102 protein-coding genes and 5 pseudogenes (2 of these 107 only partly in view) are annotated in these 115343 nt (G+C 42.7%); 63 read left to right on the forward strand and 44 right to left on the reverse strand.

Translation table 11 applies throughout. From position 1 onward, the window contains the following. The 4 genes from MKY35_RS12705 to MKY35_RS12720 all read left to right on the forward strand — a co-directional run. A protein-coding gene (locus MKY35_RS12705) for an S-layer homology domain-containing protein (RefSeq protein ID WP_342446571.1) crosses the window boundary here: on the forward strand, positions 1 to 409 show its end. The gene continues 470 nt to the left of window position 1, outside the view; only the last 409 of its 879 coding nucleotides appear in the window; its start codon lies beyond the left edge, outside the window; it ends in the stop codon at positions 407 to 409. A 199-nt stretch (positions 410 to 608) separates the two neighbouring features. Further along, positions 609 to 1349: a DeoR/GlpR family DNA-binding transcription regulator gene (locus MKY35_RS12710; RefSeq protein WP_342446648.1), complete on the forward strand. Its 741-nt coding sequence runs from the start codon at positions 609 to 611 to the stop codon at positions 1347 to 1349. A gap of 26 nt (positions 1350 to 1375) precedes the next feature. Beyond that, a complete protein-coding gene (locus tag MKY35_RS12715) occupies positions 1376 to 2179 on the forward strand; it encodes a Cof-type HAD-IIB family hydrolase (protein ID WP_342446572.1) in 804 nt (267 codons plus the stop codon). A gap of 940 nt (positions 2180 to 3119) precedes the next feature. Then, positions 3120 to 3860, forward strand: coding sequence for a hypothetical protein (locus MKY35_RS12720; RefSeq protein WP_342446573.1), 741 nt, complete (start codon positions 3120 to 3122; stop codon positions 3858 to 3860). 1240 nt (positions 3861 to 5100) lie between these two features. Here MKY35_RS12720 and MKY35_RS12725 read toward each other — a convergent pair. Beyond that, positions 5101 to 6321, reverse strand: a complete 1221-nt coding sequence (locus MKY35_RS12725) for an MFS transporter (RefSeq protein ID WP_342443890.1) — start codon at positions 6319 to 6321, stop codon at positions 5101 to 5103. A 200-nt stretch (positions 6322 to 6521) separates the two neighbouring features. Beyond that, the gene (locus MKY35_RS12730; protein ID WP_029515236.1) at positions 6522 to 7319 is read right to left on the reverse strand and encodes a dihydrodipicolinate synthase family protein; all 798 of its coding nucleotides are present in this window, start codon (positions 7317 to 7319) and stop codon (positions 6522 to 6524) included. Between the two features lie 971 nt (positions 7320 to 8290). On the opposite strand from MKY35_RS12730, the gene MKY35_RS12735 reads away from it, so the two are divergent. Beyond that, positions 8291 to 9205 carry a LysR substrate-binding domain-containing protein gene (locus MKY35_RS12735; RefSeq protein ID WP_029515234.1) on the forward strand — a complete coding sequence of 305 codons (915 nt, stop codon included), beginning with the start codon at positions 8291 to 8293 and terminating at the stop codon, positions 9203 to 9205. Between the two features lie 469 nt (positions 9206 to 9674). Here MKY35_RS12735 and MKY35_RS12740 read toward each other — a convergent pair whose 3' ends face one another. Next, entirely contained in the window at positions 9675 to 10622 is a 948-nt protein-coding gene (locus tag MKY35_RS12740) for a cation diffusion facilitator family transporter (protein ID WP_342443891.1), read from the reverse strand. A gap of 451 nt (positions 10623 to 11073) precedes the next feature. Between MKY35_RS12740 and MKY35_RS12745 the strand changes: the two genes are divergently transcribed. The 12 genes and pseudogenes from MKY35_RS12745 (at position 11074) to MKY35_RS12800 (ending at position 26337) form a co-directional block, all read left to right on the forward strand. Then, positions 11074 to 11697: a family 1 glycosylhydrolase gene (locus tag MKY35_RS12745; protein ID WP_342443892.1), complete on the forward strand. Its 624-nt coding sequence runs from the start codon at positions 11074 to 11076 to the stop codon at positions 11695 to 11697. A gap of 642 nt (positions 11698 to 12339) precedes the next feature. Then, entirely contained in the window at positions 12340 to 12885 is a 546-nt protein-coding gene (locus MKY35_RS12750) for a hypothetical protein (RefSeq protein WP_342443893.1), read from the forward strand. Further along, positions 12854 to 13147 carry a GLUG motif-containing protein gene (locus MKY35_RS12755; protein WP_342443894.1) on the forward strand — a complete coding sequence of 98 codons (294 nt, stop codon included), beginning with the start codon at positions 12854 to 12856 and terminating at the stop codon, positions 13145 to 13147. The genes MKY35_RS12750 and MKY35_RS12755 overlap by 32 nt, the downstream gene beginning before the upstream one ends. 331 nt (positions 13148 to 13478) lie before the next feature. Next, positions 13479 to 14177: a response regulator transcription factor gene (locus MKY35_RS12760; protein WP_342443895.1), complete on the forward strand. Its 699-nt coding sequence runs from the start codon at positions 13479 to 13481 to the stop codon at positions 14175 to 14177. A gap of 2 nt (positions 14178 to 14179) precedes the next feature. Then, positions 14180 to 15640 (forward strand): HAMP domain-containing sensor histidine kinase, encoded by a 1461-nt coding sequence (locus MKY35_RS12765; protein WP_342443896.1) that lies wholly within the window; start codon positions 14180 to 14182, stop codon positions 15638 to 15640. 3 nt (positions 15641 to 15643) lie between these two features. Next, positions 15644 to 16783, forward strand: a complete 1140-nt coding sequence (locus MKY35_RS12770; RefSeq protein ID WP_342443897.1) for a hypothetical protein — start codon at positions 15644 to 15646, stop codon at positions 16781 to 16783. 184 nt (positions 16784 to 16967) lie between these two features. Next, a complete protein-coding gene (locus tag MKY35_RS12775) occupies positions 16968 to 18770 on the forward strand; it encodes an acyltransferase family protein (protein ID WP_342443898.1) in 1803 nt (600 codons plus the stop codon). Positions 18771 to 18797: 27 nt separating this feature from the next. Further along, positions 18798 to 19496 (forward strand): hypothetical protein, encoded by a 699-nt coding sequence (locus MKY35_RS12780; RefSeq protein WP_342443899.1) that lies wholly within the window; start codon positions 18798 to 18800, stop codon positions 19494 to 19496. A gap of 46 nt (positions 19497 to 19542) precedes the next feature. Next, positions 19543 to 20553, forward strand: a complete 1011-nt coding sequence (locus tag MKY35_RS12785; protein ID WP_342443900.1) for an LCP family protein — start codon at positions 19543 to 19545, stop codon at positions 20551 to 20553. A gap of 109 nt (positions 20554 to 20662) precedes the next feature. After that, complete coding sequence (locus MKY35_RS12790) at positions 20663 to 23473, forward strand: M14 family metallopeptidase (RefSeq protein WP_342443901.1); 2811 nt, start codon at positions 20663 to 20665, stop codon at positions 23471 to 23473. 208 nt (positions 23474 to 23681) lie between these two features. Then, entirely contained in the window at positions 23682 to 25019 is a 1338-nt protein-coding gene (locus tag MKY35_RS12795; protein ID WP_342443902.1) for a DUF418 domain-containing protein, read from the forward strand. 913 nt (positions 25020 to 25932) lie between these two features. Next, positions 25933 to 26337: pseudogene (locus MKY35_RS12800) on the forward strand (cupin domain-containing protein). A 114-nt stretch (positions 26338 to 26451) separates the two neighbouring features. On the opposite strand, the gene MKY35_RS12805 reads toward MKY35_RS12800, so the two are convergent. Beyond that, positions 26452 to 27003 carry a TetR/AcrR family transcriptional regulator gene (locus MKY35_RS12805; RefSeq protein WP_342443903.1) on the reverse strand — a complete coding sequence of 184 codons (552 nt, stop codon included), beginning with the start codon at positions 27001 to 27003 and terminating at the stop codon, positions 26452 to 26454. Between the two features lie 297 nt (positions 27004 to 27300). Between MKY35_RS12805 and MKY35_RS12810 the strand changes: the two are divergent. The 6 genes and pseudogenes from MKY35_RS12810 to MKY35_RS12835 form a co-directional block, all read left to right on the forward strand. Beyond that, a pseudogene (locus MKY35_RS12810) lies at positions 27301 to 27889 on the forward strand (alcohol dehydrogenase catalytic domain-containing protein); the annotation flags it as partial. Positions 27890 to 27958: 69 nt separating this feature from the next. After that, the gene (locus MKY35_RS12815; protein WP_342443904.1) at positions 27959 to 29188 is read left to right on the forward strand and encodes a multidrug effflux MFS transporter; all 1230 of its coding nucleotides are present in this window, start codon (positions 27959 to 27961) and stop codon (positions 29186 to 29188) included. Positions 29189 to 29307: 119 nt separating this feature from the next. Continuing rightward, positions 29308 to 29766 (forward strand): annotated as a pseudogene (locus MKY35_RS12820) (aldo/keto reductase); the annotation flags it as partial. A 371-nt stretch (positions 29767 to 30137) separates the two neighbouring features. Continuing rightward, positions 30138 to 31019, forward strand: a complete 882-nt coding sequence (locus MKY35_RS12825) for a LysR family transcriptional regulator (protein WP_029515212.1) — start codon at positions 30138 to 30140, stop codon at positions 31017 to 31019. Positions 31020 to 31205: 186 nt separating this feature from the next. Continuing rightward, on the forward strand, positions 31206 to 33074 hold the full coding sequence (locus MKY35_RS12830) for a beta-glucoside-specific PTS transporter subunit IIABC (protein WP_039276024.1): 1869 nt from the start codon (positions 31206 to 31208) through the stop codon (positions 33072 to 33074). 29 nt (positions 33075 to 33103) lie between these two features. Continuing rightward, positions 33104 to 34531, forward strand: a complete 1428-nt coding sequence (locus MKY35_RS12835) for a 6-phospho-beta-glucosidase (protein ID WP_342443905.1) — start codon at positions 33104 to 33106, stop codon at positions 34529 to 34531. A gap of 398 nt (positions 34532 to 34929) precedes the next feature. Here MKY35_RS12835 and MKY35_RS12840 read toward each other — a convergent pair whose 3' ends face one another. Further along, positions 34930 to 35475, reverse strand: a complete 546-nt coding sequence (locus MKY35_RS12840; protein WP_342443906.1) for a TetR/AcrR family transcriptional regulator — start codon at positions 35473 to 35475, stop codon at positions 34930 to 34932. Positions 35476 to 35877: 402 nt separating this feature from the next. Between MKY35_RS12840 and MKY35_RS12845 the strand changes: the two genes are divergently transcribed. The 19 genes and pseudogenes from MKY35_RS12845 (at position 35878) to MKY35_RS12935 (ending at position 51832) form a co-directional block, all read left to right on the forward strand. Beyond that, on the forward strand, positions 35878 to 36852 hold the full coding sequence (locus MKY35_RS12845) for an aldo/keto reductase (RefSeq protein WP_061828372.1): 975 nt from the start codon (positions 35878 to 35880) through the stop codon (positions 36850 to 36852). A gap of 109 nt (positions 36853 to 36961) precedes the next feature. Then, the gene (gene dmpI / locus MKY35_RS12850) at positions 36962 to 37174 is read left to right on the forward strand and encodes a 4-oxalocrotonate tautomerase DmpI (RefSeq protein ID WP_061828371.1); all 213 of its coding nucleotides are present in this window, start codon (positions 36962 to 36964) and stop codon (positions 37172 to 37174) included. A gap of 54 nt (positions 37175 to 37228) precedes the next feature. Then, positions 37229 to 37326: pseudogene (locus MKY35_RS12855) on the forward strand (aldo/keto reductase); the annotation flags it as partial. A gap of 46 nt (positions 37327 to 37372) precedes the next feature. Beyond that, positions 37373 to 37912, forward strand: a complete 540-nt coding sequence (locus MKY35_RS12860; protein WP_342443907.1) for an NAD(P)H-dependent oxidoreductase — start codon at positions 37373 to 37375, stop codon at positions 37910 to 37912. A gap of 23 nt (positions 37913 to 37935) precedes the next feature. Beyond that, complete coding sequence (locus MKY35_RS12865; protein ID WP_342443908.1) at positions 37936 to 38184, forward strand: hypothetical protein; 249 nt, start codon at positions 37936 to 37938, stop codon at positions 38182 to 38184. Beyond that, positions 38148 to 38900, forward strand: a complete 753-nt coding sequence (locus MKY35_RS12870) for an aldo/keto reductase (protein ID WP_342443909.1) — start codon at positions 38148 to 38150, stop codon at positions 38898 to 38900. Before MKY35_RS12865 ends, MKY35_RS12870 begins: the two co-directional genes overlap by 37 nt. Positions 38901 to 39142: 242 nt before the next feature. Beyond that, positions 39143 to 40123, forward strand: a complete 981-nt coding sequence (locus MKY35_RS12875; protein WP_061828369.1) for an aldo/keto reductase — start codon at positions 39143 to 39145, stop codon at positions 40121 to 40123. A 127-nt stretch (positions 40124 to 40250) separates the two neighbouring features. Further along, complete coding sequence (locus MKY35_RS12880) at positions 40251 to 41003, forward strand: carboxymuconolactone decarboxylase family protein (RefSeq protein ID WP_061828368.1); 753 nt, start codon at positions 40251 to 40253, stop codon at positions 41001 to 41003. A 77-nt stretch (positions 41004 to 41080) separates the two neighbouring features. Further along, positions 41081 to 41827, forward strand: coding sequence for an SDR family oxidoreductase (locus tag MKY35_RS12885; protein ID WP_342443910.1), 747 nt, complete (start codon positions 41081 to 41083; stop codon positions 41825 to 41827). Positions 41828 to 41858: 31 nt separating this feature from the next. Beyond that, on the forward strand, positions 41859 to 42254 hold the full coding sequence (locus MKY35_RS12890; protein WP_342443911.1) for a cupin domain-containing protein: 396 nt from the start codon (positions 41859 to 41861) through the stop codon (positions 42252 to 42254). A gap of 148 nt (positions 42255 to 42402) precedes the next feature. Continuing rightward, entirely contained in the window at positions 42403 to 43263 is an 861-nt protein-coding gene (locus MKY35_RS12895; protein WP_342443912.1) for a DUF3737 family protein, read from the forward strand. Then, positions 43226 to 44425, forward strand: coding sequence for a MalY/PatB family protein (locus MKY35_RS12900; protein ID WP_342443913.1), 1200 nt, complete (start codon positions 43226 to 43228; stop codon positions 44423 to 44425). The genes MKY35_RS12895 and MKY35_RS12900 overlap by 38 nt, the downstream gene beginning before the upstream one ends. Before the next feature lie 367 nt (positions 44426 to 44792). Beyond that, a pseudogene (locus MKY35_RS12905) lies at positions 44793 to 44927 on the forward strand (serine hydroxymethyltransferase); the annotation flags it as partial. 70 nt (positions 44928 to 44997) lie between these two features. Beyond that, positions 44998 to 45216, forward strand: coding sequence for a hypothetical protein (locus MKY35_RS12910; protein ID WP_061828363.1), 219 nt, complete (start codon positions 44998 to 45000; stop codon positions 45214 to 45216). 278 nt (positions 45217 to 45494) lie between these two features. Next, positions 45495 to 46130 (forward strand): 5,6-dimethylbenzimidazole synthase, encoded by a 636-nt coding sequence (bluB, locus tag MKY35_RS12915; RefSeq protein WP_061828362.1) that lies wholly within the window; start codon positions 45495 to 45497, stop codon positions 46128 to 46130. A gap of 196 nt (positions 46131 to 46326) precedes the next feature. Then, positions 46327 to 46755, forward strand: coding sequence for a hypothetical protein (locus MKY35_RS12920; RefSeq protein ID WP_061828361.1), 429 nt, complete (start codon positions 46327 to 46329; stop codon positions 46753 to 46755). Positions 46756 to 47262: 507 nt separating this feature from the next. Beyond that, positions 47263 to 47448, forward strand: coding sequence for a hypothetical protein (locus MKY35_RS12925; protein WP_061828360.1), 186 nt, complete (start codon positions 47263 to 47265; stop codon positions 47446 to 47448). A gap of 146 nt (positions 47449 to 47594) precedes the next feature. After that, on the forward strand, positions 47595 to 48665 hold the full coding sequence (xerS, locus tag MKY35_RS12930; RefSeq protein WP_061828359.1) for a tyrosine recombinase XerS: 1071 nt from the start codon (positions 47595 to 47597) through the stop codon (positions 48663 to 48665). A gap of 920 nt (positions 48666 to 49585) precedes the next feature. Continuing rightward, positions 49586 to 51832 (forward strand): amidase, encoded by a 2247-nt coding sequence (locus MKY35_RS12935; RefSeq protein WP_342443914.1) that lies wholly within the window; start codon positions 49586 to 49588, stop codon positions 51830 to 51832. Positions 51833 to 52159: 327 nt separating this feature from the next. Here MKY35_RS12935 and ppsA read toward each other — a convergent pair whose 3' ends face one another. From ppsA to MKY35_RS12955, 4 genes are all read right to left on the reverse strand, one after another. Continuing rightward, positions 52160 to 54778 (reverse strand): phosphoenolpyruvate synthase, encoded by a 2619-nt coding sequence (gene ppsA, locus MKY35_RS12940; RefSeq protein WP_342443915.1) that lies wholly within the window; start codon positions 54776 to 54778, stop codon positions 52160 to 52162. 449 nt (positions 54779 to 55227) lie between these two features. Next, positions 55228 to 55599, reverse strand: coding sequence for a hypothetical protein (locus tag MKY35_RS12945; protein ID WP_342443916.1), 372 nt, complete (start codon positions 55597 to 55599; stop codon positions 55228 to 55230). A 110-nt stretch (positions 55600 to 55709) separates the two neighbouring features. Beyond that, positions 55710 to 55874: a hypothetical protein gene (locus tag MKY35_RS12950; protein ID WP_342443917.1), complete on the reverse strand. Its 165-nt coding sequence runs from the start codon at positions 55872 to 55874 to the stop codon at positions 55710 to 55712. A 50-nt stretch (positions 55875 to 55924) separates the two neighbouring features. Then, positions 55925 to 56578 (reverse strand): GntR family transcriptional regulator, encoded by a 654-nt coding sequence (locus MKY35_RS12955; RefSeq protein ID WP_342443918.1) that lies wholly within the window; start codon positions 56576 to 56578, stop codon positions 55925 to 55927. A 159-nt stretch (positions 56579 to 56737) separates the two neighbouring features. Here MKY35_RS12955 and uxuA point away from each other — a divergent pair, with 159 nt between their 5' ends. Together uxuA and MKY35_RS12965 are read left to right on the forward strand one after the other, a co-directional pair. After that, complete coding sequence (gene uxuA, locus MKY35_RS12960; protein ID WP_342443919.1) at positions 56738 to 57814, forward strand: mannonate dehydratase; 1077 nt, start codon at positions 56738 to 56740, stop codon at positions 57812 to 57814. Beyond that, complete coding sequence (locus MKY35_RS12965; RefSeq protein ID WP_342443920.1) at positions 57815 to 59422, forward strand: mannitol dehydrogenase family protein; 1608 nt, start codon at positions 57815 to 57817, stop codon at positions 59420 to 59422. It abuts the gene before it with no gap. Between the two features lie 7 nt (positions 59423 to 59429). Here MKY35_RS12965 and MKY35_RS12970 read toward each other — a convergent pair whose 3' ends face one another. From MKY35_RS12970 to MKY35_RS13025, 12 genes are all read right to left on the reverse strand, one after another. Further along, complete coding sequence (locus MKY35_RS12970) at positions 59430 to 60428, reverse strand: NADP-dependent oxidoreductase (protein ID WP_342443921.1); 999 nt, start codon at positions 60426 to 60428, stop codon at positions 59430 to 59432. 105 nt (positions 60429 to 60533) lie between these two features. Continuing rightward, complete coding sequence (locus MKY35_RS12975; protein WP_342443922.1) at positions 60534 to 61619, reverse strand: alkene reductase; 1086 nt, start codon at positions 61617 to 61619, stop codon at positions 60534 to 60536. 48 nt (positions 61620 to 61667) lie between these two features. Then, positions 61668 to 62420: an SDR family NAD(P)-dependent oxidoreductase gene (locus tag MKY35_RS12980; RefSeq protein ID WP_342443923.1), complete on the reverse strand. Its 753-nt coding sequence runs from the start codon at positions 62418 to 62420 to the stop codon at positions 61668 to 61670. A gap of 311 nt (positions 62421 to 62731) precedes the next feature. Then, positions 62732 to 63304, reverse strand: coding sequence for a TetR/AcrR family transcriptional regulator (locus tag MKY35_RS12985; RefSeq protein ID WP_029515180.1), 573 nt, complete (start codon positions 63302 to 63304; stop codon positions 62732 to 62734). Between the two features lie 101 nt (positions 63305 to 63405). Further along, on the reverse strand, positions 63406 to 64116 hold the full coding sequence (locus MKY35_RS12990) for an aldo/keto reductase (protein ID WP_342443924.1): 711 nt from the start codon (positions 64114 to 64116) through the stop codon (positions 63406 to 63408). Further along, positions 64055 to 64444, reverse strand: a complete 390-nt coding sequence (locus tag MKY35_RS12995) for an aldo/keto reductase (protein ID WP_342443925.1) — start codon at positions 64442 to 64444, stop codon at positions 64055 to 64057. Before MKY35_RS12995 ends, MKY35_RS12990 begins: the two co-directional genes overlap by 62 nt. Before the next feature lie 306 nt (positions 64445 to 64750). Next, positions 64751 to 65857 carry a Gfo/Idh/MocA family oxidoreductase gene (locus MKY35_RS13000; protein ID WP_342443926.1) on the reverse strand — a complete coding sequence of 369 codons (1107 nt, stop codon included), beginning with the start codon at positions 65855 to 65857 and terminating at the stop codon, positions 64751 to 64753. Positions 65858 to 65932: 75 nt separating this feature from the next. Further along, positions 65933 to 66661: a ThuA domain-containing protein gene (locus tag MKY35_RS13005; RefSeq protein ID WP_029515175.1), complete on the reverse strand. Its 729-nt coding sequence runs from the start codon at positions 66659 to 66661 to the stop codon at positions 65933 to 65935. 36 nt (positions 66662 to 66697) lie between these two features. Further along, positions 66698 to 67870, reverse strand: a complete 1173-nt coding sequence (locus tag MKY35_RS13010) for a Gfo/Idh/MocA family oxidoreductase (RefSeq protein ID WP_342443927.1) — start codon at positions 67868 to 67870, stop codon at positions 66698 to 66700. 52 nt (positions 67871 to 67922) lie between these two features. Continuing rightward, positions 67923 to 68978: a LacI family DNA-binding transcriptional regulator gene (locus tag MKY35_RS13015; protein ID WP_322252421.1), complete on the reverse strand. Its 1056-nt coding sequence runs from the start codon at positions 68976 to 68978 to the stop codon at positions 67923 to 67925. A 172-nt stretch (positions 68979 to 69150) separates the two neighbouring features. Then, positions 69151 to 70008: a GRP family sugar transporter gene (locus tag MKY35_RS13020; RefSeq protein ID WP_342443928.1), complete on the reverse strand. Its 858-nt coding sequence runs from the start codon at positions 70006 to 70008 to the stop codon at positions 69151 to 69153. Between the two features lie 135 nt (positions 70009 to 70143). Then, on the reverse strand, positions 70144 to 70983 hold the full coding sequence (locus MKY35_RS13025; protein WP_342443929.1) for an AraC family transcriptional regulator: 840 nt from the start codon (positions 70981 to 70983) through the stop codon (positions 70144 to 70146). Between the two features lie 243 nt (positions 70984 to 71226). Here MKY35_RS13025 and MKY35_RS13030 point away from each other — a divergent pair, with 243 nt between their 5' ends. Further along, positions 71227 to 73473 carry an alpha-galactosidase gene (locus MKY35_RS13030; RefSeq protein ID WP_342443930.1) on the forward strand — a complete coding sequence of 749 codons (2247 nt, stop codon included), beginning with the start codon at positions 71227 to 71229 and terminating at the stop codon, positions 73471 to 73473. 133 nt (positions 73474 to 73606) lie between these two features. Here the strand turns inward: MKY35_RS13030 and MKY35_RS13035 are convergent, their stop codons facing one another. Further along, complete coding sequence (locus MKY35_RS13035; RefSeq protein WP_342443931.1) at positions 73607 to 74593, reverse strand: Gfo/Idh/MocA family oxidoreductase; 987 nt, start codon at positions 74591 to 74593, stop codon at positions 73607 to 73609. Position 74594: 1 nt separating this feature from the next. Next, positions 74595 to 75614 carry a Gfo/Idh/MocA family oxidoreductase gene (locus MKY35_RS13040; protein ID WP_342443932.1) on the reverse strand — a complete coding sequence of 340 codons (1020 nt, stop codon included), beginning with the start codon at positions 75612 to 75614 and terminating at the stop codon, positions 74595 to 74597. Positions 75615 to 75794: 180 nt separating this feature from the next. Here MKY35_RS13040 and MKY35_RS13045 point away from each other — a divergent pair, with 180 nt between their 5' ends. Further along, complete coding sequence (locus MKY35_RS13045; RefSeq protein ID WP_342443933.1) at positions 75795 to 76661, forward strand: MurR/RpiR family transcriptional regulator; 867 nt, start codon at positions 75795 to 75797, stop codon at positions 76659 to 76661. Positions 76662 to 76771: 110 nt separating this feature from the next. Here MKY35_RS13045 and MKY35_RS13050 read toward each other — a convergent pair whose 3' ends face one another. Next, complete coding sequence (locus MKY35_RS13050; protein WP_014599797.1) at positions 76772 to 77077, reverse strand: helix-turn-helix domain-containing protein; 306 nt, start codon at positions 77075 to 77077, stop codon at positions 76772 to 76774. A gap of 111 nt (positions 77078 to 77188) precedes the next feature. On the opposite strand from MKY35_RS13050, the gene MKY35_RS13055 reads away from it, so the two are divergent. Next, positions 77189 to 78352, forward strand: coding sequence for an MFS transporter (locus MKY35_RS13055; RefSeq protein ID WP_019687340.1), 1164 nt, complete (start codon positions 77189 to 77191; stop codon positions 78350 to 78352). A gap of 124 nt (positions 78353 to 78476) precedes the next feature. On the opposite strand, the gene MKY35_RS13060 is transcribed toward MKY35_RS13055, so the two are convergent. Beyond that, positions 78477 to 79604, reverse strand: coding sequence for an FAD-binding oxidoreductase (locus MKY35_RS13060; protein ID WP_342443934.1), 1128 nt, complete (start codon positions 79602 to 79604; stop codon positions 78477 to 78479). A 155-nt stretch (positions 79605 to 79759) separates the two neighbouring features. On the opposite strand from MKY35_RS13060, the gene MKY35_RS13065 reads away from it, so the two are divergent. The 5 genes from MKY35_RS13065 to MKY35_RS13085 are packed head-to-tail and all read left to right on the forward strand — an operon-like array spanning position 79760 to position 84036. Next, entirely contained in the window at positions 79760 to 80467 is a 708-nt protein-coding gene (locus MKY35_RS13065) for a lantibiotic protection ABC transporter ATP-binding protein (RefSeq protein ID WP_342443935.1), read from the forward strand. Between the two features lies 1 nt (position 80468). Further along, positions 80469 to 81200 (forward strand): lantibiotic immunity ABC transporter MutE/EpiE family permease subunit, encoded by a 732-nt coding sequence (locus MKY35_RS13070; RefSeq protein ID WP_342443936.1) that lies wholly within the window; start codon positions 80469 to 80471, stop codon positions 81198 to 81200. A gap of 1 nt (position 81201) precedes the next feature. Further along, a complete protein-coding gene (locus MKY35_RS13075) occupies positions 81202 to 81960 on the forward strand; it encodes a lantibiotic immunity ABC transporter MutG family permease subunit (RefSeq protein ID WP_342443937.1) in 759 nt (252 codons plus the stop codon). 37 nt (positions 81961 to 81997) lie between these two features. Then, positions 81998 to 82657: a response regulator transcription factor gene (locus tag MKY35_RS13080; protein WP_029515155.1), complete on the forward strand. Its 660-nt coding sequence runs from the start codon at positions 81998 to 82000 to the stop codon at positions 82655 to 82657. Next, positions 82648 to 84036: a HAMP domain-containing sensor histidine kinase gene (locus tag MKY35_RS13085; protein WP_342443938.1), complete on the forward strand. Its 1389-nt coding sequence runs from the start codon at positions 82648 to 82650 to the stop codon at positions 84034 to 84036. The genes MKY35_RS13080 and MKY35_RS13085 overlap by 10 nt, the downstream gene beginning before the upstream one ends. A gap of 299 nt (positions 84037 to 84335) precedes the next feature. Here the strand turns inward: MKY35_RS13085 and MKY35_RS13090 are convergent, their stop codons facing one another. Continuing rightward, entirely contained in the window at positions 84336 to 86387 is a 2052-nt protein-coding gene (locus MKY35_RS13090) for a fibronectin type III domain-containing protein (protein ID WP_342443939.1), read from the reverse strand. Positions 86388 to 86765: 378 nt separating this feature from the next. Here MKY35_RS13090 and MKY35_RS13095 point away from each other — a divergent pair, with 378 nt between their 5' ends. Further along, positions 86766 to 87095 carry a DUF3817 domain-containing protein gene (locus MKY35_RS13095; protein ID WP_342443940.1) on the forward strand — a complete coding sequence of 110 codons (330 nt, stop codon included), beginning with the start codon at positions 86766 to 86768 and terminating at the stop codon, positions 87093 to 87095. 206 nt (positions 87096 to 87301) lie between these two features. On the opposite strand, the gene MKY35_RS13100 is transcribed toward MKY35_RS13095, so the two are convergent. Then, the gene (locus MKY35_RS13100; protein ID WP_029515150.1) at positions 87302 to 87553 is read right to left on the reverse strand and encodes a YolD-like family protein; all 252 of its coding nucleotides are present in this window, start codon (positions 87551 to 87553) and stop codon (positions 87302 to 87304) included. 201 nt (positions 87554 to 87754) lie between these two features. Continuing rightward, positions 87755 to 88324: a TetR/AcrR family transcriptional regulator gene (locus MKY35_RS13105; RefSeq protein WP_342443941.1), complete on the reverse strand. Its 570-nt coding sequence runs from the start codon at positions 88322 to 88324 to the stop codon at positions 87755 to 87757. Between the two features lie 137 nt (positions 88325 to 88461). Here MKY35_RS13105 and MKY35_RS13110 point away from each other — a divergent pair, with 137 nt between their 5' ends. From MKY35_RS13110 to MKY35_RS13140, 7 genes are all read left to right on the forward strand, one after another. After that, positions 88462 to 89925: a DHA2 family efflux MFS transporter permease subunit gene (locus MKY35_RS13110; RefSeq protein ID WP_069011926.1), complete on the forward strand. Its 1464-nt coding sequence runs from the start codon at positions 88462 to 88464 to the stop codon at positions 89923 to 89925. A 207-nt stretch (positions 89926 to 90132) separates the two neighbouring features. Continuing rightward, positions 90133 to 91668, forward strand: coding sequence for a nickel ABC transporter substrate-binding protein (nikA, locus tag MKY35_RS13115; protein ID WP_342443942.1), 1536 nt, complete (start codon positions 90133 to 90135; stop codon positions 91666 to 91668). 1 nt (position 91669) lies between these two features. Beyond that, complete coding sequence (gene nikB, locus MKY35_RS13120) at positions 91670 to 92614, forward strand: nickel ABC transporter permease (protein WP_342443943.1); 945 nt, start codon at positions 91670 to 91672, stop codon at positions 92612 to 92614. Next, positions 92611 to 93465: a nickel transporter permease gene (gene nikC / locus MKY35_RS13125; protein WP_342443944.1), complete on the forward strand. Its 855-nt coding sequence runs from the start codon at positions 92611 to 92613 to the stop codon at positions 93463 to 93465. Before nikB ends, nikC begins: the two co-directional genes overlap by 4 nt. Positions 93466 to 93473: 8 nt before the next feature. Continuing rightward, positions 93474 to 94310: an ABC transporter ATP-binding protein gene (locus tag MKY35_RS13130; protein ID WP_342443945.1), complete on the forward strand. Its 837-nt coding sequence runs from the start codon at positions 93474 to 93476 to the stop codon at positions 94308 to 94310. Beyond that, positions 94303 to 95145 (forward strand): dipeptide/oligopeptide/nickel ABC transporter ATP-binding protein, encoded by an 843-nt coding sequence (locus MKY35_RS13135; protein ID WP_342443946.1) that lies wholly within the window; start codon positions 94303 to 94305, stop codon positions 95143 to 95145. The genes MKY35_RS13130 and MKY35_RS13135 overlap by 8 nt, the downstream gene beginning before the upstream one ends. Beyond that, positions 95112 to 96422: an MATE family efflux transporter gene (locus tag MKY35_RS13140; RefSeq protein WP_342443947.1), complete on the forward strand. Its 1311-nt coding sequence runs from the start codon at positions 95112 to 95114 to the stop codon at positions 96420 to 96422. Before MKY35_RS13135 ends, MKY35_RS13140 begins: the two co-directional genes overlap by 34 nt. 121 nt (positions 96423 to 96543) lie before the next feature. Here MKY35_RS13140 and katA read toward each other — a convergent pair whose 3' ends face one another. From katA to MKY35_RS13165, 5 genes are all read right to left on the reverse strand, one after another. Next, positions 96544 to 98001, reverse strand: a complete 1458-nt coding sequence (gene katA / locus MKY35_RS13145) for a catalase KatA (protein ID WP_029515135.1) — start codon at positions 97999 to 98001, stop codon at positions 96544 to 96546. A 290-nt stretch (positions 98002 to 98291) separates the two neighbouring features. After that, positions 98292 to 98894, reverse strand: coding sequence for an adenylyl-sulfate kinase (cysC, locus tag MKY35_RS13150; RefSeq protein ID WP_165146527.1), 603 nt, complete (start codon positions 98892 to 98894; stop codon positions 98292 to 98294). Positions 98895 to 98953: 59 nt separating this feature from the next. After that, complete coding sequence (locus tag MKY35_RS13155; protein WP_342443948.1) at positions 98954 to 99853, reverse strand: TIGR02452 family protein; 900 nt, start codon at positions 99851 to 99853, stop codon at positions 98954 to 98956. Then, entirely contained in the window at positions 99850 to 100341 is a 492-nt protein-coding gene (locus MKY35_RS13160; protein WP_039273133.1) for an NADAR family protein, read from the reverse strand. The genes MKY35_RS13155 and MKY35_RS13160 overlap by 4 nt, the downstream gene beginning before the upstream one ends. Positions 100342 to 100369: 28 nt before the next feature. Beyond that, on the reverse strand, positions 100370 to 101275 hold the full coding sequence (locus MKY35_RS13165) for an NUDIX domain-containing protein (protein ID WP_029515141.1): 906 nt from the start codon (positions 101273 to 101275) through the stop codon (positions 100370 to 100372). Positions 101276 to 101567: 292 nt separating this feature from the next. Here MKY35_RS13165 and MKY35_RS13170 point away from each other — a divergent pair, with 292 nt between their 5' ends. Further along, a complete protein-coding gene (locus MKY35_RS13170) occupies positions 101568 to 101870 on the forward strand; it encodes a hypothetical protein (RefSeq protein WP_069011801.1) in 303 nt (100 codons plus the stop codon). Positions 101871 to 101980: 110 nt separating this feature from the next. Here the strand turns inward: MKY35_RS13170 and MKY35_RS13175 are convergent, their stop codons facing one another. Then, the gene (locus tag MKY35_RS13175; RefSeq protein WP_342443949.1) at positions 101981 to 103039 is read right to left on the reverse strand and encodes a DUF1835 domain-containing protein; all 1059 of its coding nucleotides are present in this window, start codon (positions 103037 to 103039) and stop codon (positions 101981 to 101983) included. A gap of 135 nt (positions 103040 to 103174) precedes the next feature. Between MKY35_RS13175 and glsA the strand changes: the two genes are divergently transcribed. Further along, on the forward strand, positions 103175 to 104113 hold the full coding sequence (glsA, locus tag MKY35_RS13180; RefSeq protein ID WP_029517518.1) for a glutaminase A: 939 nt from the start codon (positions 103175 to 103177) through the stop codon (positions 104111 to 104113). Positions 104114 to 104191: 78 nt separating this feature from the next. Here the strand turns inward: glsA and MKY35_RS13185 are convergent, their stop codons facing one another. Together MKY35_RS13185 and MKY35_RS13190 are read right to left on the reverse strand one after the other, a co-directional pair. Further along, complete coding sequence (locus tag MKY35_RS13185; RefSeq protein ID WP_342443950.1) at positions 104192 to 105058, reverse strand: VOC family protein; 867 nt, start codon at positions 105056 to 105058, stop codon at positions 104192 to 104194. 49 nt (positions 105059 to 105107) lie between these two features. Further along, positions 105108 to 105521 carry a DoxX family protein gene (locus MKY35_RS13190; protein WP_069011792.1) on the reverse strand — a complete coding sequence of 138 codons (414 nt, stop codon included), beginning with the start codon at positions 105519 to 105521 and terminating at the stop codon, positions 105108 to 105110. Positions 105522 to 105790: 269 nt separating this feature from the next. On the opposite strand from MKY35_RS13190, the gene MKY35_RS13195 reads away from it, so the two are divergent. Next, entirely contained in the window at positions 105791 to 106330 is a 540-nt protein-coding gene (locus MKY35_RS13195) for a cupin domain-containing protein (RefSeq protein ID WP_029517515.1), read from the forward strand. 125 nt (positions 106331 to 106455) lie between these two features. Here the strand turns inward: MKY35_RS13195 and MKY35_RS13200 are convergent, their stop codons facing one another. The 8 genes from MKY35_RS13200 to MKY35_RS13235 form a co-directional block, all read right to left on the reverse strand. Then, on the reverse strand, positions 106456 to 106989 hold the full coding sequence (locus tag MKY35_RS13200) for a hypothetical protein (protein WP_342443951.1): 534 nt from the start codon (positions 106987 to 106989) through the stop codon (positions 106456 to 106458). After that, a complete protein-coding gene (locus tag MKY35_RS13205; RefSeq protein ID WP_342443952.1) occupies positions 106932 to 107291 on the reverse strand; it encodes a stalk domain-containing protein in 360 nt (119 codons plus the stop codon). The genes MKY35_RS13200 and MKY35_RS13205 overlap by 58 nt, the downstream gene beginning before the upstream one ends. Before the next feature lie 38 nt (positions 107292 to 107329). Continuing rightward, on the reverse strand, positions 107330 to 108451 hold the full coding sequence (locus MKY35_RS13210) for a phosphodiester glycosidase family protein (RefSeq protein WP_029517513.1): 1122 nt from the start codon (positions 108449 to 108451) through the stop codon (positions 107330 to 107332). A 221-nt stretch (positions 108452 to 108672) separates the two neighbouring features. Next, positions 108673 to 110139 carry a potassium/proton antiporter gene (locus MKY35_RS13215; protein ID WP_029517512.1) on the reverse strand — a complete coding sequence of 489 codons (1467 nt, stop codon included), beginning with the start codon at positions 110137 to 110139 and terminating at the stop codon, positions 108673 to 108675. Positions 110140 to 110338: 199 nt separating this feature from the next. After that, positions 110339 to 111727 (reverse strand): class II fumarate hydratase, encoded by a 1389-nt coding sequence (gene fumC / locus MKY35_RS13220; RefSeq protein ID WP_029517511.1) that lies wholly within the window; start codon positions 111725 to 111727, stop codon positions 110339 to 110341. A gap of 164 nt (positions 111728 to 111891) precedes the next feature. Further along, complete coding sequence (locus tag MKY35_RS13225; RefSeq protein WP_342443953.1) at positions 111892 to 113436, reverse strand: 2-isopropylmalate synthase; 1545 nt, start codon at positions 113434 to 113436, stop codon at positions 111892 to 111894. 95 nt (positions 113437 to 113531) lie between these two features. Continuing rightward, the gene (locus tag MKY35_RS13230; RefSeq protein ID WP_318627323.1) at positions 113532 to 114233 is read right to left on the reverse strand and encodes a FadR/GntR family transcriptional regulator; all 702 of its coding nucleotides are present in this window, start codon (positions 114231 to 114233) and stop codon (positions 113532 to 113534) included. A 175-nt stretch (positions 114234 to 114408) separates the two neighbouring features. Then, positions 114409 to 115343: the 3' portion of an aldose 1-epimerase gene (locus tag MKY35_RS13235; protein WP_165146551.1), read on the reverse strand. It continues 85 nt past the right edge of the window; 935 of the gene's 1020 nt are visible here — the last part of the coding sequence; its start codon lies beyond the right edge, outside the window; the stop codon is at positions 114409 to 114411.

Genomic DNA, 115343 nt, shown 5'->3' on the forward strand with positions numbered 1-115343 from the left:
TCTTGAAGAACGGGCAACTCCATTATTTAGAGACACAGTCAAGGGTTCATGGTACGGCGGATATCTCAGCGCAGCCTATTCAGCCGGGCTGGTCAAAGGTTATGAAGACGGGGGCTTTCGTCCGGAATCGAGGATTAGCCGTCAGGAGATGGCTCTACTTGTCTACCAAGCACTTCAATATACCGGGCATGTCTCAGTAAGCAGCAAGAACGAGCAAACGCTAGAGGGATATGCTGACCGGTCTTCTATTGCGGCCTGGGCTCAAAATGCAGTAGCCACTGTTACAGCTCAGGGCCTCGCAAAGGGCATGGACACTGGACGCTATGAGCCACATGCAACAGCTACTCGCGCTGAGGCGGTAGCTATGATTAAACGTTTGCTTCAAAAAATTGAATTTATCAATAAATAGGTAAAATGAATAAAGTCCCCGGACTCTTAATGCGATGTGCATGCGGACCGGGGACTTGCTATGTGAAATACACAATATAAGCAATTTGCTTATCTTTAAAAAACACTTATAAACACTTAACAAAAAGCTTTAAATCGCTTATGATGAATATAGGGAAAGGGGGAGGGATTATATTCACCAAGAGGAACGACTTTTAAAAATTATGGAGTATCTCCAAAGCCGTAACCAATTATCAAATTCGGAAATTTGCGATTTATTGAACATCTCGAGAGATACGGCAAGAAGGGATATTATTAAGCTTGTTCATGAAGGGGGGGTTATCAGAACCCATGGAGGTATTGCCTTACCCTTATTAAAAGAAGAAATAAGAGCCTACAAGGAACGTGTAACCTCAGCAACAAAGCAAAAGATGCTTATTGCAAAAGCAGCTTCTGAGCATATCGCTGACGGAGATGTATGCTTCATGGATGTATCGACTACCATTCAACTGCTCTGTGGGCAATTGGACAAGAATCTGACGGTTTACACACACTCGTTGGATAATGCAGAAGCTTTATCAGCAAAAAGTGAAATTAACATAAATTTGCTCGGGGGCAAATTTAATCATGAAAACCGTTTTTTTTATGACTACGACACGGCTGTGCAGTTGAACGATGTTTTTTTTGACAAAGCTTTTTTAGGAGCTGCCGCCATTATGGAAGACGGAGTGTATTTTGCGAACCGTGATGATGCTTTAGTTAAAAAGCTGGTATCGAGGCGTGCCAGAGAAGTATTTTTACTTGCCGATTTCAAAAAATTTAATTTAACAAGCCCGTTTAAAGGTCTGAATTTTTCCGAAATTGATATTCTAATTACAAATCAGAATGCCCCGAAGCATTCATTGCTGATGTTGCAGGATAGCGGAGTAGAAGTTATCAAGGTGCTTGAGGAAGAAAAGTGATAAAAAATCGCAAGGGAGCATGGGCCATGATACAAGCAATCTTTAGCGATATTGACGGGACGTTGTTAAATTCAAAACATCAAATTACATTCGACACCAAAAATACAATCCAAAAGGTTGTGGGAGGAAATATCCCTTTTGTACTCGTTTCAGCGAGAATGCCAAGCGGCATTTTTCCTCTTCAGCAAGAGCTCAATATTAACGCTCCCGTCATTTGTTATAGCGGTGGTCTAATATTGGGCTGTAATAGGGAAATCCTCCATAGCATCTGTTTATCGAAAAAAAGCATTAAACAAATATACGATATTGTATCGGATCATTATCCTTCTATTAGTTTTAACTTATATGGCTATGACCAGTGGATCGTTGATAACACTCAAAATCCTTGGGTAATTCAGGAAGCGGGAATTATTAATGGCTCTCCCATACAGAGGGGGCTTTCCTCATATATAGAAGAAGATCATGATACTCACAAAATTTTATGCATGGGACCTCCCGAAGACGTTGAGCGGCTTGTACAACAAATCAAAAATGAAGTTACTGGTATCAGTGTCTATAAATCCAAGGGAACCTATCTGGAAATTATGGATGAGATGGTGTCCAAATCGTATGCCATTCAGGAACTCGAGGGGATATTTAATATTACTTATCGTGAATCGATGGCCATTGGAGACAACTATAATGACATGGATATGATTTTGTACGCAGGCCTAGGAATTGCAATGGGGAATGCGCCAGAGGAAGTTAAGAAAATTGCCGACTGGGTCACATCGAGTAATGATGAAGACGGTTTGAAAATAGGCTTGGAGAAATACATTTTGTCCGTTTGAAATAATCCAGTGACATTGGATATCCAAACACCAAAAAAATGTAGGCATTAGAAATAGAACAGAGGGGGACACATAACCCTGAGGATACTGAGTTTATATCTTTTCGGTCTGCGAGTGACGAGAACGGTAGAAAAAGAAAAGCAGAGTGAGACGACAAAAAGAGATCAACGTGTTCCGACCGTTGATCTCTTTTTGTTGTGCTCAATCAGCACGACAGATTACAAAAGAGATGAGGAAAGTTAGGTTGGGAGTTTGGTCGTCTGGATTTGTAGTGAAGAGCTTATTTACCTGTAATGCAGAAGAGCAGAAGGGATTAGTGATGCACGTTCTTATTATGGGCATCAAAAGTCAAGTTTAATGAATATATAAGTATACTAAATATCACATTCACATAGGAAATCATACGAAAAGGTCCCTAAATATCCATTTTTCATCAGCAAGATCAGAAAATAATTTGGCAAAGTTCATTTACTTCTAGATGGAGGTGAGTTGCATTTTGTATTAGGTGTGTTTTTAAATAATATTCTCCAGCTAATTGACAATTTATCATTTGTCGGGTGACAAGAACATTGTTACATTCCCGATAGGATTTCATCGACGGCGACAGACGCCCTTTTATTAAACTAAAGGGCAGGATAGTCAATTTTTTCGCGAATACTTTACATTTGAAAGATATTTGCGAAATTCGTAGATAAGAGGTTATGAGAAAGTAATGTAAGCTTTTGGGCGCTAGATGAAAAAGGAGAGCTGCTTGCCTTATGACGGATTTTCTTATAATGGACTGATTAAAACCCATGAAAACGTGGGTTCTTTTTTATGCAACATTGACGGTACCTTTGTGTGATCGAACATAGGACTTTAGCAGTTAGACACCATTCATAGATATAGTGAATAAGTGGGTAAAGTGTATAATGAAGAAAATAGAACGGAGGACAAATGGGTGAAGATACAACTATTGGTACTAATCATTTCTATTGGTGGAGTAGTATTAGCGACATTCATTTCTGTGTTTGCTGTGCTTCGATTGAAAAAGAGTCATCAAACGGCGACTGACGAACAGAAGAATAGTAGAAAAGTAAACTTAGCCATACCGTCTAAAACATTTGAAGTTGAACTCCATCAGTCACTCTTTCAGGACTGGGGAAGTGGTGTGGAGGAATCGTTTCAAGACGATAAATCTAGTATTTATCTAGAAGTTTATAATCATGGAAATATCCCAGCAGAAAATGTCATGGTTGAGATTGCGGTTGATTTTGATGAATTAAATGATTTTATGAAAGATCATACCGCTTTCAATGATGAAGATAATCATTCATTTTATCTTTCTGAGGAAGAAGAAAAAGTCGTTATTTCATTTAATAAAGTAGAAAATATCAAACATGAAATCAATTTTCATTTTGAGGAATTGGGAACGATTCATCCTGTTGGCGCAGAAAAACACGGTATAAAAATACATCTTCCTAAATGGTACATATACTTATTGAACATAAAGGCATTTAATGAAAACTTGGATTTATTCAGTTTGAATATCATATTGGTGTACAAAGATCTGAATAATGAAAGTAAATTATGTACAAAAGAGTTTTTGATTGAACCTGAGATACATATGGTGAAGAGGGAAGAAGAGCATTCTAATAATAAGGTGAAGTACAGAATTAAGGGTGAGTTAATAATAGAATAACTGTTTGGCACGATTTATACGGCTTCCAGTAGGTAGTCGTTCTTTTTTTGTTTCAAAAGATACTTAACAATACCCTGGCAGCCAGCTACAAGGCAATCAAAATGGACAAATGGACTTCAAGGATCAATGTGAAATCGGTGAACCTATTTAGGTAACTTTGCGTCATTAATGTAGGAACATTTTTGTCATTGGATAAAAATGGGGAGAATATGGACTAAGTAATTGTAGTGACACAAATCTTCCCTAAGTGTAGCCTCAGGGATAAATACAGTGAGATTGATGAATTTTACCTGATTTATAATATCCTTTAAAGGGGAATACTTTGTGTCACTGAACATTAAATCATTATATCAATGAGATCAACTCTTAGCAAAGGATTCAAAGAGTCCATGAGATATGGAATTTCATAGTCCAAATGAAAACAAATCTACTGAGGTTGATATAGCAAAATAATTTGGGAATCTCATGAAGAATCCACGTTGCTATGCGGGTTTTCTAAGACATCTTCACAAAACCCGTATTTCTTTTAGTTTGATTGAATTATTATTTAGTCTTTATTTAATAAGGATTTTATATATTTGATTGTAAGTATAGTATAGGTTTAAGCCATAGACACATCGGCAGAAGGATAGCCACAGAAGCAACAGCGAAAGCCATAGCTTCTATCCATTCTGAAAAGAAACATGAATCATTCATGCTTTTTGCAATCCTGCTTCTAGTGTCATTTGTCGCAAGCTTGGCTTCTTCTTATTGGTGAATGTGATTTTGAATACCCTGTTGGTACTACCATACGATGTAATGACTGGAGGCTGATGGTCGGGGACGGCTTATCTTAGTTGTGTAAAATAGATATTAATTGTAATTTGCAAGAAATATGTCGTACCGTTCGGCACAATAGCATGCAGCGCTTCCATGAGCTTGAGTGAGGAAACTAAATCATTTCCAGGGAGCTTAATGATTAAGTGGATCAATTCGAAAGATCCCAGGAAATAAAGAAATGATCTCGCCAAATTTGGAACTGGGATTCATAAATTCAACGGATTAGCATTCAGTTCTAATAATCTTGTCCAACTCACGGGAAACGTTAGTTCAATAAAATAGCGACAGTCGGTAAGAAGTTCTCTTGTTTTCAACTATCCATTCCCCTTTATATATTAATACCAATTACAAAAAAGTCCCAAAAACAAATGTTTTTGAGACTGGGTTAAAAACCAAGTATTCTTGTTTACTGCCTGGTATCCTATGCTACATATTCATTTTTTCCTGCGCCTATACCCGTGATAAAGATAATAACAGAAGTTAAAACTAACATCAGTAAGGAAGTATTCCAATTATGTGTCACATCATGCAACCATCCAAATAAGACAGGGCCGATAGCAGATAAAAGATAACCTAATGATTGAGCCATACCGGATAATTCTGCTGCCTCATTCGTATCTTGAGTACGTAAACTAAAAAACATCATAGCTAAACTAAAGGCAAATCCCACTCCAATTCCAACCATAATTATCCATATTGGAATAAGGATCGTGCTTCCGTGTAAGATACCGAATACCCCTCCAATAAGCAAGACGACTGAAACCAGTACTAATGAATGCTGCTTCTTTAAACGTCCAGCTAAAATAGAGACAATAAACGTAGTAGGAAGCATAGCAAATTGCATTAAAGACAACATCCAGCCAGCTGCATGAGTGTTCAGCCCTTTTTGTTCAAGAATTTCAGGAAGCCACGTTATCATGGTATAAAAGATTAAGGATTGAAACCCCATAAATAACGTGACATTCCATGCTAGTTTAGAATGCCATAAGTTTACAGATTTAACTTTCTTTTTAGCTTGTACAAATCTAATAGATTTATGTTGATTTTGTGTTAGTGGTAACCAAAAGAAAAGTGTAAGAAGAGATAAGATTCCCCAGCATCCGAGACCTCCTGACCATCCTAACCCTGATATTGAGGAGATGGGGATACTTATACCGGATCCAATAGCTCCACATAAATTCATAGAGACTATATAAATCCCTGTTATCATTCCTACATTTTGTGCAAAGTTATGTTTAATGAGACTGGGGAGTAATACATTACCAATGGCAATACATGAACCAATTAAGATTGTTCCTATAAATAAGGTTATTACACCACCAAAAGAACGTATTCCGAATCCAATGGTTAATAAGATTAAAGAAATAAATAGGATAAACTCCGTACTAAAACGTTGAGCTAACTTAGGGGCAAAAGGGGATAAGAATGCAAAAGTAAGTAAAGGTACTGTAGTTATTGTCCCTGCTAGTATACTAGATATGCCTAAACTGTCACGTATAGAATTTATTAGTGGACCCACTGAAGTTAGTGGGGCTCTGAGATTGGCTCCCATTAGGATGATACCTATAATAAGTAATCCTATTCTAGGCTTTAGATCCGGTTTCGGTTGTCCTAGTTGATTGGTTTTTTGTGAAATACCCATGATCGCTATAGATCCTCCGTATTTAATACTAAAGCTTTCTAAATTAGGTAATCAATTCATTTATTGTTTGGATTGCCACACTTCTATATTGTTCCACAATAGTAACCGTAAAGCAGAGAACATAATAAAATGTTGTTTTCTACTTGACGGTTACTTTTAAACATTTTAATTAAATTAAGCGAATTTTTGGACTTCTCCCGTTAGTTAATAGGAGAACGACAAGCCCCTACTTTTATACCTAAAGAATTATAGTGATTTTTTATGTTTATGATGGCTTGACCACTTGTAACTTTATTAATTAATTGTTTTATCTTCCAAAGGTCTACTGGTTTATTCATTAATAAGTCATTAAAAATTTGTTTGATTTCTTGTGGGTAAACATTTCCTACCATACTAGAAAGTCCATTACATCCATTCATTATCTTTTCTATAAGATTTACATCTCCACCAGCGAACATGATGAAATCATCTGGTAAGTCAGTATTATGGTGACGTTTGGCATCACTCTCTTCTTTAAGTCCTACAAGGTTAGAGTACTTCTGGTTAATAACAGTCTTTAATGATTCAGCACTTAGCTCAAATCCTGTTCGGAAAGGATTATTATAAAGGACAACGTTTTTGGTGGTATGTTGTAGCAGCTCATTGATATAAGAAATAGCTTGTTGTTGTGTCGGCTGAATGTAAGGTGGAAACTGAATTAGAATAGAATCAAAAACAGATTCCTCAAGCTTTTTAACCAGTTTTATTGCATTTCTTGTTGTTGTAGCTGATACGCCAAACATCAGTTCAACATTTTCAAATTTTTGTTGATTAAAATAATCAATAATATGGATACGCTCTTCAATGCTCATTGAATTTTGTTCGCCTGTCGTAGCAGACACAAGTAGTGAATCTATCCCGTTATCTGTTAAATGTTTAACAATAGGATTGAATCCTTCTAAATATAAGCTCTCATCATCACGAAAGGGAGTTGGAATAGCAACATTAAAATTTTTCATCAGTTATATCCTCCAGTGTATATACATTACAAGAACTAATTTGTACATAAGGTCAAATACTAAATCCTTTCAGATAATTTTTAAAAGGTATATTTGAATGACAAAATTGTTCTATGTTCATGTTGTTTAAAGTTTGGTTACATTCTTACAGGCCAAAAGTATTAACTAATCTTTTCTAGTTATTCTTTGTTTGTGTATCTGGTTTGACTATGTGACGAGGTGTACTACCCACCGGTTTCTCTAAAAACCAAGTGCCCATTGAAGTAAGAACCGGTACATTTTGAAACGTGTAAATAATAGCATCCTCTATTTGTTAAGTGTTGCAATGCTCATGAGCAGAGCAAGGAGGAGCTAAGAATAGGTCACCTTTTTTCAATTCCATCTTTTCTCCATCCACGATAACCCTCGCCCTGAAATACTAGATTGAGAGCTACATTAGTATGACAATGAGCTTTATTATGTCCACCAGGTTTAAAAATTTGGACGACTACTTTCATAGTTGATGAAGTTCCATGCGTATCCCCTGTATGATTATGAATGAGTGACAATGTTCCACGGCCACTTTAATGAAAGCCTTCCGATACAGATTAATTGAGTAATGGATAAATGTCTTTCCATTTCCATGAACATGCTCGAACGGCAGGCTTCCTACTCTTTATTAAAAACTCACTGTAGTAGATAATCTCTGTTTTTTGACTACCCATCTCATCACCCCCACAAAATTTTTACACAGTTTAAAGAATGTATACTTTTAGGATTAAAGACTTTACTTGGATCTCTGTGCAACTAATAGTCTAAGACAGTTCAATCAATAGTACAATTCAATTATTTATATAATAACCATAGGTTTAACCTATGATATAATATGTAATATCTAAGATTGTTTATAGTATTCCTATTGAAATTCATGTTAATGAACTTGCAAAATGCAAAGGTAGGAACTATTACCGTTTAAATCAGGAGGTTTAAGAATGGAGTTAAGACAACTTGAATATTTTTACGCTGTGTGCCAAGAGCTACATTTTACAAGAGCAGCAGAAAAGGTAGGGATTTCTCAACCTTCTTTAAGTCAACAAATTCGTTTATTAGAACATGAAATTGGCACACTTTTATTTGATCGCATTGGTAAAAAGACGGCTCTTACGGAATCAGGGGAATTACTCTTAAAGTATACACGTAACATTTTTCATGAACTGGAACAGGCAAAAACCTCAATAGATGAACTAAATGGCCTTCAAAGAGGAACCATTTCTATAGGCACCTTGTTAACCGTTGAAAATTACCTCATTCCGCCCACATTACGTAGTTTTCATCATCTATATCCTGGTGTTAAGATATCTGTGTTTGGATTACGTACTGGGGATATTCAAAAACAACTGTTAGAAAATAAGCTGGATATAGGCATTGTTTTTTTACCTATGAAAGGGGATGAATTAGAAACCATTTCTTTATATAGAGAGGAAATGGCGTTTGCAGTGCCTGTTGGACACCCGTTAGAGAATCAGGATAAATTAGGTATAGAAGTCTTGCAAACAACACCTTCCATCTTACTTCCTGAACAATATTTTATAAGACAGCTTATAAATAAAGCTTGTAAAGATGTGGGGTTTATTCCAGAACCGGTCTTTGAAATTACAACCATGCAATCTTTAATTAATATGGTTATAGATAGGATAGGGGTAACTATATTACCGCGACCTTACTTAGAGTACCTTAACCATCCTCGTATCAGAATTATTCCCATTTTAAATGTTAATCTTGCTCGATATATAGGAATTATCTACAGGAAAGATAAATACCTGAGTGCTGCGACACGTATTTTTATTAATACTCTAAAAGAGACTTCACTCCATTTGACTCAGAATTTTATGAAAGGCACTGATTAAACAGTCCACTCATTTTATTAATCTTTATTTATATACTACTGGACATATAAAAGAAAGAAGCTACGACGGTCAGTTCTTTTTTGGATTGGAAAAGTCAGAGGGAATAGCTTCAGGTGCTATTAATATGTAAAGAGAACGGAAAAGTCACCATTTCAAAAATAATAAGGTCACCTTGAATCACTGATTGAATCGTATCAAAGGGCAATCGCGTAGGTAAAGATGCGTACGAAAAACCGTATTGTGATGGTGGGCAGACTTGAATTATCTCGATTCAGGTATGAATTTGACTTTTGAGAAAATAATGAGGTTTATACTAAATGCCATCGCTCCATTTAAGAAGGAATGACCCATTTTGCGTTAACAGACTTGGATCTTAGTCTACAGAACAAATTTCCAAGGAGTGCATTGGTACTTAGGGGAGCGGTCGAGGATTCAGCCGCTCCAAAAAAGTCAAACAGTCCTCCTTTTATTAATGGCTATGATGTGCATGTGCATCCGGCGCACCTGACTCTATAGTGCACAAAATGGATTCATCGTGTCTATGCTGTTCGGACTCGATCTGCAAAGTAGAGTGAGGAATGTTCTTATGCTCCAGCATATGCTCGATACTATGCAGTAGGGCCTCGGTTTCATACACTGTTTTATTTCCATCAACTACAATATGCGCAGTCAGAGCGTTTAAGTTGCTAGTAATTGACCAAATATGCACATCATGTACGGCTTTCACACCTTCGAACTGCGAAATGGCTTGTACGACTTCCTCTACATCAATGTTACGGGGTGTTCCTTCCATAAGCACATGCAGGGAAGACTTACTAACAAAGTAACCACTGCGAAGGACAAGTACTGCGACAATTACACTAGCAAGTGGGTCTGCCCAACCCCATCCCAAGAACATCATCAGAAGAGCGGCAATAATCGCTCCAACAGATCCCAGCATATCGCTGAGGACGTGCAGATAAGCACCTCTCATATTCAGGTTGTGCTCTGTATCGCTACCTCGCATCATAATCCAGGCAACGAGTATATTAATGAACAGGCCAACAATACTGATAACTAGCATCCCTACTGTAGCTACTTCTGGAGGATTTATAAACCTTTCAATCGCTTCGTAAAAAATGTATAAGGCAATCGCAATCAGAGTAACACCGTTTAGCATTGCAGCCAATATTTCAAATCTCCTGTAACCAAAGGTTTTTTCCTTATTGACAGCTTTCTCTCCAAACTTAAACGCGAACAAAGCGATCGCCAACGCAAGAGAATCCGATAACATATGACCTGCATCCGAGAACAAAGCTAAACTATTGGTAATAAATCCACCAAAAGCTTCGACCAGCATGTAAGTAGTGATGATGATGAAGGAGATCAGCAAAACTTTTTTATTGTTGTGTCGATGTCCATGATTATGTCCTGCCATACATATCCCAGCTTTCTATTTTATTAACATATGATCAATTGTTCATGTGTTTTATTGACTTCAATTATATGTGGGGAAAATATACACGTCAAGTGCAGCATGGCGCAACTGTACAGTGACAACAAGTTTATCCCTTACGAGGAATTTGTAATATTTAAAGCGGCGGCTATTAGATAGAGTTACTTATGGGAATGACATAAGATAATTTCGCTTTAATCGAAATTATAGGATTTATTTCGACATAATTAGATTCTCTTAGAAAAAGGAATATTGAAGTATTTGACGAATCATTCCATTGATACAATTTCTCCCATAATGGGGTGAATGTATGTACACACCTACCAAGTTAAATAAGATTGGGGTAAATAGATGGTTTGCTTTTAGTAAGAAGCTTAACTGAGAAGTCACGTTTTATGGAGAGCTAGAATATGATCACTAGGTATTAATTGGAATGGATCCAGAGGTAACAAATTATTGCGAAAAACCATTTGAAATCAACCACTCATATTTAAAATCTGATTTTTTGACTCTGAATTACTATGCCAGTGACACAGCCAAAGCCTGTCCAGAGGTTGCCGATGAACAGTGGTCGGGAGTTAATGTCTCTGGTATCAAGGGAGAAATATCTGGCTACGAAACACATCCGGGCTTCTATGAAATGTGCGAGAATCCTGCTCTGGAGACTACAGACTGGGCTATAGATCCAACTGGACTGGAATACATTTTGCGTGATATTTATACAAGATATAATATGCACTTGATGATCACAGAGAATGGTCTTGGTGCATACGACGAGTTGACCATTGATGGGAGGATTCATGATAATTACAGAATTGATTATTTGAAAAAACATATCCTCGCAGTTAAAAAAGCGATTGATTTTGGTGTAAAGGTCATTTCCTATAATCCGTGGTCTGCCATCGATTTATTATCCACTAGTAACGGATATAAAAAACGGTATGGATTAATTTATATAGATCGAACAGATGATGATATCAAACAATTAAAGCATTATAAAAAAGATTCTTTTTATTGGTACAAAAAAGTTGTTGAGTCAAATGGGAAAGAAATTTAAGGACCCGTTGAACAAGAAACTCCGCTGAGAACTTTAATATGAGTCCCTTATAAACTCCACGAACAAGCCACTAATCTGTTAGTCTAGGATTAGTGGCTTGCTGTTGTTGGTAGACAATACAAAGTTGCTCTAGAAGTCGTCTAAATGGAGGCTTTAGGGGCAATGAAACCGTCACATATCAGCTGAGTCTTCTCGGTTCATTAATATCTAAGCCAGGTTTATGATTAGAGCATTCTTCGAAGAAGCAGAAGTGTGAATGTTCAAAATTTGTTCAGTCATACCATGCTAAAATCTTCGTATCAAAATAACAGCCAAAACCTACAAAGGAGACAGTGATTGTGTGAACAGGAAAGCAGCATCGTTTCATATATAATATTTATTTAATGTATGTCGATATTGCAATGCATATAATCGCATCCTGATTTTAGTAGGCCAGGGGAATGTTATTTAAGGCAGCGGCGATAAAACAAACTGAAAAGCGGGTAACCGTTCTTTCAATGAACGGTTATTTTTCATGCTTAAATTTAAATTTTTCCTTGAGAGAAAATAGCGTTGCTGTACTTAGTACTATATGAGATGAGGTGGCATTAGCCTAAACAATTCAGATGATTTTATTTGTCGCATAAGAAGGAGGAACTTTTATTGTTACCATTAATTAAGGAATTTCGTCTAAACCAAAAGCTTACTTCTTATTTAAAATTAATCCTAGTGGTCATTATTCTTGCCGCAGCTATTGTTCCCGTCGCCCCTTCACGGGCACATGCTTTTTACGGAACGGGAAACGGTACGGAACAGAACCCTTATATCATCACGACAGCGGCGATGCTGGATGATATCAGGACTAATCCGAACGCTTATTACAAATTGGGTGCTAATATCCAATTAACGGATTGTACTTGGAACCCGATTGCCAATTTCTCGGGTGTGTTCGATGGGAACGGATACACGATTTCCGGCTTGACGATTAATCAGCCCTTGTCAATGAATGTCGGTTTTTTTGGCAATTTAATGGCTACAGGTATTGTTCGTAACGTTCGGTTAATGGATGTTAACATAATCGGAAATAGGAACGTAGGAAGTGTTACTGGTACAAGTTTCGGTCAAATCAGTAATGTATTTGCATCCGGCAGTGTAGAAGCGCTCGGAGAGGGCACCTATGATTATGCGAGTGGTCTGGTCGGGTGTTAACAACGCGTCGATTACTAAGTCTATATCGACTGTCAACGTGAGGGGAACCAAATCTACTGGATATGTTGGAGGAATTGCAGGCTATAATATTCAAGGCACCGTCAGCCAAAGTTATGCGACTGGCCAAGTGGATGGACTGTCCCGCGCTGGTGGTTTAGTCGGATACAATTCTAACGGAACCGTGAGCAATTCTTACTCAACGGGTTCAGTCACAACGACCTTCAACCGAGCTGGAGGACTTGTTGGACAAAATGCTGGCTAGGTAACAAACAGCTATTCCAAAACAACGGACACATCACTTTCACATCAGGCGAAGATTTCGTTATTTATGATTGACCTTTCGAATAGGCCAATAACAGCTGGAACTGGGATGAACTTCCTATAAGCAACCTTAGTTTGTTTATCGCTTATGTTGCTTAAGTTTTTATCGAAAAACGCTCATGGTACGGCTTCTTAAAACAGAAAAGGTGGGGCTATATGCTGATAGTGGGTATGAGGATTTACAATATACATTTGATTGTTTTCCCCTGAATGATTAATATAATGGACAATGTCATAAACCTACCGTATTAAAAAAAGAGATGAGGATTACGATGAATAAAGCAAAGATTCTTATTATCGAAGATGATGCCCCGATTGCCGACTTGCTTTCGTACGGGCTTTCTATGGAGGGGTTCCAGACACGCACAGCGGCCAGTGGAGCAACGGGAATGCATGAGCTGCAGTCGTTTCAGCCCGATTTGCTGCTGTTAGATTGGATGCTACCTGACCAGAGCGGTCTAGACATTTGCAAAAAGGTGACAACGGACTATAACATACCGATCTGCATGATTACGGCCAAATCGGATATTACCGATAAAATTCTAGGCCTTGAATTCGGTGCCGATGATTATATTACCAAGCCTTTTGATCTGCGCGAAGTTGTTGCACGCATTCGAACCATTTTGCGCAGAGTGGAGCAGGCGAACAGCTCGGAAAGGGAAGAAGCTACGAAAGCCGTCATTCGGTTTGACAATATTGAAGTGATCGAAGAAGAACGACTCGTCCAAATAGAAGGCCGTCCCGTTGAATTGACCCCCAAGGAATTTGATCTGCTTATGATGCTGGTTAAACATCAGGGCAAAACCTTTACACGTTCCGAACTGCTTGATCTGGTGTGGGGTTATCATTTTGCCGGAGATACCCGTACGGTTGATACGCATATCCAGAGACTCCGCAAAAAGCTGGACGCCACCGAATGCATTACTACCGTCTTCGGAATCGGGTACAAATTTAAAAAAATGGGTGGATAAGCATGATACGTAAAATCAGCATCAAATTCCTGATCGGTTTTTTTCTGATTTTTTCGCTTTCTTTTGTCGTGCTCAATCAGACAGTCAAGGAATTTATCCGGACAAGCAATCAGAATCTGGTTACCTCCGAACTGATCGGACTGAAAAATAACAGCAATGTGTATGTGCGTCAGGCTTTCCTGATTAACCATTTCAGCAGCAATGAGCTGTATTTTGGAGAAATTGCGAGGGAAATAGCAACTAATCTGAACCATACCACGGACAGCAGTGTTGGCGTGTATACGGTGGAGGGCAAATTGCTTTATGCCCCGGACAGCTCCATTTTCCAGCAGCACATGCAAAGCGATCTGCAGCAGGCGATTGGTGGCAATACAGCGTACAGCATTACTTATGATCGTAATAAGACGACTGTCCTTTTCTCCTATCCGGTTGTTATAGACGGTTCAAAGGTGGGCATACTGCGTTTTTACAAAGATTTCAGCTCACTTTACGAACAAACCGGACAGATTCGGGAGATTACCCTCTATATTGCCCTGGCGATTTTTGCGGCAGCTTTTCTGTTTTCCTATATTCTTTCGAGGCATATTACCATCCCGCTGTCCAGACTGACGCAAGCCTCCACCGAGGTGAAAAACGGGAATCTGGATATCCGCATTCACTTTAAACGCAGGGATGAAATTGGCCGACTGGCTGAGAATTTTAACGATATGATTGATCAAATTAGTAGACAGATTCATATTATTGAGAAGGACCGGGACCATTTGAAAGAGCTTCACCAGCAGGAAAAGCGCTTTTTTGACAATATTACTCACGAACTGAAAACGCCATTAACCTCCATTCTGGGATATGCGGAGCTGATCAGAATGAACGGTGAGAAGGACCGTGCTTTTTTTGACAAAGGGATGAATCATATTATCGAGGAGAGCAAGCGCCTGCATACGATGGTGCTAAAACTACTGGAAGTTTCACGCAAAAATATCATGATCAATGAGCTTGATCGGGTAGATATCGGGCTAATCCTGCAGGATGTGTGTGAATCGATGATGATCCGGGCACAGCGCTATAAAAAGACCATTGAATATGAGATGAATGAGGAATTGATGATGTTGGCCGATAGGGACAGAATCAGACAGCTGTTCATCAACTTGATAGATAATGCACTAAAATACAGTTTGCCGTTTTCGGTAGTAACGGTAACAGCAGTACGGGCAGAAGAAAAGATCCGCTTGATTTTCAGCAATCCAAGCGATCCGATTGAGGCAGAACATCTGTCACACCTGTTACAGCCATTTTATCCAGCTCATTCCGACAGTGCGGAGGAAGGGAGTGTAGGATTGGGGCTCAGCATTGTGAAATCCATCGTTGAAGAATTTGCGGGTTCCATCTCGATTACAAACGAGCATAATGAAACCATCGTTACGGTAGAATTTAAAGCTCTGGAAACCGCGGGGAACGGAGAATGAATAATGGGCAATAGATATGTTGTAATGCTGCTGGTCCTATCTCTCGTGGTATTACTGCTGTCAGGATGCGGTTCAGAACCAAAAACAGAGACCGTCGTCATCGCCGACAGCAATGAAGTTTCCAGTACCGATCAAAGCTCTCGGCCGTTTCAGGTCCAAAAAATATATCGGCTTCCGGATCGTTTTGCAAATCGGGGGGAGCTGCTGGGATGGTCGTCTGGAAATGCCGTTATCGCATCGTTCGGAGCCATGACCATACTGAAGCGAGGCACGGTGGAACGTTTAACTTATCCGTATGAGCAGAGCATGGCTATACCCGGAATCGGTAAGGTAACTTCCAATACGACACTTTCTCCCGATGGGAAATATATTTGCGAATTTTCTCGTTCTTCCTCGGAGACAACCCTAAGGCTTATTTCCTTGCAGGATGGCAAGGAAAAGGAAATAGACAGGATCAGCACCAGAAACGAGTCTTATGTACAATATGTTTCCTGGTCGGCCAACAGTTCGTATATCGGCTACCTGGTAGAAAATCCGTTTGATAATGGAGCGGATAGCCTGTACATCTACGATATGGGGTCTCAAACTTCTGGCAAGTATCAGTTAAAAGGCATTATGAAGGAAGACACGCTTTTGAGTGTTAACATTGCAAATGATGGCCGCAGCATACTGGTGGAGTTGTTTGGTGCAAAAAAAGGTCAGAAAAAGATACTAACCATGGGGAAGGTTTCCGGGAAGAATATTGAATTTCAATACGAGCGTCAGATTGGTGGAGATTCAGTAGCCTGGATGAATAACGACCAGTTTGTGTTTCTCGGAACGGATAATTCACTGTATGAATATGATCGGCGAAACGGCGAGCTCTCCGTCATTCTGGAAAAAGTGTTTGATTTTGAATTCTCGCCTGACAGGAAAAATATCGCATACACCGAGTATGATCAAAATGTTACTTACGTAGGCAAGGTGCAGGGAAGAAATATACTGTATAAGGAACCGGTGTATCGCGGAATTGTGCCGACGCATATATACTGGAATCCGAACAATAAAAGTGTACTACTTCAAGGACAAAAACAATTGGATTCCTCGCAGACTGCGTCAACGGATTCTCCTAGCAAGGAGTCATTGATCATTGAATTGAAATAGCGATAAGGATCGCCATGTTTGTAGACGTCAAAAACCTTATTTCGGTTGTTCAGCCGGAATAAGGTTTTTCTTTTTGCAACCGTTGTGACAATTTGTTTACATGTTGATCAAACTTTCGCGACATCTTTTTTTTATAGTAAATGAAGCAAGATCATTAGCCTATAAGGACAAGGAATGGACCATAGTGAATGGAAACCGAAATTTTCACCTGAATCAACCCATAAAACGTTATATGACCGGCCTGGATGGGCTAAGAGCCATCTCTGTGCTTGCTGTTATTGCTTATCATCTTCATTTCAGATGGGCAGAAGGTGGGCTGCTGGGGGTGGAGATTTTCTTCGTCCTATCAGGATATCTGATTACGGATCAGATTCTTTTCGAATGGAGGACGCACAGCGGTTTTTCCATTGTGCAATTCTGGATCAGACGAATGCGCAGACTACTGCCGGCCATGATCTTTATGCTGACTGCAGTGGCACTGTGGCTTTTAATTACTGATTTCTCCAGACTGCAGGCGTTAAGAGGCCATTTTGTATCCTCGCTTTTTTACGTAAACAACTGGTATCTCATTTTTCATCATGTTTCATATTTCGAGAGCTTTGGCCCGCCTTCTCCCATCGGGCACCTCTGGTCGCTTTCCATTGAGGAACAGTTTTACGTCATTTGGCCGCTTGTTCTACTGATCGGTCTGTGCCTTGCGCCGCGACGAGGCAGACTGATGTTATACATTCTGGGTTGCGCCGCCGTATCCGCCATAGCCATGGCCGTTATATACGAACCCGGAACAGATCCGAGCAGGGTGTATTACGGGACGGACACGCGGGTGTTTGCCATTTTGATCGGAGCGGCTCTGGCGATAATCTGGCCCAGCTGGAGACTGAGCGAAAATGTATCCTCTTCGTCACGGACCATGCTGGATATGACTGGCGTGCTGGGCATTGTAATGCTGTTTATCATGATCGGTCAGACCAACCAGTTTGATGATTCGCTGTATCGCGGCGGTTTTCTTTATTTATCACTTATTACTGCAGTTATTATTGCTGTACTTGTTCATCCAGCCAATCGACTGGAACGATGGCTCGGCTGCCGGCCTCTGAACTGGATCGGTAAGCGATCTTACAGTCTGTATATTTGGCATTATCCAATCATTATTTTGTCAAGTCCGGTGGTGAATACCGAAGATGCCAGCTATATACGTATTGCTCTGCAGGTAACGGCCAGTTTCATAATGGCGAGTCTTTCCTACAGATACATCGAAGAGCCCATTCGCCGCGGGACCTTTTGGGCAGGCCTAATATCACTCCGCAGGTCAGGCGCTGGCAGCCAACTAGGCCTTGTCGTCATTGTTATCGCCATTATTCTGGTCCTGACATCATGGAAGACGAATTCACCAGATCCTGTGCCTGATGCGCCAGCAACTGTAAGCCGGGAACCCGTCCAGACAGAAAAGCTGCAATCCGGCTTTTCCGATGAAAATCCTTCCGATGAAAATACAGGACATTCCGCAGAAGGAGAGGGGGTCACGGCGATCGGAGATTCCGTCATTCTGGATGCCGCCCCGTTTCTGGAAAAGCAGCTCCCCGGTATGACCATTGATGGCAAGGTGGGACGGCAAATGTCACAGGCTGGGAATGTGCTTGATGACCTGCAGGCACAGGGCAAGCTTGGCAATAAAATTATTATTGAACTCGGCACCAACGGCGTGTTTAACCAGAGTCAACTGAAGTCCTTGCTGACTTCACTACAGGATTCTCGGCAAATTTATCTGATAACGACCAGAGTACCGAGAGGGTGGCAGAATACCGTAAATGACAATCTGCGTGAAATTGCCGGTGAATTTCAAAATGTACGACTTATCGACTGGTATTCGGCCAGCGAAAACCGCAACGATCTATTTTATGACGATGGTGTTCATCTGAAACCAGAAGGAGCTCAGTATTATGCCTCGGTTTTGATTGATGCTATCAAACAGGATAAAACCTACTAGCATGTTAAAGGAAAGGATGAACTAGGTATGAACAAAAAAAATGTCGGAAAAGTGAGGGCTTTATGGGGTTTTATGATTCTTCTTATCGTCATAGGAGCCATAGGGCTCCATCTACATTCAAAGCAAAATTCGGATGATAACGAACCACGCGGCAAGGATTCTTCTCTATACAATCTTGATGCGATGCAGCCTGCTGCACAAAATCCTAGGGCTTCCAGTACCAGCGGAGAACAAGCTCGACCATCCTTGTCCTTAAACGGCGAGGGCGTCACGATGATTGGAGATTCGGTTACGGTCGGAATTGAGCCTTATTTAAAAGAGCAGCTTCCGAATATGACGGTAGACGGCAAGGTTGGCCGGCAGATGTCTCAAGCTGTAAAAGTCATTAATGAATTAGCCGTCCAAGACAAACTGGGAGACCAAGTCATTATCGAACTCGGCACCAACGGTCCGTTTAGCAAAGACCAACTGCACGACGTACTGCAATCCCTTTCTGGAGCCAGACAGGTAATCTTGGTGACCACCCGGGTTCCGAAAGGATGGCAAAACACGGTGAATGACACGATTGCACAGGTCGCCGATGAGTTTAGCAACGTCAGCGTGGTGGACTGGTATTCAGCCAGTGTAGGCAAAGATGAATACTTTTATAAAGATGGCGTCCATTTAAAACCAGATGGTAGCCGATATTACACTTCACTCCTCGTAACAGCCTTGCAAAAATCTTAAATACAGAAGGGATAGGCGCGTTCATCATCCGGAAAGGAAGAATGATATGACACAGAGGAAAAAGAGGATATTGATTGTAACATTGTTACTTGTGGTCACTGCTGTAAGCTTTATCTTTTATTATTTCTTTTCGATTTACAAAGGGCTGGAAGGATTTAATAAGGCTCCGGCAAACTCCCCGTTCATTAATGTAAGCACCGATAATACCGAAGCTCTGGAAACTCCAGAATGGGAGGGAACCGAGCCTGTCAATATTTTGCTGATGGGTGTGGATGCCCGTGGAAGCGCCAAGGGCGAGGTACCCAGATCCGACAGCATGATGGTCGTTTCGTTGAATCCTATCGATAAGCATATCCATGTGTTTTCGATTTTGCGTGACACCTATACGGATATTCCCGGATACGGCAAAAACCGAATCAACACCGCTGTTACGCATGGGCCGGATACGGCGATGAAAGCAGTCAGCGAATTGCTGGGGGTGCCTGTTCATTTTTATGTATATACCGATTTCCAGGGGTTTATTAAACTCGTGGACTCTGTAGGCGGACTCGATTTTTATGTCGAAAAGGATATGTACTATGAAAGCAAGGCCGATCTGCATGAGTACGATATTAATTTAAAGCAGGGACAGCAGCATTTCAACGGCAAAACGGCGCTTCAATATGTCCGTTTTCGTCATGATGCCATGTCCGATTATTCCAGAACAGAAAGACAGCGCGAATTTATTACGGCATTAGCCGAGAAGGTCAAAACAACGACTTCCATTATGAAGCTTCCTTCCATTCTAGAGGAAATCAGTCCGTATATCGATACCAATTTGTCAGTCTCCGATATGTGGAATTTGGCTTCGGTAGGGTATCAAAGTACGTTAAAGGGAAATGAACAAATACCGCCAATGAAGCTATTAAAAGAAACTTATGTGGGCAAAGCGGCTGTTCTGGATGTAAAAAGTCGAACTGATTTGAAGCAATTTGTGCAAAGTACCATAAACTCCGACGCTTCTCATTCGATGACAGACAATCCTTCCGGGCAGAAGCAGAAAACAGATCTTGAATAGGATTGGAATATATAAAATCGTAATTTGCCGGACAATAGTCTGTTAAATGCTCTTTGTCAATAAAGAAGAGCACAACATGGTCTTCCGGTTATCCATAGGGGGAAAAAGAATGGGTACAAAACCAATAGTAAGGTTCTGCTTGGCGTTAACCATATCCGCCGCCATGCTTCTGGAAATCACTGCTCCGCACATAGCTATGGCTGATGCTGCGCAACGCGCAAAAAGCACGTTGTTGAACGATAAGAGTGAACCAACAAAAACAATTTCAACGCAGGTTAAAAATACCCCGACACTGAAATTGGATAACAATCTGGCATCCATGACGAAGAAAAGAAGCATTAAAGCCAGATTCAAGCTTCCGAAGGATACTGATATAAAGAAAATAAGCTGGACATATGGTGGCAAGCCATTATCGGAATGGAAATCGTACAAGGATCGCGATTACAAGGGTGCCCCCTTTATCACCGTTACTCAGGTCAAAGCAGACAACGGAGAAGTCACTGCCAATATCAATTTCGGTCTTACTTACGGTACGGATAATCTTGCCGAACCGAGTCTGCAGCGTCCACTGTACGCCTCATTGATGGGAACCTATGAACTGGCTGCAGCAGTCAACGGCAAAACCGTTGCCCAGGCCCCCATTAAGTTGGTCCCATACGACAGCTTCCGTACCTATGATGAACTGAAGCCGGAGATTGATGCGATTACGGCACAGGCAGCTCAAAAAAACAACAGATACATTAAAACGATGTCGATCGGTAAATCCGTTGAAGGCCGCGATATTTATATGACTGTGGTTGCCAAAGATCAAGCAACGATTGACAAATATCAGAATGTAACTCATCCTGACATGCTGAATCATCCTGCAAAGCTGGAGAACGATATTAAATCAGGTGCATTCGGAGATTATCAAGTGCCCATCTGGATCAACAATATTCATCCAAATGAAGCGCCGGGCTTTGATGCGATTATCAATTATTTTAAGACCATGGCCCTCGATAAAAATGTTACGTACAAAACGACCTCATCCAATGGAAAATCGAGTACAGTAACTCTGAATATGGATGATGCGCTTGATCATGTATTTTTCCTGTTCCTGTATACGGAAAATCCGGATGGAAGGGTTCATACCGAACGTGCAAATGCTGAATATTTTGACTTGAATCGGGATAATTCCTATCAAACCCAGCCTGAAACACGCAGTGTCACAGAGCAAATCGCCAAGTGGTCGCCGATTTCTTTCCTAGATCTGCATGGGTTTGATAAGAATTTTCTGATCGAGCCTACCACACCGCCTCACGATCCGAATATTGAGTACGATTTGCTTATGGATAACATGGTAGAACAGGCAAAAGCGATGGGTGAAGCAGGTATAGCAAACACAAAGTATGATTACTACCATATTCCTTATGAAGAACATCGTAAAACGGTCGAAAATCCTAAATATGTTTCCAAGGGGACTTCTTCAGGATGGGACGATGCGTCTCCAGCCTATACAGCTGTCTTCGCCATGCACCATGGTGCAATGGGACATACGCTGGAAACACCTGAATCGAATGAAGAGTCCACCAAAGCATTGTATTATAGTGTCGCTGCAGCAACCGATTATGTTATGCAAAAGAAAGAAAAGTTATTTTTGAATCAGTTAAAAGTATATGAACGTGGAGTTAATAATATCGATGATCATGCCGTAGATCGGTATCTAGTCAATGTAAAAAATCAAGTCATTGGTCGCCCCCGTCACGGTAATGAGAATTTTTTTCCTGAGTATTACGTTTTGCCGACCGATAAAAGTCTTCAAAAAAATCCGCTGGAAGCCTATCGGATGATTGAGTATCTTATCCGCAATGGAGTAACGGTTGAACGCTCGACAGAGGCTGTAAGTACTGCTGGCAAGACCTACCCCGCGGGTTCATTTATCATAAACATGCACCAGGCTGAGCGCGGCATTGCAAACATGGTTTTATATGATGGTATTAACGTCTCAGATTATGCTTCCGTAGCTGGCGAGATTGTGCAGGACTTTCCCGTCATGCGAGGATTTGAACGTGATGTGATTAGAGAAGCCGGCGTGTTTGCGGGCAAAACTTCTCCGGTGACTTCCGTATCGATCCCGGCCACACCAATGCCGAATCATTCTGCCTATGTGTTAATCCGAAACACCAATAACGATGCCATCAAAACCGTTAATGAATTGCTTAAATCCGGCAAAGTGGTTACGATGCTATCCAAAAGCGGAACAGGATATGAAGCGGGTGACTTTGCAGTGGCCTATGATGATCTGCATCCGCTAGTGTCAAAATACTATCTTGATGTCACGGCATTCGGGAATAACAAACCCGTTGGCAAAGTTCTTAAACCTCCTACGGTAGCCGCTCTCGGGGAACCAGCTTATGTGCTCAAAAATTTCGGCTTTAAAGTGACCGATGATCAGCAGCATGCCGATGTGCTCGTGAATACATTCGATTCCGACAAACTTGTTGAGAAAGGAAAGCCATACATTGCTTATGGAAATATGGGGATGGGTAACGTGAAAAACTGGATTCCTCAATTTGTGTTTGCTGGACCAACATGGGAAAGATACGAAGGGGTGTTCCTGGCGAATGTCAAACAGGATCATGTGATTACAGCCCCTTACGATAACGAAGAATATTTCTACACCGTTACAGGTTCTTACATTACGAAGCTACCTAAAGCTGCAAAAGTTCTTGCAACCATTAGCAATAAAGAAAACTTCTTCAAAGCGGGCTGGTGGCCAGGTCACGAAGCTGCAAGAGGAAAGATCATGGCCTTCACCTATATGGAAAACAAAAAGAATATTACAGTTTTCTCCAACGATCTAACCAATGGCGCTCATCCGCAGCATCAATTCCGACTACTGGCCAATTCGATTTTTAATGCAGTTCCCAGCAAACCCTGAGTGATTTCCAAACAGCCCTATTCCAGTGATCAACTGTGAATAAGGTTGTTTTGCGATAAAACGGTTACGTCCGTTGTGACATTTTGTTTACAACTTGATCAAACTTTAGCGACATCTGCAGGATATATTGGACTATAGCGTAACATCACTCCCGTACATGCGGGTTGATGAAAAATACGAGTCCAGGATTTTCAGGGAGGAATGCAAGTTGCTAAGCAGTATCAAACTGATAAGCAGATCCGTCAGAGAGTATGAGGAAGAGTCCAATATCAAAATACGAGCTTTTTCCGTAAGCAGCCAATTGAATGGAAATCAAGCAGATGAAAAGACGGTTGATAATAAATTGGATGAAAAAGAAGTAGATACAGCAGGTGTATCCAAAACATCCGACGACGCTACACAAACCGATATTCCTTCTCGTAGTTCTGTAGAAGAGTCGAAGAGAAGGAGGGGCACCGGGCGTCTTGTAGCACTTGATGCAGTACGAGGAATGGCGGTGCTGGGAATGTATTTGCAGCACTTCGGATCGAACCCAAACGTTTCTGAGATTGTTTCCGGAAACACGACACTATTATTCGTGCTGTGCGGGGGTATATCTTATTCCATTATGGGACAGCGAATGATGGATCGGGGAGCAGATACGACCGCTTTTCGTGCGCGAATGCTAGCCCGTGCAGTATTTGTTGATATTATTGGTTATTTGCTTATTATGCTGAACACTCCATATGGCATCATTTTGCCTGCCTATTCAGCTATGTTTGTGCTGGCCCTTATGTTATTTCGCCGTTCGACCCGCACCATTGTTACAACAGCAGTAGTTTTGCTCGTGACAGCCCCGCCGCTAATGATTCTGGGATCAAGTATTTTCTCAAAAGCTTATCTTCTTGGTGATATTGCAGGAGGTCCAATGTCTGCTATCGCCTTGATCCCTGCATTTGTTACTGGTATGGCCATTGGCCGCTTTGACCTGACCAGATTACGCACAGCTCTCATACTCGCAGGCAGTGGTATCGTTATGCTTGTTATTGGCAAAGCACTGGCTGCTTTTGTACTTCCGAATTGGAGTCTCCACTTTGAACAATGGCTGGTAAGGATGCAAGGAGTTGCTCCTGTACAGCCACCGGATGAATACGCAATTTGGCCGCTTAATACGGAATCACCAATGTGGCATATGCTCTTGCAGTCGGCTCCGCACACCGCTTCGACCTTCCAAACGATGATAGGATTAGGAATTTCATTCTTGGTATTGGGCGTTGCATGTCTCATATCCAAAAAGGCCTCTACTGTATTATTGCCTTTTGCAGCAGTCGGACGTATGGCTCTGACCATGTATGCCATTCAATTTGTAATAGTTTGGTTTCTGTATCTGGCAAAGATTGGGCACAGTCTGGACGGAGTTCCGTTCGGCGACGTAATAGTTGCAGTTGTTACACTGTTGCTGGGATTGTTGTTTGCTAAGCTTCCTGTTGGTCCGCTTGAAGGATTGATGCGCCGTTTTGACCGATTGTTCTGCCCTACCCAACCAGTCTCACAAACAGTAAAGTAGATAGCCTTCTTGATACTCTATATTTATAGTCATAGAAAACATCGGATTTCAATTAAAACGGACTGATCAAAATCACAACAGATAAAAAAAATAAAGGTTTTGTGAATTAATTTAGTTATCTATTTCCAGGTTTTAAGTATTGCCTATGTTGTACAATGACAACAAGTTTACCCCAACTAAGTCCTGATAATATCAGGATTTTTTTATATTTAGGGGAGAATGACAACAAGTTTGCCTCTTTCGAGGAATTTGTAATATTTAAAGGGGCGGCTATAGTTAGAGTTACTTTGTGGAATGACATGATTATTTTTTGTTCCAATCTACAATACATATCGATGTTTTGTATCTGTTACATTTAATTTTTTTGTCCAATTAAAGTGTAGAAGATTCAGGTTTTATAATCCACTACTATGAAAGTTTAAAAAATTCGGTCTACCGTGACTTTTATGCTATTAGTTCTAAAATGAAGATTAAAGGCGTTCAAAATGACCGCATAAATGCCTGCTTTATTCGAATGAATCCATATCTTCAACCGTATGATTTTGCTCGTTGTTTCTAATATGGGTGTAAAGTGTGGTTGTTTTGGGATCAGAATGACCGAGCATTTAAGTCCACAGAAGTTTGGGCTTTTCTTTGATAATTAGAAATTCTTTTTTGTGGTATGAGAGCCCTAAAACCCCAGATGATATTTGTATCTTTATCCCACATCAAGCATCTCTTTATAAGACGAGTAATCTCTTTTTCATTAATACCCGCAGCTTTAAAAATTTCTTTGTTCGTTAGAGCATGATGCTAGTTGGCAAGATAGAGAAGTTGAACTTAGAGATTTTTAACTCAATACAAGACACAATGATTCAAATTCTAATATCACAGATTTTTTTGTATTAACCTCCATCATAGTTATTTTGTGACAGTGCCGTACGAGCACTTAAGAAATAGCACCATCTTTACCGTCGGGTCAAAAGAAGAAAAAACTTTATCGCTAACGCCTTCTTACAATTGGTGTTTAACAATCCTGTCTTCCTCAATAAAGCTATCGGAAACGTAACCTTTGCATCAGACGCCCGTAATAACTAGCACTCTCATTATGTTGGGCAAGTTTTATTAGTTACTGGAGGAGAGGGTTGGTATCAAGTAGACGGAAAACCAGTTCAATTCCTCAAAACAGGCGATGTGGTGAGCATTCCACCGAACGTAAAACATTGGCATGGGACTACGAAGAATACTTAGTTTGTATACTTAGTACTCACATTGGGGTGATACAGACCGGTTAGAACACGTAACCGAGAAAGAATATGAGAACTCTAACAAAAAATGAAAAAACAAGCAGAAGCGGCAGCCAATCGGCTGCCGTTGTTTTAGTATTTCGTTGTATACTGTGACCTTTATTGAAAAGGGAAAAGGCCATTTTCTTTACAGAATATAATACCGATTAAAAACTTCTTTCTAACAAGGTGCCAACTTGCGTGGCCATGACTTGCGGTGAATAGGGCATTCCATTTCGAATCCACCATTCAATGACCCCTACATAAGCAGTCCCAGCATATTGCAACCTCACATCTTCGATTAATTCCGTATTTTTCCCGCTTTCTTTGTCAATCTCCCCTTTGAATCCTTCCATGAAATAAGCAAGTAGCCGCGTTCTAAAAGATGAAGGTGTACCTTTTGATGCAGCTAGCATGGTTGAAAAAAGCAAAAAATTTTTCTCAAAGTACTCGAAATATGGAACAAGAGCATCAGCCCACTCCATCTGACATGCCCACGTATCCATTTTTTTTAATTCATTAATGTGTGTTTCCATGATTTGATCTAATAAATCATATTTGTCTTGATAATGAAGATAAATTGTACCGCGGTTTACGTTTGCCTTGTTTGCAATGTCTTGAATGGTAATGTCATCGAAGTTTTTTACAGCCATCAGTTCAATAACGGCTTTTTTTAAGGATTCTTGCGTTTTTAGGATTCTCCGATCCACTTTAATCATCTTGTCTTTTCTCCCTGATCTACAAAATAATGAACACTTTTCGTGATGATGTTGCTATTTCAACAAATTGCGCTTTTTTATCCATTGAACTTAGGTTTCTTTTTTTATAATAATAGACATAAGTTGATAAAACAACCAGTATTGTTTATTCGCTCTCCGTGGCTTACTTACCTAAAAAAGGAGAACTTAAATTTAGAAAAGAGGGTGTTCACATGGTGTTTAATAAAGAAGTGTGGATCATCATTACTAATTTCTAAATAGCTAACTGATAAAAATTCTATTCATTGGAGGTTATATATGATTAATGCTAATGCACGTGCTGTGTTCGGTCCAGAAGGTTCTACAGTTGAGCGCAGGGATCTTAAGCCGCATAATATTCTCATTGAGATCAAGTATGCGGGTATTTGCTACACTGACATCCATACTGCCCGTGGGGATTGAGGGCCAGTCCAATATCCTCCCGTTCCAGGACACGCTGGAATTGTCGCCCAGATTGGTTTGGAACTCACAAAGTATACTGTTGGTGACCGAGTAGGAGTTGGCTGTATGGTTGATTCCTGTGGAGAGTGCGAGAGTTGCCGTAGAGGAAAGGAGCAATATTGTCTTAATGGACATACGAGTACCTACGGAGTCATCGATAGATATGGACAATATACGCAGGGAGGTTATTCCACCCATATCGTTGTAATAACGGAGGATTTCGTGGTTCGAATTCTAGACGGCATTAATCTTGATGTCGCCGCTCCACTTTTATGTACTGGGATCACAACGTTTCCGCCGCTGCGCCATTGGGGTGTTGATTCCGGCAAAAATATAGCGGTCGTTGGATTTGGTGGACTCGGACACATGGTGTGAGATCGCTCATTCTATGGGGGCAGAAGTAACAAACCCATAACATCTAAAGCAAATGCGTTAGCTTAAAGAAAACATTAAAACAATCATAGGAGTTAAAGGAATGAAATATAAGACCCAAAAAAATTCTCTCGGTTTTGCTCTAATATTGGCCATATTTTCGGCGTTGGGGCCGTTTACCGTCGATATGTATCTTGCATCACTTCCGCAAATCGCTGTTTTTTTTGGAACAAGCGCAACTGCGGTTCAAGCGAGTTTAACCACTAGTCTGTTAGGATTAGGGCTAGGACAGTTGATAATGGGACCTTTAAGCGACATTTATGGAAGACGCCAGCCTTTGTTGATTTCCATGATACTATATATCCTTTCCTCTATTGGATGCGCTTTTGCACCAAGCATAGGATGGTTTATATCTTTAAGATTTATACAAGGGGTTGCTGCGTCCGCTGGACTCGTTATTTCGCGCGCTATTGTTCGAGATCGGTTTAGTGGGATTGAAATGACTAAGTTTATATCGTTGCTAACAATGATAAGCAATGTGGCGCCGTTAATTTCCCCTACGGCTGGAAGTACGGTTATGTCATACAGTTCTTGGTTAGGTGTATTTGTATTTTTAGGGGTGCTAGGCATAGGGTTAACAGGGATAACCATATGGGGGTTAAAGGAAAGCTTACCTGCACAACAACGTATTTCAGGCAGTCCCCGTGCGTTGATGAAAAATTATAATAGCTTGTTCCGAAAACGGTCATTTATGGGGTATGCTCTAGTCAATGGCATATTGTTCGCAGGTGTTTTTGCCTATGTTGCGGGTACCCCCTTTATTTATCAAAACATATACGGTGTGTCGCCGCCACTGTTTTCAATCCTCTTTGCGTTGAATGGTCTTGCTATTATCTTGGGATCTCAATTCGTCAAACTGCTTGCAGGCCGGGTAACGGAAAGTCGATTATTTTTGATCGGAATATTACTAGCGTTTATATCTTCTGCTGCGGTCTTATTTATAGTACTAGTACATGGAGTATTATCAGCTATGTTTATTTCGATCTTCTTATTCGCTTTATCCATTGGGATCATTGGCCCCATCTCTTTTACATTAGCAATGGAATCGCAGGGGCATATTGCAGGGAGCGCGTCCGCCGTGCTCGGCACCTTACAATTCGCATTAGGTGCCGTTACGTCTCCACTTGTGGGACTTGCAGGAGAAAATTCTGCTATACCTTTTGGAATTATTATTTTTTCTACCAGTATATTATCTATAATTACCTATATCATTCTGGTTAAAGGGGAAAAAAAATTATCCAGTACCAAAAATACCTTTGAATCCAATACTTAATCAATCTCTAGCGAACATTAAGATTTATAGGAGGTCCCAGCATTATCGGAACTTCTTTTTATCTTGGGTATCGAGGTTGAAAAGTAGAAGTGAGAATTTTGTTAACAGGAGGATCTAAAATGCAAAGTGTTACACTAAACAATGGTGTCGAGATGCCGATACTCGGATTTGGGGTTTATCAAATTGATGATGAAAATGTATGCGAAGAATCGGTTTGTAATGCCCTAATGGAAGGTTACCGCTTGATTGATACCGCTGCTGTTTATAGCAATGAAAAAGCAGTCGGTCGTGCCATCAAGCAGAGTGGCGTGACCAGAGAGGAAATATTCGTTACAACAAAGCTTTGGATTCAGGATGCAGGTTACAAGAGTGCTAGGAAAGCATTCGAAACATCACTGAACAAACTGCAACTGGATTATTTGGATCTGTATCTCATTCATATGCCCTTTGGCGATATCCATGGTTCATGGCGTGCGATGGAGGAATTATATCATGAGGGGAAGATCAGGGCAATCGGCGTAAGTAACTTCCTAAATGATCGACTGATGGATCTAATCGTTCATCATGAAATCGTTCCTATTCGAATTGAGCAGGGCCGATATGGAGAGGATTGCTAGGTTGGATTCCAAAGAGAGCTTAATTTTATCTCTTCACGATCCTGAAAACGTGGAACGGCTCAGCAATATGAAATTTCATGACTAATTTTGGGGAGGTCTTATCACAAAATGTTCAAACCCAACAACACTATGTTCACGTAACAGTACCCAAATCCTTCCCATATATCGATTCAATTCCACATATAAACATATGCATATAGAACTGATTAATGGTTATAATGGCAGAGAAGTATGTGAAAAAGTAAACTGAAAGAACTGTATTTAAGATGGTAAGTTAATTACTAGGACATATTGAATCTATTCTTAAGCACATATTGTCAACAGGGGGAAACATGGAGTTAAGAGTGCTTCGTTATTTTCTTACAGTCGCTCGTTTGGAAAGTATTACGCATGCAGCAAATGTACTACATGTAACACAGCCGACATTAAGCAGACAATTAGCTGACTTAGAAAAAAATTTAGGAACTCAATTGCTTATTCGCGGTAAAAAAAAGGTGTCATTAACGGATGCTGGCATGCTTTTACGTCAGAGGGCAGAAGAAATCCTAACGATTGCGGATAAAACAGAGAGAGAATTCAAAGATCAAAATAATCTGGTTGGAGGGACTATCTCTATAGGAAGCGTCGAATCACTAACATCGCATTATTTATTTCAAACATTAAAAGCTTTTCATGAAGAGTATCCACAGGTTAATTATTATATTTATAGCGGAACAGGGGATGATATAAAGGAAAAAATAGACAAAGGATTACTTGAAATTGGGATTTTATTAGAGCCCATAAATATTGAAAAATACGATTTCATCAGATTGCCTCAAAAGGAACGATGGGGAATTCTAACACAGGCTTCATCCCCTCTTGCACAAAAAGAATATGTTACTCCCAATGATCTTGTTGGAGTTCCTTTACTTCTTTCTAGTCGTCCAACAGTACAAAATGAAATTGCTAATTGGTTTGCTGATGAATATGAAAATATACATGTTCTAGCCACATACAACTTAATTTCTAACATAGTTAATTTTGTAGATAATGGTATGGGAACTGCTATTTGTATTGAAGGTGCTCTTGCGATGACAGGTTCAAAACATCTTTGCTTCAGACCATTTTTTCCAGAACTCAAATTTAGTTGTGTTATTGTTTGGAAGAAACACAAGATTTTTAACCAGGCTACTTCTCATTTAATTCAATTAATCAAGTATGCCTCACAAGCATAATAAAACATAGATTATAGGTATTGGATAAGGTTATTTATCTAGTGATATCTTAAAGGTGCAGCTTGAATGAAGCCTTTAAATATTACTGATAAATAACTTTTTTTATTTAGCAGGTAAAGTTGTTTATGTTTAATAAATAAAAGGCGTAATTCATTGTTCAACAACAAGAAGAGGGGGCATTTTCTAATGAGCAAAAAATATGAAAAATTAGCTCAGGATATTGTAGAGAAGATTGGTGGTAGTGAAAATGTATCAACACTAACTCATTGTATGACAAGGCTTAGATTCGCACTAAACCAAAATAAAAAAGCCGATCAAGACGCTATTAAAGCTTTAGATGGCGTGATTGATGCAATTGAAAGCGGCGGACAATTTCAGGTGGTTATTGGCACCCATGTCGAAGAAGTATATGAGGAAGTGGTCAAATATATAAAACATGCAGAAAATATAGATGATACATTATCTAATGAAAAAAATGTAAGCGTTTTTGGCAAATTAATCGATTTTATTTCAGGTACATTCAGTCCAATCGTTCCGGCTATTGCAGGCGCGGGAATGATAAAAGCGCTATTGGCTTTGCTGATCTTATTTAATGTAGTTTCAAAAGCGTCACAAACTTACTATGTAATCAATTTCATGTCGGATGCCATTTTTTATTTCTTACCCTTTTTATTAGCATATTCGGCTGCAAACAAATTAAAATGCAGCCCTGTACTGGCACTTGTGTTGGCTGGGATATTGCTTCATCCGAATCTGGATCTATTGAGAACTGCGGGTAATAATGTTAGCGTTTTCAATATTCCATTGACACTTGTTGCTTACAGTTCATCGGTTGTTCCGATTCTATTAACCGTGTGGGCGCAATCCTACATTGAACCATTGTTTAAAAGAATCATTCCTAACGCTGTAAAAATTATTTTTGTTCCGATGTTTACCATTCTGGTTGTTGGATTTATTTCCTTAACTGCACTAGGACCGCTAGGTTCTTTCTTCGGAACATATTTGGCAATGGGGTTTGATTTTTTGGGATCGCACGGAGCATGGGTGGTCATTTTCATAATTGCAACCTTCTGGCCAATCCTTGTTATGTTTGGACTTCATCACAGTATCGTTCCGTTATCATTGGCTCAAATCACGACATTGGGATATGAAAATATCATTGGACCTGGAGCCATGATATCCAATATTTCGCAAGGTGTAGCCGCGTTGATTGTCAGTTGGAGAACAAAGGATACAGTATCCAAGCAAATCTCCACTACAAGTGGAATTACAGGCTTAATGGGAATTACAGAAGCAGCACTTTACGGTGTTAATTTACCTAAAAAGTATCCTCTTGTTGCGGCTATGATTGGATCCGCTGCTGGAGGGCTGTACGCAGGGGTTATGGAAGTTTCACGTTATGCAACAGGTTCATCAGGGCTTCCAGCTATTCCGCTTTATATTGGAGAAAACATTTGGAATTTCTATAATATACTCATCGCATTATTAATTACAACGGTTATAACTGCAGTGCTTACCTATTTATTAACCTTAAAATATGAGAAAGAAACGTCTGAGCAGAATAAAGTCACCACAAACGATAAAATCATCACACTTAAAAATACGGTTATTACAAGTCCTATCAAAGGTGAAATGATTCCATTGAAGGATGTTCAAGATGCGGCCTTCTCCACAGAAGCAATGGGAAAAGGAGTTGCCATTGAGCCAAGCGAAGGAAAAGTGGTCGCTCCTTTTGATGGGAAAATTGTTTCGCTGTTTCCCAAGAAACACGCAATCGGTTTACTCTCCGATGATGGGGTTGAAATACTCATCCATATAGGATTGAACACCGTTAAACTGAATGGGAAGTACTTTGAAGCTCATGTTGAAGAGGGTCAGAGAATTACCAAGGGACAGACACTAATCACGTTTGATTTGGAGAAAATCAGAGAGGAAGGATATGTTACCCAGACCCCGGTGATCGTTACGAATACTTACAGTTATGCTGATGTGCTAACTAATAACAGTAGTACAGTCACTGATTTTAACAATGAGTTGTTAGTCCTAATAGTGTAACCATATCAAATTCAAGGAGTGGATTATAAATGACTTTAGTCAAAGACTTTTTATGGGGAGGAGCAACTGCTGCAAACCAATGTGAAGGTGGATATTTGGAAGGGAATAAGGGATTGTCAACCGTCGATGTTATACCCGCAGGAAAGGATCGCGTTTCTGTAATGAAAGGCAAGATGAAAATGATGGAATGTGATGATGAACATTTCTATCCGAGCCATGAAGCCATCGACTTTTATCATAATTATAAGGAAGACGTTGCTTTATTTGCAGAAATGGGTTTCAAATGCTTCCGCTTATCTATTGCATGGACACGAATCTATCCAAATGGGGATGATACATTACCCAACGAAGAAGGTTTGAAGTTCTACGATGATGTTTTTGATGAGTGTTTAAAATATAATATACAGCCTTTAGTAACGATCACTCATTTTGATGTGCCGATGCATTTGGTAAAAACCATCGGTTCTTGGAGAAGCCGTAAAATGGTTGATTATTATGAAAGACTATGCGAAACACTATTCACTCGCTACAAAGATAAAGTGAAGTATTGGCTAACTTTTAATGAAATCAATATGTTATTACACCTACCGTTCGGGAGCTCAGGATTGGTGTTTGATGAAGATGAAGATGAAGAAGCTGTGAAGTATCAGGCAGCTCATCACCAATTGGTCGCTAGTGCTAAAGCTACTGAAATTGCACGCAAAATAAATTCCGAATTCAAGATAGGATGTATGTTGGCGGGTGCCAGCACTTATCCCTATACTTGCGCTCCTGAAGACGTATGGAAAGCCATGACAAGGGATCGAGAACATTACTTCTTTGTGGATGTACAATCTCGTGGTGAATACCCGAATTATGCCAAAAAAATGTTCGAAAGGATGAATATACATCTGAAAATGCAAGATGGTGATAAGGAGCTTCTGAAAAATAATACAGTTGACTTCGTTTCATTTAGTTACTATGGTTCGCGATTAACAAGTGCTGACCCAGCAGTTAATACTCAAACCGCTGCCAATCTCTTTCCGACATTACGAAATCCCCATTTAAAAAGAAGTGAATGGGGCTGGCAAATTGACCCACTCGGGCTGAGAATTACACTAAATGCATTGTATGATCGCTATCAAAAACCATTATTTATTGTCGAGAATGGGTTGGGAGCTGCGGACAAGCCTGATGAAAATGGATGTATCTCGGATGATTACAGAATCGAGTATATTCGTGAACATATCCGAGCATTTAAAGCTGCTGTAAAAGAAGATGGCGTAGAGTTGCTAGGATATACAACCTGGGGGTGCATTGATTTAGTAAGCTCAAGCTCTGGAGAAATGAGCAAAAGATATGGTTTCATCTACGTGGATAAAGATGACCAGGGAAATGGTACGTTAAGCCGTAGTAGGAAAAAGTCCTTTAATTGGTATAAGAAAGTAATTAACAGCAATGGAGAAAATTTAGACTAAGTTTATACAGCCATAGCTAGTTGATGGTGGTATCACAGTCGACCAGATGTGACGCTTACAAACTTTTTCTAAACAAGACCCTTAATTTAAAATGCGATATATTCTCTTGTTCTCACTAACATGAGGCAAGTTCTTCTTGTGGTAAGCATTTTCTTGTTATTCGGGATCGTGTTCTCAATAGGAAATGATGTTATGGATTTAAGTACAAAACATGGAGCGGGTGCCGCTTCATGTTTTTGTACTGTGCCGGGTATTGGCCTTATCTCTAGTGTTCAAGTCCGTAATGCGAGAACAGTATTCAAAACCCTACCCTCATCACGAAATTAGGATGAGAATTTTGTTTAAATAACCTCAGTACAAGAAATTACTCGATTTACTAGATTTGTTGGGAATGCAATTTAAAAATTTCTGTCTAACAATATCCCAGTTTGTTCTGCCATGACACGAGGGGGGACTGACATTCCATTCCTGAACCACCATTCTACGATCCCCACGACCGCGGCTCCAAAAAATTGAAGAATGACATCATCACTTAAGCCTTGATTTTTTCCTTCTGTTACATCGACTTCAACCTTGTACTCCTGGACGACTAAATCAAGGAATTGACTACGAAAATAAGCTGAACTTTTCGTGTTTAACATGGTTGAAAAGAACAAATGATTGTCTGCAAAGTATTCGAACCAGACATAATTTCCTTCTTGGAAACTCATTTCAGATGCTGTGTGGCAAAGTTCACGGAGATTGTTTATATGTTCTTCAATTATCCTATCTAGCAAGTCAAATTTATCCATGTAATGGAGATAGATTGTTCCTCGATTAACATTTGCCCTATCAGAAATATCCCGAATTGTAATGTCATCAAAGTTTTTTTCAGTCATCAGTTCAAGTATTGCTTTCTTTATGGCTTCTTGAGATTTGAGTACCCTTCTGTCCACTTTAGTCATTTTTAAAGTCCCCTTACTGAGATAATCGGCAATTATTAATAATTTGTTGAGTAATCTACACATCGAGAGAAATTGATTATTGCAAGCATTTTGTTTCCGTTTAGAATTATAAACGTAAGTTGATTAAACAATCAATGTTCATTTTTGTTTGAAGCTATTGGAAATATTAGTCCGAGCTTGATGTACACTTATCTACGGCACGGTCTAAACTTGATCCGTTGTGGTTGACGATGCTGTGTATGTACGCTGCTATAATGGCTTTTTATATCTAAACTCAACGATCAGCACGCGTGCCCGTTCTTTGACAAGTCAAAGTCGCACCGCACGAAGCCAACGCCTAATGTGCATCAATACAATTGCTCATTCAGCTATTTTAAGGAAAAGTAAGGGAGGTTCCATGAAATGCATTATACGAAACTTGGAAATACCGGCTTGGATGTATCCCGGATTTGTCTTGGTTGTATGGGCTTTGGAGACGCAGAAAAAGGTCATCATCGATGGGTGCTTGATGGGGAACGCGCTCGTCCAATCATAAAAAAAGCTCTGGAGCTTGGAATCAATTTTTTTGATACTGCAAACGTGTACGCTGACGGGACAAGTGAAGAAATAATTGGAGGTGCATTCAAGGATTTTGCGAACCGTGATGAGATTGTCATCGCGACTAAAATACATGGACGAATGCATCAAGGACCCAATGGCGCTGGACTTTCCCGCAAGGCGATCATGAGCGAAATCGATAAAAGCCTTAAGAGATTGAGAACCGACTACGTCGATTTGTATCAAATTCATCGTTGGGATTACAACACGCCCATCGAAGAGACGATGGAAGCACTGCACGACATAGTCAAGGCTGGTAAGGCAAGATACATCGGAGCCTCTGCTATGTGGGCATGGCAGTTTCAGAAAGCTTTACATGTAGCTGAGAAAAATGGGTGGACCCGATTTGTATCAATGCAGAATCATTTAAATCTCATTTACCGCGAAGAGGAACGGGAGATGCTCCCACTTTGTAAGGAAGAAAAAATCGGGGTCATTCCTTATAGCCCACTCGCAGGAGGAAGGTTGGCGCGGGAGACAACAACACATCGTGCCGAAACTGATGAAATTGCAAAACAAAAATATGATGCAACAACAGATGCGGATCAATTGGTGGTAGACCGGGTTGCGAGTTTGGCAGAGAAACATGTTGTTCACCGGGTTCACATCGCACTTGCGTGGCTTTTGCACAAAGACCCGGTAACCGCTCCTATTGTCGGTGCGACAAAAATATCCCAGCTCGAAGATGCAGAAGCTGCCCTATCTATTCAATTAACACCTGAAGAAATTGCGTTTTTAGAAGAACCGTATGTACCGCACCGAATCGTTGGTCATTTTTAAATTCATATAAATTGGAGTCGCACGGTCTCTTTAACAAGAGAGATGCATACGAGTTTTTATGTCAGCTCGACGTCATTAGACATAAATTCACAATAAAGGAGAATAAATTATGCCTGTAATTACAATTGAAGCAGCTAAATTAACTAAAGAGCAAAAAAGAAAGTTAGTTAAAGACCTTACCACATCAGCTTCAACTATCATGAATATACCTGAACAAGCATTCTTTGTTTTCGTAAGGGAAAATGAACTAGATAATATAGGAGTTGCAGGACGGATTTTAGCGGACAAAGCTGTAAATAGTCCACTGAAAAATGAGGAGTAAAATAGTTAACTTGGTAATACCGGATTAGAAGTACATCGTCTTTGTCATGGCTGTTTGAGCTTTGGTGAGCAGGTCGTGATTCCCATCAATGAGTACTAGATAAAGAACACAGTTGCCCAATTATTAAACTAGCTCTTGAACTTGGTATCCATTTAAATAATTGATAGAAAAAAATTTCTTGGATGGAGAAAATTTAAAATGAAAATACTCGTTCTTGTTTTTCACCCTGATTTAACTGCTTCCCGTGTTAATCGTCGCTTAACGGAAGAAATGGAGAAGCAAGTTGGTGTTACAATTCATCGTGTTTATGAGGCATACCCGAATGAGAAGATCGATGTCGCTGCCGAGCAGAGGCTATTGGAGCAGCATGATCGCATCGTTTTGCAATTCCCTTTCTACTGGTACAGTACGCCTTCATTGTTGAAAAAATGGGAGGATGTAGTCCTAACTCATGGCTGGGCATTTGGAAGCAAAGGGGACAAGCTGCACGGAAAAGAGCTGCTGATTGCCGTTTCTACCGGCGCTGCTAAAGAAAACTATTTACCAGACGGTAATTTTAAATACACCGTTTCCGAGCTGCTGCGACCTCTTCAGGCAACCAGTAACTTGATTGGAACACGCTATTTGACACCATATATCTTGTACGGTGTAATGCAACACCTGTCAGATGAGGAGCTAGAGCAAAGTGCCAAGGATTATGTGGCTTATGCGTTGAACCCTGAACTTGCGTTGCTTTAATCATCTGTGAAAGGTATGAATCAATGAAAAGCGTTAAACTGCAAAATGAAGATATCCCTTCAATAGCTCTGGACACATGGTCATGGGGCACCGGCCAATCTGGCGGGGATGCTGTGTTCGGGAATTATCTTACAGAAGCCGACTTAGAGCCGGTATTTGAAGCGGCGATGGTTGCCGGATTTAATTTATGGGATACAGCGGCTGTATATGTGGAATGGGTGCCTCAGAATCGATTTTGGGGAGGTTTACCCAAAACCGCAAAGATGTACTGATTTCGACGAAATTCACTCCACAAATCGCAGGGGATCATGACGATGCGGTGGAGGAACTTTTAGATGGGAGTTTAAAGCGGCTTGGCGTGGACCATGCGGATATTTATTGGATACACAATCCCGCAGATGTGAAGAGATGGACACCAAGACTGATTCCTTTAATGAAAAGCGGAAAAGTTAAATATGTAGGTGTCTCCAATCATGATCTGGATGAAATTAAAAAGGCAGCCAGCATCTTGAGGGGAGAAGGTCTGGAAATTTCAGCTGTACAAAACCACTATAGCCTGCTATATCGTTCATCTGAAACAGCAGGGATTATTGATTACTGCAAGGAGAACGGCATTGTCTTCTTTTCTTATATGGTATTGGAGCAGGGTGCATTAACCGACAAATACAGTACGCAACATCCTTTTCCGAGCGGGACTAGAAGAGGCGAAGCATTTAATTCAGTAGTGCTCGTCAAGCTGGAGAGTTTAATTCACGTAATGAGAGAAATCGGCAGTAGGTATAATGCGTCTACTGCACAAATTGCAATTGCTTGGTCCATTGCCAAAGGAACTGTACCCATTATCGGCGTTACGAGACTGGGACATATAGAGGATGCTATTAAAGCTACCGAGGTCACTCTGACAGCACAGGAAATCGGTGATCTTGAAGCAGCTGCAAAAGAGTCAGGGGTTGAGATCAGAGGTTCATGGGAAAAACCGATGCATTAATATAACAAGTTAAACAGTCTATTTCGCTGCTAAATAGTCAAACAACATAAGAAGAGTTCCAACATACCTCAAAAGAAATGGCGGGTTTCATGTTAGAGCTTATGACAGCGACAAGGCTGTAGGTATTGTTGACGAGGAAACATCTGAGTTTCAGCTAAAAGATCCTATCATTCCATTCAAAGCAGATACCATCTTAACTCCTAAAGGCACCTGCTTAATGAAAAGAAAGGACCGATCCGTAAATGGAATATGTAAAGTTTGGAAATACCGGTTTAGACGTGTCTCGGCTTTGCCTTGGCTGTATGGGCTTTGGTGATCCTGTGAATTGGATTCACCCATGGGTGCTCGATGAAAAGCGAAGTCGCCTTATTATTAGAAAAGCTCTGGAAATAGGGATCAACTTCTTCGATACAGCGAATGTTTATTCCATTGGAGTAAGCGAAGAAACTATTGGGCGAGTACTTAAAGAATATGCACGTCGCGATGAAATTGCGCTTGCTACCAAAGTATATTTCCCCATGCATGAGAGACCAAACGGGCTTGGATTGTCCCGAAAGAACATTATGCATGAAGTGGATCAAAGTCTCAATCGACTTGGGACAGATTATATTGATCTTTATATAATCCACCGATGGGATTACCATACACCCATTGAAGAGACCATGGAAGCATTACATGATGTTGTTAAGGCAGGGAAAGCAAGATATATCGGTGCGTCCGCCATGCATGCATGGCAGTTTCTAAAGGCGAATCACGTAGCGGAGAAACATGGCTGGACCAAGTTTGTCTCCATGCAGAACCATTACAATCTCCTCTATCGCGAAGAAGAACGAGAGATGTTGCCGCTCTGTAAAGAAGAGAAAATTGCAGTGACTCCTTACAGCCCACTTGCATCTGGTAGATTAGCACGGGACTGGACGGAGACAACGTATCGTTACGAAACCGACCAAGCGCAAAAATCAAAATATGATTCAACAATGGAAGCAGACCGGTGGGTGATCGAGCGTGTGGGTACTCTGGCAGAGCAACACAGTGTTCCTCGTGTGCAAATTGCGCTTGCCTGGCTTTTGCATAAAGAACCCGTAACCGCACCAATAATTGGTGCAACGACGATTTCTCATCTCGAAAATGCCGAAGCTGCGTTTTCCATAAAGCTAACACCTGAAGAAATTGCATTTTTAGAAGAACCGTATATCCCACATACCATTGTGGGACATATCTAGAAGAATGGTGATGTTAAGCCTGTCGGCTTCATCATACAGATGGGAATTAGAGGTTACTGCGTCGCAATTATCATCATTCTTTCGGCAGGCTTACTCATCCGCAAAAAAACAAGCAGGAGGCATAGTTATGAATCGAATTGAAAAGAGCCAAGAAACGTTTAATCAGCTATTCCATAATGCAGTGCCAGCGGCATACGCTACTGATCCTGATTTTCAGGACATCCTGAGCCGTTTTATTTTTGGGGAAGTTTTTTATCAAGGTACGTTGGACGATAAACAACGTGAGCTTATCACTCTGGTGGTGCTTGTAACGAACCAAACGTTACCTCAGCTCAAGGCACATGCTCATGCTGCTCTGAACGTTGGGCTGACACCGGTAGAAATCAAAGAGGCGATTTACCAATGTGCGCCTTATTTAGGATTCCCTAAAACGCTAAATGCCATCGCGGAGATTAATGAGGTTTTCCAATCCAGAAATATCGAGTTACCTCTCGAAAGTCAAAAGCAGGTTGAAGAAGAGAATCGGTTAGACAAAGGCCTTGCAGTGCAGGTAGAAATCTTTGGCGATATCATTGAAAATAACAGGAAGAATGTCCCATACAATCAAAAGCATATACAGGACTATCTTTCTGCCTTCTGTTTTGGTGACTTCTATACTCGTGGAGGCCTTGATTTGAAAACACGGGAGTTGCTGACCCTCTGTATCGTGAGTAGTCTCGGCGGTTGTGAAAATCAAGTCAAGGCACATGTGCAAGGCAACCTGAATGTAGGCAATGACAAGGATTTGATGATCACTGCCATCACTCATTGCCTTCCTTATATGGGTTTTCCGAGAACATTAAATGCTTTGAGTTGTGTGAATGAAATCATTCCAGAATAGCAGGAGAAATTAAGCGAAAAAATAGATTTTTTATAGATGAAAGTATACCTAAAAGTAAGAAAGGGTGTTTATTTAAAATGTCAAATATTCAAGAACAGGTAGTTATTATTACAGGGGCATCCAGCGGTATTGGAGAAGCAGCTGCAAAAGAACTGGCATCCAAAGGTGCAAAATTGGTTCTTGCCGCTCGCCGAGAAGACCGGTTAAAGAAATTACAAGATGAAATTGAACAAAGCGGCGGACAAGCTATATATAAAGTGACGGATGTAAGTTCGCACCAACAAATGGAGGATCTTGCTGCATATGCGCTTAACGAGTTTGGAAAAATTGATGTTTTAGTTAATAATGCTGGAATCATGCCGCAGGCTTTTCTTGCTTTGAAAAAGATTGATGAATGGGACCGAATGATCGATGTCAATATCAAAGGGGTTTTGTACGCAATCGGGGCAGTCCTTCCATCTATGAGAGAACGGAAATCAGGTCATATTATTAACCTTTCATCCGTGGCCGGACACAACATCTACCCAGGTGGGACAGTTTATTGTGGTACCAAACATGCCGTAAGAGCAATCTCTGAAGGCTTGAGTCAAGAAGAGGCGATGAGTGGAACAAATATTCGTGTGACCAATATTTCGCCGGGGGCTGTGACCAGCGAACTGCTGGAGACGACAACCGATCCGGCAATGAAAGCGGGCTTGGATGATTTTTACAAGATAGCAATAGATGCAGACAGCATCGCACGTGCCATTGCCTTTGCCATCGAACAACCATCGGATGTGGGCATTAATGAGATGATCATTCGACCAACAGCTCAAGTTGGATAACGTTAAAAATATATGAAAGTAGAGATAAAAAATGAAGAACGAGCACTTAAGCCATAGCACACTCTTCCCATTGGGACAAAAAGTCGAAAAAAACTTTATCGGAGACGCATACTTACAAATGGTGGTTACCGATCCAGCACCACTCAATACAGCAATTGGGAATGTAACCTTTGCTCCCGGTGCCCGCAATAACTGGCACTCTCATCATGCTGGGCAAGTGTTGTTAGTTACTGGCGGTGAGGGGTGGTATCAAGAAGAAGGAAAGCCAGCTCAATTACTCAAAACAGGCGATGTGGTAAACATTCCAGCGAACGTTAAACATTGGCATGGGGCTACGAAGGAAAGCTGGTTTGTTCACTTAGCTCTTACACCAGGACAAACAGATTGGTTAGAACCCGTACTGGATGAAGAATATATTAAGCTATAGTAAATGGATTAACACATATAAACGGCAGCCGTTAATGCCGCCGTTTATATAGAAGCTTCTAATAAATCTGGTACCCGCTGTTGCTATTCTGCGAATTATGGGGTCATGGAATATTTGAAGCTAGCACTGAGCGATTGGAGACAGTATTATGCAAACGATCGATCAACAAATGCTTACCGGAGAACGAGCACTTTTCAAGAGAAAGAACCTCATGGTCACTAATTCCATTTTTGCAGATGGCGAGTCTCCCCTGAAGGAAAGCAACGATATTACTATCGATAATAGCATTTTTAAATGGAAGTATCCCTTGTGGTATTGCAATAATATTCGTGTTGATCGTAGCACTTTCCTTGAAATGGCCCGATCGGGAATATGGTATACACACCAAATTGTCATCAGTGACAGCGTAATAGAGGCGCCAAAGACATTTCGGCGTTCGAGCGGAATCCGACTGACGTATGTCGATCTGCCCAACGCGCAAGAAACCTTATGGAATTGCGAAGATATTCACTTGAATCATGTGACCGCAAAAGGTGATTACTTTGGAATGAATAGTGCAAATATCAATATCGACGATTTCACATTAGCGGGGAACTACGCATTCGACGGAGCTAAGGATATGGAGATTCGCAATGCGAAGATTATTTCAAAGGACGCCTTCTGGAATTGCGAGAATGTCACCGTCTATGATTCATTGATCATCGGAGAATATTTAGGATGGAATTCGAAAAACATCACCTTTATCAACTGCACTATCGAAAGCAATCAGGGAATGTGCTACATGGACCGTCTCGTAATCGAGAACGGAACGATCCTGAATACCGACTTGGCATTCGAATATTCAACCATTGATGTGGAAACCAAGACCTCAATTGATAGCGTGAAAAATCCAATCTCCGGGAAAATCAAAGCAAAGGATATCGGCGAAATCATCATCAATGACGAAGAAATCAACGCTACCTACACCCGATATGAGCTGGATAAAGCAGGTGATCGATTTGTCCTTTAATTTTGATAAAATGACGAAGCGTTTGGCCACTAACTCTTATAAATGGGATGTTGGACCAGAAGAGTTGCCGATGTGGGTGGCGGATATGGACTTTGAGACTTCGCCTGCTATAGTCGATGCTCTGCAAAAGAGATTAGACCATCGTATTTATGGATATACCTCGATACCAGATACTTATTATGATGCAATTGCCCATTGGTGGGAAAAGAGACATCAATATCAGATCCCAAAAGAATGGATTATGTTTTGCACGGGGGTAGTGCCGGCGATATCATCTATCGTACGCAAAATGACCAAAGCCGGTGATAAAGTGTTAGTGCTTGCGCCTGTCTATAACATTTTCTACAACTCCATAAAGAACAATCAACGAGAAGTTCTCGTAAGCGAGTTGGTTTACAAAGACAATCAATATTCGATCGAATTTGACGATGTGGAGAAAAAGCTAGCGGATTCTGACACAACGCTTATGATTTTCTGCAATCCGCATAACCCCATAGGCAAAGTGTGGGACAAACAAATTCTTGAGAAACTCGGCACGCTCTGCGTCAAGCATCAGGTCCTTATCCTTTCCGATGAAATTCACTGCGATTTAACACACCCAGGCCACCCATACATTCCTTTCGCTTCAATATCGGAAGAGATCGCCCAAAATTGCATCACCTGTGTGGCGCCGATGAAAACTTTCAATCTTGCGGGAATTCAAACTTCAAGTATTATCGTGCCGAATTCGAAGATTCGTAAACTTGTACACCGTGGCATTAACACCGATGAAGTGGCCGAACCTAACTTTTTTGCGATTGAAGCAGCAATCTCTGCCTTTACGGAAGGCGAACCCTGGCTGCAAGCCTTATTGGAATATCTTATGGCGAACAAGCAATATCTCGAACATTATCTGGCTAGTGAACTGCCGCAGCTCCAAATTATCCATTCGGAAGCGACTTATTTGGCTTGGATCGATTGCCGGAACATAACTCCTAATGTAAGTCAACTGTGTAAATTCATAAGGAAAGAAACGGGGCTGTATGTCTCGGAGGGCGCCATCTATGGCGGCAATGGACACGATTTCATTCGATTGAACTACGCCTGCCCTAAAAAACGACTAACTGATGGATTGCAGCGCTTGAAGATTGGGATTCAGGCATATCAAAGAGTGAACGATTGATATAATAATGGTTACCGGACACTCCTTCACGAAACGAATAGGGATCTTGGATAAAGTAGCACGATCACTTAATGAAGTTGGCATCGATTTTGTGGTGTTCACAAAAGTGGAGCTATTGTCCACCGCCGACTGTACATTGAGAGGGCAAAGCGTCGCGTGAGGAACAATACGATCTAATTCTGGCATTGGGGGCGGATTACCTAGATACCACCAATGCCAGCGAAATCGTAACCGTTTCGAAAATCACTTTCTTGGGGTTACCTTTCTAACTAGAGTCCTACCGCTGCCGGTTTGCAGTCCCAAAGCGATATCATAATGGTTTCCTATAACTTTTTTATAATTTTGTTTCTTATGGTGTTGATCCCAGGGATACAAGGGGAGCCCACTTATGAATGTCATTGCAGCAAAAGCTGTGGCACTTGGAGAAGCACTACAAACAGATTTTGTGACCTATATAGAAAGAGTTCTTGACAATGCCAAGGTATTTGCAGAATCGCTGATTATATGGAGCGAGTATTTGGACTATTATTATTTGATGTGCAGCAAGCGATGAATACATATTTTAGAATCTCATGTATTGGGACAGGTTGCCTGAGTTTGAGGAAATGGAACTTGCCAAGTACATTGGATCAGCTATCAAAGCCGGGAAGAAAAACGACTATTCGGCTATTTTAATTATTGGTCAGCGCAGGAAGACAAAGCAGATGTACGTGATCGATGGCAATATCTATAAACTGCTGCCGGATGATTTGTTCCAAGTCGCAATTGATAAGTTAAAGCCTTATCTTTAGATAAGCCGGACTTTGAAGTCCCAGATAGTTTATGTGGGGTTGTTCAATTGAGTCAGTCTGTGAAAAGTTTATAATTTTGTGATCGTAGTTCGTTGTTTTGAGGGTCAGGCAGTTTAGACTACGGATTGATAATGAACTGCAAGAGATAATATTGATTTCAAGCATAAGAGTTATATCATAAAATACCAACTTCAATGTAAACTTGAACCTGAAACCCTGTCATAATAATCTGAGTACTGGCGCATTCTGGGGATTTTTGTTTTAAGGGAGGAATTAAATTGTTAAATGATAATGAAAGAAAAGGAATATTTAAAGCCATTTTTGAAAGGAGAGATATTCGATCATTTAATGGAAAACCCATATCCAAAGATAAGTTAAACAACATATTAATGGCTGGTCATCATGCACCTTCCGTTGGTTTTATGCAACCTTGGGATTTTATTGTAATTGACTCTCAAGAAGTTAAAGAACGATTGGCGTATGCATGTCATAAAGAAATACAGGCCTTGTCCATACACTATGAAGATGAAAAAAAGACAAGATTTCTCTCGTTAAAATTAGAGGGTATAAGGGAAGCACCTATAACGATCTGTATTACATGTGATCCAACTAGAGGTGGGGGACATGTAATTGGGCGAAATTCTATTCCTGAAACAGATATTCTATCCGTCGCCTGTTGTATCCAAAATATGTGGTTGGCGTCTTATGCAGAAGGAATAGCTATGGGATGGGTGAGTTTTTACAAGAAAACAGACGTACGGGAAATACTAAATATTCCACCACATATTGATCCTATTGCTTTGGTTTCATTAGGTTATACGGATTTTTATCCTACAAAACCAATCCTAGAGCAAGTGAATTGGGAGAGACGTCGTAATCTAAATAATCTAATACACCATAATGCTTGGGAATGATTGAAATATAAGTTAATTTTCCTTTTTGGATATGATGCTCACAGAAACGATTGTTTCATAAGCATCATTAAGCAAGGACAAATGAAAAAGATAAATTTATTCGAGATTACAAAATTATGCGAACTTTGAGTTACTTATAACCTCAGTAAACAAATTCCCTGTAGAATAACATAAAATTATCAACTTAAGAAATCCCTTGTTTTATAAGGGATTTTTAATTTTTGGTAGCGATGCAGTTATTGATCACCTGTACTCTTTCGACTGGACTCTACCGAAAAGATTCGTTTCTGTATCCCTTGGGTTTGAAGCAAAGAGGATTTTTATTTTCCTATCGAACAAACATCCTTTTCCTCGGAAAACTTTTTATGATCTTATCAAACTATGGATTGAGTTAGAACGAAACGAAAATAAGGATATAATGTTTCCTAGAGATGGAATCGGATGTTATCATCCTTTGTTCCCAGCTCGTTCAGATGATATTTGGGTTATGGCTGGATTAGCAATAAAAGAGATGGAACCATGGTGGCTCAATCCATTCGGTCCCAACATATTCGCTGTCTATGAACAACAACAATTAAATGGCATGCCAGCAGGTGTAATATTGAAGCATCGCGAGGTGTTTTAATGCTCGTTCATAGATACAAAGATTGAAGTTGAGTTCTGTGAGGAAATCTTAGCGTTTATATTGGCTCAGTGCAGTTCAAGTGGGGGAGGCATTCTGGCTGGATATTATGATGATGCATTGAAAAAAGCCGTTATTGTATTGAAAAAAGCCGTTATTGTAAAGAGCAGCGCTGCACCCAGAGACTCCAAATACACAAGAATTCGATTTTACAGAGGTGTTGAAGCTTAAAAAGAGTGGCTCGATTTGTTATGGAAAGTTGAGAAGGCATTTTATCTGGGGAAGTGGCACTTTCATCCTTTTCCTCTAGCAAGATGAGTACCATTGATTCCAAACAAATGATCTCTATATCTTCCAATAGGTCGATGAATTGTCCTGAACCTATTTTGCAAATTATTGGGGGAGATACTACAAATCAATACTCAGTGTCCATAAGTGTTTTTATTAGAGGTAAGCCGCCAATCGATCTAAGAGATTATTCATCTGTAACCCTGTAACTATAGTGAATAAATGGTTATTGAGGACAATGAGCTCGAATTAATTGAAACCCTGATTAAAGCCTGTATAAAGAAGAGGATGACTTCTCGTTCCGAGTCTTCGCCTCTGGCAGCGGAATGGGAGGGGATTGTAGTGGCTAACATTACTGGCTTGGTGTCGAGGTACAAGAACATGATCACATTAAAAGTCGCTAAATAGTGCGACTTTTTGGCTTTATTGATGCAAGTTCTTATCCCGGACCAAGGAGAAGATTATTAGCAATTTTTCGTAATATAATTACGTAAAATACTGTTTTGACGAATATTTATAACTGGAGTATAATAATTTACGGAGGTTATACATATATGGATAAACAAATGAAAATGCATTACATGAATCGAATCGATGAAAAATTGTCTGATCTTCCGTGGTTTGTTACGGAATTTATTGATAGCAGGAAACGAAAACTTTCTCCCACAACGCTTCTGAACTATTGCCATGACTATATTATATTTTTTGATTGGTTAGTTGCAGAAAACTTTACTGAAGATAGCCGTAAAAACATTAATTTAGCTACTCTAGAGAAGCTAACGATTCGTGAAGTGGAAAATTTCCTATCTTTTTTAGAGTATCAACTTAGCAATACCAAGCTAACCATCAACCGAAAATTGTCCTCACTAAAATCCTTATTTGATTACTTACAGAACAAAGCTGAGACAAGTGACTTAAAGCCATATATCCAGCGCAATGTTATGGCCAAAATGGATTTAAACGCGGTTAAAGAAAGCCAAGAAACCATTGCCAATCGTATTGATGGGAAAATTCTTAGAGAAGACGATTTTGAGTCATTTAGGCAGTTTATAGCTCATGATTTCGGAGAAATCAATAAAGATAATAAACGTATTTACAATTTCCATCAATTTAACCGTGAACGAGATACAGCCATTGTTTCCCTCATTCTAGGTTCTGGCCTTAGGCTCTCTGAGGTAGCAGGTATTAACATTGAAGATTTGGATATGAATAAAGCTTTGGTGCGTGTTATACGAAAAGGAAATAAAGAACAATACGTGTATTTCAGCAAGCAAGCGTTACTAGATTTAGAAAATTATCTGCAGATTAGAGAATCCAGATATATCCCAGAAAAAAACGAAAGCTTTTTGTTTATTGCAGCTCCCATAGGTCGTAAAGGAAAAAGCCGACGTTTAACTCAGCGATCCATTGAAAAACTAATCGAAAAGTATGCTTCAGCTTTTGGAAAACCAGCATTAACCGTGCATTCTCTAAGACATTCATTTGCAACGCGTTACCACTTAGAGAACAATGATGTGCCTAGATTGAAGAACCAATTAGGACATTCCTCAATACAAACAACCATGATCTATACACATTTAACAGATGATGAAATGCGAAATGCGGTTAATAATATGGATAAGTAATGTATAATTCAAATTTAAGGTGGTCTTGAAACTACTAATAATATAATTTTTCACTCATTACTTTGTGACACAAAGTTTATCCCTTGCAGGGAAAATGACACAAAGTTTGCCCCTTACAAGATGTAATAGCGCAAGTTTCTCTATATCGACCTAGTTCTAGCTAACAACTTGCAATAAAAGAGGATAAACTTTGTGTCATTAATTCAAAAGAGGCAAACTTTGTCTCAAAAAAGAGGTAAGCTTTGTGTCACTGGACAGTAAATAACATGGATCGCTAAAGCCGAACGCGGTTTTTTAAAGACTATTGCACAAAACCCGTATTTTGTACATATGTACATATAGATAATGTAGACTTCTGTTGTACATTGACACAAAGTTACCTACTAAAATTACTTCTTTATTCATTGGTGCAGGAATTAAAATGTCATGATATGTACGCATATATTTCCTTCCAGAACCGTTTCACCAACACATTTAATTATGTCCAATCGGTTTTTAACCTATTCCTATACCAAACGTTCAACCTTACTTGTTTCTGAAGCAATGGTGGATTCTGAATAACATGCCTCAATCGCCAAATGATGTGGCTGATCAATTATGGGAGCTGTTAAAAAGGAATCAAGTCATAAATTAAAACGTAAGAATTAAGCCTCTATTGCCTCCTCCCGCAAAAAAACGGCACCAAAACGGTGTCGTTTTCATTTCAAAACTTGAATCAGCGATGATGCAACAATCTGAATCATGGATTACTAGATTTCACACTTAAAAGTAGCGAATTTCCTTGTATTGCGAATTACAAAAATTGACATTCTGCATGAAAATAAGTAGTATAATTAGAAACATTTATGCTATAAAAGTGCCTTTCTCATCCCCCTCTTTTTAAATTCCTGATACTACCTAATTTTAAGGAGTGAAATGCTATGTACGCACGAACGCTAAAAGCGAATACAAGGAATGTAGTCAGCAACTATTGCAAATGGATTGCAGTTGGTATGATTTTAACTTTCACGGGATGCCCGCTTGCATCCGCCGCTCCTTCACCCTCATCCTCTAGTAAAACTAGTGACCCCGCCTCCTCTCTAGTCACATTTCAATTGCAAGAGGCTACGATTGCTCAAATGCAGGAAGCGATGAAGTCAGGAGCACTGTCAAGTGTCGAGCTCACCGCCCTGTACCTTAACCGGGTATATGCCTATGATTCTAGTGGCATTCGACTGAATTCCATCCCTGTTCTGAACCCCGACGTACTAAAAGAAGCTGCTCAGGCTGATCAACTAAGGGCGCAAGGTATTAAAACCGGGCCTCTGCAAGGCATCCCCTACACGGTTAAAGACAGTTACAAGGTTAAGGGACTTACTGTCGCTTCTGGATCTCCAGCTTTCAAAAACCTGATGTCAAAGGACGATGCCTTTACAGTAGAGAAGATACGTAAATCCGGTGGGGTGCTCATTGGTAAAACCAATATGCCGCCAATGGCAGCAGGGGGAATGCAAAGAGGTGTTTATGGCCGTGCTGAAAGTCCGTACAATCCAAATTATTTGGCTGCAGCCTGGTACTCCGGCTCCTCAAACGGATCTGGTGTATCAACAGCCGCCAACCTCGCTGCCTTCGGCATGGGGGAAGAAACGGTATCCTCTGGAAGATCACCAGCATCGAACAATGGTTTAATTGCCTACACGCCATCGCGAGGGCTAATCTCCATTCGGGGGAATTGGCCGCTCTTCCCTATACGGGATGTCGTTGTGCCACATACGAGGACTATCGAGGACATGCTCCGCTTGCTTGACGTGATCGTTGTAGAAGATAAGATCACCAAGGGTGATTTCTGGCGAGAACAGAAAGCCGTTCGGCTCCCTTCTGTCAACAGTGTCCGTCCCAAATCCTATTTAGAACTACGAGATATTCAAGCTTTGCAAGGCAAACGCATTGGCGTTCCGAAAATCTATATCGGTAAGGACCATGAAACCTCAACTCCGATCAAATTCAGACCTTCGATACAGGCATTATGGGAAAAAGCTGTAAAGGATTTAACTGCTCTTGGAGCTGAGGTTGTGGAAGTTGACTTCCCCTTGCAGGCCAACAGCGAGAAGGACCGGGCAACAGCGAAAACACCTGAAGAACGTGGTTTAATGCCGGCAAAGTGGGCTGAAAAGGAATTCGGGCTGCTTAATCCCTATGCAGCTGAGGAATTCCTTAAAAGTGTGGACGATCCGAATTTCCCGTCATGGGCTAATATAGACCCTGCAACCGTCTTCCCGAATCCACCCGGTTCGGTAGATGCCAAACGTGGCAGAGACCTTGGCCACTATGACGTATTTATTGAAACCATAAAGAAAGGCGTCACCCCTTACGAACAAATTCCTCAGTTTCAAGAAGGACTACGTGGGCTTGAAAATGTACGAAAGATTGATTTTGAAAATTGGATGAAGCAAAACAACCTTGATTTTATTGTATTTCCGGCAAATTCGAATATCGGTAAAGCTGACTCCGATGTGAATGAAACATCCTATGAGGAGGCTTGGGAGAATGGCAACTATTTCTCCAATACGAATTTTATTCTACGCGAGTACGGGATCCCAAGTGTGTCTGTGAGTATGGGCGCTATGAAGGATACCGGAATGCCCGTTAATCTGACAATGGCAGGTGCCGCATACAGCGATAACGACCTGCTTCGTTACGCTTATTCCTATGAGCAGGCTACCAAAAACCGTCCTATTGCAGCACGCACGCCAGCGCTTGAGGATGAAACCTTTTCCTATAACCCGCAAACTTCTCTCCCACCCTCTAAACGCAAGGAAACAGGAACCCCTGAACTTAAGTTGAATGCTTCAATCACGGATGATGTTCTCGCTTTGGAAGGTTCAGTCACAGATCAAAGCGATATCGCACAGCTTAAAGTTTATGTCAATGGCATTCGTGTCGTTATTACAGAAGATAAAACCAATTGGTCAGCAACGCTTCCAACTACTAAATATAAGCAGGATGGTGCCTACCAGGCCGATACGCTGCATATTCTCGTGCTGGCTAAAGATATTTACGGAAATACCTCTGCTCAAGTCAAGTCTGTCACTTTACCCAATAACGTAGGACATCATAGAAATCACTTTTGGATTTTGTTGAATAAAAACAATTCGGTGTGTCTTCCTCTGCATGCACGCATAAATTAGATCATCATAAATAATCACACAGCAGTACAAGAGATTTAGATCGGATCAGCTATGTATAAATCATTGTGTTGATCGCAGCAAGGGAAACCATTGATAACTCCTAAAGGTTCCTGATTATTGTTACACATTAAATAATGTGTTTTTTCGATCATCAAATAAATAAGTTCTTAAATTATTCCCCCCCAAAATTAAAATCAGTTGATATTTTTGGGGAGTACTTTGTGTCATGGATAAAAAGGACGACAGGATAATCGCCCTTTTATCCATGACAGGTTGCATTTAATACCGTCCATTATGACAGAGGCTATTACTTAGCGTATTCAGCCATTACAATATTTCGATATACCCTTCGGTTCCATGCACGCGAATTCGTTGCCCATCTTTTATCAGTTTGGTCGCATTCTCCACTCCGACAACGGCTGGCAAGCCATATTCACGTGCGATAACGGCTCCATGGGTCATCAGTCCACCCACCTCCGTAACCAAGCCTTTTATGGATAAAAACAATGGAGTCCAGCTAGGATCGGTAAAGGCGGTGACTAGTATATCGCCATCTTCCAGATCAGCCCCTTCTATATTCAGGATCACACGTGCCCGCCCCTCTACAATACCCGAAGAAACAGCGAGGCCTACAATAGCTTCGGCAGGGATATTTTCTCGTTTGTACTGACCCGTAATGATTTCGCCATCAGACGTGATAACACGTGGCGGAGTTAGTTTTTCATATAATCTGTACTCATCTTTTCGTTTGTCGATGACCTGGTAATCCAGTTTATTTGTGCGTATGGTTTCCTGCAATTCTTCAAAAGCGAGATAGTAAATATCTTCTTTTTCATGAAGAACGTTGGCTTGTACGAGTCGTTCCGCTTCCTTTAGTAAAGCCTGTTTATAAATAAAGTAGCGACTAACAATGTCGTATTTCGGATATTCACGATAACCGATGAAGTTCCGGATCAGGTCGATCATTTGTTTTGTCTCTTCGGCTTTTTGTTCACCACCCGGTAATTGTTTCAATCGGGCTAATAAGTCCTGTTCTTTGTTCAAAGCTTCCTGTCGCCCTTGCTCAAACTTTCGTTTACTGGCGCCAGGATCAAGGTTTTTGATGTTACTGAGGATCATAGGTACCAGTGTACTTGGTTTTTCACTCCAGCGTGTTCTTGTAATATCGATCTCCCCGGCACATCGCATTCCATATTTGTCGAGATAAACAGCAATAGCATCACGCACCTGCTGCCCACCTTCGAATTGAACCAGTTCATCCAAAAAGTTATCATCCTTTACCTGTTGTAAATACTCAATTATTTCCGGATAGGGACGAATCACATCTGCAACATCCAGTAGCTCCATACCCATTTCCGAAGTGACGTTGTTAGGTACAGATAGGGAAAGTGTGTCTGCTACGTTTTTTTCACCTAACCATTCATTCATTTTTTCATTGATCCATGCTGAAGCATGCATGGCGGCCATAATCACATTCAAATTTTTCAGTTCTGACGCTCGCTGCCTCCGTTGCTGCATATCTTCCAGGATACAATCAAATACATCCAATCCTGATTTCGTTTGGATATTATGTTTTAATGCTGATAACGATGTCTCACTACTCTTAATCAAAACAGCAACAATTTCCGGGTCGTTTCCTGCTTCTTCCAGAATATCCGCAGACGACATACCCTTATGGCTTTTAACGGGCCCCGGTTCGCTTGTGTCATATGGGTCCGATTTTATAAAATCTCCCCGCTCTATGATGGTAATAAGCGCGTCTTTTATGAGCGGATCGGAGTGCCCTAGAACATCCAATAAATTTTGCCTGCCAGCCGGTGAAGCCAGGCCCATCGTGATATCCACAAACAGCCTTCCGCCACCAGTTCTAAACATGGGCGTGGCACCTGTTAATATCCAAACAGATATCCCCAGTGGTTTAATAGGATCAGTCATCATTTGCTGATGACCGACAGATACATACACGTGATTCTCCTGGTCATTTGCTTCAGGAATGGGATATAAAGTGGTGATCGGCCGGCTCTGGACAATATAAAATGTATCATCAGCCAAACACCATTCGATGTCTTGGGGGCAGCCGAAATGTTCTTCGATCTGTCTTCCAATGTGTGCCAGTTGTAAAATTTGTTGTTCCGTAAGGGTTTGAGTCCTTTGCTGATCGAGATCGATTTGCTGAGTCTCTGTTCCGCCTTCTCTTCGTCCATAGATAGCCAATTTTTTGGTTGCTATCCTCTTATCGACGATTTCCCCTTCCTGTACTTGATAACAATCGGCAGAGACTAAGCCAGAGACCAGTGCTTCTCCAAGTCCGAAACTGGCATCGATAGAGAGCAGCTTTCGGTTGCAAGTGATGGGATCAGCGGTAAATAAAATCCCTGAAGCCTGTGGGAACACCATTCTTTGAACGATAACAGATAAATAAACTTGGCTGTGATCAAATCCATTCTGCATTCGGTAAATTACCGCGCGTTCCGTAAATAAAGAAGCCCAACACTTGCGGATATGCTCCAAGATGGATTCTTTGCCGATAATATTTAAATAAGTGTCTTGTTGACCAGCAAAAGAAGCATGCGGCAAATCCTCAGCGGTCGCACTAGAACGCACGGCATAAGCATATTCATCGCCAAACTGGGAGAGATAGTGAGCAACTGCTTTCACAACATCGGAAGGAATGGCTACTTCCATAATGGCCTGTCGAATCTTCTTGCTGATTTCATAAATTTGTTCTCGATCTTCTACTTTAAGCGTAGTTAGCCGATCCAACAAAGCATGAATCATTTCGTTTTGTTCGATGGCTTTTTGATATCCCACTGTTGTAACACAAAACCCTTCTGGCACTTGTATTCCTTCCATTTTGGTTAATGCCCCTAAGTGCAGCCCTTTTCCACCAACAAGCAAAAGCTGGGTGTTATCCATTTCTTGAAAATCGAGAATCAGTGAATTCATTCAACATCTCTCCTAACCATTAAATTGAGAAAAAAACATTTGACAAGAGTTTAGCGGCATGGTAAGATTTAATTGTAAGATGTGTTATTTATGTCTACTACATCTTTATAAAAGATAATCTGATTATATCATCGTGTCTGTTTTATATGCAATATAAAAGAACCTGATAAAACTATCCAGGTTCTTTTTTGATTTCCGCTATCACTTCTTAAAATAAAAAAAGCCGCGATTTCGCAGCAATGAATGGGATGAAATTCTTATTAGCCGACAGGTGCTGCATGACAAGAATATTATCTCATTCCAAGTCGATCTACCTTACAACACCTGCTTTGCTCGATCAAACAAATTCCGATAGAAAATCTGTCCACGAGTAGACTTCTTCGAATTGTTGGATACGCTTCAAAATACGTTTGTTCCCTTTGCCAAATTTACTTTCACTTACGTTTGTTCTAGCTTTGCAAAAGCCGGTACAGCAGCGCCTCTCCCTTATTCTCTAACGTTCGCTGTGTTTCCAGAAATTTAGGTACCTCTGGCAGCCGAGAGGGTCTATACCCGGGGCCACCACAGCCGCAGGAGTGGTAAGCGTATCCTTGTTGATATAGTAGCTCTACCTTTTTCCACTGTTTGATATCCGTTTGCTTCGGGGCCTGAAAATCATGACCCATGTCATGCATGGATGCCTGGCATTGCGGACAGACATGGACAATCCGTTCATATTCATCCTTCGGCATTTCAAACCGTGATGTCTGCTTATATACTTTCCTGCAGGTAAAGCAGGCAAAGATATCTTTATATGGGCCGCATATTGCATATCTACACATACGGTTACCCCCCCCTTTATAATCTAAAATTGGTCTGGCATTTTTACTTAAATCATGGAAATATTTCAGTATTTTTTCAATTGACATGTATACAAGTCTGAAAACTCCTGTCAGAATTCCTCCAGTTTGGCCACCGCCTGACGGTAGATAACAATACTCACGAGCAAAAACGGAATGACAAAGGCCAGCTCGTTTCCGCACATAAATTTTGCTGCAGTCTCGCATTTCTTACTCGCTCTTTCACCGATATATCCAACTCGTAAAACAGTCTCCATGACTCCCCCACTTCCTCAATATTCATACAAGTTAATTTAAGCTAGCTGTCTTATTTCTTGATATAATCAGCGAACTTCCGGAGGAAATCGAGCGAATGGATATCCTCTCTAAGATGATGATGAACCAGATCATCCATTTTGGTTGTTTCCTTATTCAGCATGTATTCAAGCATAGCTTGGTGCTCATGCCAGATGCCCATCAGCTTCCCTGTTTCCAGCATATGCAGCTTGCGATATCTGATATAGTGAACATTCGACTGCTGAATGAGCTGCCAAAGAAACCCCCGCCCCACCAATTGGAACATGGTTTGGTGGAACTGATCATCCAGACTGAGAAATTGATCCGTAGCATGATCTTCTTCAATCACAGCTCTCTGTCTGTCCAGAATATCGCTCAGCTCCTGCACATCGCTTAATGTAATTTGCGAAGAAAGCTCCTTCATAATCTCCTTTTCCAATGCGCTTCTTAAGTAAATAATTTGCTCAACGGACTCCAGATCAATATAGGACACAATGTTCCCCTTCTTGGGATAAATATCAATGTAGGACTCGAGCGCAAGCCACTTTAATACATCGCGTAGCGGAGTTCTGGACAGCTGGAAGCGTTCTGACAAAGTCGTCTCACTCAGTAGAGTACCCGGCTTTAAAGTCAGTGACAAAATATCATTTTTCAAAAGCTGCTTGATTTCTTCTTTCGTCAACATTTCATTCCTACCTTCACTTTATAAATCTAGAACTATTATAAAGCATTTTGAGGTGACAAATCCCTTTATAATTATCATTGACAAGAACAAACCCTATAATTTATGATCAACTCAATCTTGTATACAAGACAGACGAAATATAATCAGGGAGGTATCGTTATGAATATGACCTGGAGATGGTATGGAGAAGGCAACGACAATATTACGCTGGACCATATCCGGCAAATTCCTGGAGTTATGGGCATTGTCTGGTCTTTACATGATAAGGTAGCTGGTGAAGTATGGGAAATGGAGCGAATTCAGGAGGTTGCTGATCAGATTACGAGCAAGGGCTTTAGTACGGCGGTCGTAGAAAGTGTAAATGTCCACGATGATATCAAAATCGGCCTACCATCCCGCGATCAATATATTGACATTTATATCGACACCATTCGAAAATTAGCCAAAGTGGGAGTTAAGGTGATTTGCTATAACTTTATGCCTGTCTTTGACTGGACCAGAACAGAGCTGTACAAGGAACTGCCTGACGGGTCCAATGCCCTCTTTTATGAAAAGGCTGCCATTACTGATGATCCCCGCCAAATGGTGGATCGGATTCTCAAGGGAGCTGGGAAGTTCACCATGCCTGGCTGGGAACCGGAACGGTTGGCGAGACTGGATGAACTTTTTGCTGCTTATGCGGATGTCACAGAAGACAAGTTGTTTGACAACCTAAAGTATTTTCTTGAGCGCATCATCCCGGTCTGCGAGGAGTCTGACATCAAGATGGCCATTCATCCTGATGATCCAGCATGGCCCATCTTCGGATTGCCGAGAATTGTCCGGAGTCGTGAGACCATCCAGCGCATCCTAGACGCAGTGAGCAGTCCATATAATGGTCTAACCTTCTGCACAGGCTCACTGGGAAGCAATCCTGAGAATGATTTGCCAGCCATGATTCGGGAGTTTCATGATCGTATTCATTTTGCGCATATTCGTAATGTCAAGGTGTTTGAGAATGGAGACTTTATTGAAGTGTCACACCGCGGGAAGGACGGAAGCGTCGATGTACCGGAAATAGTTAGAGCTTATCACGAGAACGGCTATCAGGGATATGTACGTCCAGATCACGGTAGACATCTATGGGGGGAAGAAAAGAATTGTCGGCCAGGCTATGGTTTGTATGACCGTGCACTGGGAGTTATGTACTTACTTGGTGTCTGGGATAGTCTCGCTCAAGGCAAAGGAGTGAAATAAATGCTCCAACTTGACCGGAAAGGCCTTTTAGATAAGGCGGCCTGGGAAGCAGCAGGTATTGAATTGCCTAAATATGATCTGGGGCTTGTAGCCCATAACACCCGACTTCGACCGCAATGGGTGCATTTCGGAGCAGGCAATATTTTTCGAGGGTTGATAGCCAATGCGCAGCAACAACTACTGAATAACTTGAAAGCGGATACAGGTATTATTGCAGCCGAAACCTTTGATTTTGAAATGATCGACAAAGCCTATAAGCCTTACGACAATTTAACCTTACTGGTGTTGATGAGTGCAGACGGAAGATTTCACAAGAGCGTGGTCGCAAGCATCGTTGAGGAAATCGCGGCAGAACAGAATCGTCCAGACGACTACCTCCGTCTGATTGAAATATTTGAGAATCCGTCCCTCCAGATGGCCAGCTTTACTGTCACGGAAAAAGGATACGCTCTGACCGGGCCCGACGGCAAGTATCTGGCTGTTGTAGAGAGGGATTTGATGAATGGCCCTGAACAACCAGCGCATGTGATGAGCATAGCTACTTCGCTTGCCTATCGGCGTTATCTAAAGGGGCGACTTCCAATGACTTTTGTGAGCATGGATAATTGCTCCCATAACGGCGATCTGTTAAAGGATAGTATGATTGCCATCGCCAAGGAGTGGACTCGCAGAGGCCTGGTAAAGGAAGGATTTGCAGACTATCTGCAGAATGAGAAGAAAATTACCTTCCCCCTGACCATGATCGACAAAATTACCCCCCGCCCTTCCTTGCAAGTACAGTCTGCTCTTCAGGAACTGGGGTTAGCCGATATGGAGTTAATCGTTACCTCCAGGCATACGTATACGGCTCCCTTTGTCAATGCTGAGGTTAGCGAGTATTTGGTCATTGAAGACAAGTTTACGAACGGGAGACCTGCACTGGAGGAAGCTGGTATCATCTTCACAAATCGGGATACGGTGGACAAAGTGGAGAAGATGAAAGTCACTACCTGTCTCAATCCGCTGCATACAGCGCTGGCGCTAGCTGGGTGTCTGCTTGGGTATGAGCTTATTGCAGATGAAATGAAGGATCACACATTACGTCGTCTGGTGGAAACTATCGGCTACAAGGAAGGGTTGCCTGTTGTAGTTGATCCCGGTATTATTCAACCGAAACCATTTATTGATGAGGTATTGCAGGAACGCTTCGCCAATCCCTATATTCCGGATACGCCACAGCGGATTGCAACAGATACCTCTCAAAAGATGAGCATCCGTTTTGGTGAAACCATAAAGTCTTATGTTGGCACAGTAGGACTTGATCCTACGAACTTGACTGCTATTCCCTTGACCATTGCGATCTGGTGTCGCTATTTGCTGGGAGTGGATGATCAAGGAGAACCCTTCACACTCAGTTCGGACCCGTTACTGGATACGTTGCAGGGATATTTGAAGAATACGAAGCTGGGCGATCAGACCTCCGAGGTTCGCTGCCTCCTCGAAGATGACAAACTGTTCGGTGTCCGATTATATGAAATTGGTCTGGGCGACAAGATTGAAGCCATGTTTCATGAAATGCTGGCAGGTCCCGGAGCAGTCCGAAGCACGATAGAGAAGTATGTGAACTAGAAATTACTTAGAAGGTCACAATCACTTTGCCTTGAGAGTGGCCCGTCGACACTTTAATCAGCGCCTTGTTGATGTCACCAAACGTATAAGTTGAATCTATAGAGGGCTTGATATTTTCTTTTTCAACAAGTTTAGTGATTTCTTGTAATTGACTTCCATTGGCTTGCACAAATAAAAAGCGATATTCATTTTGATTCTTGCGTGCCAAAGAATCTAAGCGAGCACCCACTAGACCAAACAATGCTTTTTTCCACATTGGAAAATGATTGTCAACCGCAAAGCGATAATTAGGTCCGGCTTTCAATGATACCAATTTCCCTTGTGGTTTTAAAATACCCAGTTCAGCTTTGATCTCTTTGGTACCCAAGGTGTCGATCACATAATCGATTTCGGACAGTATGTTAGCATAATTCTCTGCCTTATAATTTATGAACTGATCAGCCCCGATCGACAGTATACGTAACCTGCCTCTTTCACTTCCACTTGTAATAACAAATAACCCCAGTGATTTGGCAATGGGGATTGCCATAGCGCCAAATCCTCCGGTTCCTCCAGGAATGAATAGCTTTTTATTCGGCTGGACATGGAGTACATCGTGCAATGCTTGATAAGCAGTCAAGGCAGTAAGGGGTACAGCAGCAGCTTCAATAAAAGATAGATTTTCAGGCATGATGGATAAAGCATCTTCATTTACGGCCGCATACTCAGCAAAAGCACCGATTTTATTAAGCGGCAACCTCGTATAAACAGGGTCACCAACCTTAAAATTTAAAACATCATCACCAACAGCTTCAATAACGCCAGACAGTTCATTCCCTAAAGTTAATGGCAACTTATAGTCAGCAATCATCCGAACACTACCATTCAAATTTAGGATATCCAGTGGATTTACACCTGCTGCCTTTACTTTGACAAGCACCTCATGGTTGTTGATCTGTGGCATGTCAACATCATTTAACTCTACTTGGATTTTTTTTGAATATTTCTGTATTTGTGCTGCTCTCATGATTTATCCTCTTCCTTTGCTAATTTGGGGATAGCATAACCATGGAACTATTGGCTAAAAACATGGCGTACAATTTACGGTTGTACGCCATGTTCCACTCTTTTGCTATTGTAGTCCCTCTTGCGATTCTAATTCTCGTATCGTCGGATAGTCCGTGTAACCTTTACTCCCCAGACCAAAAAATGTTGTCGGGTCTGCTTCGTTCAATGGCGCTCCTTTTTGAAGTCGTTCCACCAAATCTGGATTGGCTAATGACCACACACCAACGGGCACCATATCAGCAAGGCCACTATCTAAATCCGTGCTAAGATCTTCCAGAGCCCGTCCTGCACGATTGACTAACAATGGATTCGTCCATATTGAGCGAATGTCTTGGAGCAGCTTTTCATTTCCTAGATGCATGACATGAAGGTAAGCTAGATCCAATTGAGCTAATTCCTTTACAAGATAGCGATAAAGTTCAGGACCTTGTTCTCCGTCTTGGATCCCACCTAGAGGTGTCCCTGGCGAAATACGGAAGCCTGTTGCTTCTGCTCCAATTTCTTCGACGATGGCTTTTGTTAATTCGATCGCAAAGCGAGCACGATTTTCTATAGATCCCCCGTATTGATCTGTTCGTGTATTCGAGTTTTCTCCGATAAATTGATTAATCAGATAACCATTGGCTCCATGAATTTCAACGCCATCCGCACCTGCTTTAATAGCCGCTGCTGCTGCTTTCCGGAAATCTGCTATAGTCGTTTGAATGTCCTCTACACTTAACTCACGGGGAACGGGGATTTCCTGCATACCTTTAGCAGTAAACATCTCTACACCAGGCGCGATTGCAGATGGTGCAACAGGTTGGCGATGATGTGGTGTATTATCAGGATGCGACATACGACCAGCATGCATTAACTGAATATACATATATCCACCTGCTTCGTGCACTGCATCGGTAACCTTTTTCCATCCTTCAATATGTTTATCCGTATAAATCCCAGGTGTCCATAAGTACCCTTGACCATCATCAGAAGGTTGTGTACCCTCCGTAATAATGAGTCCCATTGACGCTCGTTGAGCATAATAAAGAGATGTTAGCTCTCCCGGTGTGCCATCTTCTTGCGATCTGCTACGTGTCATTGGTGCCATTGCTAAACGATGTGGCAGCTCCATTTTTCCAATCTTCGTTTTACTCCACAACTTTTTCATTGGATACTCTCCTCTTTTCAATAAACTCAACAGATCTATAAATTGAATTTAAAATACTGAAATGATCGGATATATTTGACCTCTGAGATTGAAATTATAGTTCTGGTCTACAATCCCTACCCCTTCGTTGCTGTCATAAAGATCCACCATTAAGCCCGCCATTTGTTTGGCAGTGTGGTACTTAGGCATGTTTGCTTTATAATCAAAATCTTCTGCATCTAATGATTTCTTCACAAATTCCGTTTCTGTTATAGCTGGTGCTAAAACCTTTGCCATTAGTTTTGCACCTTTTATTTCTAGTTCTTTTGCAAGTCCTTCTGTGAAGGCACTAACGTAATACTTAGATGCAGAATAAGTAACACTGCCAACAGCAATGGCATATCCAAGTCCAGATGAAACGTTAATTAACTGAGTTCCTTCTACATCAGCATAATCTCGTACATATAGTGTAGAAAGGATGGTCAAAGCTTCGATATTAACACGTAACATGGTTTCAACTTTATCTAAATTCTGTTCTGCTACAAAAGAAGATTCACCGAGTCCCGCATTGTTTATCCAGGTCTCAATTTGGTATTCCTTTAAATCGTTATATAGTGTGTAGGCTTGATCTGTAACAGACAGGTCACTTGTATGAACAATAACATTTACATTAGGGTCAATATTGTGAATTGCTGATTTGAGTTCTTCTAATTTATCCAATCTTCTAGCTACCAAGATTAAGTTTTTGCCACGTGCAGCAAACGCCAATGCCGTTTCATATCCAATCCCTGAACTTGCTCCTGTAATAACTGTATACTTCATAATATTCTCTCCTTCATAACATGCAGATTAGTGTAAATAAGTTTTAAAGACGATTTTAGAACGACCATTCTTATTAGGGTAAAAAAACAGTTAGATCTAACTTGCTATTAGCATATCAATTTTAGAACGAACAGTAAAGAATTTTTTCGTGGCTAAGAATTGTAATTTTGGAGCGGTATTCCTTGACCTGTTTGAGGCGTAAGATACAAGTTCTTTCTTATGTTAGAGGGACAAGAAAAAACTTGTATCACGGAAACAAACAGTCCTCCATTGAGGTAACTCCTTTTGCCTGTCATGCTGTAATTCCACTTTTAATCTAAAGCGGTCAGTGTCATATCAATAATATTCTTTAATTTTTGCTGATCCGTTGTTGTCTTAACCAACGTACGTAGCCCTAACCACGCATTCATTAAATAATGAGAAATAACTACAGGATCCAAGTCAGCCTTGAACTCACCCGATTGTTGACCCTTCAGAACAAGGTTAGTCAAGAGTTCCTCAGTTCGCGAATAACTTTCATCAACTAAGGATGCAACTTCAGGATCCAACACGCCGAGTTCCACACCTGAATTCACGAGAAAACACCCTAGAGGCTCTCCTTCATTTCTTACTGTCGCCTCAAACAACTCCCGAATTGATTCTTTGATCGGTTTTTGCTTTTCAATCAGAAACCTCATTTTGCTGGTCTGCTTCGTTTCATATCGTTCGAGAGCTTTCATAAATAAGGCATGCTTATCCCCAAAGGTATCATAGATACTTCTTCGGTGAATGCCCATAAACTCAACCAAATCTTGCATTGAAGTTTTCTCATATCCTTGTGCCCAAAACAGGTGTATCGCTTTATCTAATACTTCATTAACTTCAAATTCTTTTGATCTTGCCATCGTCATCACCTCGAATCATCATTATACAATTTAGTGAAGGATCGGCAAACTAGATTTAAAATATGTGAATACATTACAGCTATGAGGTCTGTCTTATATATTTAACCCAGGATTCTTCGTTTGTCTGCTTGTAACCAGTCAGGCGTCCATCCTTTTTCCAGGGCATCCAGGGTTACTCCTGGCGGAACGATAGCATCTATCGCATCCAGGATATCAGTGCTTAATCGAATGTCACTGCCTTTTAACGTTTCACGTAGTTGCTCAATTGTTCTTACCCCCACTATAGCAGAAGTAACTGACGAATGAGTTCGTGTAAATGCCATGGCAAGATGAGGCAAAGTTAATCCTGCTTCATTTGCAAGGGTTTGGAGCTTAGCAACGGCTTCGAACTTGATGCGATTTTCTTCTCGATTCGGATCTACAAAAGTTGAAAGTTTCCCTAGAGAACTTGCTGCTCTTGAATCTGGGGCAACCGCTTCTCCTGAGCGGTATTTTCCCGTTAGTAGACCACCCGAAAGTGGGCTCCAAACCATTACGCCCATTCCATATTTTGCAGTTGCAGTAAGCAAATCGAATTCGATACTCCGATTCACAATGGAATATGGGGCTTGCTCGGATACAAAGCGTGCTGTATTTTTACGTTCGCTAGTCCACTGTGCTTCGGTCACTTGCCATGCCTGAAAATTGGATGTACCAATATAGCGAATCTTTCCTTCACGAACCAGGTCCGTAAGTGCGTCAAGACTCTCTTCAATATCGGTATGGAGATCTGGCTGATGTAGTTGGTACAAATCGATATAGTCCGTTTGCAACCTTCTCTAGCTTCCCCTCTACTGCACGCTTAATCCAATATTTAGAGTTACCGGATTGATTAAGCCCACTGTCCATGGGCATTCCGCCTTTCGTGGCCAGTATAACATCCTGTCTGCGTCCTTTTAGGATCTGACCCAGAATTTCTTCGGATTGACCACTTGAATAGACATCCGCTGTATCGATCAGATTAATGCCTCCAGCCAAAGCCTCATCTAACATGACTGCAGCTTCTTTCTCCGTATTGTTGCCCCAAAAACCAAAAGTACCTGTACCTAATACAAAACTGCTTATTTTAAGTCCTGTATTTCCTAATACACGATATTCCATGTTCAATCCATCCCTTCTCCATCTATTATATTAAGAATGATCATTCTAATATGCATAGAAGAATACCACGGCAAGATCTCACACTCACACCACTCCCCATAACTTTTGGCTGCTTATCCGTGTACTCCTCCCACGCCAACAATATAACATATATAGAACGATCGGTAAAGAATAATTTTTTGCCCGCAATTAAAATCCTTCCTGAAAATGAACTAAGAAGACTCCAAAGCCACAGTCAAAACGGAGCTGGAGTCTTCTTTTTAATAGAAATGAACATTCAAAGCGGGATGTGAAATTTACATTAGTTTACACATCTAACGTATACAAGGGCAGGTTTTCCGGTAAAGCCGCCGGGCGCTGACATGTGCTCTGCATCGTATAAAAGGTCTGCTGATCGGAAGAATCATGGAACGCCCACATCGCTTCCAGCACATGGTAGGCCAGTTCTCCACTAGCGCGGTGAGGCCGTCCGCTGCGGATAGCGTAGGCCATATCGGCAACACCAATGCCCCGTGTATTCTCCTGGTATCCTGGCAGCAGCGGTACCTCTGTCCATTCTTGCTCGCCTAGCAGCCTATAGCGAACTGGCCCTCCGAACGTGTTCGGGTCAGGCACCTGCAGCGTGCCATGAGTACCGTAAACCTCAATCGGTGGCAGAGTGCTTCCACCAAAGATGTCAAAGCTGGTAATCAGCGTACCGACAGCTCCCTGCTTAAAGCGCAGCAACCCGGCCACATGGGTCGGAATATCGACTGGGATAGTCTGGCCTTTCTTTTTCTCGCTCGTAATCGTTCGCTGATCCATCGCCTTGCCTGTCATGCCCGAAATGGCAGCAATCGGACCCAGCATTTGCACCAGAGCCGTCAAATAATAAGGGCCCATATCAAACATTGGACCGCCGCCGACTGCATAATAAAATTCAGGATCAGGATGCCAATGTTCATGTCCACGGCTCATCATGAAAGCCGTAGCGGCTACCGGACTCCCAATGACTCCGTCTTCAATCAGCTTCAATGATGTCTGTATACCGGAACCGAAGAAGGTCTCTGGTGCACAGCCGACAAGCAGCCCCTTTTGATGAGCAAGATCCAAGACAGCCTGCCCCTGCTCACGGGTGACGGCAAGTGGCTTCTCCACATAGACATGCTTGCCTGCCTCAAGAACTCTGAGACTTACGTCGGCGTGAACGCCCGGAATGGTCAAATTAATGATGAGTTCGATCTCCGGATCAGCCAAAATCTCATCTACCGAATATACATGCGGAACGTTGAACGCTACCGCCTGCTCCTCTGCCCGACCTTGGTCCAGATCCGCTACAGCGTACAGCTCCAGAATGTCGAAACGATGGCAATTTTCCATGTAAATTCCGCTAATTTTACCACACCCGATAATGCCTACTTTCATTTTGTTCATGCCTAGACTCCCTTCTTCTTCAGAAAAAATGGATAATGGCATTCTTTTGTTACATCGGATACCATCCTGTTCACCCTAGCGTTGCTGGTTGTCTGTCATGCCTGTATAAGCCTCTGCGAGAGAGCTGCCCCGGGTGGCCACCGCCTGTTTGCCTGCTGCTGCCCACAGAAACCCGCTGCGCATCATCTCGGTCACTTGAGGCATATCTATGATATCTGCGTGATGCCCCAGCGAATTGTAGAAGACGCGGCCGTTCCCCCAGCGCTTCGTCCATACAACGGGCATATCCACTGGCCCATTGGCTGAATGGGGGCCTGGTACGATCGGAAAGCGTGTGGTTGCCAGCACTTCAACTGCCGGGTCTACGTGGAGGTAATACTGCTCGCTTTTGACCTGAAAATCCTCAATATGGTCTAGAAGTGGGCTGGAGCCGCGCTTCATGTTCACCATGTACTCTACGCCGTCATTGCCGGGATGCGCAACCCATTGCCCGCCTGTCATAAACTGCCAATCCACATTGTTCCGGAAGGCATCACACATGCCACCATGGCAGCCTGTGAGACCTACGCCGCTTTGAACCGCAGCGGAGACATTATCGACCAGTTCCTGCTCAATCTGTCCCATGGTCCACATTGGAACGATCAGGTCCAGGTCAAGCAGTTTCTCTGCATCCTGATAAGCTTCAAGGGTATTAGACACCTCCACCTCGAACTGCTCTTCCTTCAAAATGCGTTCAAAAATGGCCGCCACCTGCTCCGGCTCATGTCCGTTCCATCCACCCCATACAATCAGTGCCTTGCGCATCTGTAATCCACTCACCTTTCGGAATGTATTGTTATACTACATTTCTTCAATGGATACCCAGCGGCGTTCCTCTATGGATCGTTCTACCGCTTCAAGCACAGCCTGACAAGCAACACCGTCACGGAAGTTCGGCGACGGTTGCCGTCCTTCAGAGATGGCACTCAACATCTCAAGCATCTCATGGGTGAAGGTATGCTCGAATCCAATCGTATGTCCTGCAGGCCACCAAGCTTCAGAATACTTGTGTGCCGGATCGGTGGCGAGTACGCGGCGAAAGCCCTGAACGTCTTCCTCATCCTGTGTGAAATACACTTCCAGTTCGTTCATTCGTTCAAAGTCAAACCGCACACTGCCTAGGCTACCGTTGATTTCGAATGAATTGGTGCTCCGATGTCCGGCAGCAAAACGTGTGGCCTCGAAGCTGCCCAGCGCACCTCCGGCGAAGCGTGCCAGGAACAGCGTGGCATCATCGACTGTCACTTCTCCCATCGGAGCATTTGCTTCAGTGTTTCTTTTGGAGCTCAACCCGCTCATCTCCAAAGCTAACGGGCGCTGTTGGATGAATGTCTCGCTCATGCCGATCACTTCATGGAACTCGCCAACCAAGAAGCGAGCGAGATCAATCAGATGGGCGCCAAGATCACCATGAGAGCCAGAACCGGCCACTTCTTTTTGCAGCCGCCATACCAGCGGGAAGGACGGGTCCATGATCCAGTCTTGAAGGAAGAAGGCACGAAAATGATAAATTTTGCCTAGGCGACCGCTCTCGACTAGCTGCTTTGCCAGCTGGACAGCCGGTGAAAAGCGATAGTTGAAGCCTACCATATGTCTGACCCCTGCTTGCTCTGCTACCTGCAGCATGTCACGTGAATCCGCCAGCGAGAGCGCAAGCGGCTTCTCACAGAACAGATGCTTGCCATGGAGGGCAGCCTCCACGACAATTTCTTTATGGGCATTACTCGGGGCGTTAATGTCAATGAGATCAATATCGTTACGTTTCACTAGATCACGCCAATCCGTAACACTTTCGGTCCAGCCGAACTGGCGGGCAGCCGCCTGAACCCCCTGCGCGTTGCGTCCACAGATAACGGACATTTCTGGCTGCAGCGGGGCATCTGGGAAGAACATGGGTAGACTACGGTAAGCGTTGCTGTGAGCCTTGCCCATAAATTTGTAGCCAACCATTCCGATACGAAGACGATTAGACATGTCGTGATCCTCCTTATGGGTCTGAGTTTCAACGAATTTTTGACGAATGGTGTTATCGACGAATGGATGACGCTCTGATAATCAGTTCTGTGGATAGAAGTTCTCTTATTGAGTCGCACCCGGTTAGTTCCAGAGCCGGAATGAGATGCTGAGAATCGGGTATAAGCTTCGAGGCTGCAAGCTCCCCCATCTCATAAAAAGGTACGCGGACACTGCTTAGCGGCGGAACAGCCATCTCAGCCGCATCCGAATCGTCATAGCCTACAAACGCCGGAAACCGGTCAGCTGCCAGTCCGCGCTCACGGAGACCCTGCATTACCCCAAGAGCCATCCGGTCGTTCGCCGCAAATACAGCATCAATATCATTCAATTGGTCTGCGATTGTAGCTGAGGCTTCGAGTCCGCTCCGACGGCTATAGTTACCTTCCAGAAGGAGTTCGTGGTCATATTCAATCCCAGCGTCCTGAAGCGCGGTACGATAACCCTTCATTCGCTCAGTACTATTGGAATAGATATCCGGGCCGTTGAGAAAGGCAATCCGCTTGTATCCCTGCTCGATGAGGTGACTTACAGCCGCCCGGCTGCCTTCTACATGGTCTGCATCCACTTCACAGAACGATTGCCCTTCAAAATGGTGATTCATGACGCAGAACGGACGTCCTTCTTCCTGAAGCCTCTTTAGAGCTTCCACCTCATCGTGGTCATCCCTGGCTCCAAGGATGATACAGGTATCTATCCTTTGCTGACGGAAAAGACTACTGTAATCAATCCGTTCCCCCGGCTTCCGGAACAATAGAAGCAGATCAAGTCCGCTGTCTCTAGCCTTGTTTCCGATACCGCTCAGCATCTCAGAGAAAAAATAGGCTGAGAACAAGTGCGCCTTCGGGACATAAGGCATAACTACACCAAGATGGCCACTCTTCCTTCGGGCAAAGTTACGAGCCAGCGCACTGGGAACATATCCAAGCTGATTGGCTGCGTCCAGAACCCTTCTTCGCGTATCCTCTTTGATAGGACCTACCGCATTCAAGACCCGGGATACTGTCGCTTCAGACACGCCGGAAAGTTCGGCTACTTCCTTGCGCGAAACAATATTACCCACCTCCAAATCATTTTATGTACGCGCGTACATTTTCTCATGCAGCCATACCTCTGTCAATCCCAAAAAGCGTACCCCATGGATGGATAAGCTCTTTTCGTTACTAAAAGAACGTGGTCTCGTGGTTCCTACTGGCAAACAGTCAAAACACCTGATCATATACAAGATACAAAATGATTCCTTAAGGCTTGAGCATGCTGATCATTCCTACTCCTATCATCAGTACTGTAATTCCCGCAAGTATACCTATCCATTCCTTTGGACTCTTCTTTTCCTTAAATATTAAAATGCTGCCAACACAGGCAATGGCAATGCTCGCTTGAGAGATCGGAAAACTAGCCGCCATGCCGATCAGCCCATTGGAAATAAATAGTGCTAGATTCGCAATGCTCCAAACCAATCCTGTCGACAAATTGCGAACCACCAGAGAGAATTGTAGCCGCTTTTTGCCCTTCAGATTCATGGCCATGGCTGAGCATAGCATACCGAGCGATTGCGGCAGAATGACGGATAGCCCGGATATATGAAAAAACTGATTAATCACGACATAACTGCTTAACGCTAACCCCGAGCAAACCAACATTATGATAATGGGTACCGGCAAAGGCTTGGGCAATCCAGCAGACTTGCCCTGATAGCTGGTTAACAGAACTCCTGCCAATATACACAGAAGAGAACCAACGCCTATCGCATATTGGTACCCTGTTATCCATTCACCCAAAATAAGTGCGGCAAATAGCGTCGTCCCTATCAACTGCAGACCACAAATCACAGGAATGGCGATCGATACGCTTACTTTCTGAAAAGCTTGAAACTGGAGCAATTGTCCAGCGGCCCAAAAAATACCAGATATAAAACTTACCACAAAATGAATCGGTGTTAATGAGGTAGGATGAATGGTATACAAGCACAGGGAAAACAGCACAGCACCAATAACGGTACCTGTCAGCTGTTCTCGGGGACTGGCTTTTGTAATATGCGCCAGTATCGGCATAACTCCCCAGCCAAGGGCTGGAATAAAAGCAATAATGAAATCCACGCGCGGAATTCTCCTCCCGTAAAAAGTACTCTTCCTACAATCGTTAAAATGCCATGCAGGAAAAATCCACAGTTTTACGATAGCAGAAAAAACCGCTTCTAAATACAAATATTTTTATAGATTTATATAGCAAAATCAAAGAAATTTTTTTCTATACGCGCTGGGTGATATGCTCATTACATTTTTAAAAGCTCGCGAAAAGGTCAACTGATCGGTATAGCCGACCGAATTGGATATGACCTGGATCGAATAGTCTGTATGCTGCAGCAATTCGCACGCTTTTTTAATCCTGAGGACTATCAGATATTGTTTAGGCGTTTCACCAGTTTCTAGTTTGAAAACGGAGGTCAGATAATTCGGATGTAGACCAAGGTACTCCGCTACTTCACTAATCTGGATGCCACTGATGTAGTTTTTCTCAATAAAGTTTATCGCTTGCACCGAATAAGGAAGCTGTTCCTTTATCGACATCGTTTCCCCCAAATTGTGTACAAGTTTGGCAAGAATATGGAATAAATACCCCTGTATAGCCAGCGATGAAGAAAGCGTGTTATCTCCGATCCGCAACATCTCAATAATCGTGGAATGAAAGAACGTAATATCTTCGATATCAATTATATAAGGGTTCTGGTGTGGAAGTGATATGTTCTGCAGGTAGATGTCGGATTTAATGCCCATAAAGCCGACCCAACTGTACTCCCAAGGCTCGGCTTCATCCGCCTGGTAATAAGCTACCCTATTGGCCGGAATTAAAAAAGCCTGTCCTTCTCCTATATCGTAATTTTTGTTGTCAATCACCAGCCTACCTCGTCCTTTTAGCACAAAATGAACCAGATTAAAATCGCGGGCGATGGGTCCAAAATCCTGATTGGATAAGCAGAGCTCTGTGCCACAGTTATACAAAATCAAATCTGATATATTTTTATGCTCTGAACTGGTATACGTATCAACATATTGAATCATATTCTGGCCCATTGGCATCCTCCTCACTTTCCCAAATAAAGAACCTATGCTTGTTAATTTATCAGTATAGCATAAGTTAAGGATGACAAATGTCCAGAAAAACTTTGGCTCTAAACTATATTTTTTTGTAAGGTTCTTTGTTTTTCCCATATCCAACTTAAAAAAAGTCATGTATTTACTATCACTATCTTTGTTATGCTGATTCAATAATAACGCTTTCAAGTGGTTCGACATATTTTGAAAGGGGCTATGTACATGGCTAGTCTACAAGTTAACCAAAAGGAACGGACATTTCACTTAACGAACAAATACTGCAGTTATCTTTTCCGTGTCATGGAGAACGGGCAATTGGAGCATTTATATTACGGCAAAAAAATAGAGTACCTGGGTCAATATGACCGTTTTATCGAGCGAAGCTACCGTCCCGTGTCTGTCGGTGAGTTTGATAGTGACTTGGTGACATCGTTGGAAAGTATTAAGCAGGAGTTTCCTTCTGCGGGAAGTGGAGACTTTCGAGAGCCAGCAATTGAGATCATACAGGAGGATGGATCTCATATAATGGAGTTCACTTATGACCATTACGAGGTAATCACTGGAAAACCTAAAATTCCTCATCTTCCAGCTACGTTTTGTAAGGAAGCACATGAAGCAGAGACACTCCTCATCACGCTGACCGATTCTCTTACAGGAGCGGTGGCCGTACTTGCTTACACCATCTTCAGCGAACTGCCCGTGATCACGAGATCTGTATCCATAACGAATTCCGGGAATGATCTCCTGAGAGTCAACCGTCTAATGAGCCTGAGTCTTGATCTTCCTGAAGCCGAATATGAAATTATTCATTTATCAGGGGCTTGGGGTAGGGAACGTCATGTGGAGCGTACACCATTGAGACCTGGGCTACAGTCGATTGGGAGCACACGAGGAATTAGTAGTCATGTTCACAACCCATTTCTGGCGCTTGCCAAACCCGGATCACAGGAACACCAAGGAGAAATATATGCGGTTAATCTCGTTTACAGCGGGAACTTTCTTGCCCAGGCGGAAGTGGACAGCTATTCAACTACCCGATTGATGATCGGCATTCATCCTGACAAATTCTGCTGGACCCTGAAGCCAGGAGAATGTTTTTATTCGCCTGAAGCAGTTCTGGTCTATTCTGAGAGCGGTTTAAATGGCATGAGCCAAGCATACCATAGCCTGTACAATAAACACTTAATTCGCAGCAGTTGGGCCGAGCGGGAACGACCTGTATTGATCAATAACTGGGAGGGGACCTATTTTGATTTTACTGAGCAGAAAATAGTTGATATGGCAAAAAAAGCAGGTGAACTGGGGATTGAACTCTTTGTCTTGGATGACGGATGGTTCGGTCGAAGAAACAATGATACCTCTTCCCTCGGTGACTGGTTTGAAAATCCTGAAAAGCTACCGAACGGGATCTCGAATTTGGCAAAGAAGATCAATCAGCTCGGGATGAAATTCGGTCTTTGGTTCGAGCCGGAAATGGTTAACTCCGACTCTCATATTATGAGGGAGCATCCAGACTGGGTTGTGGGAACACCCGGCCGTCAACGCAAGCATGGACGTCATCAATATGTTCTTGATTATTCCCAACCGCCTGTCGTGGATTACCTGTTTAAGTTAATGGATGACGTGCTCTCTTCTGCTCGGATCGAATACGTAAAATGGGATATGAATCGCTGTATTTCAGAAGCCTATTCGTTATCTCTGGGCAAGGAAAGACAGGGCGAATTTTTTCACCGCTATGTCCTGGGTGTATATGCTTTATATGAGAAGCTGATTACCGAACACCCTGAGATTTTGTTTGAGTCCTGTGCTTCCGGTGGGGGACGGTTTGATCCAGGGATGCTTTATTACGCTCCGCAAGCATGGACAAGCGACGATAGCGAGGCTATAGAACGTCTGAAGATTCAGTATGGCACTTCCATGGCCTATCCGCTTAGCAGTATGGGTGCTCATGTGTCAAGCATCCCGAACCACCAGGTAGGCAGAACGGCACCGCTGCAAACCAGATCCAATGTCGCCTACTTTGGTGTATTTGGTTATGAACTGGATCCATTGGCTTTGTCCGAAGAAGAATGCAATGTAATCAAAGAACAAATACAAGTGTATAAACGTCACCGACGATTAATTACACAGGGAACCTTTTACCGTCTGCTAAGTCCCTTTGAAAAAAATGAGACAGCTTGGATGACCATTGATGCAGAACGTGAGCATGCTCTCGTCGGCTGGTACCAGGTACTCTCACGCCCCAATGCAGCTTATTCACGGCTAAAGCTCATCGGACTGGACGAAATGGCAGTATATTTCGTGAAAGAACTGGATCGACGTTTCACAGGTAGCGAGTTAATGAACATCGGACTTATACTCACCCCGCCTTATAAGGCTGACCAGGATTTTAATATTGCGGAGAAATATGATTTCTCATCTCAATTATTCACTCTAACTAAAGAGAAATTCCTCGTGATTGGATTATGACTTGAAGTAATGATATCAAAGACATGAATGAAGCAAGAAATCAAGGATTAAACGAAGAAGTGGTTATCCGTTATGCAGTGTCCGCTGTGTGGGAATTACGGATCAGAAGCAACTCAGTAATTGAGCTGCTTCTTTATTTATCAGGACCAAATACAAGATTGGCGGATTGCTTGGCTTTCTCAATGACATTCATGACCTTTTCGCTATGTTCAAGCATAACCGAGACTTTTTCCAAATCATTTTCTCGGATGATACGTTCGAATTCAACGAATTCGTCATACATACGATGCGAATGATCTTTCAGGTCCACCTGGATAGGCGTTTCCTTATTAGGAGTGTATTCAAAATAATCGCATATATTAGCTGAACTCGCCATGTGTACATAGCCTTTATTGCCTTGAATGTTCACTGCATTGGGTGCCGTACTGTCTTTTGAACCTATGCAAACACACTTAAAATCGCCGTAATCAAGCAGCAGTATGCCTGAAGTGTCAATTCCACGTTCCATGTTCGCCAAATATTCTACCTTCTTAGGGCTCCCGAAGAGGCCAACAACAAAATGAATATTGTATAAATTGATATCCATCAAGGCTCCGCCAGACATTTCCGGATTAAACGCAGGCTGGATTACTCCCGCTTTAAAAGCCTCATACCGGGATGAATATTGAGAATAGTTGCATTCCACTATTTTGATCTCACCAAGCTTAGGTAGATACTCCTTCATTGACAAATAATTTTTCAAATATTGATTCGTTATGGCTTCCACCAATACCAGTTTTCTTTGCTGAGCAATTTCTTTTAGCTCTAGAAATTCTTGCAAATTGGAAGTAAACGGCTTCTCACTGATGACATGTTTACCACTCAATAATGCCTCTATCGCATATGAATAATGAAGATGATTAGGCAACCCGATATAAACTGTATCCACATCACGACTCATCAGCATCTCGCTGTAATCCGAATAAATCTGAGATATTCCATATTTACTTTGTAAATCCAGTAATTTCTCCTTGTGGCTAGGTCTAGAACAAATGCCCTTTAGTAAAATGGTCGGGATTTCCTGAATAAAGCTTAATAGATCCCCTACGATCATCCCTGCTCCGACAATTCCTAACTTCATTTTAGCTGCACTCCTCTATACCTTTTTCAAGTATTTCCATACACATTATCGTTTCTTCGTCTTTAATCACTTTTTCTTTACCAATTACGATCGACTGATAAATATCGTCATACACTCGGGCATAGTCTCCCTTTTCAGAAACGATTTTATCTTCATGATACTCGCCCTTATCATCAAGGTATGTTAAGATGCCGTAATGCTCGGGCAGGTCGATGCCGAAATCGGAGTGTCCCTTAGGCAGATAGTATAATTTCAGATGCTCCTCCTGACGATCCTTTGTCTGCTTTATAAAAACGCCTTTTTTGCCGTATACAACAAAACTCGGCCGCTCTTTTAAACGAAAAAAGCTGGATTTAATGGATACCTTGAGTGAGGGATAATAAAAATCTAGATCAAAATAATCATTCATTCTTCCAGAACCGAGCAATTGGCGCACGTCGTAATGGATCGTGTCAGGCTTCCCAAAATAGGAAAGAACCTGGTCAATGGTATGAGCGCCATGTCCATAGAGGTAGCTGTTATATCTGGAAAAATGAGAGGTGGAGTTGGGGGTCTCGGGGCGGTAATAATCGAAATGCATTTCCACCTCCAACAAATCACCGAGTTTCCCTGATTCAATAACCTTCTTGGTAGTGAGAAAATCCGAATCGTAACGTCTGTTTTGATAGCACTGTATAATCAGATTTTTCTCTTTGGCATATTGAAAGATGGACACTGCTTCTTCTTTCGTTAACATAAAGGGTTTCTCAATAAGTACATTTTTTCCGTGGTCGAGTGCCATTTTCGCATAAGTGTAGTGGGATTCTACAGGTGTACAGACAACAATCAACTGAATTTCCTTATCGTTCATTAAAGATTCAAGATTATCTGTATACTGCACGCCAGGGATTTTCTCCCACTCCCCTTTATCTGGATTACGGGCGTAGATCGTCTTTACGTTCAAATGATCACTGGTCAATGAAAAAGGAAGATGATACCGATTGGTGCTTTTGCCATTCCCAATATAACCGATGTTAAGCATATTAATTCCCCCTAGGCTCTTTTTCATTTATTATAGAAGAAGAACGTTGATCGTAAAGGATTTGCCGCTAAAATGGTACAATCAACCGAATATTTTTAAAAATGTTTGTTTATTTTCAAACAAAATGTTTATTTTATATCCTTTATCAAACGTCATTTCAATTGAACCGGAGTGAACCTGTTGAAAATACTGATGCAATTATCCGAAATGCAAAACTTTACACCAAACGAAAAAAGCATTGCATCCTATATTTTGCTTCATAAGGAAAGGATCCTGCACTTAAATATTCAGGAGCTTGCAAAGGCAACATATACTTCGCATTCCGCGATTAATCGATTAACACATAAACTTGGGCTATCTGGCTTCAAGGAGTTCATAATCAAACTTGCTCGGGAGTTTCAGCAGAATACCCAGAACATTTCCAATGTAGACCCCAACTATCCATTTGGTTTTGATGAATCCCCACTTCAAGTGGCGAAAGAAATTGCAGAATTAATGAAGGAAACGATAGAAAAAAACTTTACATTCATGGATGATGATTTATTGTCGCAAACAGCCCTATTGCTGGATCAAGCGAAAAGGATCTTTATATATGCGTTAGGAGATTCACAAATCCGTGCGAAAAGTTTCCAAAATAAATTAGTGAAAATTAACAAGTATGTGGTTATAGCTACGGAGCTGTCTGAGTGGGCGTACCATACGGCTAATCTTACGCCACAGGATTGCGCTGTTTTTTTAACTTACCACGGAAAATCACCGATCTTTTTAAAAGCAGCAAAGCACTTTACACATGAAAATATTCCCTTTATCACCATTACAGCTACCAATCAAAGTGAGTTGGCCAAACGAAGTAGTATATGTATCCAGGTGCCTAATGACGAAGTAAAGCATGCCAAGATTGGTACTTTTTCGTCGCAAATTGCCTTTGACTATGTATTAAACGTGATTTACTCCTGTATCTATAAAATCGACTACTTGAAAAATATGCAAACCCTAACACAATCGTTGGAGAATTCGCATCTCAACGACATGATGAATGACGTGTAGAGGGATTAGCTTCTCTCTAACTGCAAAATAAGCGGCAATTTATATTTATATATGGTTGTTCTTCGACAAATAAGGTCTAGTTAGTTTTATGCTAACTAGACCTTTTTCTTTTATTGCTTCAAGCCCATCAGTACGGCCGACAGCAAGCTAGGAAAGCGTTCATTCAAATCATCGTAACGGATAGAGATAAAGCGTTGGGTTCCCTCTATTCTCGTATGAATAACCCCTGATTCCCGAAGAACCTTAAAATGATGAGACAAGGTTGACTTTGGAGCTGAAATATCTATCGAGCTGCAGGATTGCTCCCCTTTTTCGTCTAAAATCTGGATGATATTAAGCCGAATGGGGTCACTTAGAGCATATAAAACTGTAGGTAGAGTAATTTCAATTACGTTGGGATGATACAGCGTTCTCAAGATCCGTTCACCTGCCTAACAAAGAATTGTAGTTGCATTATAGCATATTGGAATGCTATATTTCTATTATTCGAAAATATTCGAACTATAGAACAAATGGAGGGTTACGTTTTGAATAAAATTATCACCTTGTTTTTCTTGATCATGTTTTTCATTGGTACAGATACGTTCATTGTGTCGCCTCTTCTACCTATTCTTCGTGAAAGCTTCGGCATTTCTATCGAACAATCGGGCTGGATTGTTTCAGCCTATGCTTTAGGGTATGCTCTGTTTGCCTTAATTGCAGGACCGTTGTCAGATGCATGGAATCGAAAAAAAGTACTACTGTTCGGCTTACTTGGTTTTGGTATCTTCACTCTACTTTGCGGCTTTGCCGTTGATTTTTGGACCATGTTTGCTTTTCGCTTATTGGCTGGCATTAGTGCCGCTTTTGCCTCACCTCAAGTTTGGGCAGCCATTCCTCAGTTAGTTCAACCACATAAAGTGTTAAAAGCCATGGGAGTTGTCACCGCAGGATTAGCTTTTTCCCAAATGCTAGGCGTGCCCATTGGCAGCTATCTCGCTACCGCCGGGTGGCAAACACCCTTTATTATGATTGGTTGCTGCACCTTCCTGATCGTTATTTGGACTGCTGTTCTCTTGCCCGCGTTGCCTCCTTCTATACAGAAGCAAAAGGCTCCCTCGATTAGGAACAGATACCGTTCATTGCTGCAGGGGTCAACACCTAAGGTCGCTTTTCTGGCCTACTTCCTGTTCCAACTCGGAAATTTTGCTGCCTTCTCTTTTATTGGCACATGGCTGTCCGACAAATTCAGCCTCAATGTTGCAAATATTGGTACGGTGATATTATTCCTTGGTTTAGGAAATACGATCAGCAGCTTATTTGGGAGCAGCTTAGTTAACAAAGTGGGGCCTAAGCACTCTTTGATCTATGGCGTAATTTTCATCGGTCTGCTTTATTTGCTTCTGCCCTATTTACCTAGTGTAACCTATGTCGAAATTACATATTTTCTGATCTTCCTTATCCTTGGAATGATTTTTCCGCTTATGATGAGTATGCTTCAAACCTTGTCTGCCACAGCACGCGGAACAGTCTCATCACTTGCCAATTCTTCTATGTATTTTGGAACAATGGTTGGCTCTTTCACAGCAGGAATGCTATACGCGCACAGCGGTAGTTTTATTTCCGTTAGCCTGTTTTCTGTGATTTGTTTCGGTGTGTCACTAATCTTGTTCCTACGTAGCGGGGTTTTACTAGGTCTAAGACTAAAATAGAAACGAGTAACCTTAAAAATCGACATAAGCTCTATCTTTGGGCCAGGAAAAGAACTTATATTATTAGAAAAGCCGCCAGTATGGCGGCTTCTTATGCATATCTACTGTTATCTAACTTCAAGGATCAATCTTCATCAATAGCATTTCGAATATCATAATCATCGATGTTGATATCCAAGGCCATTCCAAGTACCAACTTTGCCAACTGATTTCCAATAAAGGGACCCATGGTCAACCCGGATGCTCCAAGCCCATTTGCCGCTATAAGGCCATTCCAGCCAGGAACAGCTCCGATCACCGGTAGAAAACCGGGTGTAAAAGGACGGAAACCAACTCTTACCTCCTGAAAAGTACTGTTTGCTAAATCAGGGGCCAATTCCAAACCTTTGTTCAGAATTTCCTGCATCCCACCTGCTGTTACTCTCGTATCGTAACCCTCGATTTCATTTTCGTGAGTCGCCCCTATTACGATCTTCTGCTTGTCAAAAGCAAGCAGATATTGATCAGAAGGCGGCATGATTACAGGCCAGGTGCCTGTGTCTTGCCTATTAAAAACCTGCAAATGCATAATTTGTGCTTTTTGATAACTAACCTTAAAATGAATGCCCAAAGGCAGCATCAGTTGATTGGCCCATGCACCTGCACAAACAATGACTTCGTCAGATGAGAAGCTGTTTGCACCGACCGCCACTCCGGTTACATGGTCGGAATCGTATTGAAGCACAGCATCCCCATGGATAAGGGTTGCCCCATTTCTTTGTGCTGATCGGATCAACGCATCACGCAGCGCACGACCATCTATACGAGCGGCACCACTAATATGAACAGAATGGTAACCTTCTACTAACAAAGGAAATTGTTCATGGGTTTCCTTTTCATTTAGTCGGGTAATCTCACCGATTTCTGGCGCATCCGCTTGTCGTAAGTGTGCTCGCTCCTGCATTTTTTTAATTTTCTCCAAATCATTATGAATACTGAGAGCTCCAACTTGAGCATAGCCAGTTTCTGTTTCCCCCTCGCTTTTAAGTTCTTCAATCAATCCGGGGTAAAAACGTGCGCCCGCTTTGGCTAGCTGGTACCAAGCTTGATTGCGTCGCTGTGATAACCAGGGACAAATAATACCAGCAGCTGCATCAGTCGCCTGTCCTTTATCTTTGCGGTCTACAAGAATGACATCAGCGCCCAATTTTGCTAACTGGTATGCTGTCGATGCCCCCAGAATTCCTGCTCCGATTACGATAACCCTCTTCATGAATACATCCCTTTCCTAAATCACTGTATCCATTATAGCGAATACCGCATGAATGCATAAAGTTTGAAACATTAATATTTAATTTCTATCCTTATAAAGTTCTTAGAATTGATCTGTAAAGTAGTTGTCAGAACGAATGAAAAGGATGAACTGATATGGATAACATTATTTTACAGACTAAAAATCTCTGCAAAACCTTTAGACGGCAACAGGCGGTGAACAACGTCACACTGTCTATTCAGGAGAATTCCGTCTATGGGCTACTTGGCCCAAATGGGGCTGGAAAATCAACCACCTTGAAAATGTTAACTGGTATGCTACGTCCGACAGGCGGTGAAATTTTATTCCAAGGAAAACCCTGGTCACGAAAAGATCTCGCTCAGATCGGCGCACTGATCGAATCTCCTCCACTCTATGAGAATTTGACTGCTAGAGAGAATTTAAAGGTTCGTACAACCTTGCTCGGACTACCTGATTCACGAATTGATGAAGTACTGAAGATTGTTGATTTGACTCATACCGGGAAAAAACGCTCTGGCCAGTTCTCGATGGGCATGAAACAGCGGCTGGGCATTGCTATTGCGCTCCTCAACCATCCCAAACTACTAATTTTAGATGAGCCAACCAACGGACTTGACCCCATTGGCATTCAGGAGCAACGCGAGCTGATTCGCTCCTTCCCGAAGCAAGGAATTACCGTAATTCTTTCCAGTCATATTTTATCCGAAGTCGAACAAATCGTTGACCATGTCGGTATTATCGCTGGTGGCATATTAGCTTACCAAGAGACGGTTACACCAGGACAAGACTTGGAATCGTTGTTCATGCAGATTGCACAGGAATACCGAAAAGGGGATGAGTAGGATGCAGCAATATATAGCCGCCGAACATCTAAAATTAAAGCGTACCTTCACGAAAAAGCTGGTCTGGCTGGCCCCCATCGTTACTCTTCTTCTGTGTACCGTGCTCATGGGGGGACATATGCTCCAAAGCGCCAGCTACAATTGGTGGTATTTCATGCTGCTGCCAGGTGCCCTCACCTTAATGTGCTCAGGAGTGATCCAAAAGGATGGCAAGAAGCTGAAATACCGTGCTGTCCTTGGCATGTCTGTAGATTTGGCTCAGGTATGGTACGGTAAAATCGGGGTTTGCGTAAGGCTCTTAATGGTTTCCTCTATTATTTTATTTATAGGGATAACTCTTGGCGGATTCGTATTCTCAACTTCCGTGACACTAGCAGAAAGCGTCGCTGCAACTCTGATCCTCTTCATCACCTTTTTGTGGCAAGTTCCACTTTGCCTGTTCCTGACGGATCGAATAGGCATGTTTGCCACCCTAATCATCAACATGCTGGGCAACGTAGCCTGCACCGTCTTGTTCGCTACGTCTTCTGTATGGTGGGCGGTACCCTATGCTATTCCAGCGCGATTGATGTGCGCCGTCATTCAAGTGCTGCCTAATGGGCTTGCCGTTCCTTCAGGAGATCCACTTTTGGATGGAGGCATAATTGTTCCCGGCCTGTTGATCACAGTATGTCTATTCATGATTCTGTCTGTGCTGACGGCCATGTCTTTCCGTAAACGGGAGGCTAAGTAAGATGATATCTTTCTTCCGCTATCTGAAATCCGATGTGCTTAAACTTAGAAGGCAGCCCTTACTGCTTGTGCAGCTGTTTGTGCCGCTTTTAGGCATAGCAATCTTTCTAGCCTACTATTCCTTTACTCCGTATTCACCGATTTCGAAGATAGACGGCTATTTGCAGGTCCTGGCTGTGGTTCTTCCTACCATGATTGGTATTGTATGCTCCATTGCTGTTGAGCAGGAGTCAGTCGCTGGAGATTTCCAACACCTCTTGACCTCGCCGGTGAAGCTGTTACCTTTTTTGAGCAAGCTTAGCCTACTCCTGTGCTTGGGATTTGGCAGTGTGCTGCTTGCCTCAGGCGGCTTTGGGGCTGGCTATATATATCTTATGAAAGAGTCCCCGTATGGCTTGAAGTTTTATGTGTTGGCTGCCTGCATTCTGTTTGTGTCCAGTGTGTTCCTTTATATTCTGCATTTTTTCATTAGTTTGCGATTTGGCAAAGGAGCTTCCATCGGTCTGGGTATTATGGAGAGTCTATTGTCCGCTTTGCTTCTTACAGGGCTGGGTGATCATAATTGGATATTCGTTCCCTCTGCTTGGGCGGCCCGGTTCATCACGATCTGGGTGCAATACGGCGTAAGCTCAGCAGATTCTATCCCTGAAGCTATACAGCTTGATTTGGGAATCAGATATTGCGTAGTAGGGACCTTAGTCATCATGGTATTATTAGGGTTATGGATTTGTCGTTGGGAAGGACAAAATTCGTTGGAGTAAAGATTAGAGTAAAGAAAGCAAGGGATGTGAATAAAGCATGGCAAACTTGTTGGCCGTTGATGACGAACCCGCCGTTTTGGCACTCCTTCAAAATATTTTGCAGAAAGATGGCCATGTTGTCACGGTGGTCTCCGCCTCCCCACAGGTTCTCACCATGCAGCTCGGAGCATTTGATCTTATACTGCTTGACGTGATGATGCCTACCATGGACGGATTCACACTCTGCCGGGAAATTCGCAGCAAGGTAGACTGTCCGATACTGTTTCTTACCGCAAAATCCATGGAGAACGATGTGATGTTGGGGCTTGGGGATGGAGCCGACGATTATATTGTCAAACCGTTCGGCACTGGAGAGCTGCGCGCACGAATCAACGCCCATCTCAGACGGGAGAATCGTGAACGGCGTAATGTATTCTGCATCGGGGAAGTTCATTTCAATCTTTCTGGCAAGGAAATCACCGTTCAGAATGTTGTAGTCCCGTTTACCAAAAGTGAATATGAGATATGTAAGTTTCTAGCTTTGAACTGGGGGCAGGTATTCTCTAAGGAGCAGATTTATGAAGCGGTCTTCGGCTTGGATGGGGACAGCGATTCCGCCACTATTGTGGAGCATGTCAAAAATATCCGGGCCAAGCTTGGCAAAGTAGAGGTTTCTCCAGTGGAGACGGTTTGGGGGATCGGCTACCGATGGAAGTAACCAAAGTACAACAAGCACGCAAGACTACCAAATTACGAACCATTTTCCTGGGTTATTTAGTTATGTTTTGTATTGGGACGATTGCGCTTGCTCTGTTCCTGGTCCTCATCTTCTATGCCCTGATATCTTATGGGGCCATTCTTCCCGCGAACTATGCGGAGAAGCAGGTACGGGAGGACAAGTCAATCATTGAAGCGGGCAAGACCCTGCAACCGAATTCTCAGATAAAACTGTATAAGTACGCGTTGTTCACTTCGGAAGGCCGCCTCATTGAAGGAAATCTTTCTGAAAACCAGGCCCAAGCCGCTTGGAGTGTTACGCAGCAGAGCAATACTGCGTATCAATTTCCCTATAACTATGTAAAAGTTCCACATCATGATGAAATTACTGTGATGCGCTATTCTGTCTCGGCACAGTTTGAACTTCCTATCCTGCGTCAATATCTGCCGAACGCAGAATTGTCCTTTTTGGCCGTGTTCTGTATCGCCTTCCTGGGGGGAGGTGCTTTACTGGCTTCCTCCTTCGGACGAAAGCTGGCACGTAAGATGAGCGGATTGCAGCAGGCTACCAAACAAATTCAAGCACAAGATTTGGACTTCTCAATCAAGTTCAGTGGCGTGATGGAGATCGATCAGGTGCTACATTCCATGGATAAAATGAAAGAAACTTTAAAGACATCGCTTCAGAAACAGTGGAATCTCGAAAAATCCCGCCGCGAGCAAATATCCGCTCTAGCACACGATGTCAAAACACCACTCACTATCGTTCGTGGAAACGTAGAGCTACTGTCCGAGACCGAACAGTCCGAAGAGCAAAAGAACTATACGGATTATATTGCGGAAAGCACCAGGCAGATGGAGCAGTATATTAAAACTCTCATTGACATTTCAAAAGCGGAAACACTAGTCACCCTGCGGGCGGAAACGATGGATGCTGACTTCTATTTATCGAAAGTGAAAGATCAGATAATGGCCTTGGCTGCTGTCAAAAAAATATCTGTAGCATTCGCTGCATATAACCTCCCTAAGACGCTGTATGCAGACCCAGTGCTACTTGAGCGCGCCATTATGAATGTTGCTTCTAATGCGGTAGATCAGGCGCCTGAATACAGCGAGATCCAGCTGATCGTAGAGTCTGTTGAAAACTGTATTCGGTTCAGCATCGTAGACGAAGGCCCGGGCTTCTCTCCAGCAGGTCTCAAACAGGCCGCCGAGCAGTTTTATATGGGTGATTCATCCAGAAGATTAAGTGGACATTACGGTATGGGCCTGTATATAACAAAATCCATTGTCAACCTACATGGCGGACAACTGATCATCGCCAACTCCACCCAGACAAGCGGCGGACAGGTAAGCATTGAGATACCAATCAGTGCATGAATCATGCAAGCGATAATCAATCCTATCGTATACCTTAATCATTCCAGGTGCGACCAAGCCTAATCAGATCGAAACTAATCTTCAAACGCTGAGTATTCAACTAACTGTAGAAGATCTTAAGCAGCTTGATATTCTTTTTAGCCAAAATAACTTGTTTACAGATTAGCTGATTGTCAATTTATAACTCTATTAGCGGGCGCTTATAAAGCGCCCCTTTTCGCATTTTACGTACACTTATTGGATAGTAGACAAAAAAGAGTTCTAAAGTTTTCACTTTAGAACTCTTTTAACAGATGCATTTATTTGGTAATCGTAATTTGTTTGGATGCAGTATTATAGTTCACCTGATACCCCGAAAGCTCGCTAATCACTCGTAATGGAACCAGCGTGTAGCCGTTAACAATAACCGGAGCTGTGATGTTCGTCGAATAACTTCGGGAGTTGTTTAACTCATATACGGCAAGGGTCGAATTCTTGACTTGAAGCACTACCTGTTTGCCGTCTGTAGGTCGATTCAGGATAATCTTTTTGGTCGATTTTTCATAATTCACCTCGTAACCTATCCGTTCACTGATAAAGCGTAGCGGAACCATCGTCGCCCCATTAATGATCCGAGGAGCCTGAGCCATCGTCGTAGCACGACCATCGACATAAGCTGATTTAGCTCCTGGTGTCAGGGTGAACGAAGATGAATAGGAGGAAACCGCATTGTTAGGATATGAAGACGTTGTACCAGAAGTGGTTGTCGTAGTAGAACTCGTCCCGGATGATGAACTACCGGTACCAATCGCTCTATTGCGAATAGCTTCTAGCCGATCCAGCAGATCGCTTTTACGGGTTCCGCTCGGCAGATCACTGATTGCATCTCTGGCAGAACGCCAGTCGGACGCATTTAGACTGTTTTCCGCAATTCGCATCAAATCTCTTGCTTTCTCATAGTTCGATGAACTAGATGAAGAAGAGTAGTAACCATCCGAATCCGTGCGTTCTGATATCTTTACACCGCTAGATTCTCTTCCATTGCTATTGACAGTCACGACCTTAATCTCATACCAGCGTCCTTCTCGCAAATCCGTGATTTTATAGGACTCAGAGCTTGTAGTCCCCTTATAATCACCATCCACATATATCTTCACCTTGTCGGCTCGACTCGGCATATCATAGGTGATTTTGATCCAGGTGTCGCTTTTGCTATCGACTTCAAGATTGGACACTTCTGACGAATTGGAGGATGTACTGTTCGTTGTGGCAGTCAGCTTCACACCGGAGGACAACGCACCTGTGCTCCGCTTAGATTTTATCGTGAACGTGTATGTCTGGCTTGCCGAAAGATTATTAAATGTATAGGATGATCCTGTTGAATCAGTTACCAGCTGCCCATCCTTATATAGACTGACCGTACTAATTCCGCCAGGTTTTGTCCAAGAAACAGTAACACTATAGTTATTAACTGATGTCACTGAAGCACCTGTCACATCGGGCACGATATCGGTAGAGACCGTAGAAGTTGTAACTGGAATACTAACTCCTTGAGATATATTTCCGGATTTGTCTATCGTTTTGACCGTTACGGTATAGGCTGTGGCAGCATTCAAGACATTAAACGTGTAAGACGTGCCTGTGGTTCTTTGAATTTCTGTACCATTTAAATAGACAATCGCTTGGCTTAAGTCAGCATCCTTAGGCAATATGTAATTGATGGTAAATCCATTATATCCTACATTCGTCGCTGCCAGTCCGCTTACTTCTCCTGGTGGTGTCTTATCCACAGGACCATCAACGGAAGCCGTTTTAGCCTGTATTGTTGTACCGAGAGATTCATTTCCACTCTTATTCACCGTTTTCACGCGAAAGGTATATGTCGTGTTCGGCTGTAAACCGCTTAACATATAAGAGTTACTTCTAATGTTATCTACATACACATCGTTAGTAACACCAACCACTTTAACGTGGTCAAAATTGATGTCCGACGGATTGTTCCAGGACAAATTTACTTTTGTTGTTTCTGTAGGAACCGCTGTCAGATTGCTTACCTCTGCCGGCGCGATATTCGCAGTCACCATTTGGCTCGACATTACTTTTAGCATTTGGTTAAGATAGGTGTTCTGACCATAACCTTTGGTTAACGTAGTCACTTTCGGACCTGAAGTAACAGGCAATTGACTACCTTGAGCGGTTGCTAATTTGGTATGTAACTGTGTTGTATTTAGGCCTGTCAGATTTGAGTAATGCCTCTCAGTCGGCAACGCGCTAGCCACTGCATCGGGTGTCAAAATGCCATATCCCGTATTCAAAATCAGTGTAGCCGTTGCGAACGGAGCCATCCATTGACGCAAACGTTTTTTATTCATATTCTATGCTCTCCTTGATACCAGTATGGAAATTTTATTTGTCAAAAACTAATAAGTTAAGCTTACAAGCCCTTCCGCTGCAATCCAGCTTTTAAAATATGTACCATAATGTACACACGTTCATTTAACTGTTATCGGAATTTGCATACAAAATGTTTAGGCTTTACACCGTATTTTTACTGATAGGGGGTCGCGCATACAATAGGGATACACATTTTGACAAGTTAAATGAAATTACAATTATCATTTCCAGGAGCGCTAAGCTGTGTGACGTTGGCATCTGCCGTAAATATTCGATATATCGTAACTTTCTACCGTTTAATAACACTGCATTATAGGATATATTAAATTTTAAGTAATAAGAGAAAGAGGTGTATTATGTTCAAAAATGCCTTTAAGATGTTTGGTGTCATTGGTAATATTGAAGCAATTTCATATCTACTGCTCGTGTGTATCGCTATGCCACTTAAATACGCAGCTGGAATACCGCAAATGGTAAGCTGGGTGGGTATGATCCATGGGGTACTGTTCGTGGCTTATGTTGTAGCGACTGTGGTCATGCTGATTATACGGAAAATAACGCTACTGCAAAGTCTTGCTGCCTTGATTGCCTCACTGTTGCCGTTTGGCCCCTTCATTTTTGATCGTAAGGTGCTTAAGAAAGCCGAAGCACGTGCGAATCATACCAGCCCGATAAAAGCTACATAAGCATGTACAAGGGCAAGTGCCAATACAACAACGCGGCTTTCTCTTCCCACTCATGCAGCAGTATACAAAAACAACCGATGGCTCTAAACCACTCGGTTGTTTTTGTATACGCGAATTTTAAATTGTTACTTTCCTACGCAGTAAGGGAGACTCTAACTTTGTCATTCTTTTTGTCCCTTTCTGCTATATTTATGTAATCACAACAACTAATCTCTCGGGTAATTTACACTCATAATATCCATAAAAGGAACTTTATCCGTTTCTCCATTACTCTCTACATGAACCTTCCCTGTTCTTGGGTCCATTTTAACAATCTGTCCGCGGGTTGTTTCTGCGCGTCCCCATACGGTCAATACAACCTCGGATTGCTCTCGTTGTGCTTCTACAAGCTGATTCCCGATTTCCTCCAGTACAAATTCATCCCGAGTAGGCCGTTTGGGTACCTTCGCTTTTGCCACTTGCTATCACCCTTCCTTCACGCAAAATCAAAATCAAATTCATTCTATTTTACCATACTTTTCATCATTTGGTGCTGGTAATGTGAGTAAAATTACGTCTCAGAACCACAAAAAAGCCGAGTTCTCAAAAACGAGAACATCGGCTCTCTAAAGTTACTTGTTGGAGCTCATTAGGAGAGATTGAAAATTGAAGAGACAGGATTATTTGACCAACTGTGGAATGTAATCCACGATATTATAAATAGGAGCACTGCTCTGTTGCGTAACGGCCAAAATCAATGCACCTTCGAGCATCGAAATGATAAGTACCGCCAGACTGCGTGCCTTTTCCTCGTCCCAGCCCGATTCCTGAAGCCGCTCCACATAAATGTGCTGCCAATCTGCAAATGTATTCACACAAGCATGACGTAGCGATTCGCTGATACAAGAGGTTTCCGCAGCTGCCCAGAAGCCAATCGGCATAAAGCTGTCAAAGCCGAGACGGTCTGCCTCCTCAGCTGTATTACGAATAAAATCCTGAATGGCTATTACGGGGTTATCATTTCCGTCCAGTGTCTGTTTTAATTTTTGCTTAATAAACTCATTCCCTCTTCTTATGCACTCCAAGGCCAACTCCTCTTTACCACGCGGAAAATAATAATAAAGTGATCCCTTCGGTGATCCACTCTCCGCAAGAATCTGATTCAGTCCGGTCGCGTGATATCCTTGATGAAAAAAGAGCTTCGATGCGGTTTGTACAATATTCTCATATGATTCGGGTTTAGCAGCCATATACAGCATCCTTCATTATATAATATTTAAACTTTTACTTTGACAAAAAAATAACAACACGTTTATTATATATAGACCGATTGCTATAATTCAATACCCATTAATTTATTTGGAGGAACAAAAACAACATGAGTACAATGAGTCAAACAAGTTCACCCTCTGAACCCAAAACGTTCAAGGTACTACCTATTATGATTGCCCTGCTCCTTAGCGGCTTTATTGGGATGTTCAGTGAAACGGCACTTAACATTGCACTGAATGATTTGATGCAGATTTTGCATATTACAACTGCAACAGCCCAATGGCTGACAACCGCTTATCTGCTTACACTCGGTATTTTAGTACCTGTATCGGGATTGCTGATTCAAACCTTTACGACAAGACAGCTGTTTGTTACATCGTTGCTGTTCTCAATAGCTGGTTGTCTCGTTGCTGCGCTTGCACCTACTTTTTCAGTGCTATTGATCGCACGTATTCTTCAGGCCATTGGCACGGCGTTGTTATTGCCATTGATGTTTAACACCATCTTGATCATTTTCCCAGCTGAAAAGAGAGGCGCGGCTATGGGGATCATCGGATTGGTCATTATGTTCGCACCGGCAGTGGGCCCTACCATTGCAGGACTGGTACTGCAAAATCTGTCTTGGCACTGGATCTTCTGGATCTCCCTTCCGTTCTTGGTTCTCTCACTGATTTGCGGTATTTTATTTATGCAAAACGTTTCAAAAACGACCAAGCCCAAAATTGATTTTTTATCTATCCTGTTATCTTCCATTGGCTTCGGCGGTGTCGTGTTTGGTTTCAGTAAATCCGGAGAAGGTGGCGAAGGTTGGGCTAGCCTGATGGTTCTGCTTCCTGTGATTGTCGGTCTGATATCGTTGATACTGTTCTCTGTACGTCAATTGAAAATGAAGCAGCCTATGTTGAATTTGCGTGTATTTAAATACCCTATGTTTGTTATTGGCGTTATTATGGTGTTCCTATGTATGATGACGATCCTTTCTACGATGCTGATTCTTCCACTCTTTTTGCAAAAGGGGCTGGCTCTGTCTGCTCTAACAGCAGGTTTAGTACTTCTGCCCGGTGGGATTATCAACGGCCTCTTGTCTCCTATTATGGGTTCATTGTTCGATAAATTCGGTCCCAAGTGGCTTGTCATTCCAGGACTTGTGATTGTAGCTGCTGTTTTGTTTTTCCTGTCCGGCATTACAACAACATCAACTCTTGTACTCATTATTGTGCTTCATAGCTGCTTGATGATCGGCATTTCCATGATTATGATGCCAGCTCAGACAAACGGCCTAAATCAGCTCCCTATGGATCTATACCCAGACGGAACAGCCATTATGAGTACGCTCCAACAAGTTGCTGGTGCAATCGGTACAGCCGTAGCGGTAAGCATTCTCTCCAAAGGTATGGAAGGCTATTTGAGCCAATCCAGTATGCCTGAATCCGTAAATGAAATGGCCAATGCCATGACAATCGGATCACAAAATTCATTTTTCTTTGCGATGATCATCAGTGTGATCGGGTTGATCCTTGCCTTTTTCATCCGCAGAGTTCATGTTGAACATGGCACTGCCAAAGCTCCCATGCACTAATTCATAATTTTCATATGATCCCAAATTAAAAATATGTGAATAAACTTAAAGACTGCTAACCATATCACTATTGGTTAGCAGTCTTTTTGATATGAATTTACATACACATTCGTCAATTACATATTTACAAAGCACCTTCATTTGGTTACGATATGATTTATGAGTTAAAGCGTAAAAATTACGATTACTATTAAGGAGGACTTCCTGTTGTTTAAACGTTCGTATTTTAAACTATTTATACCTGCGGTAATGGCGGTAATGATGGCAGCCTGCGCTTCATCTCCGTCAGCTTCACCCTCTCCATCTGCTGCACCACAAGATAAAAGTGTCTCCTTATTGTTCAATGTGCAAAGCCCTTCTATAGATCCTCATACAGATGTAAATTACACAGCTGTTCGTGCTGGAGTAAGTGAAACACTGATCAAAGTGAACAAGGATCTCAAGCTGGAAGCTTGGCTTGCAGAGAAATGGGATAGCAAGGACGGACAGCACTGGACCTTCAACATCCGACCTGGCGTGAACTTCCACAGCGGTAATGCCGTCAATGCCGCTGCTGTCAAAGCCTCTTTGGAAAGAGCGCTAAAGCTTAATCCGTCGGTCAAAAATGCGCTACATATCCGTGATATTCATGCGGATGGACAGATTTTGACCATTACGACAGACAAGCCTTTTCCGGAATTTGTATCTGAACTGGTTCATCCAAATACGGCTATTATAGACACCACAGTTACAGGTGACCTCCCATCAGGAACAGGACCGTTCAAGGTTATCAGTTTTCGTGCTGGAAGTGAATTAAATTTAGATCGCAATGAACAATATTGGAACGGTGAAGTAAAGTTGAAGCATGCCAAATTCATGTTTAACGAAGACGCCAATGCACGTCAGCTTGCTTTTCAAGCCAAAACTGCTGATATTGTGTATCGCCCGCCAATTGAAAGTCTGGAGCTATTGAAAGCTGATTCTACCGTTAAGGTTGACTCACTTCCTAGTTTGCGAACGCATCAACTTATTTACAATATGAACAATAACGATCTGAAAAAGACGGCTGTGCGTAAGGCATTCGATAACCTGATCAACCGTGATGAGATTGCCAGCGGTATCATGTCCGGCCAGGGAACCCCTGCTCAAGGGCCATTCTTGCCCGACTTTCCATTTTCGCCGGAATATATTACGAAAAAATTTGATTTAAATGCTGCACGAGAAGGCTTCAAGCAAGCTGGATATACAGTGCAGAACGGAAAAGTTGCAACCCCTGACGGCAAGCCGCTTCAACTTACATTGCTAACTTACCAGTCGAGAGCGGAACTTCCACTCATTTCCCAGCTGATTCAGGCTAATGCTAAAGAACTTGGCATTACGATTGATATCCGTCAGGTTGATAATATTGACGAATATCTTGCCGCTCATCAGGATTGGGATTTAGCGACTTATAGTAGCATTACAGCCCCGCGCGGCGATGCAAGCTATTTTCTAAATGCGGCTTACATGCCTGAAGGAGCACTAAATTATGGGCGTGTGCATGTACCGGAACTCACGAGTATGATTTCACAGCTGAACACAACCGTGAATGAGGAACAACGCAACAAGCTGGCGCTGAAAGCTGTCACACTGATTGACCAAGAAAATCTGCAATCCTTTCTGGTCCATCCAAACAACGTAGTGGCCTATCGCGATTACGTACATAACTGGGTAACTAGCCAAAGTGAATATTACTTGCTAACCCAGGACCTGGATGTGAACTAGCATGTTCAAATCCATCGTCAAAAAGTTTCTTGAACTAGTTTTGTTCTTTCTTATTCTTTCCTTTGTGAGCTTCTGTCTGCTTAAGCTTGTTCCGGGCGATCCCGTCCGGAGCATTCTCCGAGTCGATGATGTAGCTGTGTCCAATCAGCAAATTACGGATATGCGCAGCCAACTAGGGCTGGACCAACCATTACCTGTGCAATATGGTAAGTGGCTGGTTCAGTTGCTTCAGTTTGATTTTGGACAATCTTATTTAACCCATCGTCCGGTATTCACAGAGTTTATGGAAAAATTGCCTTATACACTGCTGCTGACCGGCGGCTCCCTGTTCATTATGCTGCTGATAGCTCTCCCGCTGGGAACAATGGCGGCGCTCTACCGTAACCGCTGGATTGACAGCGCCAGTCGTGTGTTTGCCTTAATCGGCTCCTCGATTCCCAGCTTTTGGCTGGGGCTTTTGTTTATCGAATGGTTTGCAGTTAAATTGCGCATTTTGCCGTCTATGGGCGAAGGAACCGCTTTTCATTTGGTACTCCCTTCTCTTACCTTGGGATTAGCAATGGCGACCGTTTATGTACGAATGATTCGCGCAAGTCTGATTGAAAGCTCGGGGCAAGACTTTATCAAAGCGGCGCAAGCGCGTGGAATCAGCCCCATCCGCATTTTTTTCAGACACATGCTCCGTCACAGTCTAGTTCCACTCATTACGGTATTCAGTGAGAGTATAGGTAGCCTACTGGGAGGCACAGTCGTGATTGAAGTGCTATTCGCCTATCCAGGGCTGGGCAAATGGATTGTGGATGCCATTGCTGCAAGGGATTACCCCATTATTCAGGGCTATACCGTATTTATGGCTGTGTTCATTGTATGTATCAATATTTTGGTAGAGCTGTCCTACCGTTGGGTCAATCCTGAAATCGCTTTGAAGGAGAAACGTTTATCATGATAAAATCCGTACATGCGGAAAACAGGCAGCTCACTAAAACGCGATTGTCCAAAACATGGATTGTGTCGCTCTCCATCCTGCTCATTCTTGCAGCAATTACAGTCATTCCGTTTCTTGCTCCGCAAGATCCGTATCGTATCCAGATGGGGAATCGACTACAATTGATCAGCGCTACGCACTGGCTGGGAACCGATCATTTGGGCAGAGATGTACTATCGAGAGTGATAGCTGGGCTTCGGACGACTGTCGGAACCAGTTTGTTGATTTTGGCTGTTTCGTTGGTTGTAGGGGTCCCTCTTGGTCTGCTTTCAGGATTTATTGGAGGCTGGATGGATCGTGTATTCAAGCGGGTGGTCGATGCCTTCATGACCTTACCTGATTATATTTTTGCCATTGTACTGAGCGGTTTGCTCGGACCAGGCTTAGTAAATCTTATTTTTGCGGTAACTGCGGTAAAATGGGTTGGTTATGCACGCCTGGTGCGTAGTACCGTGCTGGCAGAAAAGCAAAAGGATTACATTTCGTTATCCATACTGGCGGGTACCTCCTCCCTGCGGATTGTCATGCGGCATATTCTCCCCCATGCCATTGGGAATGTTCTTGTGCTGGCTACGCTGGATATCGGCAAAATCATTTTAATGATTGCCTCCCTATCTTTTTTGGGCTTAGGTCCACAGCCGCCAATTCCTGAGTGGGGTACTATGCTGAATGAAGGACGAGCATATTTTCAAATGGCTCCCCATCTGATGCTGGTTCCAGGGATAGCTGTCGTGCTAACCGTGCTACTGGCGAACGTATTTGGAGACAAGCTGCGCGACCGTTATGATGTTAAAACCCGGACAGAGGAGTGAACTGGTACATGCTGACTATTGAAGGCTTAACGATTCGGACAAATGTAAAAACGATTGTAAAGCAACTGGAGCTTGCCGTTCGTCCGGGGGAATGGTGTGCTCTAGCCGGCGAAAGCGGTAGCGGCAAAAGCATGACGGCGTTCGCTATCGGCGGACTTCTCCCCTCTTCTGTTACAGCGGAAGGAATTATTGCGTGGAAGGACAATAATTTGCTGGATCTATCCGCTAAACAAAGACGTTCTTTGCTTGGTAGTGAAATATCTTACATTTTTCAAGACTACCATGGGGCTTTCACCCCCTTTCTGCGTGTGGGCAGCCAACTGGACGAGCTGATGCGCGCCCATGGCAAACAAGATCGCAAGGCGCGCAAGCAGCGCTGTATCGAGGTGCTGGAGCGCGTACAGCTTCCCGCCGAGCGTGTGTACCGCAGCTATCCGTTCCAGCTTAGCGGCGGTCAACTGCAACGGGCAGCTATTGCGGCTGCACTCCTGCTGGAGCCGAAGCTGCTTATTGCCGACGAGCCTACAACAGCGTTGGATACGCTCACAGCTCATCGGGTGCTGCAGCTCATTGACCATATCCGGATGGAAACGGGCATTTCCGTCTTGTGGATCACTCACGACCTACGTCATGTACGCAAGTATGCAGACCGAATCGCAGTGATGAGCGAAGGTTCATTGGTTGAAATAGGTGAAACCCAAGTGGTGCTGAGCCATCCGGCCCACCCGTATACTCGTCGTCTACTGGCGGCTATTCCGCCGCTGTCTCCGGGCGCTCCAGCACGTTTGCCTTACAACAGCACAGAAGAACAGAACGCATTGGAAAGGAGCGCTGTATATGAATAATCAAGCCGCCAGCGCTCAGCGGCAAGACACGTCTCATCCTGTCGTGACCGTCTCCGGTTTGACGAAAGCTTACACTGGAGGCAAAACAGTACTGAAAGATGTTGCTCTGTCGATCTCCCCTCGAGAATGTCTGGGCATTGTCGGGGAAAGCGGCAGTGGGAAAAGCACACTCGCTCGCTGTATATTGACATTGGACCCATTTGATCAAGGTGAGCTTAGACTGGATGGGCAGTCTATCCGGGGATTAAAGCGGAGCGAATTAAAACGGATTCGCAGCAGGCTGGGTGCAGTTTTTCAACATCCATCTGCGGCTTTGAACCCCAGACTAACCATCCTGCAATCCCTGCTGGAGCCACTGGACCAGCTTAAGTACTATGTTCCTTCTTTTATGACGGGTATGTCCTCAGAACGTCGGGATATAGCAGAACATTTGCTTGATATGGTAAAGCTTCCAGCCAGCTATCTGGACAAGTTTCCACATCAGCTCAGCGGTGGGGAAAAGCAGCGTGTAACCATCGCACGTGCCATCAGCACAGAGCCGGATTTTATCGTATTGGACGAGCCAACAGCAAGTCTGGATGTGACCACACAAGCCACCGTTTTAAATCTGCTCAAGGATTTGCAGGATGAGCTAGGATTGGCTTATCTGTTTATCTCACATGATCTGGCGGCTGTGCACTTTATGAGTGATCGAATCATGGTCATGAAAGAAGGCAGTGTGCTTGAGCATTTTCCCAAGGAAGCATTATTTCATTCGGATCGCCATCCCTATACACAATCATTACTGGAGGTTTTTTCAACATGTTGCCTTCCCACCGAGCCTATCTTGCTTTAGCTATCCCATTAATTATTTCGACGATTACAACCCCACTACTCGGTGCGGTGGATACAGCTGTAATCGGTCATTTGAGCCATTCCGCGTATTTAGGCGGTGTAGCAGTGGGCACTCTTATTTTCAATACTTTATATTGGCTGTTTGGCTTTCTGCGAGTCAGCACATCAGCTTTCACGGCCCAAGCCACGGGGGCACAAAATAATGACCAGGGCATAGCTGCTCTCATGCGCCCACTGGCCATTGCTTTACTCATTGGTGCGGTATTCATTGTGTTACAAAAGCCCATTCTGTTAGCTTCTCTGCAGCTAATCCATCCAGCTCAGGATGTGGCAGCGCAGGCAGCAATTTATTTTAACATTCGTATCTGGGGAGCTCCTCTTACATTAGTGAACTATGTGCTGCTCGGCTGGCTGATGGGATTGTCCCGCGTGAAGGCTACATTATTTTTGCAAATTTCAATGAACGTAATCAATATGGTATTAGCTATTGTATTTACACAGATCGTGCATTGGAATGTCACTGGTGTAGCAAGCGCTACTCTGATTGCGGAAGTTCTTGCATGTGTGTTTGGTCTGGTTCTGGTGTTCCGCTCATCGATCTGGAGAGAATGGAAGCAAAGCGGACAGATGAATTGGCGAGGTTGGTTTGGAGCTTCAGAGTTGAAAACTGTCATGGCAACAAACCTTGATCTCATGATTCGTACAGCCTGTCTGCTGACGATGTTTAATCTGTTTACGGCGCGCAGTGCGAGCTTTGGAACCGATCAATTGGCGGCGAACGCTATTTTGTTGCAGATCCATTACATTATGGCTTACTCTTTTGATGGGTTCGCCAACGCCAGTAGCATCATGACGGGTCAGGCTCAGGGCGCCGGGAATCGTAAAATGCTGCAAAGGGTTATTCACTTGTCCTGGTTCTGGACACTGGTGACCAGCGTAGTGACAGGAGGATTGTATTTCGCACTGAAAGAGCCGCTTATCTCACTATTTACGGACAATGCTACAGTGATTAGTCTTACAGGCCCTTATAATGGATGGCTTGTGGTCTTTCCGCTGGCAGCCGGGCTGGGACTGGTATTCTACGGTGTGTTTACGGGAATGACGGTAACGTATCCCATTCGTAATTCGATGATGATGTCATTGCTCTGCTTTTTGATCGCTCTCTTCTGGTGCGTTCCCCATTATGGGAATCACGGACTTTGGCTATCCTTTATCGTATTTGCACTAGGACGGTCACTGTTTCTTGTAATCTATTTGCCTCGCTTGCAGAGGATATAGCAGCACCTGATTTATTTCGCTCTCAAAAACAAAGGATGTCCCATCCACCATGTACGTGGTGTTGGGACATCCTTTTATTATTTATTCATACGGCTTTCAGGTTAGGAGTTTGCAGATACCTCTACTCGCCTTGAGGAACGGTCAAGCCTAAACCTTCGGCTACACGGCGTCCGTATTCAGGATCAGCTTTGTAGAAATGTCCGATCTGACGCAGTTTGATTTCATCACTTTCTACGGGCTTCATCGCATTTACGATGTTTCGGACCAGGCGTGCACGCTCTTCTTCACTGAGCAAGCGGTATAGGTCGCCCGGCTGTGTGTAGTGATCATGATGATCGTAGGCTACACTTTGAGCTTCGCCAGACACTTCAAAAGGAGCCATTTTGTGCGCAGGTGATTCTTTGGGGCCACCGAGACTATTAGGCTCGTAATAGACAGATCCTCCGCCATTGCTGTCACTGCGCAATGCACCATCGCGTTGGTAGTTGTGAACTTCCGCATGCGGACGGTTGATCGGCAACGAATTATGATTTGCACCTACACGGTAGCGATGTGCATCTCCGTAGGCAAACAGGCGTCCTTGCAACATTTTATCCGGGGATGCCTCAATACCAGGAACAAATGAACCCGGGGAGAATGTCGCCTGCTCTACCTCAGCAAAATAGTTCTCAGGATTGCGATCCAGCACCATGCGTCCAACCTCGATCAGCGGGTAATCCTTTTGAGACCATACTTTTGTAACATCGAACGGATCAAAGCGGTACGTATCTGCATCTTCTACCGGCATAATCTGCACATGAAGTTTCCATGCAGGAAAATCTCCTTTTTTGATGGCATTAAACAAGTCTTCTGTATGATAATCCGGATTTTCACCAGCAATTTTCGCAGCCAAATCCACATCAAGATTTTGCACACCTTGCTCCGTTTTAAAATGATATTTCACCCATACTGCCTGTCCTTCGGCATTTACCCACTTGAACGTGTGACTGCCGAAACCGTGCATATGTCTAAGTGTAGCTGGAATACCGCGGTCAGACATTAGAATACTTACCTGATGCAGCGATTCAGGAGATAAGGACCAGAAATCCCAGACCGCATTCGGGTTTTTCAGATGGGTTTGGGGATGGCGTTTTTGCGTATGAATAAAGTCAGGAAATTTAATGGCATCCCGAATAAAAAACACAGGTGTATTATTGCCCACGAGATCATAGTTGCCTTCTTCTGTATAAAACTTCACCGCAAAACCACGCGGGTCGCGTACAGTATCGGACGAGCCCAGCTCACCCGCCACTGTGGAAAAGCGAATAAACATCGGTGTACGCTTGCCCACCTCAGACAAGAAGCTTGCTTTTGTATATGCAGACAAATCATTAGTAACTTCAAAATATCCGTGTGCTCCTGCACCTTTTGCATGAACGACACGTTCCGGCACACGCTCCCGGTTAAAATGCGCCAATTTCTCCAGCAGATGCACATCCTGAATTAGTGCGGGACCCCGTGAGCCTGCTGTGATTGAATTTTGATTATCTCCAACAGGAGCGCCCCAGCTTGTAGTCAGGTTCGTTGGTTGGTTACTCATGATTGAAATCACCTCTTAAATGAATTGGTTGACTATGTGCTTTTTACTATAAGTTGTGCACAAACAAAAATCAATACTTTTTTATAATCATTATAATGTAGGATTTAGAATTAGTTTAAAATCATAAACAAAAAAGCAAGCCCCCTAAGGCTTGCCGTATATGCAGTACTGTATTTATTTACTAATAGGTATACTTCCATTTTCACGTTCTGTAATGATTCCTTTGATCACTTCTCGAAGTTTTGCCATTGAGGCTTTCAGACAATATTCATATACAATTCATCATAAAATCATAAAAGTAGCTGCTTGCTATCGAGAAAATCCAAGATATCCTGAACCGACGGGATTACCTCCCGCCCTTCAGTGGATACGATTAGATCCGGTTCCAGCGGTGCTTCATAAGGAGCATCAATCCCCGTAAAATGATGAATTTCTCCGGCGCGCGCTTTCTTGTACATTCCTTTTGGATCGCGTCGCTCACATTCCTCCAGGCTGCACTGTATATATATCTCATAGCAACCTTCTTGCTTTAAAATCTCCTTTACCATTTCACGATCTTCACGATAAGGGGAAATGGTGGCGCAAATGGTTAGGACACCCGCATGTGCCATTAGCTTTGCAACTTCAGCAATACGACGAATATTTTCTTTACGGTCAGCGGGTAGGAAACCTAGATTCCGATTTAAACCATGCCGAACATTATCCCCATCCAAAATAAACGTGTGTATGCCTCGTGCATATAACGCTTTTTCAAGTGTGGAGGATACCGTTGATTTTCCCGAACCAGACAGCCCTGTAAACCAAAGCACCGGACTTTTATGGCCATTCAAAAGCTGACGCGCTTGCTTATCAATATCGGACACATGCCAGGTTATATTCGAAGATGGTTCCATTCAGCACCTTCCTTTTTCATGAGATATTATAGTAAACGATTTAATGCACTGCCTTTACTTCAAGAAAGAACATTTTTAAAGCTGTTTAAAGTACGTTGATCTGCTTTGTGATCCAACACTGCAAAAACAATCCGGTCAAACAGCAAACCATATCCTTCATCTACAATTACTTGCTTGAACCAGAGGGCAACCTCTTCCGGCTTATTGCGGAATACCCCGCAACCATAGGCTCCCAGCACAAGATGTTCTACGCCGTTTTGCTTAGCCATTCCAAGAACGTAACGGATCCGCTCCAGCATCACTTCCCCAATCCGATTCACCTGCTCTGGCTCCCGTTCTCGCACCACTCCAGCATTTACAGCAGGTGCAGTCAGGAAGTCGACTTGATATGGCTTCTCCAACAATGTTCCCTGATCATCCCGAAATACCGGAACTTCAGGCGAATAAATCATATAATCTGAATAAAAACAGCTCCGCAGCTTCCGATTATGCCCATACATCTCTTCCATTTGTGAAATGCAAGGATACAACGCTGACGAACGAGCCAAGCTTTCCTCTTGAGCCTGGCTGCCTCCGAGAAATCCACCTCCCGGGTTTTTAGCTGATGCAAAATTCAAACACGCCACGTGGGTCAGCTTCTCCTCTACCTGGAGTCTGTATGCCGCCTGTAACGTGCTTTCTCCCGTAACCTCCAATTTTGCAATGATCCTCTGTTCGTCTATGCGGGAAGAAGGCCCCAATATACTTTTTATTCTTTGCTCTGTCTCTTGTTTTACAGCTACCAGCTGAGAAGGTGTATATAACTTCGAGCCTGTGACCGCATTCCCTATGTCATTTGTCATATTTACTTGAGCCTGTTTGTTATTCGTATAATACCCATGTTCCAAAATGGATAGTGTTTCCTGCGCCATATGCGATCGGGCATCTCGGTTGCTCCGGGAATTCATTGTATTTTTCATGATGACCATTCCTCCTTTTGTAATACATCCTCACGTAAATTCGTCAATATTTCTCCTAGCCAGTTCGTGCCACGCCATAGCTTGCGGTTCCGTATACGAGCATCGTTCTCAGCTAAGCCTACACCCCAAATGGTGTCGGTTGGACTAGCCTCAACCAGAGTGGTTCCTTTCGTTTTAAGCAGGTGCTTGAGCAAATTCGGATTTTGTGTAAACTTGGCGTAATTACCGTCATACACAAATTGCCGGCAATTGGCCTCCCACAAGGATTGGTCAAATCCGCGCACACTGCGGCCGCGGGCTTTTTGTTCCCTTGGAGTAGGGGCTTGCATAATTTTCAAGGCCGCCTCTTCATCCCCAAAAAGCTGGGCTTTTTTTAACATCATATATTGCTCGGCACAGTTAAACTCCATTCCATCCACGACAAAATCAGAAGGATACCATTGCGAAAATGGCGAATGACTGCGATAAAAAAATGTAAACTTTTCCATGAAGATTCCTCATTTCATATTCCTTATGTTACATAAAACGCGACCGAGGCTTAAATCGATATAACTTGGACGGACGATGTCCGGCCGCCTTTCTATATTCATTGGTTTCTTCCACGAGATCAGCTATTTTGCGACGAAAAGCTGCGGCCAACAGCTCCTTACCTAGAATAATTTCATACACCTGCTGAAGCTCACTCAGTGTAAATAGAGCTGGCATTAGGTGAAACGCGATATCTGTGTATTCTATTTTGCTGCGCAGACGCTCTATACCGTACGCAATAATTTTGGCATGATCAAAAGCAATTCCCTGTGACTCCAGCACTTCTCGCTTGATTTCAATGGTTCTTCCCTTAAGAATTTCAGTTATTTTTACTTTGGCTGACAGATGGATGTCCCCATGCTTCAATGTGATGTCAATGTCTTGTTCCCATGTGTAACCTTCCGGCTGATTCGTCCGCGTCTCCTGAGCTACGCTGTAATCCAGCTCAAACCATTGGGCATCAGCGGCATCATCCCCCGCCTGTACCTCCAAGGAATCGTGGTCAACTAAAGCCATGTAAGCGCAACTGATCACCCGCATACGTGGATCACGTGCCACATCTCCCCAAGTATATAGCTGCTCCATATAAATCTGATCCACATTCGTTTCCGTTTTAAGCTCGCGTCGTGCAGCTTCTTCCAGACTTTCATCTATACCTACAAAACCACCTGGCAACGCCCATTGTCCTATATAGGGATGCTCCCCTCTTTGGATCAAAAGAAGCTGTAGGGTCTTCTCCGGCAGCTTACGGTAATTTTGTTGGAGCTGATCCATTACCGTAAATAGCAGCATATCTACCGTTACGGATGGGCGCTCATATTCACTCGCATCATAAGCGGCCAAAAATTCCTCTTCCGTCAAGCCACTGTAATTATGTTTCAATCCATCTGTCACTTGCGTCACCTACCTGTTCATATATGGGTATTTCATCGCTTTTGAGTCAAAAGTGGCGAATGCTCTATGTAACTTTTAATTTGAATCAATTGATAAAAACAAAATGTTAATATCAATACAATAATATATAAAAACTGCTTCGTCAATAGGGTGTATAGACCTATTTTTAATCGTTTGATAGTACTATTAGACTGTTTACTGAATTTTACTTGTTGCTTATTGTCATATCATGTATGATGTTTTGGTCAATATAGGAAACACAACATACTAATCACGTAGGGAGAAGATCCAATTGTCTAACCAGTTTAATCCGCAAAACAATCAACAAGGAGCACCATCCAGACCAGCCCCTGTGTACCCGCCTCCAGTCTCATTCAAGGAATGGATGATCAGTTTACTTCTGATGGCTATACCGGTAGTTGGACTTATTATGCTGTTTGTGTGGGCATTTAGCGGCTCGACTAATCCGAGCAAAGCTAATTACGCTAAAGCAGGCCTTCTTTGGGCCGCTATTGTAATCGTGATCTATATCATTATGGCTGTTGCTCTGTTGCCTGCACTCATAAGTTCATTGAATTCAAGCAGCTACTATTGATTCCAAGTACATAGCAAAACAACCTTCCGATAAATCAATCTGATACATCAGAAGGTCTTTAAACTAAACTGCCGACCCCGTCGGCAGTTTTTATTTGATCTCTTTTTACTTTACTCCTTTATTCTCACAGCATAACGATTTATCATTCCCGGCATCCCCTGAAAATCAAGTTTGCCCTGAGCAATCAAATATTGAATCCGGTATTCCCAAAAAGTATCGCTTCTTGGCTGCGACCACTGTGTCAAAGCTTGACCTATTATTTTTCCGGTGTTCACAAATTCCAGATTATCCGCTAACTGTATCCTGCTAATCATATCCAGCAAGGCTTGGTCCAAATAATCCTCCGGCACATGAACAATACGGTCATTGTCCCATAATCTCAGGACACTATCTTGCTCGCTAAGCTCCAACCACTCCCGTTCATATCGACGTCGGTCTTCCATACACACCTCATAAAGTTCATGTTCACTTCGCTTAATAAAGCGTTCGATTTCTTTCGAATGCACCACGCTCATGGATAAAGGGAATGGACTCTCAGTATATAAACGATCATCTGGCTCCCGCTCCAAGGTATCCGTGACATTAATGACCCGAATAGGTGTAGCTCTTTTGCGCAAAAGATATAATACAAAGCGTAATCCAACCTGCTCGTCAGCATTAGAGCCACACCAGATCGTGATCGACTTATCATCCGGAATTTCACTAAGGGTAACCATCATCTGTTCAATACGCTGCTCCCAATTGGCGTAATGGAAAAACTCATAATGCATCATCCGTTCAGCCAACCAGCTGTGACGGTTTTCTTGTCCTTCTGATGTTTCCAGCCTCCACAATGGTCCTATAGAAAACTGATCATTAAAAGACAGCACGATACTCTCAAGCCGCAATCCTGCACCCGAAATTCCTACCTTCATCGAGCCTGCGGCAGACTGAGAGAACAATAGATGCACATGCCTCTCCCGGGTGCGCTCATGCTCCAGACGCTCATTTCGGCTCGTTTCCACATCATTTGCCCACTGCTCCAATATAGGAATAGCCCATTCAGGATTTTTGTCTGATAAGGCTACAGCCTGCTCCAATACACTACATACAAAACCTCTAAGTCTTCGACCCTTAAAAATCTCATCATAGTCTTCATCAAAATTCGGTTGATTGTGAGATGACAACAAGTCACTACCTCCTCGTATCTAATCCAATTCAAACTTGTCTTTCGACCAGAAATATCTTTAGAATAGGCGTATAGCTATCACTTCTTACTCTACAATAAAATACCACAGATTGGTTACTCGACTGGAGGAAAAGAAATGACATCGGAGTGGCAGAGATTACAGACCAAACTGCCGGAATGGGTAGAACAAAGCCGTCATGAGTATATTCATGGCAAGGTAGCAGCATATATTCCCGAACTGTCCAAAGCCCCGGCCAACGCGCTTGGTGTTGTTGTAATGAACGGTGCGGGTGAAACCGTGGTAGCCGGGGACACGGAAATCCAATTTACGATGCAAAGTATTTCAAAGGTATTTACGCTCATTCTGGCCTTGATGGATAATGGAGAGGACGTTGTCTTCTCTAAGGTGGGGATGGAGCCTACCGGAGACCGTTTTAATTCCATGCTAAAATTAGAACTGGTTGAGCCGGGGATTCCGTTTAACCCACTGATTAACGCGGGGGCAATCGCGATCTCCTCTCTGATTCGCGGGAACAGTCCAGAAGAGAAATTTGCCCGTGTTCTCCAATTTTTCCGCCTCCTCACCCACAATGACACATTGGAATATGATCAGGATGTCTACGATTCAGAATCAGCTACAGGCCATTTAAACCGTTCCCTTGCTTATTTTCTAATGGAAAAAGGTATTTTAAGAGGTCATGTGGAGGATGTGCTTGAAGTTTATTTTAGACATTGTGCTGTCAAATTGAACTGTACAGATTTAGCACGTATGGGACTTGTACTAGCCTACAACGGCCGTGATCCGGTGACAGGTATACCGCTGATTCCCCGCCGCTATGTGCAGATCGCCAAAACATTTATGACGACATGCGGCATGTATGACGCTTCAGGGGAATTCGCCATTCAAGTCGGACTACCTGCCAAAAGCGGCGTATCAGGCAGTATTATGACGATGGTACCTGGACGCTATGGCATTGGACTGGTTGGACCTTCTCTGAACCGTATGGGAAACAGTACAGCCGGTGTACACTTGCTGGAGACGATGTCTCGGGATTTGGATTGGAGCTTGTTCTAGGTATACGAAAAAAGGGTATTCCCAGCCTTTACGGCTTATAGGAATACCCTTTTCTGTTTCTGTTGAGTTCCTTCTATGTTACGAGATTTGACCGTTAACCAGTTTAATTTGAATGCGGAACGGATCAGCTACATACTTGGCGCCATCGCGTTCTTGCACTCCATAGCCTGCTGCCTCTAAACGAGCTACAATGGCATTCAATTCATTCTGATCTGGTACGATCAATTCAAAATAATCCAGTCCGGCAGCGTGCTCAGGAGCTGGTGGGGCTCCTTCACCTGCCCATATATTCAAGCCCATATGGTGGTGGTAACCACCTGCGGAAACGAACAAGGCTGAAGAGCCATACCGGCACGTAATGTCAAAGCCAAGCACATCGCAATAAAATTGCTGTGCTTTGAGCAAATTAGACACATGGAAGTGGACGTGCCCGATTACCGTTCCCTGAGGTAGTCCCTGCCAAGGTAAATTCTCGGAAATCGCAACCAAGTCTTCTGCATCCACGGGATCTGTTCCCATCATGTAAAATCCATTTGCATCCTTTTTCCACTGATCATGGGGACGATCTGCATAGATTTCAATTCCGTTATTATCGGGGTCATGGATATATAGGGCTTCACTTACATCATGGTCTCCCTGTCCGATTTCAATCTCATGAGCCAGCAGATTACGTAAAGACAGGCCCAGAGCTACACGGTTCGGTAGAAGAATAGCAAAGTGGTATAATCCGGCTGCGGACTGGCGCGGCAGAATAACTGCATTTTCAATATAGTTAAGGATCAGTAACGCATGCTTCCCATCGACAGTCAATTCAGCGGTATCCGCCGTTTGACACAGCAGCTGAAAACCAACGACCTCTGTATAAAATTGAATAGAACGTTCCAAGTTGCTTACTTTTAATGAAACCTGCCCGATTTTGGTGTTGTCATGAATATGTGCTGTCATGAGATTTCCCTCTTTCTACATGGATTGGAGGACTAAAGCTATTCAAAAATTATTGTTCGGTTGACTCACGACGGCCGATCAACGAATCCAGAGACAAGCGAGTCGTTGGTGCAAATACCAGATGAAGTGCTACAAGAATAAAAGCAATATCCAGCTCATAGCCAGCTCCTTGACCATTCCCCATCAACCCGCCGGACAATTTTGCTGTAAAAATAGCGCCGATCAAAACAATCACAAATAGCCCAGATACATAGCGGGTAAGTAATCCAAGAATCAATGCAATTCCGCCGACCAACTCAATCACCGCAACGACATAACCTAAAAATCCTGGAACGCCAATGCTGGAAAACCAGCCTGCTACATTACCCAACCCCATTTGGAATTTAGCAATTCCGTGTGCCAAAAACAAAATTCCCAGCGCCACCCGCATAATTGTAGAAATGTTTCTGCTTGCTGAACTCATATTTATCTCTCCATTCTGTTTGTTTATTACACTCACACAAGTGCATATGAATAATTAATTTATATTACTAATAATTTGGTTAAAAAAATAATACTGTCTGAATCTATGCCGCAACACATGAATGTGAATCAAACTCGAATTATTAGTAATAGAAATAATTATTTTGTAATGTGAATTTATCATAAGAAACAGTGGTCTGTCAACAAAATATTTGGTATGATAAATATTACATTAGTATACATTATATTTCCTTAAAGGAGGAACGTTCTATGAGTATAGGATGCAACATACGCGCTGCTCGTAAACGTAAAAATTTATCCATTCAGCAAATATGCGAACGAACCGGACTATCGCAAGGGTTTATGAGTCAAGTAGAAAATAATAAAACCTCCCCTTCCATCGCTACATTGGACAGCATCGCTAATGCGCTGAACGTACCTCTCGCTTTTCTGCTTCTTAAAGATGAGGAACGGATGCAAGTGATTCGCAAGGACGAGCGCCGTAAAACCTTATATGGTAAAAACAAGCTCCAGGTCGATCATTTGGGGGGGCAGGGTAACGTCAAAATGATGCTCGTTGAAATGCCGCCCGGCTCATCTACAGAAGAAGAGCATGCTCATGCAGGGGATGAGATTCATTTTATCTTGGAGGGCACGGTATACGTGGAGCAAGGCGAGGATACAGCTACCCTGGAAGCAGGAGATTCCTTTAGCTGGAGAGCAGCCATCCCCCACTATGTCAAAAATGTGGGAGAAAACAACGCCCGAATTCTGATCTCCGTGTTTCTCGAAGCAGATAATGATGCTTAATAGATATTTACGCAAGCACGAAGCAACAAAAGTACAAATCCTATCGAAAAAAGCGCGTACCGGAAGTATCTTTACTTCAACGATCCGCGCTTCTTATATTTTCATTTGCTATTGCTGCTTTTAACTTATTCCATCACCTGCTGGGCATCTGTACGCGATTCCCACGGTAGCTTGAAGGTTTTCATACACTGATTTTTGGCTTTATTCTCCAAAAAACGCCCCAGCGGGTCGTATTCCATTGTAAATTCTTTATCAAAGGGAGCTCCCACATACCCTTGATAGGTGACAATCGGAAAACCGTCCTTCACTTCAACCAGACTCAGCACATCCCCGTTCACTGTAAAATACCGTAATGCTTCACCTTGGGGGAACATGTAGACACTGGACAGAAGCTCAGTGTTAGGACGGTGTGCTTCTATATAAGGATGGACAGAACTTCTGTTTATGCGGATTAACGCTTCACGTGCTGCCACGAGATCTCCCTCATATATTTGTTCTTTTAGTTTACCGTGAATCGGCGGCTGAATCTGTGTATTTGTCTTCTCCAACGTATAACCTAAATCAAGCGAAACATCTCTCAGAGGTATATATACTTCTTTACTTACAACTTCAAAGGTAAGTTGCTGCTGGTTCTTACGTGATCGCTCCTTAAGAACCAAGGGTTCTGCCCACTTTGTAGCGTAATCTGCTTCTTTTTGACATCCCAGTGGTAGGTTGCACCTACAGCTTCGGCTAAAGGTTTAAGCGGAACCATGAGCTTTCCATCGATCAATAGAGGTTTAGCCTTGCTGTCTATAGGTTGTCCGTTTATAACAATATCTATGAACTGCGTTGATTGAGACGCTATGGCACCCTGTTTAGTAGCTTCGGCAGCCGCCTGATGCATTGTGGTCAAGAGTAAGGATAGCATTAACAAGGCGACAAACAATCGCTGAAATCCTGCTCGTTTTAGCTTCATCATCAGTCTCCGTTCACTGAATGAACTTGTCCATTCCTGACCTATCTCTTTTTGGCTGCGTCAATGTCTCCAGGATTCAAACCTTCCCATATGTTCGGGATACTAACGGTCTCTGGATGCTCAAATACGAGAAACGCAGTCGGCAAATACCGCTCTCCGTATTCAGAAGAAGGCTTGTTTACAATGGCATTATCCTTGACTAGCACCGTTGAAGAACCTCCATCCAGATTAGCACCGATAACCGCTCCATGTTTAAGCAAAATATTTTGCATATCATACAAGTTGGCACCAATGCTGTACCCAGGCTGACGACCGTCGATGGTCACGAATATAATGGCACCGTCTGCTCTTTGCCCCATTGCGGTACGGGGGGCAATTCCCCACCCCTCGCTTGCATTGCGAATCAGACCTTTCCCATTCACGATTAGGCGTGGTTGAAAAGTAACCGCTTCTTGCACATTCATTTTGGACAACTCGGACAAGGAATAGTGACCGGCTATCATTTTCCCCTGTTTATCAATACCTACGATTTGAACAGAGGCATTTCTACCCATATCATTGTAGTATATCTTACCCTGGGAAATGACAACGCCAATCGGTTTAAAACCATTCCCATTCCAGTTGGGGTCAGCAAAGCCACCGCCATTTACGCCAGCAACAGCCCCCAAACGCTCGACCATGCTAGATACATGTTCTCCCCGGCCGACTTTAGCAGGAATCCCGAGCCTAATTTTAGTGGGGTCATGCACCGTCATAACATAGCCATGATAGTTACGACCCGACACTTCTTCCACTTCAACCAACGGCGTTTGCTGTACTTTGGTAGGTATCAGATCAGGCAAGTTGATTGTATGTCTATCCTTCTCCTCACCCATCTCTTCGAACCGGGCCGAATATTCAGCCACTCGTTTCTTCGCTTCTGCTTCGCCGATAAAATATTTCGCCCAGTGACGATGCTGAGTCGTAATCAGCGTGTCCGCAGCCAAATAGCGCATGTCCTTGCCAGAAGGGGTTAAAAACAACCATGCACCACCTCCAATTCCCGCTAACAGGAATACAATAAAAAGTCGCAGCATAAAGCGACCAAATTTTCCTTTTCGTTTCTTTTTCTTATTTTTCTGCCTGCGAGCTGCTGCACGCTGTGGCAAGACTTCCGGTTTCATTCATCATCTCTCCTGTTTGGTGACTTCTATCGTATTTCATCACTATTGCCCATCAAATGATCCGTAACGATAGGCTGCGACATCTAACGACAATATCATAAACTAATTTTGTAGAATGATAGTGTCAATTTTTTAACAGATTCATCCACTCTGAAAAAAAATGCATTAAAAAGCCCTTCACATAAATGTGAAGGACTGTAAATATAGGGGTGATATCCTATTTACGGAGCAGCCTCCGGTTCGAGCAGCATGAACAGCTCTTTCATCTGCTGTCGCTTGAGTTTGGGACTAAGCACGTACAAAGTATCGCCCGGTTCAATCACCGTCGTGCCTCTCGGGGCAATAATTTGCTCGTTCCGAATGATGGCTGTGAATAAAATATCTTCAGGCAACTGTATATCCTGAATCGCTTTGCCCGCTATCGACATCCCATTTTGTACCTGAATGTGGTTGATTTCCGAAGTAGTTTTTCCCAGTGAAACTAATTCCAGCAGTGATGGAGACGACGTCTCGTTAGGGTCCATCAAGCCAAGCTTCACCGCTAGCCACGAAATAGTGGTACCTTGAATAATCGCAGAAGTGAGCACGACGAAAAATACAACATTAAAAAACAAAGGTCCTACATCCATCTCATCCAGTAAAGGATAGGTTGCGAGTACAATAGGTACCGCCCCACGCAGTCCTGCCCAGGATAACAGTGTTTTCTCGCGCACAGAGTACCTGGAAAAAAGCAAGCTTAGGAACACGCCTATTGGACGAGCCACGAGCATGAGGATGAAGGAGAGCGCCAAGCTTTGCCACGCAATGCCCAGCAATTGATCGGGAAAGACCAATAACCCGAGCAGGACAAACATCATAATCTGCACCATCCAGGCGAAGCCATTGTTAAAATGAATAATAGATCGCTTGTAGGTCAAGTCGGAATTTCCCAATACAATCGCCATGACATACACCGCCAGCAATCCGCTTGCCTCTAGTAACGACGCCGCCGCATACGTCAAGACCGCAAATGCCAATGCCATCACAGGATACAAACCGGATGAATCAAAATTCATTTTATTAATGGCATATACACCTAAGCGTCCGAGTACAAAACCAACGGCTAAACCAAAGCCCATTTCCCATAAAAATAACAAGATATGTATCCAAATGGATTGCTCAGGGTGATGTATCAGCTCAATCAATGTTACTGTGAGAAATACAGCCATCGGGTCATTACTACCGGATTCCGCTTCAAGCGTCGAGGTAATTCGCTTTTTGATGTTTTTACCTCCTAGAACGGAAAACACGGCTGCCGCATCCGTCGAACCAACAATAGCGCCAAACAGCATGGATTCCATCCAGCTTACGCCTAAAATAAACTTGGCGCAGACGCCAATGACTACAGTCGTAATGATGACCCCCAACGTTGATAATGACAACGCAGGTCGAATAACTGGCTTAACATCTGCAAACTTTGTCTGCATCCCGCCTTCAAACAAGATTACAATGAGCGCGAGAATGCCAACTAGTTGTGTGATAAAGGCATTATCAAAATAAATAAACTGACTGAGCACCATGCCTACGGCAATAAACAAAACAAGCGCAGGCATACCGAAACGGCTGGAAAATTTGGTAGTCAGCACACCGACCAGCAGCAAGCCGGACAGCAAAAGCACAATAAAATTAATAACGGTTGTCTGTTCCATACGGCTTCTCCTATCTTGAAAATAGATGTTCAATTTTTCGCCTTTTATCTATATACCCTCAAATCACACAGAATACTAATTCTAAACAAAAAATTATATAATAAAATAAAAAATCCAGCTCATGGTTTGTGCTAAATCGCACTCCATGAGCTGGTTTGTATATTTTTTATAAGGCTTAAGCAGAGACAATCGTCGTGCTTTAGGCTTTAGGATGAATCATATGCGCAGGTACAACATATTGATCGAACTGTTCTTCAGTCAACAGTCCGCTGCGGAGTGCCGCTTCTTTTAGGGACAGCCCTTCTGCATGTGCAAGTTTGGCGATTTTAGCGGCATTTTCATATCCGATATGTGGATTCAATGCCGTCACCAGCATCAGTGAATTATTCAAATTGTGCTCAATCTTCGTGAGATCAGGCTCGATGCCAACGGCACAGTTGTCATTAAAAGCAATGATGGAATCGGCCAGCAGATGAACAGACTGCAAAAAATTGTATATGATTACTGGCTTAAACACGTTCAGTTCAAAATTACCCTGACTTGCTGCAAAGCCGATAGCTGCATCATTACCCATGACTTGCGTAACGACCATCGTCAGTGCTTCACTCTGGGTCGGATTTACCTTGCCGGGCATGATGGAGCTACCTGGCTCGTTAGCAGGAATCGTGATTTCGCCCAAGCCGCTACGCGGACCACTTGCCAGCCAACGAACATCATTGGCGATTTTCATCAAGTCGGCAGCGAGCGCTTTGACTGCTCCATGTACGGCCACCACTTCATCGTGGCTGGTCAGTGCATGAAATTTATTGGGTGCAGAAGTGAACGTTTTGCCAGTGAAACTGGAAATTTCCGCTGAGGTTCGGGAGCCAAACTCTGGATGAGCATTAATTCCTGTCCCCACCGCTGTACCACCAATCGCTAGCTCCTTCATGTATTGCACCGTGTCGATGATCATTCGCTTGCTCTTGTCTAACATTGCATACCAACCACTTATTTCCTGACCCAGCGTAAGCGGTGTCGCATCTTGTAAATGGGTTCGCCCAATTTTTATAATATCCTTGAATTGCTCTGACTTCTGTTGAAAAGTCTCTTTCAGCTTATCGATGGCAGGCAACAAACGATCCTCCACTGCAATGACCCCCGCTACATGAAGCGCCGTGGGAAACGTATCATTCGAGCTTTGCGACATGTTAACATCGTCATTAGGATGCAGCTTCGTATCCTTTCCCTGCTCTTGTAACCATTGGCTCCCCAGATGAGCAATCACTTCATTCACATTCATATTGGACTGCGTTCCGCTCCCTGTCTGCCATACAACCAACGGGAAATGGTCATCAACCCGCCCTGCGAGAATCTCGTCCGCTGCATAAATAATGGCGTCCTGCTTCTCCTGTGATAGCTTACCCAGCTTATAGTTACTGATCGCCGCGCTCTTTTTAAGCACCGCGAACGCCTGTATGACCTCTAATGGCATTTTCTCCGAGCCAATCGGGAAATTTTCCTTGCTGCGCTGTGTTTGCGCTCCCCACAGACGGTCTGCCGGTACTTTGATTTCGCCCAACGTATCCTTTTCAATGCGGTAGTTCAACTCATTTCCTCCTCTTGGCCTATGTAATTCAGACAAAATATGGTGATCTCTCTTGCCTATTATACATTAAATTTCAAATGTTATCATTTATTTTGCAAGCGCTTTTTTACGATGAGGCCAGAGGAGGAAGAAGGAAAATTCGTCTACAAGCCTGACCACTAGGATCAACTAATGGTGATATTGCTTTTGGCATGCACTTCTTTTCTGCCCAGTAGCTTGTTCAGCGCATCGATGTAAGCTTTGGCGCTAGCTTCCAAAATATCAGTACTTGTGCCTCTTCCCAGAGCTGTGTACTCTCCTTGCCTCAAAATGGCGTGCACTTCCCCCAATGCGTCTTTGCCATAAGTTACAGATTGGATCGAATAATCCTCCAACTCCACCTCTTCACCACTGGCCTTGTCTATAGCATGGAAAATCGCATCTACAGAACCGTTACCCATTGCCACTTCATCAATTGCTGTCCCATCTTGTTTACCCAATCGAATGGATGCGACTGGAACCGACTGATTACCATAAGACACCTGAATGGAATCCAGTGTGTACATTTGAGGCGAGGCATTGCGGCTTTCGTCCATCAGGACGAGCAAGTCTTCATCCAACACCTGTTTTTTCTTATCCGTCAATGCTTTGAATTTGCGGAACGTCTCTTGCAGCTGTTCCTCCGTCAAAGCATCAAAGCCCATGTCCGCCAGTTTTTCTTTAAATGCATGTCGACCCGAGTGCTTGCCCAACACAAGTTTACTCGTCTTCAGACCAATACGCTCAGGGGACACGATCTCATATGTTGTACGCTCTTTAAGCATTCCGTCTTGGTGTATACCAGACTCGTGAGCAAACGCATTGGCTCCAACAATGGCCTTGTTTCCCGGCACCGACATCCCCGTTCGTTTGCTCACTAGGCGACTGGTAGCATACAGTTCCTCCAAAACCAGACTCGTTTGTGCACCATAAAGCTCGGTTCTGGTGTCAAGGGCCAGTGCAACTTCTTCGATAGGTGTATTTCCGGCTCGCTCACCGATGCCATTGATGGTACCTTCAAATTGGTCTACACCATTACGGATGGCCGCCAGCGTGTTAGCTGTTGCCATACCAAGATCATCATGACAGTGTGTGCTAAGTTGTATTTTTTCGATACCGGGCACTTGTTGTTTTACAATTCTAAACATTTCACCGAACTGATCCGGGGAGGCATATCCCACCGTATCTGGTAAATTGACGATTATCGCTCCAGCACGAATCGCCATATCTACGACCTCACAAATAAAGTCCAGTTCGGTACGACTGGCGTCCTCTGCTGAAAATTCTACCTTGCTGAAATACTTGCGTCCATAACGAATGGCAGCAGCAGCGGTCTCTAATACTTTCGTTTTATCCATTCGAAGCTTATGGTGGCGGTGAATAGGTGAGGTAGCCAGAAACAAATGAAGACAGGCATCCTCTGCTCCTCGTAGCGCCTCTCTGACCGCATCAATATCCTGTTCTTTCGAGCGCGCAAAACCAACCAGTGTCGCTTGGGTAACCTGTTTGGCAATCTCCTGCATGCTGGTGATCTCACCAGGCGAGGTTGCTGGAAAGCCGGTCTCAATCCGATCTACGCCTAATTTTTGCAGCTGAAGGGCAATTTCCACCTTTTCCGTGCTAGTTAAGCTAACTCCTGGTGATTGTTCTCCATCTCTTAACGTTGTGTCCAACACCCATATTTTGCGCATACAGATACCACCTTTGGTTTGATTTTAGGAGATGCTCGAGCAGAAGGTTTAAAGATTTTATTCATCCGATCATCTGATGTTTAAAGGCAAAAAAATTATGAACTTCCCATATGCTTTTGCAGCTCCAGCTTGGTGCCGTCCAAATGTTGAATACTATACAGCTCGGCAGCCTTGCCATCCTGATCCCGGATTGCTTCATATATTTTTTCATGCTGCACAGTAAAATGATTTTGCATCGCCGGATCGGTAATGAGATTGTTCAACGCCTTGCGAATGGCCTCTACAAAGCTGCCATATACATCTGTAAGCACCTTATTGCGTGTAGCTCCGGCAACAGCCAAGTGAAAAGTGATATCCGCATCCAAATACCCGTTCATATCTCCAGCGGCCAAGGTTGCAGCACGACGATCCAGCGCCTCACGCATCAAGCGTAGATCCTCGTCTTTACGACGTAACGCAGCCAATCTGGCAATCTCTAGTTCCAACACACTCCGCACTTCATAAACCTCAATAATTTCAGCACGGCTTAGACGGTAATCCAATGGCTCTTGAGAGGTTGTCGGTTGGCAAACAAAAGTTCCGTGTCCTTGCTTTTTCTCTAATAGACCGGTATGCACCAGAACGCTAACCGCTTCACGTACTGTAGATCGCCCGACTCCGAATAGCTTCATGAGTTCAGGCTCCGTTGGAATCTTTGTGCCCACACTCCATTCATCAGCAGCAATTTTTCGTTGTAGCTGTTCAGCTACTTCATCGGCGATTTGCTTGCGTTTGACGGCTTGAAAAGGAACATTCATCTGATCATCTCCTGTTTCGTATCATACTATGACTGCTTGGCATTCTGCAACCTTTTTCGCCCTCCTTCCCCATTGACCCTTGCCTCTGCTTTACAACCCCAAATAAAGCCTGCACCGTTGGACACGATACAGGCTTATTTGGACACGATACAGGCTTATAAGGATAAATTAGATGCTAGGATTTCGATTTATTAGGTGTAATACAATACAAACGGCTAGTTGCTTCAAAAATATGGCCTGGAGCCAGTGCAATCAATCCGATCTCCTCCGCAGGCAAGTCCGGACGATTCGGTGCATTGATCATGTTCATTTGCGGCTCAGGACAGACGAATTCCTTGTTCGCTTTGTTATTCCAGATCATCCAATGCTTATAAGCTGTACCTACATCGTATACGAGGGTAGCACCTGTCTTACTGTGTGTCAGTTCCATGTAGTTGCGTCCATTTTGCGGAGCTGCCGTGTAATGATTATCCATAGAGGCAAAATAAGGACTAACTCCCGTCGTCTTCAGCAGTTCCTCTTCCGGAGATAAAGGCTGGAACTGACCTGTGGCCAACAACCGTTCCGTCAGCTCACGACGCTCACCGATTGTGACCTTAATCTTGTAGTCCTCAGGCGAGCTATCGGGTACGAACGGAACGCGAATCGCTGTGTGAAAGGCAAATAAATTGGGGATCGGTTGATCGCCCTCGTTATGGATCACATAACGCTGATGCAGGCCAAATTCGTCCAGGCTGTACGTTAATTTCATGGTAAAGGTGAAGGGTAAATAGCGGAACATGGGATGTCCTTCCCTTACATGCTGATTCATTACCACATAGCTGCCCTGCTCCCCGGAACCGTAGTCCTCGACCTCCCACCGAACAGTGTGTAAAAAGCCGTGCAGATGGTTGTGGGTCGCCTCTTCATTTATCGGCAGCTCATATGTAACACCATTCCACAGGAATTTTCCATCCTCATACCGATTCGGAGGGAACAGGAAAGGAATTCCGTAAACGGACGGGCTTTGCTTAAAAGCCTCTATGCTCTCAGCATCTGGCTCACGCAGAAAAGAATATCCCGTTTCATTGTCACGAAAAGAAATCAGATTTGCGCCGTTTCCCGGCAGGG

Source organism: Paenibacillus sp. FSL L8-0638, from assembly GCF_038593075.1.
GTDB classification, from domain to species: domain Bacteria; phylum Bacillota; class Bacilli; order Paenibacillales; family Paenibacillaceae; genus Paenibacillus; species Paenibacillus polymyxa_D.

Excerpts from the sequence above, each read along its gene's own strand:
- MKY35_RS13225 (WP_342443953.1), bottom strand. The coding sequence starts at position 113,436 with ATGCGCAAAATATGGGTGTTGGACACAACGTTAAGAGATGGAGAACAA.
- MKY35_RS12895 (WP_342443912.1), top strand. The coding sequence starts at position 42,403 with ATGCAAACGATCGATCAACAAATGCTTACCGGAGAACGAGCACTTTTC.
- MKY35_RS12875 (WP_061828369.1), top strand. The coding sequence starts at position 39,143 with ATGGAATATGTAAAGTTTGGAAATACCGGTTTAGACGTGTCTCGGCTT.
- MKY35_RS13065 (WP_342443935.1), top strand. The coding sequence starts at position 79,760 with ATGGATAACATTATTTTACAGACTAAAAATCTCTGCAAAACCTTTAGA.
- MKY35_RS12900 (WP_342443913.1), top strand. The coding sequence starts at position 43,226 with ATGAGCTGGATAAAGCAGGTGATCGATTTGTCCTTTAATTTTGATAAA.
- MKY35_RS12980 (WP_342443923.1), bottom strand. The coding sequence starts at position 62,420 with ATGAAGTATACAGTTATTACAGGAGCAAGTTCAGGGATTGGATATGAA.
- MKY35_RS13155 (WP_342443948.1), bottom strand. The coding sequence starts at position 99,853 with ATGAAAAATACAATGAATTCCCGGAGCAACCGAGATGCCCGATCGCAT.
- MKY35_RS12830 (WP_039276024.1), top strand. The coding sequence starts at position 31,206 with ATGAGCAAAAAATATGAAAAATTAGCTCAGGATATTGTAGAGAAGATT.
- MKY35_RS13000 (WP_342443926.1), bottom strand. The coding sequence starts at position 65,857 with ATGAACAAAATGAAAGTAGGCATTATCGGGTGTGGTAAAATTAGCGGA.
- MKY35_RS12840 (WP_342443906.1), bottom strand. The coding sequence starts at position 35,475 with ATGACTAAAGTGGACAGAAGGGTACTCAAATCTCAAGAAGCCATAAAG.
- MKY35_RS13190 (WP_069011792.1), bottom strand. The coding sequence starts at position 105,521 with ATGAGTTCAGCAAGCAGAAACATTTCTACAATTATGCGGGTGGCGCTG.
- nikB (WP_342443943.1), top strand. The coding sequence starts at position 91,670 with ATGTTCAAATCCATCGTCAAAAAGTTTCTTGAACTAGTTTTGTTCTTT.
- MKY35_RS13085 (WP_342443938.1), top strand. The coding sequence starts at position 82,648 with ATGGAAGTAACCAAAGTACAACAAGCACGCAAGACTACCAAATTACGA.
- MKY35_RS13185 (WP_342443950.1), bottom strand. The coding sequence starts at position 105,058 with ATGACAGCACATATTCATGACAACACCAAAATCGGGCAGGTTTCATTA.
- MKY35_RS12770 (WP_342443897.1), top strand. The coding sequence starts at position 15,644 with ATGGGCAATAGATATGTTGTAATGCTGCTGGTCCTATCTCTCGTGGTA.
- MKY35_RS12785 (WP_342443900.1), top strand. The coding sequence starts at position 19,543 with ATGACACAGAGGAAAAAGAGGATATTGATTGTAACATTGTTACTTGTG.
- MKY35_RS13110 (WP_069011926.1), top strand. The coding sequence starts at position 88,462 with ATGAGTCAAACAAGTTCACCCTCTGAACCCAAAACGTTCAAGGTACTA.
- MKY35_RS13230 (WP_318627323.1), bottom strand. The coding sequence starts at position 114,233 with ATGAATGTTCCTTTTCAAGCCGTCAAACGCAAGCAAATCGCCGATGAA.
- MKY35_RS12780 (WP_342443899.1), top strand. The coding sequence starts at position 18,798 with ATGAACAAAAAAAATGTCGGAAAAGTGAGGGCTTTATGGGGTTTTATG.
- MKY35_RS13090 (WP_342443939.1), bottom strand. The coding sequence starts at position 86,387 with ATGAATAAAAAACGTTTGCGTCAATGGATGGCTCCGTTCGCAACGGCT.
- MKY35_RS13140 (WP_342443947.1), top strand. The coding sequence starts at position 95,112 with ATGTTGCCTTCCCACCGAGCCTATCTTGCTTTAGCTATCCCATTAATT.
- ppsA (WP_342443915.1), bottom strand. The coding sequence starts at position 54,778 with ATGAATTCACTGATTCTCGATTTTCAAGAAATGGATAACACCCAGCTT.
- MKY35_RS13195 (WP_029517515.1), top strand. The coding sequence starts at position 105,791 with ATGAGTATAGGATGCAACATACGCGCTGCTCGTAAACGTAAAAATTTA.
- MKY35_RS13075 (WP_342443937.1), top strand. The coding sequence starts at position 81,202 with ATGATATCTTTCTTCCGCTATCTGAAATCCGATGTGCTTAAACTTAGA.
- MKY35_RS12815 (WP_342443904.1), top strand. The coding sequence starts at position 27,959 with ATGAAATATAAGACCCAAAAAAATTCTCTCGGTTTTGCTCTAATATTG.
- MKY35_RS12985 (WP_029515180.1), bottom strand. The coding sequence starts at position 63,304 with ATGGCAAGATCAAAAGAATTTGAAGTTAATGAAGTATTAGATAAAGCG.
- MKY35_RS12880 (WP_061828368.1), top strand. The coding sequence starts at position 40,251 with ATGAATCGAATTGAAAAGAGCCAAGAAACGTTTAATCAGCTATTCCAT.
- MKY35_RS12735 (WP_029515234.1), top strand. The coding sequence starts at position 8,291 with ATGGAGTTAAGACAACTTGAATATTTTTACGCTGTGTGCCAAGAGCTA.
- MKY35_RS12805 (WP_342443903.1), bottom strand. The coding sequence starts at position 27,003 with ATGATTAAAGTGGATCGGAGAATCCTAAAAACGCAAGAATCCTTAAAA.
- dmpI (WP_061828371.1), top strand. The coding sequence starts at position 36,962 with ATGCCTGTAATTACAATTGAAGCAGCTAAATTAACTAAAGAGCAAAAA.
- MKY35_RS12860 (WP_342443907.1), top strand. The coding sequence starts at position 37,373 with ATGAAAATACTCGTTCTTGTTTTTCACCCTGATTTAACTGCTTCCCGT.
- MKY35_RS12865 (WP_342443908.1), top strand. The coding sequence starts at position 37,936 with ATGAAAAGCGTTAAACTGCAAAATGAAGATATCCCTTCAATAGCTCTG.
- MKY35_RS13005 (WP_029515175.1), bottom strand. The coding sequence starts at position 66,661 with ATGCGCAAGGCACTGATTGTATGGGGTGGATGGAACGGACATGAGCCG.
- MKY35_RS13160 (WP_039273133.1), bottom strand. The coding sequence starts at position 100,341 with ATGGAAAAGTTTACATTTTTTTATCGCAGTCATTCGCCATTTTCGCAA.
- MKY35_RS12715 (WP_342446572.1), top strand. The coding sequence starts at position 1,376 with ATGATACAAGCAATCTTTAGCGATATTGACGGGACGTTGTTAAATTCA.
- uxuA (WP_342443919.1), top strand. The coding sequence starts at position 56,738 with ATGAATATGACCTGGAGATGGTATGGAGAAGGCAACGACAATATTACG.
- MKY35_RS13205 (WP_342443952.1), bottom strand. The coding sequence starts at position 107,291 with ATGATGAAGCTAAAACGAGCAGGATTTCAGCGATTGTTTGTCGCCTTG.
- nikC (WP_342443944.1), top strand. The coding sequence starts at position 92,611 with ATGATAAAATCCGTACATGCGGAAAACAGGCAGCTCACTAAAACGCGA.
- MKY35_RS13070 (WP_342443936.1), top strand. The coding sequence starts at position 80,469 with ATGCAGCAATATATAGCCGCCGAACATCTAAAATTAAAGCGTACCTTC.
- cysC (WP_165146527.1), bottom strand. The coding sequence starts at position 98,894 with ATGGAACCATCTTCGAATATAACCTGGCATGTGTCCGATATTGATAAG.
- MKY35_RS12935 (WP_342443914.1), top strand. The coding sequence starts at position 49,586 with ATGTACGCACGAACGCTAAAAGCGAATACAAGGAATGTAGTCAGCAAC.
- MKY35_RS12790 (WP_342443901.1), top strand. The coding sequence starts at position 20,663 with ATGGGTACAAAACCAATAGTAAGGTTCTGCTTGGCGTTAACCATATCC.
- MKY35_RS13060 (WP_342443934.1), bottom strand. The coding sequence starts at position 79,604 with ATGAAGAGGGTTATCGTAATCGGAGCAGGAATTCTGGGGGCATCGACA.
- MKY35_RS13040 (WP_342443932.1), bottom strand. The coding sequence starts at position 75,614 with ATGCTTAACATCGGTTATATTGGGAATGGCAAAAGCACCAATCGGTAT.
- katA (WP_029515135.1), bottom strand. The coding sequence starts at position 98,001 with ATGAGTAACCAACCAACGAACCTGACTACAAGCTGGGGCGCTCCTGTT.
- glsA (WP_029517518.1), top strand. The coding sequence starts at position 103,175 with ATGACATCGGAGTGGCAGAGATTACAGACCAAACTGCCGGAATGGGTA.
- MKY35_RS12835 (WP_342443905.1), top strand. The coding sequence starts at position 33,104 with ATGACTTTAGTCAAAGACTTTTTATGGGGAGGAGCAACTGCTGCAAAC.
- MKY35_RS13030 (WP_342443930.1), top strand. The coding sequence starts at position 71,227 with ATGGCTAGTCTACAAGTTAACCAAAAGGAACGGACATTTCACTTAACG.
- MKY35_RS13210 (WP_029517513.1), bottom strand. The coding sequence starts at position 108,451 with ATGAAACCGGAAGTCTTGCCACAGCGTGCAGCAGCTCGCAGGCAGAAA.
- MKY35_RS12725 (WP_342443890.1), bottom strand. The coding sequence starts at position 6,321 with ATGGGTATTTCACAAAAAACCAATCAACTAGGACAACCGAAACCGGAT.
- MKY35_RS12925 (WP_061828360.1), top strand. The coding sequence starts at position 47,263 with ATGGTTATTGAGGACAATGAGCTCGAATTAATTGAAACCCTGATTAAA.
- MKY35_RS12730 (WP_029515236.1), bottom strand. The coding sequence starts at position 7,319 with ATGAAAAATTTTAATGTTGCTATTCCAACTCCCTTTCGTGATGATGAG.
- MKY35_RS12745 (WP_342443892.1), top strand. The coding sequence starts at position 11,074 with ATGGATCCAGAGGTAACAAATTATTGCGAAAAACCATTTGAAATCAAC.
- MKY35_RS13025 (WP_342443929.1), bottom strand. The coding sequence starts at position 70,983 with ATGGGCCAGAATATGATTCAATATGTTGATACGTATACCAGTTCAGAG.
- MKY35_RS12945 (WP_342443916.1), bottom strand. The coding sequence starts at position 55,599 with ATGTGTAGATATGCAATATGCGGCCCATATAAAGATATCTTTGCCTGC.
- MKY35_RS12995 (WP_342443925.1), bottom strand. The coding sequence starts at position 64,444 with ATGGAATATCGTGTATTAGGAAATACAGGACTTAAAATAAGCAGTTTT.
- MKY35_RS13135 (WP_342443946.1), top strand. The coding sequence starts at position 94,303 with ATGAATAATCAAGCCGCCAGCGCTCAGCGGCAAGACACGTCTCATCCT.
- MKY35_RS12885 (WP_342443910.1), top strand. The coding sequence starts at position 41,081 with ATGTCAAATATTCAAGAACAGGTAGTTATTATTACAGGGGCATCCAGC.
- MKY35_RS12890 (WP_342443911.1), top strand. The coding sequence starts at position 41,859 with ATGAAGAACGAGCACTTAAGCCATAGCACACTCTTCCCATTGGGACAA.
- MKY35_RS12825 (WP_029515212.1), top strand. The coding sequence starts at position 30,138 with ATGGAGTTAAGAGTGCTTCGTTATTTTCTTACAGTCGCTCGTTTGGAA.
- MKY35_RS12950 (WP_342443917.1), bottom strand. The coding sequence starts at position 55,874 with ATGGAGACTGTTTTACGAGTTGGATATATCGGTGAAAGAGCGAGTAAG.
- MKY35_RS13095 (WP_342443940.1), top strand. The coding sequence starts at position 86,766 with ATGTTCAAAAATGCCTTTAAGATGTTTGGTGTCATTGGTAATATTGAA.
- MKY35_RS12970 (WP_342443921.1), bottom strand. The coding sequence starts at position 60,428 with ATGAGAGCAGCACAAATACAGAAATATTCAAAAAAAATCCAAGTAGAG.
- MKY35_RS13010 (WP_342443927.1), bottom strand. The coding sequence starts at position 67,870 with ATGTCTAATCGTCTTCGTATCGGAATGGTTGGCTACAAATTTATGGGC.
- MKY35_RS12740 (WP_342443891.1), bottom strand. The coding sequence starts at position 10,622 with ATGGCAGGACATAATCATGGACATCGACACAACAATAAAAAAGTTTTG.
- MKY35_RS12755 (WP_342443894.1), top strand. The coding sequence starts at position 12,854 with ATGATTATGCGAGTGGTCTGGTCGGGTGTTAACAACGCGTCGATTACT.
- MKY35_RS12955 (WP_342443918.1), bottom strand. The coding sequence starts at position 56,578 with ATGTTGACGAAAGAAGAAATCAAGCAGCTTTTGAAAAATGATATTTTG.
- MKY35_RS13035 (WP_342443931.1), bottom strand. The coding sequence starts at position 74,593 with ATGAAGTTAGGAATTGTCGGAGCAGGGATGATCGTAGGGGATCTATTA.
- xerS (WP_061828359.1), top strand. The coding sequence starts at position 47,595 with ATGGATAAACAAATGAAAATGCATTACATGAATCGAATCGATGAAAAA.
- MKY35_RS12975 (WP_342443922.1), bottom strand. The coding sequence starts at position 61,619 with ATGAAAAAGTTGTGGAGTAAAACGAAGATTGGAAAAATGGAGCTGCCA.
- MKY35_RS12760 (WP_342443895.1), top strand. The coding sequence starts at position 13,479 with ATGAATAAAGCAAAGATTCTTATTATCGAAGATGATGCCCCGATTGCC.
- MKY35_RS12765 (WP_342443896.1), top strand. The coding sequence starts at position 14,180 with ATGATACGTAAAATCAGCATCAAATTCCTGATCGGTTTTTTTCTGATT.
- MKY35_RS12845 (WP_061828372.1), top strand. The coding sequence starts at position 35,878 with ATGCATTATACGAAACTTGGAAATACCGGCTTGGATGTATCCCGGATT.
- MKY35_RS13215 (WP_029517512.1), bottom strand. The coding sequence starts at position 110,139 with ATGGAACAGACAACCGTTATTAATTTTATTGTGCTTTTGCTGTCCGGC.
- MKY35_RS13105 (WP_342443941.1), bottom strand. The coding sequence starts at position 88,324 with ATGGCTGCTAAACCCGAATCATATGAGAATATTGTACAAACCGCATCG.
- MKY35_RS13130 (WP_342443945.1), top strand. The coding sequence starts at position 93,474 with ATGCTGACTATTGAAGGCTTAACGATTCGGACAAATGTAAAAACGATT.
- MKY35_RS12910 (WP_061828363.1), top strand. The coding sequence starts at position 44,998 with ATGTATTGGGACAGGTTGCCTGAGTTTGAGGAAATGGAACTTGCCAAG.
- MKY35_RS12965 (WP_342443920.1), top strand. The coding sequence starts at position 57,815 with ATGCTCCAACTTGACCGGAAAGGCCTTTTAGATAAGGCGGCCTGGGAA.
- MKY35_RS13080 (WP_029515155.1), top strand. The coding sequence starts at position 81,998 with ATGGCAAACTTGTTGGCCGTTGATGACGAACCCGCCGTTTTGGCACTC.